We start from the raw sequence: 115343 nt of genomic DNA on the forward strand, positions 1-115343 counted from the left end.
ATAGTTGGTGCCCCTGGAAACAATGTCACTTTATGCTTCTTAATCGCTTCAAAAACCATTTTCATATCAAACTTTGGAATAAGGACCATTTTGTATCCTTGCATAATACTTAAATTCATAACAGCTGTCATACCATAAACATGGAAAAATGGAAGAACCCCAAGAACGACTTCTTCTCCTTCTTTGCAATTATATAACCATTGAACTCCCATTAACGTGTTAGAGACGAGGTTTTTATGCGTTAACATAACTCCTTTCGGAAATCCGGTTGTTCCTCCTGTGTACTGTAAAAGAGCTAGATCATTTTCAGGATCACAAGGCACCTCAACATCCGTATTCACTTCTTTTTCTACTGAATTCCAAAGATGAATCGTTTCACTCTCTGATACTTTCACAACTAAATTTGACTGTTTTTTCTGCACAAATGGATACAATAGATTTTTAGGGAATGGTAAAAAGTCCGCAATACGAGTTACGATAATATGCTCAATTTTTGTAGCAGATTGAACATTCGTTACTCTTGGAAACACTAAATCGAGACAAAGAATTACTTTTGCTCCCGAGTCATGAAGCTGATATTCTAATTCTCTTTCTGTATACAGTGGGTTTGTTTGTACTACGATACCTCCCGCAAGTAATGTGCCGTAATAACCAATTACAGCTTGCGGACAATTCGGCAACATAATAGCAACTCGATCACCCTTTTCCACACCGAGCTTTTGAAGATAATTTGCAAACCTCTTCACCTTATCATGGAAGTCCGAAAACGTAATATCCTTCCCTAAAAAGTGAAGCGCTTTCTTTTCTGGGTAGCGAGATGCCATCTGTTCTACATATCTATGAAGCGGCTGAATATCATAAGAAATCGTACTCGGAATTTCCTCTGGATAACTTTTCAACCATGGTTTTTCCACCTTCATTCCCCCTTCAAATACATAAAAAATAAATGAATGTTCATTCATGATGGTTATTTTCATTATATTATAGTCACCATAACGTTACAATCATAATATTCTGACTTTTACATAACTATGCTTTACTTCATTAACTTCTTATTATATGTAGAAACTCTCTTAATCTTAAAAGAGTACGAGAGTTATAGTTTAACTTAATCTTATTATCGTTAACACTGCTCCTGGAGTAGTTGTTGATAATGTTGCGACAGCTAACAAACCAAATAATTGTAAGCTAATAGCATCTCCTGCTGCAAGAGTTGTAATGATTGTTGCGCTAAATGATGTGGTTGCGACAGCAGGAGAATTTATCGTCCCAGCAAGTGGTGCTCCATTAATTGTAATTCGTGAACTGACCAATAATGAAGCTGTTATATTAATCGAATATGAAATATAATAATTTCCAGCATTTGCAACCGTAAATACTGTATTTCCCCCGGAAACCGTAATACCTGGACCGATATTTTGATTATTCGGAAGCGGGACATTCGTTCCACCAAGAACTACCGATATCGCTGTTCCCGACGTATTATTTGCAAATGCATATGTCGCCGTGATACTTGTACCTGTAGCCCCGGTTGAGCCTGTTGCTCCTGTTATTCCTGTCGCTCCCGTTGGACCTGTTGCTCCTGTTATTCCTGTCGCTCCCGTTGGACCTGTTGCTCCTGTTATTCCTGTCGCTCCCGTTGGACCTGTTGAACCCGTTGCTCCTGTTATTCCTGTCGCTCCCGTTGGACCCGTTGCCCCTGTTATTCCTGTTGCTCCTGTTATTCCTGTCGCTCCCGTTGGACCTGTTGCTCCCGTTGCTCCCGTTGCCCCTGTTGAACCTGTTGCTCCTGTTATTCCTGTCGCTCCCGTTGGACCCGTTGCTCCCGTTACTCCTGTCGCCCCCGTTGGACCCGTTGCCCCTGTTATTCCTGTTGCCCCTGTTATTCCTGTTGGGCCTGTTGCTCCTGTTGGGCCTGTGTCGCCTGTTACCCCTGTCGCCCCCGTTGAACCCGTTGCTCCTGTTGCTCCTGTTATTCCTGTCGCTCCTGTTGGTCCCGTTGCCCCTGTTATTCCTGTCGCTCCTGTTGGTCCCGTTGCCCCTGTTATTCCTGTCGCTCCCGTTGGGCCTGTTGCTCCTGTTATTCCTGTCGCTCCCGTTGCCCCTGTTATTCCTGTCGCTCCCGTTGCCCCTGTGTCGCCTGTTACTCCTGTCGCCCCCGTTGGGCCTGTTGCTCCTGTTGCCCCCGTCGGACCGGTTGGACCAACCTTAGGAACTGTCCCATCGCAACTAAAACAGCATGAATCAACATGTACACCATTTTGATTATTACACCCACAATATCCATTTACGTTATTGCTCCATGAAGACATGTTGATCACTTCCTTTACATTCGATCTTTTTAGCGCAATCACCGACTTAAAAAACACCTATCTAAATAACAAAGAAATACTTTGCCTAGTCGGGGATAAAACACAGATTTCCTCCATACATTCTAGTAATTATTACATGCGATTCACTCTCCTTTTGCTTGTACTTTCGCCTTATCTCCACAGACTATTAACAATACACATTACACTATCGTACACAGCCACTTTCCCATTTAAACTTTCCACATTCGCCAATATTTTTAGTAAAGAGGCTTATTCTTCATAAATAGCGACTATAATATATAAAAATCCGTATAATTCGTTATTTTTCGTCAAAATTTTAAAAATATATTGACACTTAAAATACCCTCATAGTATGATTTGGGTGTTGTAATTGATAACCATTTTCACTTATGGTACTAGTTACAAAAAACACTTAATTTGGGGGCAGAAGATGAAGAAAATTCTCAGTATTTTCATAGTAGTTCTTCTATTCGCTGTTGGATGCGGACAGCAAAAAGAGGAGAAAAAAGAAACAAAAGCGGACAATAAAAATCAAGCTATAACAATTAAACACGCTGAAGGGGAAACGAAGTTAGATAAACCAGCAAAAAAAGTAGTTGTACTTGAGTGGGTATATTCTGAAGACTTATTAGCACTTGGTGTTCAGCCAGTAGGGATGGCAGACATTAAGAATTATAATAAATGGGTAAATACAAAAACAAAACCGAGTAAAGATGTTGTAGATGTAGGGACACGTCAACAACCAAACTTAGAAGAAATTAGCCGTTTAAAGCCAGACTTAATTATCACAGCTTCATTCCGTGGTAAAGCAATTAAAAATGAATTAGAGCAAATTGCACCAACAGTTATGTTTGATCCATCAACAAGTAATAACGATCACTTTGCTGAAATGACAGAAACATTTAAACAAATTGCAAAAGCAGTTGGAAAAGAAGAAGAAGGTAAAAAAGTATTAGCTGATATGGATAAAGCATTCGCTGATGCAAAAGCAAAAATTGAGAAAGCAGACTTAAAAGATAAAAACATCGCAATGGCACAAGCATTTACTGCTAAAAACGTACCAACATTCCGTATCTTAACTGACAATTCTTTAGCTTTACAAGTTACAAAAAAATTAGGTTTAACAAATACTTTTGAAGCAGGAAAATCTGAGCCAGATGGTTTCAAACAAACAACTGTAGAATCATTACAAAGTGTACAAGATTCAAACTTCATTTACATTGTAGCGGATGAAGATAACATTTTTGACACGCAACTAAAAGGCAACCCTGCTTGGGAAGAATTAAAGTTCAAAAAAGAAAACAAAATGTATAAATTAAAAGGCGACACTTGGATTTTCGGTGGTCCTGAATCTGCAACATCTTTAGCAACACAAGTAGCAGATGTAATGACAGCGAAGAAGTGATTACACGATGAATAGCCTAAAACATACACTTCGAGCAAGTCTTGTATTCGGAGGAGGAGCAGCTCTCTTGCTCCTCCTTTTCTTTATTCATATCGGACAAGGTCAAGCAAACATTTCCTATAGTATGATTATTGATGCTCTTATCTCACCGAACCAATCGCTAGAACATCAAACTTTAATCATGCTTCGATTACCTAGAGCTGTAATTGCCATTTTAGCTGGAGGCGCTCTTGCTGCATCAGGGGTTATTTTACAAACGTTAACGAAAAATCCACTTGCTGAATCCAGTACAATGGGTATTCACTCTGGCGCATATTTCTTTCTAGTAGCGGCTACAATTTTCTTACCGAAAGGTTTACAAATTAATTCTCTTCTGTTCACATTTATCGGCGGTGCTATTACTGCTTTATTTGTATACCGTATTTCTGGTGGAAAAAAGGGAACCCCACTTAGAATGGCATTAGCTGGTATGGTCGTTACATTAATGCTCTCTGCCTTTACCGGAACGATGCAGCTTTTCTATGAAAATGAAACAGCTGGTTTATTTTTATGGGGAGCTGGCTCTCTTATTCAAAATAACTGGGATGGCGTTCAATTTGCTTTTCCATTTATCATTATTTCTTTCCTAGTTTTACTATTTATGTCTCGTAAACTCAACATTCTCTTACTTGGTGATGATGTTGCTATTTCTCTTGGTGAAAAAACAGCAGTAACACGTCTTATCGCCTTCATTGCTGCAATCTTTTTAACAGCAGTAATTGTTACTGTTGTTGGACCAATTGGCTTTGTCGGCTTAGTTGCACCTCATTTAATGCGCCTTATCGGATACCGTCAACACTTTACTCTTCTTCTCTCTTCTTTCTTATGGGGGGCAGTATTATTGCTTGGAGCAGATGTTGTCGGTAGATTAATAGATCCAACCGGTGCAGAACTTCCTGTTGGGGCAGTCACAGCAATGATTGGATCTCCTTGGCTTATTTACTTAGTGTATCGAATGATGAAGTCGAAACAATATATGAATGATAACGGTGCGAATGCAGCTGGAGCTAGTTCCCGCTATTACTCTTATAAAAAGGTAATCATTATATCTATCACACTTTGTATTGTGACGATTGCTCTTGGTGTTACAATCGGTAGTAACGCTTATATCGAAAGCATTATAAATGTTATATCAGGTCAATTAACACAATTTGATAAAAATATGATGATGAATCTTCGTTTACCAAGAATGCTCGTTGCTGCTATTGCTGGCGCATGCCTTGCAATAAGTGGGCTTGTTTTCCAAGGTATATTACGAAATCCACTTGCCGATCCTTCTATTATTGGTATTTCATCGGGAGCTGGTGTTGGTGCTTTAACTATTATGTATGTCTTTCCTGCACTTCCTGGTTTCTTTCTACCAATTGGTGCATTTATCGGAGGACTACTTGCAGTAGGAATTGTCCTCTTCTTTTCATGGAAATCAGGATTTAGTCCAACAGCTCTCGCTTTAATAGGGATTGGTATTTCTGCGCTTGGCTCAGCAATTATTCAAATCTTTATCGTTAGAGCCAATTTGAATGTTGCCGCTGCTTTAACATGGTTATCTGGCAGTACGTATGCAAGAGGATGGAATCACTTAGAAAATATCATTCTATATCCATCTCTAATTCTTGTATTCATTATCTTTTTCTTAATAAAACAACTTGACGTTCTCGTACTTGGAGACGATTTAGCAACTGGACTTGGGCAACCAGTAAATAAGACACGTCTTGCTCTAATTGTGCTAGCGACACTACTTGCATCAGTAAATATCGCTGCTGTCGGTACAATTGCCTTTTTAGGCCTTGTCGCACCTCACTTAGCAAGAATTGTTGTTGGTATGAATCATCAAAGACTATTCGTTTGTTCAGCACTATTTGGAGCAATCCTTCTTTCTGTTGCTGACTTACTTGGACGTACAATCGCATATCCGAAAGAAATTCCTTCTGGTCTTGTCGTTGCTGTACTTGGAGCACCTTATTTCTTATGGTTGATGAGGAAGAGTGGGAAGAAAGTTAATTAAAAGACGGCTTCATATATGTGAAGCCGTCTTTTCCTATTATGGCATAAAATTAATATAGGCTTTGTACATAATATATATAACAAGTGAATACATGATTATATTGAGCACACTTCGTTTTAAAGTTAACTTTCTCTTTAATTTCTTATCTTGTAATCTCAATTCTATTCCATTCGCTATTTTCAACCTACCTACTATTTGAAATAACTCTCTGTAATCATCAGCATTTCCCAATAATACGTATTCTTTATCATTTTTATACTTTATATGCAGAAACTCACTTCCACCTTTACGGTCTAATATTGTTTTCATATAAGCTACTTCATTCCATACACATACTTTTAAATCAACTTCATTATAATAACGATCCATAAAAAACACATACAACCGTTAACACCTTACTCTGTGCCGTATCTAAAATACTATGAACTACCTTATAAATTAAATCTCCATATCGATCAATTGCTGTATGTAATGCTAACATATCTTGTTTTCGAAGACCTTCTACTATTTCTATATCCTTCACCCTTATCACCACTCTTTATCCCATTCTTTATTCATTATATATACGAATGAGCACATTCGTTTCCTGACACTTTTACAAATATTTTCCAATTGTTTTCATATTGTAGCAATGCTTAATTAATTATTTCTTGTGGAACAGGGATTATATTATCTCTCACGAATTTAATCTATGAACAAAAATAGGAGGGATAACTATGTACCAAACCATTGACGGCTTCTTGCAATCATGGACATACGAAGCAGAGTCTACTCAGAAAATGCTTGATTCATTAACCGATGCATCTTTATCACAAGAAATTGCACCTGAACATTGGACTTTAGGAAGAGTTGCTTGGCATATCGTGACGGCAATTCCTGTTATACTATCTGGCACAGGGCTAAAGTTTGAAGGAGAATCGAAAGATTATCCTGTTCCAACTTCTGCAAAAACAATTGCAGATGAATACCGTAAAGTAAACGCGGCTTTTGTTGAAACACTTCAAAGTAAATGGACTGATAAAGACTTAGCTACTATTAATGACTTCTTTGGTCGTCCTATGCCGAATTCTATATTTTTAATGACACTCATTAATCATCAAAATCACCACCGCGGACAAATGACGGTTTTAATGCGACAAGCTGGCTTAACAGTTCCTGGCGTATATGGCCCCGCAAAAGAAGAATGGGCTGCGGCTGGAATGGAAGCTCCTAAAATGTAACGACAAAAAAGACAAGATGTTTACATATCTTGTCTTTTTCTGTAACTTGTTTCATGTGAAACTATTTTTTCTTAATGGTTGTTTTATGGAAAAGATAGGTTAAAATGAATACATATTACGAAGAGGAGTAACCAAATTGAATACAAAAAATAAAAAAATAGCTATGGGAACTATTTTACTAACTTCTCTTATTGGAGTTATTAGTGTATCTCTTTATTTCACCTATTATGGTACCCCTTGGGGAAAACAAGTAGCAATTACGGAATCAAAAGAATATATTACAAAATACTTCGATTTAGATGCGGTAGTCAAAAATACTTCTTACGATGCTAAAATGAATAGCTATGCGATCTCCTTTAAAACAAGTACTGACGGAGAGTTTACTATCGAATATAAAAGTCCAAATAACTTTAACATTTCTCCAGGAGTACAAGATTATTTAAGTAAACACTCTAAATTTACAGAGTAGTAACGAAGCATATATATACAAAAAAGGAGTTAGTATAACACCAACTCCTTTTACGTATTCTTATCATACTGCTATATCTTCCTTCTCTATATTTTTAATGCCGTAATACGCAATCACAACTCCAATTGCTGCCAATGCTAGTTGAAGAGGAAGAAAAGTTGCTGTAGAAAACGATGGGTTGCTATTCATTGCAATTGAGACAACGATAAGAGATGAAACAATTGTAGTTGGCACGGAACGTTTACGCATTCCGAAATATAATGGGATTAAACTCATTCCCGCAGTTGCAATGGCTAAAGGAACTAGTTTTATTCCTTCTTGCATCAATTGATCTACTGTGAATGAATTAGGAAGAATCGAAAAATAACTATCTATCCCAAAGAAAATTCCTACTACTAAAATGTTAGATACAATAACTGTTATAAATGTTACTATCGCTGTAATAGCCAACTTACTAGCCATCATTTTCTTTCGGTTAATAGGATAAGAAAACATAAGTAGTATTGTTTTATTTTTATATTCACCAATTATTAGCCTTGCGATTAATACACTACCAAAAATAATAAACGTTGCTCTTACTATTGCGCTAGCCATTAACAATATCGTCTCTGGATTCCTTATTTCTGCATCACCTTCTACTTGAGCGATGATGCTCACAAAGATCATTAATGCCAGTATAACAATATTTGCAATAATTGCTCTCTTCACGTACCAACCAAGCTTAAACTTTTTCAATTCTAGCTTCATTAAATGTAGCATGATAGTGTCCTCCTTCCTCCTAAGATTTAATCAATATAAATGACTCCTGTTTCACTTAAAATCTTCGCTTCATTTTTTGCATCACCAATCGTTCCTACTTTTATTTTTTCTGTATTTTTATCTTTCTTAAGTCCTTTTAAATCTACTATTACGTCAGCCGAATTACTTTTAGCCATAAGCTTCAATGATGCCGGGACACCTTTATACCGTACGCCAATATCCCCTGATTTTGTTTCTATAAATAATGATTTTCCTTCTGTCATATCTTTCAGCAATACTTCCCCAGATGTTGAAGTGATGTTCATATTTGAGTTACTTACATTTGTTATATAGTTATCACCAGTCGTAGACTTTATATTTAATTCTTGTACTGAACTATCTTTTACAACTAACTCTCCACTTTGCGATATGAATTCACCTTTCTCGGCTGATAGTCCTACAATCATTCCATCCCCAGATTTGCCTTTCGTCATGATACTTTTTACTACTAGATCTCTTATTTTCACATCACCCGATTTATTATTTACTATAATTTTATCTATCTCTTTCTTCGGAATAGCTATACATATACTATTCTTCTTCCTAAACGTAAAACCATTAAAAAATTTGTTCGCCTCTTGTTTTTGCTTAACCATAATTTTATTTTCATCATTTTCTATTTTGACGGGATCTATCTCTTTATCTGCTTGTTCACCTTGAGCGGAAATTACTATTTTATTAGCATCTGTACTTTTCAATTCAATATCCCAGTTTTCATTGTCTACTTCTATTTCTTTTATATTATTTATCTCAAAAGACTTTTCTTTCTTAAAATCTTTCCCCTGAAACACCTTAATACCAAAAACTACACTAGCAATTGTAATGAATAATATTGCAATTACTATTATTTTTTTCACCAGTCATACCCCAGTTCGTTGTTGTTTTAGGCTTGCTTCACGCCACATCGATCTTGTCGATTTTACGAAACGATAGATAACTAATGAAAATTCCTAATAAACAGAGCACGATTGGGATAGCTATAAAATCAAACATACTTACTTGACCGTTTCCAGGACCATAGTTACCACTAATCAGCAAGCCAATTATTACTGCTGAAGTAATCGTTGTCGGTGTCGATTTCTTTCTCATTCCAAAAAATAAAGGAATTAAACTTATACCAGATATCATAAATGCACTTATAATAGTACCTGGAACGATAGCTATTATTTCACCTATCGTAGCAGGTGTTTCAATCAGTCCCATCATTGGACTCACAAAATATACGAGCAAGCTAATAATGAAAGTCGCGATAATCGTGCTCACAAAACAAAAACAGAAAACAATTGTTAATTTCGCACTCATTAGCATTTTCCTTTGTAGCGGATACATAAATGATAGTTGTATCGTTTTGTTCTTATACTCATCAATTACTAAACGTGATAAAATGACTGAACTAAAAATAATGAATGTTATCCTAATAAAAATATTTACTAAAGCCATGTTCTGTGTGAAGTCAAAGAAGAGCACGTCTCCCTCGGCTTTCATTCCCCATGCCATAAGGCTTACTGCAGCGAAAATTGCTATAATACAAATTGCTACACTTTTAAAGTAACTAGATAATTGATGTTTCTTCCATTCGAGCTTCATTAATTTAAACATATAAACCACGCCTCCATTCTTTATATACCTGTCTCTACGCTGCTAACATTCTAATTCCAGCAGTAACGAAGCTTAACATTCCTATCACTAGTAGGATTAACAACCATTTCCGCTCTGGTTTTCTATAATATAAAATTCCACTTACTAGCATTACGATAAATCCACTTACCAGGTTCAGCCACAGTCCATTAAGCATGAATACCTTCTCCATCCATTACATTTAAGAAATATTCTTCTAAGGAACTATGTTTCTTATTAATACTTTCAATTTCCACATCGTTCATAATAAGTGCTTTGGAAATGGCTTGCTGTGTCACCGCCACTTCATAAACCCGAATCATGTTTCCACTCATTATTTTGTAGTTTTTTATACCAAGTTTATCTTCTAAAATATAAGCTGCACGCTTCACATCAGGAACAGTAATTTCAATGTACTCTGTTTGTTTTCCGTTAATACTCTTCATTGAAACTTCTTTTATTAGTTTTCCATTTTGAATGACACCAATTGTATCCGCCATTAATTCCATCTCACCTAAAATATGGCTAGAAACTAATAATGTAATGCCATATTCTTTGCAGAGCATTTTAAATAAGTCTCTTAATTCTTTAATACCAATTGGATCTAAACCGTTAATGGGTTCATCTAAAATGAGTAATTCTGGCTTTGTTACGATTGCCCTTGCAATACCGAGTCGTTGTTTCATTCCTAATGAAAAATCTTTTACTTTTTTATTATCTATCCCTTGTAGTTTCACTAAATGTAATGCATGGTCAATTTCATTTTTATCGTAATAACCCATATATTCACAATGTAGGTCTAAGTTTTCTTTCGCCGTTAATTTATCATAAAAGATTGGGTATTCAATAATTGTCCCCATTCTTTTTAATACTTCATAAGATGTATCTGTTAATTTCTCACCGAAGATTTCAATATCACCACTCGTTGGTTTTATTAAATTTGTAATCATTTTCATAATCGTTGTTTTACCAGCACCGTTTGGTCCTAAAAAACCGTAAATTTCTCCTTTTTTCACATGCATGTTAACACCGGAAATAACTTCTTTCCCTTTAAACACTTTCGTTAACTGATTCGTTTTTAATATATAGGTCATGTCACTTTCCCCTTTCGCACTACTTTATATTTTTATAATAGACAACGGAAATCTCTTTTTTCTTACCCGTTTCTTACAAATTCCTTACGCTGAAAAAAAAGCTTGTAGAATCTACTTCTCTACAAGCTAAAACTGCATCTTTTTTAATGCAACTGTAAAAATTGTTTTTTCATACGGCTTACTAGAAAGATGAATTTTTCCATCCATCGCTTCCACAAGCCTTTTCGTAATCGTTAACCCTAAACCGCTCCCTTGGTACAATCTATTTCTTGAATCTTCAAGTGTGTACATACGCTCGAACACTTTATCAATATGCGATTCATCAATTCCTTTTCCTGTATCCCATACGTCTATATACACATTTGTTTCATCATCTCTTAACGTCATACCAAGTGTCTTTCCATCGTCTCCATATGTAATCGCATTTGATATTAAATTGTTCAATACCCTGCCTAATACTTCTACATTTCCAAGTGCATATATATTTCTTTCCGGTATATCAATATGAACATGAAAACCTTTCGATGTTACTAAATCATAAAAAGATAAAATCTTCTCACGACAAACCTCATTCATATTTACTTTTGTCATCTCGATTGCCTTGTCACCAGATTCTAGTTTTGCTAAATCAAAAAACTTATGAATCAGTTCCATTACTTCTAGTGTTTTCACATGCACCTTTTCAAGTAATATTTGCTGTTCTTCTTTATTCATCGTTTTATCCTTATTTAACATTTCTGTATATCCAAGAATAACTGTTAGTGGCGTCTTTAAATCATGTGAAATATTTGAAAGCATTTTTCTCATCGAAATTTCTACTTTTGCATGATCTGCATTCGTTTTCTGTTTTGCATCTAATAATTGATTAATTGCCACTAATAATTTTTGCAATTCTAAATCATCTGTCATAACGAGTAACTTCTCGCCCGTTTGTACATTTACAATATTTTCTAACTTTTCATATGTGTATCGTAAATTTTTACTACTATTTTTTCTCATTTTATATTGTATGTAAATGACACATAACAATATAAAAATAATACTTATTAACAAATTGACCATATTACATCACTTCCAACTTATAGCCGATACCCCATAACGTTTTAATATATTCTGGATTAGATGGATCACTTTCGATTTTCTCACGCAACCTTCTCATATGAACATTAATAACGTTATCGTCACCGTAATACTCTTCGTTCCAAATTAGTGTATATATTTGTGCTTTTGTAAATACACGATTTTGATTCTTTACAAACAATTTTAGAATCTCAAATTCTTTTAAAGTAAGTTTGAGAGGCTTCCCGTTTTTTTCTACAGTAAAATTAATTGGATCAATCGTTAAATCACCAATTTGAATCATCTTTTCTGTTGTTTCTGTAGCCGAATATTTCGTAGATCTTCGAATACCTGCCTTTACACGTGCAGCTAATTCAATCATAGAAAATGGCTTACAAATGTAATCATCTGCTCCAAGTCCTAATCCAACAGCTTTATCAACATCTGTATCTTTTGCCGACATCATTAAAACCGGAACAGCACTTTTTTCTCGAATGATTCGTACAACCTCTAAGCCATCTAGCTTCGGCATCATAATGTCGAGGATAATCAAATCAAATGAACCTTTTAAATATGTGTTCACGCCTTCTTCTCCATCAGACGCAATTGTTACTTGAAAGCCCTCTTTTATCAAATACTTTTCCACCATCTCTTGAATTGAAATATCATCTTCCACTAATAAAATATGATGTGACATATGTCTATCCCCTTTTTACAAACGTTAACAACTCAATTGTATCGTAACTACTACAGACTGGAAACAAATATATGAATTTTCAAACCAACTTCCCTTCCTTCCTTAACAATGATATGATGAAATTCACTATGATTGTTCATAATTAACTTTATATAAAGGAGACTTATCATGTCAGAAAACAAAAAAGTAAGCTTAGCTGATTTAATGCGTGAACAACTTGCTAAGAAAAAGCAAGGAAATGGAAATGGTCAAAATGCAAAAAATCAAAGCCAAGAAACAAAAAAACTACAAAATCAACAAACGAAAAAGACAAACAACCAACGTAGACGTACAGGTGTGTAAATGAACGGACAAAAACGTTCTAATATCGCACCCGGTCTTGAAGTTGATATTGTATTAAAACAAGATCTACGAACAGGTAAATTAACACGTGGCATTGTAAAAGATATTTTAACAAACTCCCCTTCCCATCCGCATGGCATTAAAGTGCGATTGCAGGACGGACAAGTCGGTAGAGTACAAAATATCGTTCAATAAGAAAAGGAGCTCAAGTAAACTCGAGCTCCTTTTCTTTATTAACCTTTAATTTTCTCGATGAAAACTACTTTTAAATAGTCTCCTTCTTTAAATTGATCAATGGTACGGAAATCTTCTGGTAAAGAATGTTCTTCTAATATTTTATATTTGCCATTCATTTCTTTAAAGGCTGTATCGATAAAGCCTTTAAACTTTTTCATATCGAATGCGCTACAATTTGTAGAAGCAACGATAATTCCGTTATTTTCTGTAATGGCAATTGTTTCTTTTAATAAGTTTTTATAATCTTTCGCTGCACTAAATGTATATTTTTTTGATCGGGCGAAGCTTGGAGGATCAAGTACGACCATATCAAATTTCATCTTTTTCTTAGCTGCATATTTGAAGTAAAGAAATACATCTTCTACAATAATATCTTGTGCTTCATAATCAACTTCATTTACACTAAACTGCTCAATCGTTTTACTTAAACTACGATTTGCAAGGTCGACACTCGTCGTTTTACTCGCTCCACCAAGCGCTGCAAATACAGAGAAAGCACCTGTATAAGAGAACATATTTAACACAGTTCTTCCCTTCGCATATTTATCACGAATTTGTTTTCGCACGTTACGTTGATCTAAAAATACGCCAACCATCGCTCCGTCATTTAAATAAACAGCGAAGTTCACACCATTCTCTTTTACGATAAGCGGGAACTCACCGCGCTCTCCTGCTACGAAATCATCGCCTTCAATGTATTTCCCTTTCGTATCAAAACGCTTTTTCTCATAAATACCTTTAAAGTTTGCTACTTTTTGAAGAGCGGCTATAATCTCATCTCTGAAAGTGTAAATCCCTTCACTATACCAACTTACTACGTAGTAGCCATCATAATAATCGATAATTAGTCCTCCAAGACCATCACCTTCACCATTCACCACACGGAATGCTGTCGTATCACTTGATTTGTAAAATTGCTTTCGTTTATGTAAGGCAGATTTGATTTTACTTTCAAAGAAAGATTGATTAATTTGTTCACTCTCTTTTCTCGTTAAAATCCAGCCATATCCTTTATTTTGTTTTCCATAATAACCTTTTCCGACAAAGTTGTTCTTCTCATCTACTACTTTAATGATTGTTCCTTCTTCCTGAACATCATTTAAATTTTGAATCGCATCTTTTAAAATAAGCGGATATCCACTTTTAATTTCTTTTATAAATTTCGGTTTTATTTTTACTGTTACTTCTGATCGCATATAATAACTTCCTTTCCATTTGCATGCTTTCTCTACAGGAAGCATTTAAAAAACGAGACTGAAAAAACAGCCTCGTTTCACTATACCATATTATTGCTTTGCTAGTACAACTAGCTCATTCTCGCACTTAATCGCCACATATTTACTACGTTTTGAAATGAAAATCTCACTGTCCAAAATAATAGAAAAAAACTTATATATTTCACATTTATCATTGACAATGATAATGATTTTCATTATCATTTAATGTATATGAGTTCTTGAAAATATAGCTACATTTATAGGAGGAATAAACATGATTATTGTTACAAATACAGCTAAAATTACAAAGGGAAATGGACATAAATTAATTGAGCGTTTTAATAAAGTAGGTAAAGTTGAAACGATGCCAGGCTTTTTAGGTCTAGAAGTTCTTTTAACGCAAAATACAGTTGATTATGATGAAGTAACAATTAGCACTCGCTGGAATGCAAAAGAAGATTTCCAAGGTTGGACAAAGAGCGCTGCATTTAAAGATGCTCACTCACATCAAGGCGGAATGCCAGAATATATTCTTGATAATAAAATTGCTTACTATGATGTAAAAGTTGTACGTATGCCAATGGCTGCAGCACAGTAAAAACAGTCCTTTTTTAAAGTATAGAATATGAGAAGCGTTACCTATCACTTCTCATATTCTATACTTTTTTCTTTAATTTCTTTTTACTAATTTTGCGTGTACAACTAGCCTTCCAGCCTCTGGATCAAGCGCATAATCACAAGTAGAAAGTGTTACGATTTCATCATTAGCCGTCAATTCCGTATCCGTTTTGTACAGTGATTTTTCTTGAATTTCCTTTAAGAACGATGTATATGCTGCATCATTTTCAAAATCCGTTTCAATGTAATAAAAGTCCGTTGTTGTCGTGTATACTGAAAAAACTTCCACGTCGTATCCTTCAAATAATGTATCGTAATATAATTTACGATGAGACATAAAAAAGTCTTCATCCAACATCTTTTTTAAACTACCAAACATAGAACCGTCTTTCATACGATGGCCATATAAAATCGTATTTCGATTTTGAGATTTCACATCATTACGATGGTCCATAAAAATGCTTCCCGCTCTCATATCTTCACCTTTATAATTACGAAATAAATAGTAATCATTATCTTTTGCTTGAACGATTGGATAATTAATTTGTGTATCATCCATCGTAATCCATCCGACTATCTCTGGATTAATTTTCTGGAGATCCTGAAACTGTTTACGTACCTCTCCATCTTCTGATTTTTCTTCCATTGGACTTCTTTTATAAATATGTTGTGCCTCAGCCATTACTTTACGATTTTCATAATAATCCATGAAAATCCCGCCCAACTCATAAATTGAATAGAAAAAGATTCCTAAAAACACAATTGTAAGTATGCGTTGAAAAAAAGAATTCTTTTTCCGTCCTTTCTTACTATTCAAATTATCACCTCAAAACGGATTATGCTCAGCCTTTAGATTCCCATAGGTACCATGTACAATCCGGTATCTTCATCCTGCTTTACAATGACATCTACACCATATATTGCTTTAACCATTTCTTCTGTTATTACATCATTAGGAATACCTTTCGTAATGATTTCTCCATCTTTCATAACGATAATATGGTCGCTATAACGAATGGCTTGATTAATATCATGTAATACCATTACAATCGTTAGTCCATGCACTTCATTTAACTCTTTCACTAACTCTAATATTTCTAACTGATAGTAAATATCTAAATATGTGGTCGGTTCATCTAAGAAGAGCATTGGTGTATTTTGAGCTAATGTCATCGCGATCCAAACTCGCTGCCTCTCTCCACCAGATAAAGCATAAATTGGCTTATCACGCTTACTTTGTAAATTCGTACATACTAGTGCACGCTCAATCGCTTCTCTATCTTCATCTGTTTGCGGAGAGAATATATTTTTATATGGCATACGCCCGAAGCTTATTAGCTTTTCCACTGTAATATCTGCTGGAGCCTCATTTTGTTGATGGACAACCGCTAGCTTTCTAGCAAACTCTTTCGGTTTATATTCACCAATCGCTTTCCCATCAAGTATTACTTCTCCACTGCTAGGAGCGTGGTTTCTAGACATGACACTAAGTAATGTTGATTTCCCACATCCATTCGGTCCAATGATTGTTGTAATTTTCCCAATTTCTATTTCACTACTAACAGACTTTAAACGATTTGTTACGTTATCGTATGAAAAGGTTACATTTTTAATTTCCATGAACTTTATCACTCTTTCTAAGCAAAAATATTAAGAATGGACCACCAATAACCGCCATAATTGTTGCTGCTGGAATTTCGTTAGGTGGCACAATTAACCTTCCAATCGTATCTGCCGTCAAAATTAATAACGCCCCTGCAAGAGCAGAAAATGGAATTAATACTTTATGGTCTGAACCGACTAATTGTCTTGAAATATGCGGAACTAGTAATCCTACAAAAGCAATAACACCTGCAATCGCTGTTGATACTGCCGCTAAGAGTACTGCAATGGCAGAAATAATAAGACGAACTCTCGTCACGTGCAAGCCTAAGTTTTTCGCAGTCTTATCTTGTAGCGATAATAAGTTACACCAAGCTCCTACGAACAGAGCAAGAATAAGACCAATCGTTCCATAAGTCACCATTATTTCTACATCGCCCCACGTCTTCATTGTTATGTTAGAAGTCGTCGTTTGCTTAATACTCTTAATAAAATATCCACAAATCGTAACGAATGATTCATTTAATCCAGTAAACATTGCATTAATGGCAATACCAATTAAAATAATGCGAAGCGGGCTTAATCCTGATTTCCATGAAAACGAATAAACGAGATAACATGCAAGCGCACCACCTAAAAAGGCGAATACAGGTGTCCAGAAAAAGAATTGCGGGAACAACGTAATAATAACGAGTGTCATAAAACTTGCTCCTGAAGATATACCGATTACCCCAGCATCAGCGAGTGGATTTTTCATAACAGCTTGAAAAAGCACACCTGAAACAGCGAGAGCCGCTCCAGTGAACAACGCAATAATAATACGCGGAAAACGTAAATCTTTAATGACTTCAACATCTTCATTTCCACCTGTAAATATCCCTTGTACAAGTTCAACAATACCTACTTCTAAACTACCTTTCATCGCTGACAATGATGTCATAACAATAAGCAATGCAGTAACAATGAGGAAACTCCAAGTTTTTTTATTCATTCTACTCTTCCTTTATATTAAAATGCATCACGGATACATCATTTTTTTCAATTCATCTAATGCTTCAATTGCTGCTAAATTACCTGTCGTTCCAAATAAACGCTCTTCTAAATCGTAAACACGGTTATTTTTAACCGCAGCAAAGTGTTTCCAAATATCATTTGTTTTAAATTCTTTATCAAACATTTTTACAACTTCATCAGGCATACCATGAGCTGCTCGTAAAATAATATCTGGATCAGCTTTCTTTAAATACTCTGTATTAGAAGCTAAATATTCTACTTGTTCACCTTGCACAATATTTTTACCACCTAGTTGTTTCACTAAATCTCCAATATAAGAATGCTCTGTTGCTACTAAATAACTTCCCGGCACACCTAATAAAATAAGCACTGTCGGTTCTTTCTTTCCTTTTACTTCTTTTTGAATGCTAGCAACCTTTTTATCTAATTTAGTTACTACTGCTTCGGCCTGTTTTTCACGCCCATATTTCTTACCTAAATCGCTAATAGAACTTTGCATATTTTTCAAACTCGTTAAATCTAAAAAGTTTGCTTTCATACCCACACCATCAAAAACTGGCTTTAATTCATATTCAAGTGTTGTCACAGATAACACTTCTGAAGGCTTTAATGACTTTACCTTTTCCATATCTGGACTCATTGGATTCCCAACTTCAGGTAAACCTTTATATCGCTTCGGTAAAGTTTTAGAACTTGTTGGAACGCCGACTAAATCTACTTCTAACGCATCCATAATTTCAGTAACAGCCACTGTTGTTGCAACGACGTGCTCTTTACTTTCACTCTTTACCTGCTTTGCTGATTCTTTTTTTGGTGATGAGCACCCGGCTATACTCATTAACAAAATGATAGCCATTAGTACACTTGCAATTTTCTTCACTCTCAATCACCACTCCTTTCCATACAATATGAAACAAGTCTTGATGCACGCGAACATGCATCAAGACTCCAAAAATTACAATCTACCTGCTCTATATTTACGAACTAGTAAAGCAAGTGAACCTAGCAGTAACACCATGTATAAACCAAGTTGTGCTGTATCTGCAGTTTTTGAGTTTTTCTCTTTTTTTGAATCATTTTTTGTATCTTCTTTTTTCTTCTGACCATCTGCATTTCGGTTAAAATCAGGAGTACCTACTGTTTTTACATTATCTACTTTCGGTGTAGTCACTGGATTTTTCGGTTCATTTTTCGGTTCCTCTTTAATAGTTCCTAACGCGCCGATATTATTTGTATCAAATTGAATTTGTACATCGTAGAAATGATGGTAGTTCATCTCATCGATGTCTACCTTTACTTTTGCATTTAATTTTTTAAATAGATCTTCTACTTCAAACTGTACTACTCGCGTATTTGCATTTTTATCTTCGCTTACTACTTTCGCATCAGCGAATAGTTCCTTATTTTCCGTTTGGAATTTCGTAATCCACGCACTATTTTTCAGCGTCATCTCAATGTATTTTTTACCATCTTTTACGATTAATTTCGCTGGATTTACAACATAGTCATGCATCTTTGAAATCTCATCTGTTTTATCTTTTAATACTTTAAATGTAATATCATATTGGCCATCTACTAAATTTTTCGGATCAACTATTACTCTCGGTTTATTATTTTCATCTTGGTTGTTGTTTCCACCTTGGTTGTCGTTTTCACCTTGGTTGTCGTTTCCGCCTTGGTTGTCGTTTCCGCCTTGGTTCCCTAAAGCTTTAATACTGTCTTGATCAAATACAAATTGAACATCATAGACATGGTGATAATTCATTGAATCAATATCTACTTTTACTTTTGCATTTAATTTTTTAGACAAATCGTTTACTTCTACTACTCTTGTATTTTGTTCTTTATTTTCACTTAACACTTTTGCATTAACGAAAGAACCATTTTTCTCAAATTCAAATTTCGTAATCCATGTACTATTTGTTAATGTAAACGATACGTATTTCTTACCATCTTTTACTTTTAATACACCTGGGCTTTTTGTGTATGTGTTCATCATTGAGATTTCATCTGTTTGATCTTTTAACACTTTAAAGCCAATTCTGTATTCACCATCTTTAAGAGCTTTTGGATCAATTGTTGTGTTATTATCTTGGTTGTTGTTTTCACCTTGGTTGGTGTTTTCACCTTGGTTGGTGTTTTCACCTTGGTTGGTGTTTCCACCTTGGTTGGTGTTTTCACCTTGGTTGGTGTTTCCACCTTGGTTGGTGTTTTCACCTTGGTTATCTAACGGCTTAATGCTACCTTTATCAAATGCAAATTGAATATCGTAAAAATGGTGATAATTCATTGAATCGATATCTACTTTTACTTTTGCATTTAACTTTTTCGATAAATCTGGTACTTCTACTTCCACTACGCGTGTATCAGTTTTTTTATCTTCACTTATTACATTTGCATCAACAAACGAACTATTTTTCTCAAATTCAAATTTTGTAATCCAAGAACTGTTCGTTAACGTAAATGATACATACTTCTTACCATCTTTTACTTTTAGCACACCTGGACTTTTTGTATATGTGTTCATCATTGAAATTTCGTCTGTTTGATCTTTTAATGCCTTAAAATTGATGCTGTATTCACCATCTTTAATTGTTTCAGCATCTGGTTTTTCTACTTCTGGTTTTTCTGCTTCTGGTTTTTCTGCTTCCGGTTTTTCTACTTCTGGTTGTTTCTCTTCATTTTTAATTTGTTCAAGTTTATCTTGTTCAAATAAAAGTTGTACATCATGCATTTGCTTATAATTTCTTGATGCCATTTCGATAAATACTTTTGTATTTAGTTTTTTAGATAAATCGTTTACTTCAAACTCTACTACTCTTGTATCTTTTTCCTTATCCTCACTCACTACTTTTGCATCAACAAATGCGCCATCTTTTTCCGTTTGGAAATTTTTAATTAATGAGCTACTTTTTAGTGTTACAATTGCTTTTTTCTTACCGTTTTCTACTTTTAATACTCCTGGATTTACCATGTAACTATTCATCTTAGATTCTTCATCTGTTTGATCTTTTAACACTTTAAATGGAATGCTGTACGCACCATCTGTAATTGTGTTAGAATTTGGTTGTTGATCTGGGTCAGGCTTTTGGTCGGGCTTCTGACCTGGATCGGTAGTCTCATTTGGATCTGGCTTATTAGCTGGGTCCTCTTTTTCATTTGGTTTTTCTACATGAATTGGTGTAATGCTATTTTGATCAAATGCAATACGAACGTCGTACTCATGATGATAATTTAAAAAATCAATATCTACTTTTACTTTTGCATTTAATACCTTCTCTACATCTTCTACATCAAATTCTACTACTCTTGTATCTTTTTCTTTATCTTCACTAATTACATTTGTCGCAACTAGCTTACCTGCTTTTTCTGTTTCAAATTTCGTAATCCATGAACTATTTGTTAATGTAAAGGATACTTTCTTTTTCCCATCCTTCACTTTTAAAGTTCCCGGACTTACTGAATATTGATTCATCATCGATTCTTCATCTGATGTATCTTTTAAAACTTTGAAGCCAATTGAATATTCACCGTCAGCCAACTTGGTAGCTGCTTGAACTGCAAGTGGTTGTAATGTTGATACGAGTGTAAATATCATTAAAAACATAGCAACAATAATTTTTGTATACCTGTTCAATGGAACGACTCTCCCTTTTGAAAATTATTTAATACTGTTCCCATCAAATACAAAGCGAATATCATACGAAGCATTATAATTAATAATTGGAATATTAATTTTCACCTTGCCATTTAGTTTTTTTGACAAGTCAGCAACTTCAAATTCTACAACTCTAGTATTATCTTTTTTGTTTTCACTTAACACGGTTGTTTCTACAAATTGACCATCTTTTTCTACTTGGAAACTTTTAATAGAAGCACTATCTTTCACTTTAAATGAAACATATTGTTTTCCATTTTTAACTGTTAATGTTGCTGGGCTTTCAAAATAACTATTCATTCTAGACGATTCATCTTTATCGCCTTTCCATACAGTAAAAGCAATATTATATTTTCCATCAGCTAGTTTTGTAGCAGCCTTTGCATCTTGTAAACCTAGTGTTGCGATAAATGTAAATAAAACAGCAAATACGGCAATAATCATTTTAAATTGTTTAAACATATATTCATCACCCTTCAAAAGATTTATTTACTCAATTTCACTTTACGAATTAAGAAAGCACCTGAAATAAGAATTAACGCTGCAAACAATCCAATACGTGCTTCATCGCCTGTTTTTGGGTTATCTGTTTTTTCAGCTTTTCCATTTTCATTTTTTGTTTCTTTATTCACTTCTTTAGCTGTTTCCTTACTCTCTACTTTTGTTTTCTCTTCTTTTACTTGTGTATCTGTTTTCGCTTGATCATTATTTTTTGTTGTAGCAGCTACGCCATTATCGCCACCTACAGCTTTTACATTTGCATCAAATGCAAAACGAATTGTGTAGTGGTGGTCATAGTTTGCATTTGGTACAACAACATGAATTTTTACAGCTGCCGGTTTGGATAAATCATCTACTTTAAACTCTACTGTTCTTTTATCTGCCGATTCATCTTTACTAACAACTTTCGCATCAACAAAATTTCCGTTCTCTGTTGCTTTAAATTCTGTAATCCAAGCACTATGATTCATCGGAACTTGTACTCTCATCTCACCGTTTTTCACTATTAATTTTGCTGGCTTTTCAAAATAGTCATTTGCCATTGAAGCTGAATCATTTTCCGCTTTTTGAATTACGTAATTAATATCGTAAGTACCATCAGCTAGTTTTGCTGAAGCATTGCCGTATGGCATTACAAGAAAAGCTAGCATACATACGAACGTTATAATAAAAGCGGGTAATACAGAAACCTTTTTCATTTTTCTTGTTTCCTCCTTGGTTATCTTTCATTTCACTTTTTCCGAAAATGATAATTATTCTCAATTAATAAGAAAAAAATAATCTCTTCTACCTATTATTTAATTAGCATTCTTTTATGTAACATAAGCATTATTGATTATCATTCTCATTGAATATTAAAAATAATATCTCACCCTATTCCTTATACGAAGGCATAGAAACTGAGAAAAAATTATAAAACGTATTTATTGATTATCATTCTCAATGTAAGTCAAAAAAAATAAACTTTCTCTTCTCCTCTTCTTTCACCTCTTCCCATAACAACACTATAGTTATAGAAACCCCGTTTCCCTCACTTCCCTTCCAATATTTCCACAACTAATTCAATCTTAGCCTACTCATAAATTTTTTGTCAACTATATTACGTATAAAATTTTTAATATCTAAATTTCTCTATATGCGGCTTTTTTTACAAAAAAAGAGACTTTCTATTATAGAAAGCCTCTTTTCTCTATTTTTCTACAGCAATTTCCTGCTTTTGAAACTTAGAAACTATATAACCAAATCCTATACCGAATATGCCTGGAACTAACCAACCAATTCCTACACTATATAATGGAATCTTATCTAAAATAGGTGCTAGCGCTGCAATTTGAAGATTTGCATTGTGTAACCCATCAAAGAAACTTATTGCAAATGCTCCTACAATCCCACCCACATACATCGCTAATGGAAGACGAACGTAGTTTTCAACAAGTGATAATACGATAAGTACGATTCCAATTGGATAAATTGCGATTAAGATTGGTAATGCTAATGCATTTAACTGAGTTAACCCAAGGTTTGCTACCATAAATGCTAATACACAGAAAATGAAAACGACTTTTTGATAAGAAAGCTTTGGTAATAAAGAAGAGAAGTAATCACCACAAGCTGCAACAATACCTACAGAAGTTGTTAAACATGCTGCTGTAATTGCGATCCCTAGTAATAAAGTTCCGTAGCTACCAAATAAATGATTCACGACATTCGTTAAAATAATTCCTCCGTTTGCGCCCATTCCAAGTGACACACTAGAAGCTCCAAGATAAGCAAGTGCTAAATACACAAGTAGTAGACCAAGCGCTGCAATAAATCCTGCAAAGATTGTTACTTTTGCAATACTGTTTTTATTTGTAATTCCTTTTTCTTTTAACGCATGAATTACAACATTTCCGAATACCAGTGCTGCAAGTCCATCTAAAGTTAAATATCCATCAATAAATCCTTTAAAGAGAGGAGCACTATACGCTTCTGTCGGTGCACCAAATTCTCCAATTGGTGTAATAAGTGCTTTACCTACGATAATTGCAATAACAGCTAATAATATTGGAGTTAGCACCTTACCAATACGACCCACTAATTTCGAAGGATTTAAAGCTAAATAGAAAGTGACTGCAAAGAAAATAAATGTAAAGATAACAAGTGGATATGACTGACCAGCTATCTCACTTGGTAAAAACGGTGCAACACTCATCTCATAAGCTACTGTTCCTGTACGCGGCACACTTACGAATACGCCTAAACATAAATAAATTGCAGTGATAAAAACAAGTGCGAATATAGGATGTACACGTCCTGCTAGTTCATTAATATCTCCCTTTAAAGCTATAACAATTACTCCTAATAAAGGTAGTCCAACGCCTGTTACGATAAAACCAAACAGCGCGATCCATACGTCCGTTCCAGCACCTTGCCCTAACGCTGGTGGAAAAATCATATTACCTGCACCGAAAAATAGTGCAAATAACATTAAACTTATTGCAAACATCTCAGAAAACTTTAAAGATGATTTCATTTCTACTAACCTCCTACATAATAATTATAAATTAACAAAATATTCTGAATTAAAATCCGTCACATATCCTCTTTCAAGCATACTTCCCCGTAAAAGAACGCAAAAAACACCCGTCCCTAACAAAGGGACGAGTGTTGAAATCGTGGTTCCACCCTTATTCTAATAAAATGAATTTATAACGAAATAAGCTCATTTTATAGCTCGTGTAAATTGATAACGGTTTTATCCGCCAAGAATTACAATGCATCATGCAGTTCACTCTTGAAGTTTAGAGGTGGTAAGTTTGTCTTTCCGTATTAGGAAGCTCACAGCCTAAGGCCTCCCTCTCTGAGAATCGTAAAAAACAACTCATGTCCTCATCATTACTTTTATAAAATATCTTGTCGAAACTTGTTGTTTTTTATTATATGGGCTATTTTTTAAAAAATCAATAGTTTTATTTTTTCTGACAAAAAAATATAGGGAGAAAATTTTTCCTCCCTATAACTGTCCTATTAATAATTCTAATTCTTCACCTGTAATGTCTCGCCACTTTCCTACTTGAAGATCATTTAGCTTTATATTCATAATGCGTTCTCGCTTTAGCTTTGTTACAGTAAACCCGAAAGCGCGGCTCATTCTACGAATCTGTCTGTTCATTCCTTGCGTTAAAACGATGCGAAATGTAGACTGATCAACCCTCGTCACTTTACATGGCTTCGTCATCCCATCTTTAATCTTTACACCGCTGGACATCTCATCAATAAACCAATCTGTAAAAGGTTTATCGACTGTGACAACATATTCTTTCTCGTGCTCATGATCTCCGTGTAAAATTTGATTCGCAATCCCGCCGTCATTCGTTAATAAAATAAGTCCTTCTGATGCTTTATCTAATCGTCCAACTGGAAAGATTCTCTCTGGATAATTGATATAGTCAATAATATTATCTTCAATATGATCAGCTGCTGTACAAGTAATGCCAACTGGCTTATGAAAGGCGATATACACCTTTTCTTTCTCTTCTTTTGCAATAACCTGTCCATCAATCGTTACTACATCACCATCGCTCACGAGTGCACCGTGCGTACATATTTCGCCGTTAATAGCCACGCGTCCAGCTTTAATAAGGCGGTCTGTTTCACGTCTTGAGCAGGATTTTGCTTCGCTTATGTATTGGTTGATTTTCATGTTTTGTTCCTTTTCACATATATTAAAAGCGTCAATCTATGGCAATATCATTCTGCCACGATTGACGCTTTTTCACTTCGCAAAAACAACTAAATAAATAACCCCAATCACCAAAAATATTCCACAACAAGCTAACAATACTTTTGCAAGTTTTTCCATAAACATATAATGGTTTCCCCTTTGTTTCGTTGTTTTCTATTTTAATTCGACAACTGTTACGCCTAGGCCTCCCTCGCCCATGTCACCGTAACGGAAGGTTTTTACACCGCGATGCTTCTTCAAGTAATCTTGTACACCTTGGCGAAGTGCTCCTGTCCCTTTACCGTGAATGATTGATACGCGAGGATAGCTTGCAAGCTGGGCATCGTCTAAGTATTTCTCAACGCGCGCCATTGCATTTTCAAATCGTTCACCACGAAGGTCAAGTTCTAATGAAACATGATAGTCTCTACCTTTTACCGTTGCAACTGCTTTTTTCTCTGTTTGCTTCGGTGTGTTAATGTATTCCATATTAGATTCTTTCACTTTCATCTTCAGAATACCGATTTGTACGCTCCACTCTGTATCGCTTACTTTTTCAAGTAGTTGACCTTTTTGACCGAACGTTAATACTTTCACTTCATCACCTGCACGTAACTGTTGTTTCGGTGCAGTGTTTTTCACATTTACTTTTTGTTTCTTAACAAGCTCTGGCGCTGCGCCTTCTAGACGACTCTTCGCTTCAATTAGCTCGTGGTCTTTCACATTTGCAAGCTGTGCTTTACGCAATTGACGAAGTTCTTGAATAATGCCTTCTGCTTCTTTCTTTGCAGCTTCGACTTTTTCTTCCCCTTCTTTTTGCGCTTTTAATAATCGTTCGTCGCGATCTTCGTTAAATTCAATAATTTGACGTTGCAACTCACGATGAAGTTTCTCAGATTGTTTGCGAAGCGCTTCTGCTTCGTTCCAGTCACGCTCTGCGTTCTTCTGGCTTTCTTCTAACTTCGCAATCATATTTTCAATTTTATTCGTATCTGTACTAATGTGGTTACGTGCTTGGTCAATGACGCGATCAGATAATCCAAGACGTTTCGAAATTTCAAAGGCATTACTACGTCCTGGTACACCGATTAATAATTTATACGTTGGGCTTAACGTGTTCACATCAAACTCAACACTCGCATTAATAACTTGTTCACGGTTATATCCGTATGCTTTTAATTCTGGATAATGCGTCGTTGCAACAACGCGAGCACCGCGATTACATACTTCATCTAAAATTGAAATGGCAAGTGCAGCCCCTTCTTGCGGGTCTGTTCCAGCACCTAATTCATCGAATAAAACTAAACTTTCAAAATCAGCTTTTTCTAAAATATCAACGATGTTCACCATATGTGAGGAGAACGTACTTAAACTTTGTTCAATCGATTGCTCATCACCGATATCAGCAAAGATATTTTTGAATACACAAATCTCTGACTCATCCATTACTGGAATGTGAAGGCCAGATTGCGCCATTAACACACAAATACCAACTGTTTTCAGCGTAACTGTTTTACCACCTGTATTCGGTCCTGTAATAACAATTGTCGTGAAATCTTTCCCTAACATAATGTTATTTGGCACGATTATTTCTGGATCGATTAGCGGATGTCGAGCTTGTCTTAAATCCATATAACGCTCGTTATTTACGATTGGTTTCGTTGCTTTAATTCGCTTCGCATAAAAAGCTTTCGCAAAGATAAAATCAAGATTTGCAACTACTTCTACGTTTGATAAAACGATATCCGCTTCTACTGCCACTTCTTCTGTTAACATTAATAAGATGCGTTCGATTTCTTGTTTTTCTTTCACACGTGCTTCTTGCAGTGCATTATTTAATTCTACAATGACTTGTGGCTCAATAAATAACGTTTGTCCAGAAGCCGATTGATCGTGAACAATACCACCATATACGCCGCGGTATTCTTGTTTTACTGGGATTACGTAACGTTCGTTACGAATCGTTACAATCGAGTCAGACAGCATCTTTTGCGCGTTTGAAGAACGCGTCATATTTTCTAGCTTTTCACGAATACGGCTTTCCGCAGTACGAATTTGAGTACGAATACCACGCAGTTTATCACTTGCGCTATCGACTACTTCACCGCCGTCACCGATGCAATTTGTAATTTTCTTTTCTAAATCATATAAAGATACAATTTGAGCGACGTGAGTTTCTAAAATCGGAAGCTCGACACCGTTATCAGCCATATCTTCAATGAAACGTTTCATATTACGACTACCATACATCGTATTCGCAATATCAAGTAATTCATTTGGACTTAACATACTCCCAATTTTTGCACGCTTCACATTTGAGCGAATATCCGTAATACCACCTAATGGTGCACTACCTTTTAAACGAATAACTTTCGCTGCTTCATCCGTTGTATCTTGCATTTCTACAATTTCTTCAAAATCAGTGCTCGGCACTAAATGCTTCACTTTGTCACGACCAAGTGAAGATGCTGTATGTTCAAGTAATTGTTCTTTTACTTTATTGTATTCTAATACACGCAACGTTCTTTCTAACATGTTGCAGGTCCCCCTTGTATTACTTATTACGTTTAATATAGTCTAATAAACGTTCAATATCCCACGTGTTAATCACGTTATCTTTTTGAATCCAACCTTTACGTGCTGCTGCTACACCTGTTTCCATATCTTCTAACATTTCAAGCGTATGAGCATCCGTATTAATCGCTACTTTCACACCAGCATCTTGTGCTTGTTTTAATAATTTCGCGCTTAAATCTAGACGGTTCGGATTCGCATTTAATTCTAAAACTGTATTTGTCTCTTTTGCTAGTTCAATTAATAAATCTGTATCTACATCATAACCCTCACGACGCCCGAGAAGACGTCCTGTAGGATGGGCAATCATTGTGACATGTTTATTCTCAAGTGCAGTACGTAGACGCTTCATAATCGTTTCACGGTCTTGTGAGAAGCTAGAGTGAATCGCTCCAATGACATAATCTAATTCTGCTAATACTTCATCATCAAAATCAAGCGAGGCATCTGGTAAAATGTCCATTTCAATTCCGCGTAAAATTGTAATGTCTGGATACTTTTCATTCATACGTTCAATTTCTTTCGCTTGCTCACGAAGACGCTCTTTCGTTAAACCGTTCGCCACTTTTAAGTATTGCGAGTGATCAGTAATCGCCATAAACTTATATCCACGAGCACGGCACGCTTGTACCATTTCTTCAATAGAAAAAGCACCGTCACTCCAAGTTGTATGCATATGTAAATCACCTTGTATATCGGAAAACTGAATTAAGTTCGGATACTCTTTAATTAATTCAATTTCTTTTCCATCTTCACGCACTTCTGGCGGAATAAATGGCAAACCGAAATGAGCAAAGAAGTCTTCTTCAGTCTCAAATGTTTTCACTTCACCTGTTTCCAAGTTCTCTACACCGTACTCACTAATTTTCTCGCCTTTATCTTTTGCGATTTGACGCATTTTTACATTATGGTCTTTTGATCCTGTGAAATGGTGAAGAGTTGTAATAAACTCTTCTGGTTTTACTAAACGGAAATCAATTGAAATATCATATTCATATTGAAGACGGACAGAAACTTTCGTATCTCCACTTGCTATTACTTCAATCATATTATCAAATTGTAGTAAATGCTCACGTACCGCTGCTGGTTCTGTCGTTGCAATGATAAAATCTAAATCTTTCACTGTTTCACGAACACGGCGCAAACTACCAGCGCGAGAGAAACGAATTACTTCAGCAATATTCGACAATTTCTCCTCTATTTCCCCGGCAATAGGCAATACCATCGCAATTGGTAAACGCTCTGGACGAGAGCCTACTTGATCGATTGCTTCTAATATTTTCTCTTCTGTCTTCTTACCGAAACCTGCTAAAGCTTGTACTTTATTTTCCTCACAAACAGCTTTTAGCGATTCCATATCAACAACACCAAGTTCTTTATATAACTTAGCTACCTTCTTACCACCAAGTCCTGGTAGTTTTAATAACGGCAATAAGCTACTTGGTACTTCTTTTTCAAGTTCTTGTAATACTTCAGATGTTCCCGATTCTATATATTCTTGAATAACGGCTGCTGTTCCTTTTCCGATGCCTGGAATCTTTGTGAAATCTTCAATTTCAGAAAGACTACGATCATCACTTTCTAACGCTGCTGCCGCTTTACGAAATGCAGATATTTTAAATGGATTCGCGCCCTTTAATTCCATAAAAAGCCCGATTGTCTCTAATAATTTGATCACTTGTTTTTTATTTACTTTCATCATTGTCCCGCCTTTCTTTCATAGAAAAAAACTTCTCTTTCCGAAAAAAGAGAAGTTATACTCTGCTACCTGTCTGCCATAGTTCCTTCACCTTTTCAGAGAGAATCGGTGTATCGTCTACAATTATTTTGCTAATTGATGATTGTTGTAATGGTGTTTGTAATTGTTCAATCGGAAGAATGTTCCCAATGATAATTAAGACAAACAAAATAATATATACTTCTAAAAATCCGAGGATTGCCCCCGCAAACGCATTTACTTGCTTTAAAACCGGTATTTCTGCAAACATATTTAACAAATTACCAAGTAATGAAAGTGCAATTTTAGTGATAATAAACAATATGATAAACGCAAGCGCTTGATAAAATACTGTCTCAATATTATTTGCATCAATCCATTCTGGAACAGATACGTTTTTATCAAATGGATACGGAATAAATTTCGCAAGTGCTGGCGCTAAATCTTTACAGTACCAGTATGCAACAAGGTATGCGATAATAAAGCTTGTTAACTTTACAAGTTGCAGAATAAACCCTCTGCGTAAGCCGAGGAAAAATCCCATAACAAGCAGTAAAATGATAATAATATCAATCATGTTATTCCATTCCTTTTTTTGTCATACTTTCTTTCAATTTCTCATGTTCTTCTTTTAATTTTATGTAATCGTGTATGACGTTTACCGCCGTCAATACCGCTAGTCTACTCGTGTCAAGCGAAGGATTCTTGGCATTGAGTTCGCGCATTTTATCATCCACAATCGCTGCTACCATGCGGATATGACTTGTACTTTCATCGCCAACAACTGAATATTGCTGACCATAGATTTCTACATTAATTCGACTTTTCTTTCCCTTTTGTTGTGACAACTCACCGGCCTCCAATCACGTACAGAATCCTAAAGTTTATCATACCATGAACCTTCATAATATGGAAACAGAAAGAACAATCCGATATGATAAAAATAACAATATAAAAAAAGGGGCGACCATTATGTCAAATTCTATCGTAATTCAAACAAATTCTACAGTAATTGAAGACATGAAACAACAATATAAACATTCGCTTAGCTCAAAAACTCCGCAAGGCGGAATCTTCATGGCAAAGGTACCATCTTGCACGATTACAGCGTATAAATCTGGAAAAGTAATGTTCCAAGGAGGCCGCGCTGAAGCAGAAGCTTCTCGTTGGCAAACTGTCTCTCAAACACCGAAAACAGCTGTAACAAAATCTGTCGATTCCCATCGTTATGCGCCTCCTGCTTCCATCGGTACAATGTCTATTGTAGGGTCTGATGAAGTTGGTACGGGAGATTTCTTTGGACCGATGACAGTCGTTGCTGTATATGTGGATGCAAAGCAAATTCCACTACTAAAAGAACTTGGTGTAAAAGACTCTAAAAACTTAAATGACGATCAAATTACTGCCATTGCGAAACAACTTCTACACGTTGTTCCTTACAGCTCCCTTGTCCTTCATAATGAAAAGTATAACGAGCTATTTGATAAAGGAAACAACCAAGGTAAGTTAAAAGCTTTACTACACAATAAAGCTATTACAAACTTATTAGCTAAAATGGCACCTACAAAACCTGAAGGCGTCTTAATCGATCAATTCACACAACCTGATACATACTATAAATATTTAGCAAAACAAAAACAGGTACAGCGTGAAAATGTTTATTTCGCTACGAAAGGTGAAAGCGTCCATTTAGCAGTAGCCGCTGCTTCTATTTTAGCTCGCTACTCATTCGTAAAACAATTTGACGAACTAAGTAAAAAAGCTGGTATGCCACTTCCAAAAGGTGCTGGTAAACAAGTTGATATCGCCGCTGCTAAATTAATTCAAAAAGTAGGTAAAGAAAGATTACCTGAGTTTGTAAAACTGCATTTTGCTAATACAGAGAAAGCGTTTCGCTTATTGAAATAGTATCGACAAAAACAGGGGCTTACAAACTCCTGTTTTTTGTTTCATGTGTTCTCGATTCAATGTAATTGCATTTACTATTTTCCTCTTCTAACTATATCGCTAAATTAACTCATTTTTAGTAATTCCCCTATAAAAAAGGAGAGCCGCCAAGACTCTCCCTTTTTTATATTAGCTTCGTTTCTGCTTCTTATTTGATGAAGATACTTTATGAGAACCCGTTTCATGTGTTGTTGTCCCTTGTCCTTCCACTTCTGGAGAACCTAGGATTGATCTTGAATGGTCTTTTTTCACTTTTTTACTCATTGCACTCACCCCCAAGGTTACTTTTTACTTAAGGGTAAAAAACTATTCAACATAATAATCTGAACATATACTCGCTACTCTTTTACTCTCGTGTTTGGTTTTCGCTTATGTCCCATAGACGCTTTGCTGCATCCTTATCCAAGGCAGCTTCAGACATTTCCCCTACTTGTTTATCGGCATAGTAATAACCACTCTGATTAGTAAATCCAGTTGATTCTGCTAGCCATACTAAAGTTTCAGCACCTTTCTCCGGCGTACGGGAGAAAGGTTTCATCGCTGCCATAGTTAAGCGAGCAGCTAGACCATTATCCTGGTTAAAATTTGTATTCACTAGCCCCGGGTCAAAGCTATAAGCACTAACACCCGTTCCCTCCAACCGCTGTGCCAATTCAGAGGTGAATAAAATGTTAGCTAGTTTTGTTTGTGCATAACGCATTGTAGGACCGCCCATGAACTTCTTAATACCGCGATACAGTTGTTCTGCATCTAGATCATCGAAATCAATTCCCTTTTTAGCCATTTTATGACCGTGAGATGCAGTGGTAATGACGCGAGCAGGAGCACTTTCTTTTAAACGCTCCAACAACAAATCTGTAAGTAAGAATGGACCTAAATGGTTTACCGCCCAGGTCATCTCCAAACCGTCCTCTGTAATTTGTCTTGTTTGAAATAAAGCACCCGCATTATTTACTAATATATCAATTCTCGGACATCTTTCTAAAATATTGGTAGCTACCTGGCGTATAGATTGTTGGGAAGACATATCAGCGAAAAATATATCTACCACTGCATTCCCATCCGTTATATTTTCAAGTTGAGTCATAACATCATTCGCTTTTGCTTCATTACGTGCAATGATTCCTAGCTTAGCACCGCTTTTTGCAAACACCTTAGCTGCCGCTAATCCAATACCACTTGTTGCACCAGTGATTACTATATACTTGTCACGCAATGTCCACTTTGTATGACTTGGAATTTCCCCCATTGTATAAAAACCCCTTCCCTATATAAATGTCGCATTCATTTTACTTATATATGAAGTGGGAATTGAACTATGAACAACATCTTTTCTAGTCGTGAAATACTTTATAAAGTTCAGGTTGCAATTACAACCTTTCTCAATAAAAAAAGCGAGAGCAGTTGCTCTCGCTTTTTTTATATCTTAAAACTCAGAAGAACCTGGAGTTCTTGGGAATGGAATTACGTCACGGATGTTAGCCATACCAGTGATGTACATTAGGAAGCGCTCGAAACCTAGACCGAATCCAGCGTGTTTTGTACCGCCGTATTTTCTAAGTTCTAAGTACCACCAGTAGTCCTCTTCGTTCATACCTAATTCTTTAATTCTGTCTACTAAAACGTCCATTCTTTCTTCACGTTGACTTCCGCCGATTAATTCGCCGATGCCAGGAACTAGAAGGTCAGTAGCAGCTACTGTTTTACCGTCTTCATTCAAACGCATATAGAATGCTTTAATGTCTTTCGGATAGTCAGTTACGAATACAGGGCGTTTGAAGATTTCTTCTGATAAGTATCTTTCGTGCTCTGTTTGTAAGTCAATTCCCCATTCTACTGGGTATTTGAAGTCAGCACCTGATTCTTGAAGTACTTTAATTGCTTCTGTATAAGTGATGCGACCGAAGTCTGAGTTAATTACGTTGTTCATGCGCTCAAGAACTGTTTTATCAACGAAGCTGTTGAAGAATTCCATTTCTTCTGGTGCATGCTCTAATACGTATTTCATTGCATATTTCAGCATATCTTCTGTAAGGTTCATTACATCCCCTAGTTCCGCGAATGCAATCTCAGGCTCAACCATCCAGAACTCAGCAGCGTGGCGAGTTGTGTTTGAGTTTTCTGCACGGAATGTAGGTCCGAATGTGTATACATCACGGAATGCTAATGCATAAGCTTCAGCGTTCAGCTGTCCACTTACTGTTAAGTTTGTTTCTTTACCGAAGAAGTCTTTTGACTCATCAACTTTTCCGTCTTCACCTTTTGGTAGGTTATTTAAATCTTGCGTTGTTACGCGGAACATTTCGCCAGCACCTTCTGTATCACTACCAGTGATGATAGGTGTATGAACATGTACGAATCCACGCTCTTGGAAGAATTGGTGAATCGCAAATGCTGCGATAGAACGTACGCGGAACGTTGCAGAGAATGCATTTGTTCTTGGACGTAAGTGAGCGATTGTACGTAAGTATTCAAATGTATGACGTTTCTTTTGAAGTGGGTAATCAGAATCTGATAAGCCCTCGATATCAATTTTTTCTGCTTTAATTTCAAATGGTTGCTTCGCTCCAGGCGTTGCAATTACTTTACCTTCTACTTTAACTGAAGAGCTAAGTGGAAGTTTTGCAATTTCTTTGAAGTTCTCTAATTCTGTATCGAAAACGATTTGAACGCTTTTGAAGAAGCTACCGTCGTTTAATTCGATGAAACCAAATGCTTTTGAATCACGTAAGTTACGAATCCACCCTGATACTTGTACTGTTTGATCTGCATACTTTTCTGTATCTCTATACAGACTTTTTACTAATGTGTTTTCCATAGTGAAATTCTCCTTTGCTCATATATTTAAATACAAAAAAACCTTTCATCCATAAAGGGACGAAAGGTTAAACTTCGCGGTACCACCCAATTTGTCATAAAGACCAACTTTAACTCGTATGTAATACATACTTCCCGGTTTGTAACAGGCCGGATTCCCGTCTAAGTCTACTCTTGAATACAAGATTCAATTTCGGTTAGCAACTCCAAGGTGTTCTTCACATATACCGCCTCATCAGGCTCTCACCGTCCCTGACTCGCTTTGGATTATAGTATATACTACTTTTCCTTATCATCGTCTTTCATTTTGTTAAACTAAAATTAATGTACTACATTCGAGAGAAAGATGCAAGGTGTCGGAAAATATATGAGCGATTTTTGTAATATATCGACTTACCGACAGTGTCCGACAACTAACCCAATAAAAAAATTGCCGGAATATATCCGGCAATTTTCTAATTACTTACGTAACTCCGCACCGAATTTCTCTTCTACCGTTGTTAGTACACGGTTATGTGCTTCTGTTACTTCTTCGTCTGTTAATGTACGTTCTGCATCGAAGTAAGTCATAGAGAATGCAAGTGATTTCTTGCCTTCTTCCATTTTTTCACCTTCGTATAAGTCGAATAGTGTTACGTCTTTCAGAAGTTCTCCGCCAGCTTCAGCAATGACTTGCTTCATTTCGCCAGCTTTTGTTTCTTTCGTTACGACAACAGCCATATCACGTGTCATAGATGGGAAACGTGGAATTGCTGAGTAGTAAGTTTCTTCTGCGTCTGCACCGAATACTTTTACAAGAGATAGTTCAAATACGAATGTATTTTTCACATCTAATTGTTTTTCTGCTTCTGGGTGCAATTGACCGATGAAACCAATTACTTCGCCATCTAATACGATGTCAGCCGTACGACCTGGGTGCATACCTTCACGTTTTGCTGGTGCATATGTGATTTGGTTTGAAACACCAAGTACGTCGAATAGTCCTTCTAGTACACCTTTCATAACGAAGAAGTCTACTACTTTTTTCTCACCTTGCCATGCATGGTGAAGAGCAAGACCTGTCATAACACCTGCAAGATGTTGTTCTTCTTTCGGAAGTTCTCCTTCTTCTGTCGGTAAGAAGATAGAACCTACTTCGTATAAAGCAACGCTGTCGTTTTTACGAGCGACATTGTATGAAACTGCTTCTAGTAATTGCGGTACTAAGCTTAAACGAAGTTGGCTACGTTCTTCACTCATTGGAAGTGCAAGACCTACAGGCGCCTTTTCGTTTGGCTCAACCATATATTGTTTCGCTTTGTCAGCGCTTGTTAATGAATACGTGATTGCTTCATATAAACCAGCACCCTCTAAGAAGCGGCGTACTTTACGACGTTTCGTTTGTGCTGATGTTAATTTACCACGAGTCATCGTTCCAGAAGGTAATGTAACTGGAATGTGGTCATAACCGTATAGACGGCCCACTTCTTCTACTAAGTCTTCTGAAATTGTAATATCAGGACGACGTGCTGGTACATTTACATGGAATGTTCCTTCTACTTCTGTGAATGGGAATTTCAAGTTTGTGAACATTGTACCCATTTCACTCGCAGAAATATTTGTACCTAATACACGGTTTACTTTTTCAGCAGTAACAGATACTGTACGCTCTTGTACTTGTAAGTTGTCAGCTTCTACTACACCTTCAAGTGCTTCACCGCCAGCATATTTCGCCATTAAAGCAGCTGCGTGTTGAATTGCTTCAAATGTACGTGTTGGGTCGATTCCTTTTTCAAAACGTGCACTTGATTCACTACGAAGACCTAAGTCTTTTGATGTACGACGTACTGTTTGACCTGCAAAGTATGCAGACTCAATTAGAACGTTTACTGTCTCATTTGTAACTTCAGAATCCGCCCCGCCCATCACACCAGCAACAGCTAAAGCTTTCGTGCCGTTTGTAATTACAAGGTGGTGGCTTTGTAATGTACGCTCTTGATCATCTAACGTTTCAATTTTTTCGCCTTCTTTTGCAAGACGAACAACGATTTCTTTTGAACCTAATTTATCGTAATCGAATGCATGTAACGGTTGACCGTATTCCATTAAAATGTAGTTTGTAATATCAACTACGTTGCTAATTGGACGAATGCCAGCTGCCATAAGACGAGTTTGCATCCACATTGGTGATGGACCAATCTTTACGTTTTTAACCATTTTTGCAATGTATAATGGGTTTTCTTCTTTCGCTTCTACACTTACAGAAATATAATCAGAAGTTTTTTCTGCTGTTTCTTGTAAGTCGATAGCTGGAAGTTTTACTTCGCGGCCATAAATAGCAGCTACTTCATATGCAACACCTAACATGTTTAAGCAATCTGCACGGTTTGGTGTTAAGCCAAGCTCAAGTACTTCATCGTGTAAGTTTAAAATTTCAAGTGCATCTGCACCAACTTCAGCGTCACTTGGGAAGATAAAGATACCATCTGCGTATTCTTTTGAAACTAACTTTCCATCAATACCAAGCTCTTGAAGAGCACAAACCATACCGTGAGAAGCTTCACCGCGTAGTTTTGCTTTTTTGATTTTGAAGTTACCAGGAAGTACAGCTCCAACTTTTGCAACTGGTACTTTTAAACCTTTTGCAATGTTAGCAGCTCCACAAATAATTTGAACTGGCTCTTCTTCACCGATATCGATTAAGCATTTGCTTAATTTATCAGCTTCTGGGTGTTTTTCACATTCTAATACGTGACCAACTACAACACCTTTTACACCTTTATTTAATACTTCAACGCCTTCTACTTCAATACCACTTTTCGTGATTTTGTCTGCTAGTTCTTGTGCTGTTACATCTTTAATATCTACATACTCTTGTAACCAACGATATGATACGAACATACTTATCCTCTCCTTCCCTTACGCTCGTTTGAATTGTTGTAAGAAACGTACATCATTTGTATAGAAATGACGAATGTCATCTACTCCGTATTTCAACATTGCGATACGCTCTGCGCCCATACCGAATGCGAAACCTTGATATTCTTTTGAATCATAACCAGCCATTTCAAGTACGTTCGGGTGAACCATACCTGCGCCTAGAATTTCAATCCAGCCAGTTCCTTTACAAGTGCCGCAACCTTTGCCATGACACATCATACAAGAAATATCCATCTCTACAGATGGCTCTGTGAATGGGAAGAAACTTGGACGAAGACGGATTTCACGATCTTCACCGAACATCTTTTTCACGAATACTTGCAGTGTACCTTTTAAGTCACTCATACGAATGTTTTTATCAATTACAAGACCTTCAATTTGCATGAACTGATGTGAATGCGTCGCATCGTCGTCATCACGGCGATACACTTTACCAGGACAAATAATTTTGATTGGGCCTTTTTCTTTATTATTTTCCATCGTACGTGCTTGCACAGAAGATGTATGTGTACGTAGTAACGTTTCTTCTGTAATGTAGAATGTATCTTGCATATCACGCGCTGGGTGATCTTTCGGTAAGTTTAGTGCTTCGAAGTTGTAGTAGTCTTTTTCTACTTCTGTTCCTTCAGCTACTTCATAACCCATACCGATGAATACATCTTCAATTTGTTCAACAACAGCTGTTAATGGATGGTGGCAACCTGTTTCAACAGGACGACCTGGCAATGTAACATCAATTGTTTCAGTAGCTAGTTTCGCTTCGATTACTGCTTTTTCTAAGTTACTAATTTTGTCTTCTAGACGCGTTTGAATCGCTTCACGTACTTCATTTACTAATGCTCCCATACGTGGACGCTCTTCTGCTGATAATTTTCCCATGCCGCGTAATACTTCTGTAATTGGGCCTTTTTTTCCTAAATACGCTACGCGTACGTCGTTTAAGCCCTTTAGCTCTTTCGCTTCTTCAATAAGCTCTAACGCTTTTTGCTTTAGCTCTTTTAAACGTGCTTCCATTTTGGAACCCTCCTAATTTTAAAAATAAAAAAACCTCGCTCCCAAAAAGGGACGAGGTAAATTCGCGGTACCACCCTAAATTGACAGAACAAGTCTGCCCACTCATTAGTTATAACGATCAATTCTGACCGGAACGCCTTTACATATACATGGTCCTGGCGTCAACTCCAGAGGTGAATTCACTTCCGTCTACCATAAGAATGCTTTCAGTCTACGGCACTCTCTCCCTATATGGCGATTTTGTAAGTTACTCTTCTCTATCAACGTTTTTCGTTATTTAACTTTTAATATAATGTACTTCAACTTATTATAAGAAGTTTTTTATTTGTTCGCAACCGGGCTTTGCAAATAATACGTTAAAATCCCTGCTGCAACCGCAACATTTAATGATTCTGCCCCGCCGTAAATCGGAATATACAAGTTTTGATCCGTTTTTGCAAGAATTTCTTGGCGTACGCCATTTCCTTCATTTCCTACAATTAATGCAAAACTGCCAGCCGGCGTTACTTCACCATACGAAACTCCATTTTCAAGAGCTGTTCCATATACAGGAACGTCATTTTCTTTTAACTTGTCTACCCATTCTTCTAAGTTCCCTTTTACAATTGGTAAGTGGAAAATAGAGCCTTGTGTAGAGCGGAGTACTTTACTATTGTAAACATCAACACAACCTTCTCCAAGCACAACGGCGTGAATACCAGCTGCATCAGCTGTACGAATAATTGTTCCTAAATTACCTGGGTCTTGCAGGCCATCTAATAAAAGGAATTTCCCATCAGTAAGAGCTACTTCTTTCTCACGCTTCTCACAAACAGCAAATACACCTTGCGTCGTTTCTGTTTCACGAAGTATTTTTACAATCGCCTCAGGTACGATATACATTTCCACATCATTAACTGTCCAATCTTTCGGAAGGTCTGTCTGATCTGAAACGATAAGTTCTGTTACAATCCCTGTCTTCAAAGCTTCCTCGACTAAGTGGAATCCTTCTACAAAAAATAAACCTTTTTTATCGCGTTCTTTTTTCGTTTGCAGCTTTTTCCACTGCTTTACACGCGGATTTTGTACTGAATCAATGTTTTTCATAATATGTATTTCCCTCTCTTCTTGTCTTATCATTATAGCCTATTTTTCATACATATTTACATAAAAAAGAACAAAAACTAACGTCAGTTTCAATTCTGAAGAAGAGGTGAAAGCAATGAGTTTTAATTTACGCGGTGCCGTATTAGCGAATGTATCTGGAAATTCACAAGATCAATTACAAGAAACAATCGTCGATGCAATTCAAAGCGGTGAAGAAAAAATGCTTCCAGGTCTTGGCGTTTTATTTGAAGTCATTTGGAAAAACGCTGATGAAAATGAAAAGCACGAAATGTTAGAAACACTAGAGCAAGGATTAAAAAAATAAGCAATTTGAAAATCACCTTTGCATAAGCTAAGGTGATTTTTTTGCAGAAAATTTTTTTCTTCTCCTAAACATTTCTACTTTACTAACGAACTATGATGGAGTACAATGTTCAAAATACATTTAAACCGATCGATTTTTCTTCATATACACCATAAGATAAAAGGAGTGAATGTTTTATGCACCGTATTACGCTTGAACAAATTTTTAAACACCACATTACACAAAAATACGTAAACCGTTCTGGAATGGTCCACGCGATCGCTGTCGCTTACCATGCGTTTCACCTAGCCAAAAAGCATCACGCCTCAGTCGATGCTGCCACAAAAGCTGGCTTCCTTCATGATATCGGACATCATACGTGGTACACAGGCGGCGAATGGGATTATGACTTATATAAAAAGAATGATATCCATGCAATTAAAGGCGCTGAAAGAGCACATAAATTACTTATTAGATTGGGAGAACATCCAAAACTAGCAAAAGAAATTTCTATTGCAATTCTTCTTCATACAGATTCTTTCTTAGTGGAACAAGAAATTGAAAGAACATCTCTTCAAAATATTATTAAATGGGCAGACGAAGCAGATGAAGAACCGGGCGGAGCGCATCATTATCGAACAATTTCTTATGAAAAAGCACTTAAAGCAATTCAGCAATTAGATCGATTGGTAGAGCGTGAATTGCAAATAGAGCAAGCAAAATTGAATAACAAAACAGAACATAGTTATCAATGAGAAAGAGGCATCACTACAGGGTGATACCTCTTTTATTATTTTATGGAAAATACACCTTTATATGTAATATTTAAATATTATGCCTGAAAACAAAATCCATTATTCCAGCTATGTTATTTCATATTATGAATAATATGTTAGCATTCTTAGGATAAAGAGAGGTATCATGATGATACCTCTCTTTACTCTTTTTATAACAACTTCTTTATACTAATTTTAATTTCTTTAATTGTCTTATTAGCGAGGATAAGTGGATTACAAGCACAATGTAAAAGTATACACAACATAGGGGACTACTGGGGGGTATTTTCTGGGTTCTCATGTCTGCAGGTGATTCATTCTATATCTAATTGAATCCTTGTATAAGAAAACAAAAAAGCAGGGAAATTAATTCCCTGCTTTTCTATTTGGTTTATTGCCTGATTGTAAGAAGAACGATAACACCCAAGCGATACCTGCTAGTATCGTTGCGATTAAGAAGGCATCGTTAATACCGTTAATTGCAGATAGCTTTGAAATTTGTCCATATAATAGTTGTGTACTCATCGCGTCTCCTGCTTGAGCTGATCCAGCTAAGGCCGCTAAGCTTTGCCCCATGCCGTGTACTTTATCAACTAAAATTGGGTTTGATGTTGTTAACATGTTGCCGTAATCTGCTACGTGAGCAGTCGTTTGTTGCGTCATAAGTGTAATTAAAATCGCTGTTCCGATTGAACCCGCTACTTGTCTTGACGTATTTTGCGTTGCTGTACCGTGAGAAATTAATTTCATCGGCAGCGCGTTCATACCAGCTGTCATAATTGGCATCATAATGAATGACATACCAATTGAACGTATAATATAATCCGTCATAATAACGCTATACGGTGTATCCATCGATAATTTTGTAAATTCATATGTCGCATACGTCGTAATTGCCAATCCAATTATCGCTAATGGACGAATACCATATTTATCGAACAATTTACCCGCTACTGGTCCCATGATCCCCATAATTAATGATCCTGGAAGAAGTAGTAAACCAGATTCAATTGGCGTAAAGCCACGAATGTTTTGCAGATATACTGGAAGCAATAACATACCTCCGAATAATGCCATCGTAACGATTGCGTTAATTACTAAAGTAAAAGTAAATACTGGATATTTAAATACTTGTAAATCAAGCATTTTATTGTCCGTTGTTAACTCTCTCCAAATAAATAACGCTAAACCAATTACACCGATAATAAGTGAAATAACAACTTCTGCACTAGTCCAACTATTATTTCCAGCTTCACTAAATCCGTACAATAAGCTTCCTAGTCCAATACTTGAACTAACCACACCGAATATATCTAATTTCGTTTTAGACACTGGCTGAGCTAGTGTAAAGAATTTTAAAGATAGGAACGTAATAATTAAACCGATAATAAACATCGCATAGAACATTAAGTTCCAGCTATAGTTTTCAATCACCCAACCTGTTACAGTTGGTCCGATAGCTGGTGCTAAAATCATTGCTACACCTAGTAATCCCATCGCCGCTCCGCGTTTATGAGGCGGGAATAACGTCATGAAGATATTCATACCAACCGGCATTAAAATACCCGCACCAACAGCTTGAATTACGCGACCTGTCATCATCATTGTAAAGTTTCCTGAAGTAGCACAAATGATAGATCCTACCGTGAAGAATAACATTGCTGCTACGAATAATTTACGATACGTAAATCGTGAAACTAAAAAGGCACTAATCGGTACTAAAATACCATTTACAAGCATGAAGCCTGTAATTAACCATTGTGCTGTTGAAGTTGATACATTAAATTCATTCATTAACGGAGGTAATGCAACATTAATGATTGTTTGGTTTAAAATAGAAACGAACATGCCTAGAATTAATACAGCTACAACTGCTTTTACGTTCACATTCTCTACAGGCATAGACATTTGTTTTTTCGGCACTTCTTTTTCTTGTTTTACTTCTTCTTGCTTTCCTGTTTCTAACTCAACTACATTAGAAATTTCCGATTCTTGCTTTCGTTCAATTTCTTTCTCTTCTGTTTCAACTTTACTTACTTCTATTTTACTTACGGCTGGGACTTGTTCTTCTCCCATTTTCGTTTTTTTCTTTCGTAAAAGACGATTTACAAGGAAGAAGACGATTATACAAAATAGTGCATATCCTGCAATTACAATTGAGGACATCTCATCTCCCCCTTACTTATGAATACGAACTGTCACATTCATGCCAGGAACAATATTTACTGATTTGCTATGATCTAAAGAAATTTTAACTGGTACTACTTGTGTTACTTTCGTATAGTTCGCTGTTGCGTTACTTGATGGCAACATAGAGAATGTATTCGCTGTTGTTAAGCCAACTTGTTCTACTTTTCCTGTTAACGTTGTATCTGGGTATGCATCTACATACACATCTACATCTTGACCTTTTTGAACATCATCAACATCTGTTTCTTCAATGTTTGCTGTTACCCATAAATTGTTCATATCAAATGCATAAGCAATCGGGCTACCTGCTCCAACGAAAGCATTTGTTGTCGCGTTTGATTGTACAACTGTTGCATTTTGTGGAATTGTTACATCTACTGTTTGTTCTCCATTAGCTGCCGCTACAGTAACAGTACCTAATTTATCGTTCTCATTATAATTTTTTCCTACTTCAGCTTTCCAGTCAGTTAGTTTACCTGCTACTGGTGAAGCAACCGGAATTACCTTTCCATCAATCTTTGCATTGTCTGTTTTTAAGTAATTTTCCGTTTGATTGTAATAGTAATAACCGCCAATACCGCCGCCAACTAGTACAATTAATGTGATAATGTTGATAATTACCATTCTTCGAAACTGATTCATTGCATTCCTCTCCTTATATCGCATATAATTTTTTTCTAAACTATTTATGTCCTTATTGTTTAGATTGTTTAATTGTTAATTATATTAACCTTTTAACAAAAAAATCACACCATCTGCAGCGTAAATCGAAACTTCTCTACCTGCGAGCGGTGCTGATTTCTGAAGGACTATCGTTTATAATTATAAATAATTATTTTGAATCTACAACCGACAATTTACGTATGAAATGTTGCTTAAACAACAATATAATACCAATATGTTGTTTAAGTATAGAAAATTAAACGAGGAGAAGGAAAATGTCTATTAAAAATACAAATGATCCACGTGTAAAGCGAACGAGACAACTCATTCAGGATGCTTTTGTCGCTTTAGTAGGCGAAAAAGGCTTTGAAAATGTAACTGTTCAACATATCGCAGAACGCGCTCCTGTAAATCGCGCTACATTTTATAGCCATTACCATGATAAATATGACCTATTAGACAAAAGCATTGAAGAAATGTTAGAGAAGCTAGCAGAAGTAATTAAACCGAAAAATAGAAATAAAGAGGATTTTCAACTTACATTTGATTCACCTCATCCTACATTTTTGGCTTTATTCGAACATATCGCAGAAAATGTAAACTTTTATAACGTTATGCTTGGGGATAAAGCTGCCGGAAACTACTCTTATAAAATGATGAAAACAATACAAGTACATTTAACATTAAGCTTGTCTATTTCACAACCAGATGATGAAGATCTTATGGTTCCTCGTGATATTTTGATTAGTTATGTGACAGGGGCTCACATCGGAATGATTATGTCATGGTTAAAAAAAGGAATGATATATACCCCACATTTTATGGCGATGCAATTAACTCGTTTAATTATTTTAGGTGCTCATACTGCAGCGGGATTAGAACGGCCTTTTTAAAACATAAAAAAGCGAAGGAGAAGCTCCTTCGCTTTTTCTATTAATTAAATGTAATGTTATGTACAGCCTCTTTATCAAGACGTTTAATAACTTCTACAATTAACTTCACTGCATTTTCATAATCATCACGATGTAACATTGCCGCATGAGAATGGATATAGCGCGTTGCAATTGTAATTGCCATAGAAGGAATACCATTTACAGCAATGTGAATCGCACCCGCATCCGTTCCTCCGCCTGCTACTGAATCATATTGATACGGGATTTGTAATTCATCAGCAACATCAACTACGAAATCACGTAAACCTGTATGTCCAATAACAGAAGCATCATATAAAATGATTTGTGGTCCATCGCCCATTTTACTTTGTGCTTCTTTTGACGTTACACCCGGTGTATCTCCAGCGATACCAACATCTACTGCGAACGCGATATCTGGTTTAATATAATTCGCAGATGTTTTTGCGCCACGAAGACCAACTTCTTCTTGTACAGTTCCAACGCCATATACAACGTTTGGATGCTTTTCATCTTTTAATTGTTTTAATACGTCAATTGCAATTGCACAACCGATTCGGTTATCCCATGCTTTTGCAAGTAACATTTTTTCATTCTTCATCACTTGGAATTCAAAGTAAGGTACAACTTGATCTCCTGGTCGTACGCCCCACTCCATCGCTTCTTCTTGGCTAGAAGCACCGATATCGATGAACATGTCTTTAATTTCAACTGGCTTTTTACGAGCTTCTGGAGGTAAAATGTGCGGTGGTTTTGAACCAATTACACCTGTTACATCTCCTTTACGCGTTACAATCGTCACGCGTTGCGCAAGCATAACTTGTGACCACCAGCCACCAACCGTTTGGAAGCGAAGGAAACCTTTGTCATCGATTTGTGTAATCATAAATCCAACTTCATCTAAATGACCTGCAACCATAATTTTCGGGCCGTTTTCTTCCCCTACTTTTTTCGCAACTAAACTCCCTAAATTATCAGTAGAAAGTTCGTCCGCAAACGGCTCGATATATTTCTTCATTACTTCACGTGGTTCACGCTCGTTACCAGCAATACCACGTGCATCTGTTAATTCTTTTAGCATTGTCAATGTCGCGTCTAATTTTGTCATTGCCAACACCCTCCTTTTTCTTCAGTCAATTCATTATACAATAATTAAATTGAAATATTCAAAAATTAAATTAGTATCCTTGTGTTTGACGCTGATGATTTACTTCATTTTTATCTAAATATGCTTTTTCAATCTCTTCTTGTTCAAATTCAAGTGCTTGTCCAAGTCGAAGATAGCTCGTAAATAATTCAATATAATTTGTAATAGATGGTTGATCTGTAAAACGAATTACTTTCGCATATGTGTCTAAGAAAATTTCCACTTGTGTTTTATTCGTCTGTGCACATTTATAGAATAGGAAGTTTTTATCAATACCTAAATCAATTCCGATTGATAAAATAAAATGCAAACCATCTACGTATTCTTCTAATATTACTTCACGTTCTGATGCTGGTTTGTTGCTCCAATATTTAAAACAACGTGTTTCATTTGCAAGTTCTCCAATTTCTACAAGAAGAGCTAACATTTTTTCTTTTAATAATTTTTTCGGTTGTAAGTCATGTTCTTTTGCAATACGGTCATCTAATTCTTTTTGTAATTTAAATAGTTGTAGTAAGTCCATTCTATTGTCCTCCTCCAACATCGCATTTTACGCAACAATGTTGTTTCATCTCAAAGTTCATTATTATGTTTCAGTTCTTATGAATAAGTCAGCTATCTAACTCTTTATAAAATAGCTTGTCCTTAATTTACAAATACGTTTCAGTCATCGCTCTTAAATTGTTCATCTGATGAAAGTTCCATATCATCTTTCCATTATAGCAGTGTCGTTTCAGCTAGGAAAGATACTCTTCTTTCCAAACGGGCAGAATTGAAAAAAGCCAGGAGTATTCTCCTGACTTCATATGTATATTCTTCTATACTGCTATAACTTTTATATTGATTTTGTCATATTGATAACAACATAGCCGTTAATCTTTATAATTTCTTTCACTTCTAACTTCTATTTGAATACAAATAAAAAAACCTTAGAAGAAAATTCTTCTAAGGTTTCAACTAATTAATTAGTTAATGTTGTTTTTTGCAACTGTTGCTAATTCAGCGAAAGCTTTTTCGTCATGAACAGCTAAGTCAGCAAGCATCTTGCGGTTAACTTCGATGCCAGCATTTTTAAGACCGTGCATTAAGCGGCTGTAAGAAAGACCATTCATACGAGCTGCTGCGTTGATACGTGTAATCCATAATTTACGGAAGTCACGTTTCTTTTGACGGCGGTCACGGAATGCATACATTAGAGATTTCATAACCTGTTGGTTAGCAACCTTGAATAATGTATTTTTTGAACCGTAGTAACCTTTTGCTAATTTAATTACTTTTTTACGACGTTGACGAGTAACTGTACCACCTTTTACTCTTGGCATAATATTACCTCCTAATTGTTCTATATATCAGCCGAACTTATTTTAAGTTGTCAAGCATTTGACGAATGCGTTTGAAGTCACCAGCGCTTACTACACCAGCTTTACGTAGTTTACGTTTAGCTTTTGTAGATTTGTTAGCGAATAAATGGCTTGTGTAAGCGTGAGAACGTTTCAGTTTACCTGATCCAGTCTTTTTGAAACGCTTTGCAGCGCCGCGATGAGTTTTTTGTTTAGGCATAGGTATTTCCTCCTCTATCTATTACTTATCGTTTTTCGGTGCTAAAACTAAGAACATACTGCGTCCTTCCATTTTAGGCTTAGATTCAACTGTACTAACTTCAGCACAAGCTTCTGAGAAGCGATCTAAAACACGTTGACCGATTTCTTTATGAGTAATGGCACGTCCTTTAAAGCGAATTGACGCTTTAACCTTGTCGCCTTTCTCTAAAAACTTGATAGCATTACGAAGTTTTGTGTTAAAGTCGTGTTCATCAATTGTTGGACTTAAACGAACTTCTTTCATGCTAATTACTTTTTGATTTTTGCGCTGCTCTTTTTCTTTCTTCTGTTGCTCAAAGCGGAATTTACCGTAGTCCATAATGCGGCATACTGGCGGTTTCGCATTTGGAGCAACTAATACTAAATCAAGATTAAGATTTGCAGCTAAGTCTAAAGCGTCATTACGAGACTTGATTCCAAGTTGATCGCCATTTGCGCCAACTAAACGTACTTCACGTGCACGAATTTGCTCGTTAATCATCATATCCTTGCTAATAGTAAGCCACCTCCAAGGTTTTCTCAGAACATATTTTGTAGTCATAGAACCCGAACAAAAAAAGTGCGGGCATACGACACCCACACTTGTAAAATCTTAAGTAAGAAATACATTTACCTGTTAACTGCGAATGCGTCCATCAGGTGAGAAGCGGGTGCTTCTACTTGTTCCACAAAACAATATTCTATTATCCTTGATGAGTTTATCATAGGACATGACGTCTGTCAAGAAGACGCGATGTGTTTTACTAACAACAAGAAATATTGTAACAAACAACTAACATACTTGCAATACTTTTTTATGATAAGTGTTACATGGTTATTTTTTCTAATTTTTCTCAAGTATATTACATAAAAAAGCCGCGGTATACCGCGGCTTTTTCTTATCGTTTTCCTTCTACTTTAATCATGTCAACAAAAGCATCTAATGCGATTGTTTCTGATTTTTGTTCACCATATTTACGTACGTTTACGCCGTTTTCAGTTACTTCATTGTCACCTACTACAAGCATGTACGGAATTTTTTGCATTTGTGCTTCACGGATTTTGTAACCGATTTTCTCTTCACGAGTGTCTAATTCAACACGGATACCAGCACGACGCAATTCGTCTTGTACTTTCTTCGCATAGTCTAAATGTACTTGCGGAGAAACTGGAATTACTTGTACTTGAACTGGAGCTAACCATGTTGGGAATGCACCTTTGTATTCTTCAATTAAGAAGGCTACAAAACGTTCCATAGTTGATACAACACCACGGTGAATTACAACTGGACGATGTTGTTTACCGTCTTCACCAACGTATGATAATTCAAAGCGTTCTGGAAGCAAGAAGTCTAATTGTACAGTTGAAAGTGTTTCGTCTTTTCCAAGAGCAGTACGAACTTGAACGTCAAGTTTTGGACCGTAGAATGCCGCTTCACCTTCAGCTTCATAGTAATCAAGACCCATTTCATCCATAGCTTCTTTTAACATACCTTGTGCTTTTTCCCACATCTCATCATCCGCATAATACTTTTTAGTATCTGCTGGGTCGCGGTAAGATAGACGGAATGAGTAGTTCTCTAAACCGAAATCTTTGTACACTTCTAGAGTTAAGTTTACAACACGTTTTAACTCTTCTTTAATTTGATCTGGACGAACGAAAATATGCGCATCGTTTAAAGTCATTCCGCGTACACGTTGTAATCCAGATAACGCACCTGACATTTCATAACGGTGCATTGTTCCAAGTTCCGCAATACGGATTGGTAATTCACGGTAGCTGTGAATATCATTTTTATAAACCATCATATGATGAGGACAGTTCATTGGACGAAGAACTAATTCTTCGTTATCCATTTCCATTGATGGGAACATGCCATCACGGTAGTGGTTCCAGTGACCAGAAGTTTCATAAAGCTCTCTGCTTCCTAGTACTGGAGTATATACGTGATCATAGCCTAAGCTTGCTTCTTTATCAACGATATAACGCTCGATAATACGACGAATTGTTGCACCCTTTGGTAACCAAAGTGGTAAACCTTGTCCTACTTTTTGGCTATTAGTAAATAGTTTTAATTCTTTACCTAATTTACGGTGATCGCGCTCTTTCGCTTCTTCAAGCATACGTAAGTGCTCATCTAATTCCGCTTTCTTAACAAATGCAGTACCGTAAATACGTTGTAGCATTTTATTATTGCTATCGCCGCGCCAGTAAGCACCCGCAACGCTTAATAATTTAAATACTTTAATTTTCCCTGTAGATGGAAGGTGAACACCACGGCAAAGGTCGAAGAATTCGCCTTGCTCATAGATTGAAATAACTGCATCTTCTGGAAGATCGTTAATTAAATCTAATTTTAACTCATCGCCGATTTCTTCAAAGCGACGAATTGCTTCTGCACGTGGTACTTCATGACGAACGATTTCTAAGTTCTCGTTCACAATTTTTTGCATTTCTTTTTCGATTTTCTTGAAGTCTTCAACTGTAATTGCTTCTTCCATATCAATATCGTAGTAGAAGCCATTTTCAATTACTGGACCAATGCCGAGCTCAACCTTAACATCTTTATATAAACGTTTTAACGCTTGTGCTAAAAGGTGGGCTGTTGAATGGCGTAAAATATATAGGCCATCTTCAGAATCTAATGTAATGATAGAAACTGCACCATCTTCTTCGATTGGTGTAACAAGATCGATCATCTCATCGTTTAATTTTCCAGCTACAGCTTTTTTCTTTAAGCCTGGGCTAATAGAAGCTGCGATTTCTTCAGTTGTTACGCCTTTTGGAAACTCCTTCACAGCTCCATCAGGGAAAGTAATTTTAACTACATCTGCCATCACTGGTCACTCCTCTTTTTCTCAAAATAAAAAACACTCATCCCGTAAAAAGGGACGAGTGTTGAATTCGTGGTTCCACCCTTGTTCCAATTAACATAATTGTTAATTGCTCAAGTTCAACATAACGGTGTTGTCCGTTAGCAATTACTAGAAAACCGTTCACTGCTAAAGTTTAGAGGTGGTAAGTAATAATCCCGTACTAGGAAGCTCACACCCTAAGGCTTCCCTCTCTGAAAATCGTAGAAAACTACTCATGTCCTCATCATGACATTTCAATATATTTCATTTATGTAGGTAATTATATGCTCAAAAACTTAGAAAATCAAGGGCGTTACCTTTATTTTTTAAATTTTTCACATTGCGCTCAAAATCATGTAATCCATGTAATTGGACCCGTTCTTGGAACACATTTCGCAAAGTAATTATCATATTATGGTCTTGTTCTTTCGTATATAAATAAATCTTTTTGGGCGAAATAGAAAGAAGCGGCGCAATTACTTTCGTATCAATATATACATCATTTTGCTTTAATAATTCCTCATCTATATATTGGACCAACTTCTCCTGTTTTAAACGTCTACCTTTATCATCATAAAAGATAAAGCTTTCATCAAAAATAAGATGCACGCAAGACAAACGTGATTTACGGCTACTTACTTGTTGCCGAAGCGTCTCAATGAACATTTGGTATTCTTGCTCCATCTTATATTCATCAATTGCCACTTCCGCAAGTTTAGCCACCATTTCCCTATATGTACGAAGACGAAAACGGATATATGATGAAAACGAGAATGAGAGCGGATCACAAAGCCAATTATTTAAAGAAGACTTAATATATGACTCAAATGCGTTACGCGTTAAATCCTGAGCTACACCTTTTCTTTTTCCCTTTAAAATCTCATGTGCCATGTGCAATATTTGATGACACTCTTCTTGTTCTTCATAAAAAAACTTTTCTTTTAAAATCGTATAAATCCACTCATTTTGTTTCACATTCACAATGAAATACACCATTACTGGCAATAAGATCTTTTCAATATAATTCGATTCACGTACTGGTATGTGAATCACCACTTTTTGTTCCTGTAAATACACACTCGTTTCCTTATATAACACTTCCGCTCTTTTCAGCAATTGTCTATATACGTGCATAGCATCATTTTTTTCTTCGAAGCAAATTTCAATCACTTTTGTCCCCCCTTTTATCCCCGCTCTAAAGGACTGTATCTATACGTTACAAATCCTATAAGAGTCCGTTCCACGTGAAGTTCACTCTTAGTAGAATTACATTTCCTATCGTTAGAAAATCCACTCAATATGGCTTGCTAATTTTATATATATTAAGGGAGGGAGAAAAAAATGATACAAGCTACTATGAATTTTTATTGTATACTTTACTTATCAATAACAGGGGTTATCCGAATGTTTGAATATAAATTCGTAAAAGTCGAACCACATTGGGGGTTCACTCGCTCAAAACCAGCTGAAGACTACCAAGAAATTATTCAAGAACATGCTAGAAATGGCTGGAGGTTCGTACAGATTGTTGCCCCTACGATTGGCAGTTCTGGACAACCTGAATATTTCGACCTCATATTTGAAAAGAAAATATCACTATAATACAAAAGAGCAAGCTTCTCAGCTTGCTCTTTTACTTATGACGACGGTTTTTCCCACCAATCGGAATTGGTTTCGCTAAATATTTAATTCGTTCCATAATACGTGCTGCCTTCATTTCTTCAGCCTCGCCACGCTGCGTATACGTTAAATGGTGTTCCAGTTGTTTAAAATCAAAATTAGACGTAAAGAACGTCGGTAAGTTTTCTAACATACGGAATTGTAAGATTGCACCGAGTACATCGTCACGGACAAAGCTTGACATCGCTTCTGCCCCGATATCATCTAACATTAAAACTTGTACGCGTTTAACCGCATCAATCTTCTCACCAATCGAATTATCTTGAATTGAACTTTTAATTTCACGTAAAAATTCCGGGAAGTATACGAGCATCGAACTTATTTTCTTTCGAGCAAGCTCGTTCGCTATTGCTCCTAACAAATACGTTTTTCCTACACCAAATTTACCGTACAAATATAAACCTTGTGCTTTTTTACCTGGTTCATATGTACTTAAAAATTCATTCGCTGCACCAATCGCATCGATACGTGCATTTAAATCAGAAGGATCTAAGTTTTCCATAGTTGCCTGTAAAATATCCGTTGGCATATATACACTTTGAACAAGTTTTTCATATTTCTTTCTCTCGTCATACGCTACTTTTCTAACGCAGCGATCGTATTGAATATCAATCATCTTCCCTTGAATAACAAGCTTTGGCTCGTACCCTTGTAGCATATTTTTACATGAGCCTAAATCCGGACAATCCACGCAACCTACACTTTGTCCAATATATTCATATAACTTAACAAGACTGCGCTCAATCATAGAAGTCGTTACTTCACCCTTATGTTCGTCTATAAATTCTTTCACACGCGGATGCGCCATTACTTCTGCCTTTAATACTTCATATCTATTTTTAAAGTTTTCATTTTCCATTAATTTTGCAAATGAATTTTGAATATGCTCCATTTTCTCACCTCAAAGAGCGTTCATTCTCTTCTATTAATCACGCTTATATTTTTTTAACACTTCTTCTAGTCGTTTTCTTTCATCTTCTAGCGTACTTGCATCTTTTTCTACACTTACATCTTTCTTCTCTGTTTCTTTCTCTTGTTCTTTCGGCTCTTCTTCCTTAAGCCAATCTGGCACCATTTCTTTCCGCACCGTTTTCTTCGCCGTACGGCCTTTTTTCTTCGTCTCAGCCCACTCTTGATACTGACGGTTCTCTTCTTTCGCTAACGCCATCGCGTCCGCTACTGTACCGACCTTTTTACGTGCCCAATGCCCAGCAATCTTCTCGACATACGTTTTCGCAAGTTTCATATCTGAGCGTAGCATAACGTAATAAATAAGTACATTCACAACTCCTGGTGTCAATTTTTGATTAATCATGACATCTTCAACGATCTGCAAGTCCGCTTTCGTTGCCTCTGCACCACCAGAAATCTCTTTCAATAGTTGTTTTGGTGAGATTTCCTCTAGTTGCTTTATTAGCATCTCCTCTTGCGATGAAGGCTCTTTCTCTTTCATCGTACGTGCAGCATGAGGCTGTACTCTTTCACTTAATACCGGTAATGCTTGACCATTTTCAAATTGATACCAATCGCGCGCTCCTTTTCTAAGCCTCTCCATATCAATTGTTTGCATCTCTGTCACTGCACCAAGAACGATATTTTGCATCGATAACACATCTACACCATACACGTAAGCAAGTGTTATAACGCAGTCTCTCACTTGATCTGTAATCGCCTTTTTAGGAACAAGAGCGGACAATCCATCTATAAATAAAGAGAAATCAAAGAAATCATTCCAAACTTTCGGAGCGTCTCCCTTCTCGTTACTTGGCATAGTTGTCGTTTTTGGAATACGAAGGTCTTCTTGCGCATGCTCAAGCTGTCCTGGATTAAACGAACCAAACACATCATTGAAAGAACGCGTAACATTTTCATAAGAAGCAAAATCAAATTCTTCTTCTAAGAAATATTGCTTTACTTGATTATATTTTGTCCTGCTCAATCGATTGTATAAAAAGATACTTAAAACAATATCATCAAAAAACTGCTTCGGAGATAAAGGTGGTTGCAACTCATATATGAACATTCGAATATCTTTTTCTTTCTTAATATATACCTTCAAAAGCCCAATTGCCTCTAACTTTACTCGTTCCTCATATACTTCAGGAAGTTGCATTTGCATAGTCACCATAAGGGAATGATGCGTATTCTCTTTTCCAAATACACGATCTTGCTCAAGCTCTCCCCATAGTGTCATGTATAAGCTAAAAGCTCTACTACCTATTAACGGCTGATACAACATCGTTAACACTTTTCGGTCGTAATTGTGCAGTAGTCCTTTCGCACTTACTTTATAACGATCAATCGGCAATAGCTCCATCCATGACTGTTTTTCCATTCTTGCTTTTCCTTTCTCTCATCCAATCTATCCTCTACTTCATTCGTTCTATCTTCATTATATAAATTCTTAGTGAAAAAGAGCTATTAGCTTGCGCTTCTAGCTCTCTTATCCTATTACTTACGGTATGTAAAGAGAATAAAATACAACTTCTACTCTCTTTCTTTTTGCAGTATATCTTTTAATTCTTCAATAAATACATTTAAATCTTTAAATTGACGATATACAGAAGCAAAACGTACGTAAGCAACATCATCAATATCGCGAAGTTCTTCCATAACAATTTCACCAATCATATCACTTTTCACTTCTGATATACCTAAATTACGCAGTTCACGTTCCACGCTTTGTGTTACTTCTTCTAATTGTCTTAAAGATACTGGTCTTTTTTCACACGCTTTAATTAAACCGCGTAAAATCTTTTCTTTATTAAACTCTTCTCGTGTGCCTTCTTTTTTTACAACGATAAGAGGTGACTCTTCTACCCTTTCAAAGGTCGTAAAGCGACTTAAGCAGCTTTCACACTCTCTCCTTCTTCGAATAGAGCGCCCCTCGTCTACCGGACGCGAATCTAACACTCTTGTACCATTATGAGAACAGGATGGACAACGCAATTCATTCACTCCTTTACACTATACTCTTTATTTTTCTCTACTCACTTCACCTAAAATATATATACAATATTATATAACTCATTCTAACTCTCTTACCACTTTAAGTTCCAGCGCATCACTTTATCATCTCATCCTTAAAAATAAGATGGTATATAGGGCACTACCTCATTTGCAAGAGTCCAATTTATTCAACTAACGAGTACGTTATATTTTCCCTTTTTTATAAACTAAAAAAGAGGTGCATTATACACCTCTTTACATTTTAAATCAATTATGTTCTTTTTTAAAGAGCTTTTGTTTCTCTCTGCTTAATTTCGAAGCTACCAGTGCCTCGAGGAAGCTCGATGCTCTCACGCGTTTTCGCGTTTAAACCCTCTGCAATATATTCTGCAGCAACATTTGGATCAATACGATCCCCACAAGTATAAACATCAATACTTGCGTAACCGTGCTCCGGAAAGCTATGAATTGTTAAATGTGATTCTGAGATAATTACTACTCCACTTACACCTTGTGGTGCAAATTTATGGAAAGCAACCTCACGCACTTCAGCACCAGCTCTTAGTGCTGCATCCACAAATAATTGTTCAATATACGGCATGTCATTAAGCTTGTCGAAATCGCAATCCCAAAGTTCAGCGATCACGTGACGACCCATCGTATCCATAGTATCCATTCTACAGTTCCCCCTTGTAAATTTATTCTAACTGTTCGAATTGAAAACTAATTTGCAATTTGGCTTGCTCCACTACCACGGGGGAAAGTTAGTCCAGAGAGGTCCTAACCCTTTAAGTAGTGACTACGTACCTCAGCTCTTAAGTTTACGAGTGTTAGTATACTTTGTTTATTTTCATTTTGCAACAACAGTTTTTTCGATTTTCTGTCATATTTTCCTCTTTACTTTTCCCTAAAAAAAATAAACGATTCACAAATGCAGTAATCACAACGTTTCGTGGTATGTCCACTTTTTAAAATATACTTATATAATTTTTTTCCTTTTCAGAAAAAATTAAAAAAAGAGGGCAAATATTGCCTTGCCCTCTCCTCCCTTATTCACTTAAATGTGTTGCACATTTTCTTGTTTCGCTAACTCTTGAACAACTAACGTTACAAGATCTACAACACGACGAGAGTAGCCCCACTCGTTATCATACCAAGCAAGTACTTTCACTTTACGATCACCCATTACCATTGTAGATAAACCATCGATAATAGCTGAGTGTGTATTTGTATTAAAGTCGATAGATACTAAAGGCTCTTCGCTGAATTCTACAATACCTTTTAACGCACCGTTTGCAACAGTTTTGAATGCATCGTTAATAGCTTCAACTGTCACATCGCGTTTTACATCTACTACTAAATCAACAAGAGACACGTTTGGTGTTGGTACACGAAGTGCCATACCATGAAGTTTTCCGTTTAAATGTGGAAGAACTTTTGCTAGCGCTTTCGCAGCACCTGTCGTTGTCGGAATGATTGATTGTCCGCAAGCACGTGCTCTTCTTAAATCTTTATGTGGGTTATCAATATTTTTTTGGTCATTTGTATAAGCGTGAACTGTCGTCATTAAACCGTTTTCAATTCCAAACTGCTCATCTAACACCTTCACAACAGGCGCTAAACAATTTGTTGTACAAGATGCATTTGAAATAACAGTATGTTTTGTAATATCTAATTGGTCTTCGTTCACACCAACTACAATTGTTACATCTTCATTTTTACCAGGCGCTGTTAAAATAACTTTTTTCGCTCCAGCTTCAACGTGAAGAATTGCTTTTTCTTTTGAATTAAATTTACCAGTTGCTTCAATTACAACTTCAACACCTAAATCTGTCCAAGGCAATTCCTTTGGATCGCGGTTGTTTAAAAGGCGAATCATTTTTCCATCAACTAATAAGTGATCTTCAAATGCTTCTACTGTTCCGTCAAACTTGCCATGAACTGTATCATATTTAATTAAGTGTGCTAACGTTTCAGATGGATAGCTTGCATTGATTGCTACAATTTCGAATGCGCTTTCTTTTATTGCTTGACGAAATACCATTCTCCCAATACGTCCAAATCCATTAATTGCCACACGAGTCATAATATGTTATCCCCCTTGAATGCGTTATACTATTTATCTCCAATCCCAATAATAGTATAACACAAAAAGGGGATATGTCACTAAGCATTTTCATTAATTTCACAATTTTTTAGTCAATAATGTTCCACTTCTTTAAAATTACCTGCAATTGTGTTTTCGTTCCCATAATTGTGCCATCATTATTTATCACTTCATCTGCATTTTCCACTTTTTCTTCTAACGGCATTTGAGATTGAATACGAGCTGTTGCTTCTTCTTCTGAAAAGTTATTTCGTTTCATTAAACGTTCTAATTGCGTATGCGGCTTAACCGCTACAACTAAAATGCGGTCAACGAGACTTGTTAATTTGCTTTCAAATAAGAGAGGAATATCTAACACAACCGCTTGCATACCTTCTTTTATGTACATTTCCTTTTGCCTATTCATTTCCTCACGCACTGCAGGATGAACAATTTTATTTAACTGCAATCGTTTTTCTTCATTATAGAAAACGACACTTCCTAGTTTTGGACGATCTAATTCTCCATCTTCTTGTAACACTTCCGTTCCAAATACTTCTACTATTTTGTTATATGCTGGTTTTCCTCGCTCTACAACTTCTCTTGCGATAATATCTGCATCAATAACTGGTATGCTCAGTTCACGAAACATTTCTGATACCGTACTTTTTCCACTTGCAATGCCTCCCGTTAATCCAATTACTACTGTCATAATAATCCTCCTCATAATAAAAGGCGCGAAACTAACGTTCCACGCCCATACTTACATTTTCCAAATTCCAATAATGATGAGTAATACTCCAGGCAGGAATGTAAATTTTTGTAACCACTTCATATTTGATAAAACCGTTCCAAGTTTCATTCCAATAAATAAAAACAAAGAACTCATAACTGCAACTAATATCGCCATCATAGCGGGTGCATACCCTAATAAAGATGCACCAATTCCGGCACCAAATGAATCTACAGAAAGAGCTATACCAAGAAGTAATGCTTCTCCTGCAGAAATGGTGCCTGATTTATCAAAATCTGCAACAGTCGGTTTCCGTAAAATTTGAATCACTAGGCCTAGCGAGGCAATCTCTAATTTCCAGACCTTCTCCTCTTGCTTCGGTTCTTCTTTTTTCTCACTTCGAAAAAATTGATATAATACCCAAATCCCTATTCCAATAAGAACAAGCCCACCGATACGCGTTGCGATAACAGGTGAAAATACTTTCGCGATCATATGTCCAATTCCCATTGAAACAAGCATAACAGCCGCTGAACACATTCCGATAATTATAATTGATCTTAGTGGAATTCTTACGCTTCTTAAACCATATGTTAGCCCTACACTACAGCTATCTAAGCTTAATGTAAAAGCTAATAAAATAAGAGATAAATAAAGGTACATCGGTAAGCTCCTCCCTTATACATAGCTCTGCTGTATGTATATGACAAATGCCTATCCGATGTTATCTCTTTTCTATATTCTAGGCTGACAAATTGGGCAGTAATGCGTTCCTCGCCCGCCAACAACTGTTTTTTCTAATATCGTGCCACAAGTTACGCACGGCTCTCCCTTTTTCCCATATACATTTAGGAGTTCTTGGAACGAACCAATTTGCCCTTGTGAGTTGATATACGTCCGAATTGTACTTCCGCCACGCTTTACTGCTTCGCCTAGCGTTGTAACGGTAGCCTCATAAATTCGCTCAATTTCTTCTACTGTTAAAGACGAAGCTTCTCGTTCTGGATGAATTTGAGAACGGAATAAAACTTCATCTACATATATATTTCCAAGCCCTACTAAAAGACGCTGGTCCAGTAGCACAACTTTTATTTTACGATTTGTCTTTTGTAATCTTTCTTGTAAATACTGCGGTGTCATTTCAGCATCAAATGGCTCCGGACCTAAGTCAGCAAGAGGCATTTGGTTCATTTCTTCACCTTTCTTAAAGAGATGCATCGTACCAAACTTTCTCACATCTTTATAATGTAATTCCGTTCCATCTGTAAATAAGAAACGGACGTGCGTATGTTTATCAATCGGCTCATCCTCTTGATGCAGTAAAAACTTACCTTCCATACGCAAATGTGAAACAATGACATAATTCGTTACATATAAAAGCAAAAACTTTCCTCTTCGCTTTATATTTTCAATCTTCTCGCCTTTTAGCATTTCTTTAAAGATTTCTGCATCATCCGGTCGTTTCACTATTTTTGGATAAGTAACAATAACATCTTCAATCGTTTTTCCTGTTACAAGATTTTCAAGTGTCCGTCTGACGTTTTCAACCTCTGGTAATTCAGGCATTTCATCACTTCCTTATTTTGCGTCGTACCAAGTTGGACCGTAAGAATAATCAACTTTCAGCGGAACTGCAAGTTCAATCGCATGTTCCATTACTTCAGGTACAAGCTGCTCTAATTTTTCGATTTCTTCTTTTGGTGCTTCAAATATTAATTCATCGTGTACTTGCAGAAGAAGACGCGCTTGTAATCCTTCTTCTTCTAAACGATCTGCCATAATAATCATCGCTTTTTTAATAATATCTGCTGCAGTACCTTGAATTGGTGTATTCATCGCTGTACGCTCAGCGAAGCTACGCAAGTTAAAATTACGACTCGTAATTTCTGGAATATAACGGCGACGATTTAATAATGTAGCTACATATCCTTTTTGTTTCGCATCTTTTACGATGTCCTCCATGTATTCTTGTACACCAGGGAAACTTTCTAAATACTTTTCAATAAATTCCGCTGCTGCTTTTCTTGTAATTCCTAAGTTTTGTGAAAGACCATAATCACTAATACCATACACAATTCCGAAGTTAACAGCTTTCGCTTGTCGTCTCATATTTGAAGTTACTTCATCTTTTTCAACGCCAAATACATCCATAGCTGTTTTCGTATGAATATCCATGTCATGTTGGAACGCTTCAACTAGCCCTTTATCATTTGCAATATGAGCTAATACACGCAGTTCGATTTGTGAATAATCAGCCGCATACATAATCCATCCTTCTTCTGATGGAACAAATGCCTGACGAATCTTTCTTCCTTCTTCTAATCGAATCGGGATATTTTGCAAGTTCGGATCCGTTGAACTTAATCGACCTGTTTGCGTTAACACTTGATTAAAGCGAGTATGAATTTTAGATGAATCTTCATGTACAACTTTCAGTAAACCTTCAATGTAAGTTGAATTTAGCTTCCCTAATTGACGATAATGTAAAATATTTGGAATGATTTCATGGTGATTCATAAGCTTATCTAGTACATCAGCTGACGTAGAATAACCTGTTTTCGTCTTTTTAATAACCGGTAAGTTTAAGTTCTCAAACAGAATAACACCAAGCTGCTTCGGTGAATTAATATTAAATTCTGTTCCCGCAAGCTTATAAATTTCCTGTTCCATTTCCTTTAATCTACCCGCAAGTTCTTCTCCCATATTACGAAGACGCTCTGTATCAACTTTTACACCCTTTACTTCCATATCAGCTAATACACGTGCAAGCGGCAATTCTAATTCTGTAAACAGTTCATATTGCTCATTCTTCTTTAACTCCTCAACGAATGTTTGCTTTACATCATATAATACATGCACTTTACGAGCCACATGCTCCGCGACTACCTCTAACTCTGGAACCGCACGCTTCGCACCTTTTCCGTAAACTTCTTCATCTGATTTCACAGCATGCGTTTCTTTCATTTTCGCTACAGTACGGAAATCTTTATCTGTATCAGCCGGGTCAAGTAAATAAGCAGCGATTAATAGATCAAAGTCAATCCCTTGCATATCTATCCCATTCCATTTCAGTGCAACGATTGCACGCTTCGCATCAAATGTATGCTTTCTCATTTCTCCATCTGCAAGCCACTCTTTAAAAGCATCTGACTTAAGAGCAATGTCTGTCTGAATAAAGTAACATCCATTTTCATTTTGAATACCGAAACCTTGAATGTCTGCTTTATGATAGTTATCTTCTTGTACTTCAACGATAAGCGCACTATCTTGCTGAAGCATTTCTTCTGTAACTTCTTCCACAATATCAAATGTAATATCATCTAATTCAGCTGGAGCTGTTGCTTCTGGCGTAACGCCTAATTTATTTAAAAGAGATGTAAATCCTAAACTCTCGAACATTGGAATGACATCACTTGCTTCATATCCTTTATACACCATATCATCCACATGAACTGTAATCGGCGCATCTGTAATAATAGTTGCAAGATCCTTACTCATAAGAGCTTGTTCTTTATTTTCTTCCAGTTTTTCTTTTAATTTCTTCCCACTTACTTGATCTATATTTTCATACACCGCTTCAACCGTTCCAAACTGTGTTAACAATTTAATTGCCGTTTTTTCACCAACTCCTGGTACACCCGGTATATTATCTGACTGGTCTCCCATTAAACCTTTCATATCGATAATTTGCTTTGGTGATAAGCTGTATTTTTCAAATAAAGCTTCTTTCGTATATTCATCCACTTCTGTAATCCCTTTGCGCGGAATACATACAAGCGTGTTATCAGAAACAAGTTGAAGTAAATCTTTATCTCCTGAAATAACTTTTACACTTGCCCCTTGCTCACTCGCTTCTTTCGCTAACGTTCCCATGATGTCATCCGCTTCATAATTTTCTAATTCATAACGCGGTACATTGAACGCATCCAGCATCTCACGAATAAACGGGAACTGCTCTGATAATTCAGGTGGAGTCTTTTGACGTCCTCCTTTATACTCACTATACGTTTTATGACGGAACGTTGTTTTGCCTGCATCAAACGCCACTAACATATGAGTTGGCTTTTCTTCCTCTAATATTCTCATTAACATCATTGTAAAACCGTAAATTGCGTTCGTATGTATACCTTTGTCGTTATTTAAAAGCGGTAGTGCAAAGAAAGCACGATACGCGATATTATTACCATCTACTAATACGACCTTTTTTTCCAAAATTGAAACCTCCCCATACAAATTTGAAATGATTTTTTTCACAGAAAAAAACCGTTCCTTTCCTCTCTCTATATTAACATGACTAATAGAGAGAAGAAAAATAACGGCTATTTTCTTTCATATATAAAACAGACTTATATTGGCATAAAGGGAAGTGACGAGAACAGCTTAACTATTCTCGTCCAAAATTACTCCTTGGATGAAGGGGTTTTCATGTATTATATTAACAGAGCTTTATTAATATTTAATTAAGCCATTGTTAATATATTGTAAACATCCTTCATCCTATTTTTCAGTTGCTGATTTCGGTAAAACAACTGTAAACGTTGTCCCTTCTCCAACTTCACTATCTACTGTAATCGTACCTTGATGCGCCTCAACTAAATGCTTTACAATCGACAATCCAAGGCCGGTACCACCAGTATTTCTACTTCTTGCTTTATCCACCCGGTAGAAACGTTCAAAAATACGCGGAATTTCCTCTTTACTAATACCAATTCCAGTATCCGATACTTTTATATAAGCATTATATTTATCTTCCGCTAACTCTACTGAAACAACGCCTCCAGCCGGTGTATATACGATTGCGTTATTAATTAAATTAATAAAGATTTGTTTCAAACGACTTGGATCTCCAATAACAGAGGCACGTTTTAATACATTCACTTGTAAAGAGATTTCTTTTTCTCCTGCTTTATTATCAAGTACCATATGAATATCTTCAAGCAGCCCCTTCATATCAACGGTTCCCATATTTAATTTAAATCCTTGTTGTTCGATCTTCGACAAATCTAATAAATCTTCAATTAATCCTTGCATGCGCTCACTTTCTTTTAAAATAATGTGCAAGAAATGTTCGCAGAATTTTTTATTATCCATCGCTCCGTCTAAGAGTGTTTCTGAAAAACCTTTAATAGAAGTAATCGGTGTCTTTAATTCATGAGAAACATTCGCTAAAAAGTCTTTTCTCATTTGTTCTAATTTCTTTAACTCTGTTATGTCATGGAATACGAGAACAATCCCTTTCCATTCATGGTTTGTCCCGATAATCGGCGCTCCATATACTTCGAAATGCTTCCGTTCAATTCCAAGTGGCAATAACATTTGTTTACGCACTTTCACTTCTGTCATAAAGATTTCTTCTACAAGCTCAATAATTTCTGTATGATGAAACGATTCATAATATAAGCGATCTAAATATTCTTCATCTGTTACGTGGAAAGTTTCCTTATAAGAGCGGTTTACAAGGTTTATATATCCTCGGCTATCAATTAAAATCATTCCACTTCCCATATTTTCAATTAACGTGTGCAGACGATCTTGCTGCATTTCTTGTTCAAGTGTCATCTCTTGTAAATTTCGTGCTAAAATATTAATCGCTTTACTCAGCATTCCTGTTTCATCCGAATGACTTTCGTATGCACGTGCTTTATAATTACCCTTTGCCAATTCAATTGCAACTTTCGTAACCGATTCAATTGGCCTAATATATTGCCCTGTAATTTTCATACCTAAAAATACAACTACGAGACAAGCAATGACAAATCCGATAATTAATAATCCCCACGTTTTTTGATGTACGTCTCTTAAAGGATCAATTATACTTTTCACCAAAATGTATCCTTGTTTTCCTTCTACATCTTGAACGAACACCGCATGATAAAATTCATTCTTTCGATCCGTTTCTTTCGTAATTACTTTACTTCGTTGTTTTGCCACTTCCGAAGAAAGTTCTTTAATCGTCTCTGGACTAAATGCCAATTCTTGTCCTTTTCTATATTGAACTTTCTTTTTTTCATCCAAAAATACGATAGAAGCTGGTATTTTTTCTTCTAACTTTTCAAATACGTATGGGTTTTTTAAGACATTATCAAAACCTTGCTCTTCTGCTAACGTCGCAACATACTCTGTCTCTTTTACCATTCTCTCTTTAGCATGATCTATATAGTAGTTTTCAAACACAGTTTCTAGTAATAAACCTAGTCCAACTAAAATAAATACAATAAGAGAAACAAATGTAAAAAGAAGCCTGGAACGAAATTTATTCATTCCCTTTTGGCTCCTCTAATTTATATCCTAAACCACGTATCGTTTTAATGTACGTCGGTTTTTTCGTATTTTGTTCAATTTTATCGCGCAAATGGCTAATATGAACATCAACAATTCGTGTATCACCAGCAAAATCGTAATTCCATACAGCACTTAGTAATTGATCACGTGTCAACACGCGACTTTTATTTTTCGCAAGATACACAAGTAGTTCAAATTCTTTTGGTGTTAATTCAAGCTTTCTTCCTTGGAAATAAGCCTCATAAAACTCCGGTAAAATTTTAAGTTCTGCAATTGTGATGCTATCTTCATCTGGCGCTTCTGCAACTTGTTCTTCTTGTTGTAATTTCGTACGGCGCAAAATCGCCTTCACACGAGCAACAACTTCTCTTGGACTAAATGGCTTTGTCATATAATCATCTGCCCCAAGTTCAAGGCCTAGCACCTTATCAAACTCATCATCTTTTGCCGTTAACATTAAAATCGGCGTCATAACGCGCTGCAATCGTAATTCTTTACACACTTCCATACCATCCATTTTCGGAAGCATTAAATCTAATATAATTAAATCTGGGCGTTCTGTTGTCGCTTTTTGAAGCGCCATTTCTCCATCCATCGCTGTTATAACTTCAAACCCAGCTTGTTGTAAATTAAATTCGATTAAAGTTAAGATAAATTCCTCATCATCAACTACTAAAATACGATTGTTCATTCTTTTCCTCCAAGTTATAGACTTGAAACCTTCTTCATCCTAGTATTTTCCCCGTTATTCTCATCATACTAGAAAACAAGGTCCCTCTCAATATAATTGTCTATTCATGGAGATCGTTTGTGTAGAATTGAGAAAATAGAAGTAATTACGATTCATCTGCAACTACACAGGATTTTGCCAAACTTTATAGATTGCCCTCTCTTCTTTAAAGCTCACTTCCGTATGAACTATAAAATCTTGATTTTGTGCTAGGAAAAACGAAAGAGCATACGCTATTTTATAATCTGGTGTTTCATATCCATCAAATACTCTCCCGTACATTTCATTCGCAACCCCGTCTGCCCACACTTCAGCTTCTCTTACCGTTTCAAAGATCACGTCTTCTCTTTTCCACCTTACCTAAAAAACCACTCCTTTAATTGACTTCAATTACCGATAATTATATCATTAATCTTAATATATAAATTAATAATATACGGAGGTCTATTATGCGACTAATACTATCCATTCTATCTTTAGCAGTCACATGTATCCTTGCTTTTAACGCTCCGAGCTGGGATACGATTAAAACGGGGTGCTCAGAATTTGCTGAAGGGTTCAAAGAAGGGTTCTTCAACTAAAAATAGCGCTAGCATCCTTATTAAAGGTATGCTAGCGCTATTCATATTTTCATCTTTTTAAAAATTATCTAATGCTTTTTCCATAATAGAAACTGATTTAAAAGGTGGCGTTACTGTTAATGAACCTTTCACAACAGTTTCTCCTTTTTCATCATGAGCAGATACAAGCATATCAATTGTATGTTCCTCCTCAGAAACAGCCACAACTTCAAAGTGGATTTGTAACGTTTCATAATGGTGAACATGTTTCACGAATGTAAGGTCCTTTCTCGTAATATGACTTCCTGGACCCGGTAAATATTTCGTAACCGCCGTTGTAATCATTCCCGTTAGCATAATGCTTGGTACAATCGGCTTTTCATACGGAGTTTGGGATGCGTAATCATGCTGAATATATAATGGATTGGCATCATTCGTTAACCCTAAGTACAATAACAAATCTTTATCCTCAATTTTTTCAGTGATAGATAATTTCTCTCCTACTGTAATTTCATCCATTTTACGACCAATTTGAACTTTTTTCTTTAACATGTTACAACCCCCTCCGATTTTTTCACCTTATTATCCTACTAAAAGCGATACCTTATCCGAAATTTACTATGATGAGGGCAATGTATAGTATAAATCTACAGTTTCATTATAGGATATTACAAATGATAGCGTTTTCATATTATTTCAAAAAAACAATTCGGTAAATAGTAGAAAAAGATTCGGAATCCCGAATCTTTTTCACTACTATTCAATTATTAAACAAGAACTTTCATTACATTACGTACAGATTCTACAGAGCGATCTAACGCTTCTTTTTCATCTGCAAGAAGTTCTAATTCAATAATTTTTTCAATTCCGTTACCACCTAGAATTACTGGTACCCCTAAGTAAAGGTCACTATAACCATACTCACCTTCAAGGTACGCAATAGCTGGTAATATACGGCGTTGATCTTTTAAGATTGCTTCTGTCATTTCAACTAAAGAAGCTGCTGGTGCGTAATATGCACTACCGTTTCCTAATAAGCCTACAATCTCACCGCCACCTTTACGTGTACGTTCTACGATTGCTTCTAAACGCTCTTTCGGAATTAACGTTTCTAACGGAATACCGCCTGCATAAGAATAACGCACAAGAGGTACCATGTCGTCACCGTGTCCGCCAAGAACAAATCCTGTAATGTCTTTTACAGAAAGATTTAATTCTTGTGCGATGAATGTACGGAAACGAGCTGTATCTAATACACCCGATTGGCCGATTACACGCTCTTTCGGGAATCCTGCTTCTTTAAATACAGAATATGTCATTGCATCAACTGGATTTGTTAACACAACAATAATTGCATTTGGTGAATGTTTTGCAATGTCGCGCGTAATACTTTTCATAATTTTAGAGTTTGTTGCTACTAAGTCATCACGGCTCATACCAGGCTTACGTGCAATACCTGCTGTAATAACGACAACGTCAGAATCAGCAGTATCTGCGTAATCAGATGTTCCAATAATGTTAGCATCAAAACCTTGTACTGGGCTCGCTTCTAACATATCTAACGCTTTCCCTTTTGTTGGATTTTCCAGTTGTGGAATGTCCACTAATACAACATCTGCAAGTTCTTTTTGTGCTAATAAGAATGCCGTTGTTGCTCCTGTAAATCCTGCACCGATGACTGAAACCTTCTTGCGTTTGATTGTCATAATTTACCCCCCGCTTTAATTATGCGTTTTTGATTATCGCTACATCCATGTTTTTAATAAGTTCATTAGCGAACTCAGAACATTTCACTTCTGTTGCACCTTCCATTAAGCGTGCGAAATCATAAGTTACTACTTTTGAAGCAATTGTTTTCTCAACAGAAGCAGTTACTAATTTCGCAGCTTCGTTCCATCCTAAGTGTTCTAATAATAATACACCTGAAAGAAGAACAGAAGATGGATTTACTTTATCTAAACCTGCATATTTTGGAGCTGTACCGTGTGTAGCTTCAAAGATAGCATGTCCAGTCACATAGTTAATGTTTGCACCAGGTGCAATACCAATTCCACCTACTTGTGCAGCAAGTGCATCAGAGATATAGTCACCATTTAAGTTCATTGTTGCAACAACATCGAACTCACGTGGACGAGTTAAAATTTGTTGTAAGAAGATGTCTGCAATAGAATCTTTTACGATGATTTTTCCAGCCACTTCAGCGTCTGCCATCGCTTTATTCGCTGCATCTTTACCATCTTTTTCAACGATACGATCGTATTCAGCCCAAGTAAATACTTTGTCGCCAAATTCTTGTTCCGCTACTTCGTAACCCCAGTTTTTGAAAGCACCTTCTGTAAATTTCATAATGTTTCCTTTATGAACTAATGTAACAGAAGAGCGTTTTTCGTTAATTGCATATTGAATTGCAGCACGAACAAGACGCTTTGTCCCTTCTTCTGAAATTGGCTTAATACCAATACCAGATGTTTCTGGGAAGCGGATTTTATTAACACCCATTGCTTCTTTTAAGAAAGCAAGAACTTTTTCTGCTTCTGGAGATCCTTGCGCATATTCAATTCCAGCATAAATGTCTTCTGTATTTTCACGGAAAATAACCATATCAGTATCTTCCGGACGTTTTACAGGTGAAGGAACACCTTCAAAATAACGAACTGGACGTAGACATACATATAAATCTAATTCTTGACGAAGTGCTACGTTTAGAGAACGAATACCACCGCCAACTGGAGTTGTAAGTGGACCTTTAATCGCGATTAAATATTCACGAATTAAGTTTAAAGTTTCTTCTGGTAACCACTCGCCTGTTTGGTTGAATGCTTTTTCCCCTGCAAGCACTTCTTTCCAAACGATTTTCTTCTCACCATCATAAGCTTTTTCAACTGCTGCTTCTAGTACGCGAGATGCAGCTGCCCAAATATCAGGACCAATTCCATCTCCCTCGATAAATGGAATAATCGGATTGTTTGGTACATTCATAACACCATTAGTTACAGTAATTTTTTCACCTGTCGTCAATGTGATAACCCCCATGTTTGAAATTTCATATGTATGAAACTGAGGGAATAACCCCTCAGTTCAAACCGTTAGTCAAATTAAAATATTCTAATCATTACATCTTTCCGAAAAAATCAGACTTTTGAAAGCGTATTTTCACTATCAAAATAGTGTTATTCGCTTATCGTTGTGCAATTGGAACATACACTTGATGCGTTGGTCCATTATAATCAGCACGCGGACGAATTAAACGGTTGTTTTCATATTGTTCTAGAATATGAGCTAACCAGCCTGACATACGGCTAATTGCAAAAATAGGTGTAAATAAGTCATGGTCAATTCCTAAACAATGGTATACAGAAGCTGAATAGAAATCAACATTTGGTGGAAGACCTTTTTCTTTTGTTACAATGTCTTCAATTTTGATAGACATATTATACCATTTCTCTTCTCCTAAAAGCACGCATAATCTCTTAGACATTTCACGTAAGTGTTTTGCACGTGGATCACCCTGCTCATACACACGGTGGCCAAAGCCCATGATTTTCACTTTATTTTGAAGAGCATTATGAATATATGACTCTACATTTTCTTCTTCACCAATCTCAGTTAACATCTTCATTACATTTTCATTTGCCCCACCGTGAAGAGGACCTTTTAATGCACCGATTGCTGCTGTAATACCAGAATATACATCTGAAAGTGTAGCTACGCAAACACGTGCAGTAAATGTAGAAGCGTTTAACTCATGATCTGCATGAAGTACAAGCGCCTTATCAAAAGCTTCAATTTCAACTTCATTTGGCTCGCGATCATTTAACATGTACAAGAAGTTTGCAGCTAATGATAAATCCTTTCTTGGCTCAACAATATCTAAACCTTTACGGATTCTCGCGTAAGCAGCAACTAAAGTTCCTACTTGCGCCTGTAATTTAACCGCTTTCAAATAATTGGACTTTTCGTCCATAATTTCAGCGCTCTCATCGTATAATGATAGCATGGAAATTGCAGTTCGTAAAACAGACATCGGATGTGCAATTTTTAAATCTACTTGTTTCAAATATGTTAAAATCTCACCTGGAACTTTATAGTATTCTGATACAATTTCATTAAATTCTGCTAGTTCTTTTTCATTAGGAAGCTTGCGGTGCCATAATAAGTACACTACTTCTTCAAACGTAGCATTCTCAGCTAAATCATCAATATTATACCCAACATAAGTTAATGTATCATCAATAATAGAGCTCACAGATGATGTTGTTGCTACTACCCCTTCTAAACCTCGAATAACAGTCATGACATTCTCTCCTTTTCCTGAAAATTCTCCCAACCTTGCTCCTTATATCTATTTGCTCCCCTTATGAATTATGAACGCCCGTTCACTCTTTAGGCAAGCAAAATGCACGATCATGCAAATTTGTTGCGATGTTCCCCTCTTATTGTCCATTGTTTACATGGAAAGCATGAGCGTGAATGTCTCCCCGAATCCTCACGCTCAAAACAACAAGTTAGTGAGGAAAATACATTCCGAAGAGTTTTATGATAAAAACAACATAAAACAATATCATTATAAAATTGTTTTATGTTGTTTTTATTTTATCTGGTGTAAAGTCTCTGCTGTTATGTAACTTTTCAAAGTTTCTAATCCTATTATAAACAATTATCTGACTTTTGTGAACAGAAAGAATTCAAAAATTTTATATTACTATAAAATTCCTTATTTAAACATTTGCATAATACTCATAACCGCATAGGCAATTCCAGCCCCAATTAACGGACCAACAGCAACCCCATTAAATAGCGCAACCGCTATAATTGTCCCAAAAACAAGCGCAGTTGTAATGTGAGGATCCGTTGTCAACAATTGTACGCCGCCTTTCGCTAACAAAGCGACCGCTACACCTGAAGCTAAAGCAATCCACGCATAATAAGATTTTGCCGCTTCTCCAAGTTGTTTAAAACCTATTTCCCCCGTCGCAATCGGTACGAGAACCGCTATTGTAATGACCGTTACACCTAGGTTAATTCCTTTCGTTTGTAAATAAGGAAAGACCTTATCTCCTAAAAACGTAAACTTCAATAAAAATAACACACCAATAGCCACAGTAAGCGATTGGTTTTTAGCAATAAGTCCTATAATAAGTAGTATGAATAAAAATAACGTTGACTGACTAATCATGTTTGCACTTCCTTTCTGAAAATAATGAACTCATTTCCAAACAAAAATACCTTTAAACCTATCGTTATACATGCTATATCGATGCCTATTCAACATGAATCACTTCATTTTTTATGTATTTTAAAATGACAAACTGAGACTTTCACCATCAAAATTTAAGCGTGTATACATTTTAAAAAACGGGCGTCTCTTCTTTCTTTTCTAATTAGAAACAGGTAAAATAAAAAGAAGAGAAAATGAAGTTTTTACCATATAGTAGAAGCATCAACACCAAACTTTCACAGTCACTCACATACTGAAAAAGCAAGAAAAATCCATCATTCCACTATAACATAAAGTGAAACTTTAATCAGTGGGGCATTTTCCACTGATTATTAGTTGAACCAATCGGGCTTTTACGGGCAGTTTATCTCCATCTAACTCCTTTGATCCAGCCGCACTTCGGGTAGGAGATTTACTGCCCGTTAATGCGGGGTAAAGTGAAACTTTAATCAGTGGGGCACACTCGTTATAAGTTGAACGAATTAGGATAATCCAAATTGGAATGGGAGGTATACATCTTTGAACCGAAACTTACTATATATGATATTGCGACTCATATTTGTCATTGTAGCAACGGTAGCTGGGTTCTATGTATTACTATACATGTCAGGGCTTATCTATCCTTTTATTATCGCTTTTGCATTTGCTTATTTGATTAATCCTGTCGTCAATTTCCTTAATCAAAAACTACAATTTCCTCGCGCACTAGCAGTACTCGTTAGCTTAATTCTCGTATTTGGAGCTATCGTTGGACTTGTTACATATCTTGTGACTGAAGCAATATCTGCCACAACATACTTACTACAACTTGTTACAGTAAAGTTTCCAGATATCGTTACATTCGCTCAGCAATTTGCACTTAATCATATTATGCCTCTCTACGATGATTTAATCTCTAAATTTAATCATCTTGGAGAACCACAGCGCTATACAATTACACAAAACATTCAAAACTTAGGAACAGAGGCAACAACACAAATGAAAGAACTTTTAACCGCTATTATAAGCGGGTTAACGAATTTCATTAGTGCACTGCCAACAACTTTAACTGTCCTTGTATTCATTTTATTAGCCACTTTCTTCATTAGTTACGATTGGCACCGTCTTGCTCAGAAAGCAAGAAAATTGCTACCGAATCGTGTACATGGCTATGGAAAAACTATTTTTGTCGACTTAAGAAAAGCTTTGTTTGGTTTTGTGAAAGCACAACTTACACTCGTATCTATGACAACTGTCATTGTACTAATTGGGCTTTTAATATTACGCGTACCATACGCCATTACTATCGCGATTATTACAGGAGTTGTAGATTTACTACCATATTTAGGAACAGGCGCAGTCTTTGTTCCATGGGTTATATACGTATTTTTCACTGGCGATACCGCATTCGCCATTGGTCTTCTCATTTTATACATCGTCGTGATTGTCCAAAGACAAATTATGGAGCCGAAAGTACTTTCATCTAACATCGGTCTCGATCCATTAGCAACACTCGTCGCTCTATTTGTCGGCTTTAAACTTTTTGGGTTTTTAGGATTAATCATCGGTCCAGTCACCTTAGTACTACTCAATACATTACACAAAGCTAATGTCTTCCATGACTTGTGGAAATATATTAAAGGTTCACCTTCAAAATAACAGTTTCTAATTCATACACAACAAAAAACTTACATGTAATCAGTGGGAAATTCCTACTGATTATTCCTTGTACTTATTTTTCATGCTCATTACATAAAACAAGAGAATTGCACTCAAAAAAGATAATTCTCTTGTTTTTTTGCATGAAAAACGCATATTCCGTGGTGTTTTTACATATTTATTCTATTTATTTTATAATTATCATTTACATTTATTACTTTTTATGTAAATGAATAAATATACAAAATAGCATGAAATAAGACTTCAACTAACAATCTCCGCCTTTTTATATGAATTTTTTACACCAATCGTTCCTCTATATAAGAAAGCAAAACTTTAATTTAGCAGTGTTTCCCTCCATCTTATTCATCTAAATTAATAGCACTAAAAAATCACAAGTTTAATCGAAGTACACGCAAGAGTTCAAACGAAAATTATATAGCAAATATAATAAGCGAACGTTTTGTTCATCCCCACTCATCATTCGCCCCACATCAGACACTTACGAGCAGCCCAGCTTCGAGATAGAAATTCCACCCCACAAATAGCGCGGTAAAGCAAAGCTTCAATCAGAAAATCCCTCTCCTCTTACAAGACAAAAAATAGCACTTAGATTTCTACAATCTAAGTGCTATTTCTGAATAATAATAGTAGAATTCTTTCTAAATTTCCATTCCATCCACTTCATAACAAGCGGCTTCAATAAAGCTCTCGTAATAGGGATCACGCAGATAAACCCTAGCATATCTGTCACATACCCAGGAAGCACTAAGAGAATACCTCCTACAAATACAAAAATACCATCTAGTACCGCCTCACCTGGCATTTCCCCTCTATTCAACTTAGATTGAATCTCTCCAAGCACTTTAAACCCTTGTCTTTTCGCCAAATACACACCTACAACACCTGTAAATACAATCATAGCGAACGTAGACCATAAACCTATTACATGACTTGATCCAATTAAGACCGTAATCTCAATCGCCGGTATTAAAATAAACAAGAATAGTAACCACTTCATAGTTCTACACCTCTCTCACATCTCACTTTTAACGCCCTCACAATGCCTATATACATCATATGAAATATAGATACCCTTTCATATTAAAACCCATAACAAACAGCTTTTAAAAGCAATTCTAGGCGCTTTAAGCTAATTCTATCTCGTTTTTGTGTAAAAAAAAGAGAAGGACTCCGATCCTTCTCTCCGTATTACTTATAGCACTTCCGCATGTCCATTATAAACAATTCCGCGTGCTGCATCAACTGTTACTTCTTGGCCATTTTTTAAAGTTGCTGTTACGCCGTTTACACCAACGATAACAGGAATACCGATTGATACACCTACAACAGCTGCATGGCTTGTTAAGCCACCTTCTTCTACAACTAAAGCTGCAGCTTTTTCGATTGCAGGAATCATATCTTTATCAGTGCTTGTTGTAACAAGGATATCACCTTCGTTTACGTTCGCTACAGCTTCAGCAGCTGTTTTCGCTACAACTACTTTACCTTTTGCAGCTTTACGACCGATTCCTTGTCCTTTAGCAATTTCTTCACCAACAACGTGGATTTTCATTAAGTTTGTTGTACCAGTTTCAGCAACTGGAACACCAGCAGTAATCACTACAGTATCTCCAAGTCCGATTAGACCTGCATCCATACCTGTTTGAATTGCTGTATCTAACATTTCATCAGTTGAAGCTGCGCGCTTCTCAGCCATAAATGCTTGTACACCCCAAACAAGTGCAAGACGACGTCCTACTTGCTCGTCAGATGTTACAGCTACGATTGGAGATTTTGGACGGTATTTAGAGATCATTTTCGCAGTATATCCACTTTCTGTTGGAGCTACGATTGCAGCTACATCAAGAGCAAGTGCTGTATGTGCAACAGATTGGCTAATTGCATCTGTAATTGTTGGAGTGAACTCTTTAATACGTTTTTTGAACATATCTTCATATTGCAATGATTTTTCAACGCGTACCGCAATGTTAGCCATCATTGTTACTGCTTCTACTGGGTATTGTCCAGCAGCTGTTTCACCTGAAAGCATGATTGCATCTGTACCATCGAAGATTGCGTTAGCTACGTCACTTGCTTCCGCACGAGTTGGACGTGGGTTACGTTGCATAGAATCTAACATTTGTGTCGCAGTAATAACTGGTTTACCTAACACGTTACATTTTTTAATTAGACGTTTTTGTACTAACGGTACTTCTTCCGGTGGAATTTCTACACCCATGTCACCACGAGCTACCATTAAACCGTCAGAAACTTCTAAGATTGAATCGATATTGTCGATACCTTCTTGGTTTTCGATTTTTGGTACGATTTGGATGTATTGAGCGTTATGCTCTTCTAATAATTCACGGATTTCTAATACGTCAGACGCTTTACGTACGAATGAAGCTGCAATGAAATCAACTTTTTGCTCGATACCGAAGATGATATCTTTTACGTCTTTTTCAGTGATACCAGGAAGCTTAATGCTTACGTTTGGTACGTTAACACCTTTTTTATTTTTTACAGTTCCGCTGTTAAGAACTTTTGTACGGATGTTTCCATCAGCTTTTTCGATTACTTCTAGTTCGATAAGACCGTCATCGATTAGAATACGAGAACCTGGGTCTACATCGTCATAAAGACCAGCATAAGATACAGAGAACTTCTCTGCAGTACCTAATACTTGCTCAGTAGAAAGAACTACTTCTGCACCTGTTACAAGCTCAGCTTGTCCGTCTACGAAGTCGTGAGTACGGATTTCTGGACCTTTTGTATCAAGTAAGATACCAACTGTTTTACCAGTTTTCTTTGAAGCTTCACGAATGTTTTTAATACGAGCTCCGTGCTCTTCATGGCTACCATGAGAGAAGTTTAAACGAGCAACGTTCATACCTGCTTCAATTAATTGCTCTAATTTTTCAATACTTTCACTAGCAGGACCTATTGTACATACAATTTTAGTTTTACGCATATTGCACCTCCGAAAATTATGAAACCGTTCCCAAATATCCGACATTACGCCGATTAGATGGATAATTCTTTAGATAATTGATACATATCTTTATCGATTGTATGCTTTTGAGCTAACGCTTCGATAATATCATGATCAACAAGTTTGTTATCTTGAATACCTACACAACGTCCACCTCTACCAGCAATTAATAATTCAACTGCTCTTGCGCCAAGACGACTTGCTAATACACGGTCTTGTGCACTTGGTGATCCGCCACGTTGTACGTGACCTAATACAGTTACACGAGTATCAAAGTTTGTTGCTTCTTCAATGTGCTTACCGATGTCAATTGCACTTCCAACACCTTCAGCTACAACGATAATACTGTGTTTTTTACCACGTTCACTACCGCGCTTCAGACGAGCGATAACATCATCCATGTCATACTCTTCTTCTGGAATTAAGATTGTTTCTGCACCATCAGCTAAACCAGCCCATAATGCGATATCACCAGCGTGACGTCCCATTACTTCGATAACATATGTACGTTCATGAGATGTAGCTGTGTCACGGATTTTATCAATTGCATCAATAACAGTGTTTAAAGCTGTATCGAAACCAATTGTGAAGTCTGTTCCAGGGATATCATTGTCGATTGTACCTGGTACACCAACACATGGGAATCCTTGTTCAGTTAATTTTTTAGCGCCTTGGTAAGAACCATCTCCACCAATAACAACAAGTCCTTCGATACCATGTTTCTTTAATTGCTCGATACCTTTTAGTCGTACTTCTGGGTCTTTAAACTCAGGACATCTTGCTGTATATAATTTCGTACCACCGCGGTGGATAATATCGCCAACAGAACCAAGTTCTAATTTTTCAATGTGACCAGAAATTAATCCAGCGTATCCATGGTAAATACCATATACTTCAATATCATGGAAAATCGCTTTACGAACAACTGCACGAATGGCAGCATTCATACCAGGTGAATCTCCACCACTTGTTAATACACCAATACGTTTCATTTGTACTCACCTCATAAAGATTATTTGCCTTATAATAAAATAACACGAAAAAATATAAAAACACAATGGAGAAGATGTGTCTTTTCATAATAAAAACGTGCATTCGCGAAGAGGAACGCACGCTTTTCTTATTTTATCCCAATGGAAGCGTTTGAAAACGAAACTTGCCCAATTTTCATATATTTTTCATAACGTTTTTCGATTAATTCATCTTTCGAAATTCCGTTTAATTGTTCAAAAGTTTTTCTAATCATTAAGTCTATATTTTCTGACTGTTTTAAAAGATTACGGTGAGCTCCACCTTTTGCCTCTGGAATAATTTCATCAATTACACCTAATTCTTTCAAATCTGCTGCTGTAATTTTCATTGCTTCTGCAGCTTCCTTTGCTTTTCCTGCATCTTTCCAAAGAATTGCCGCTGCACCCTCTGGTGTAATAACAGAATAAGTGGAATTTTCTAGCATATGAATGTAATCTCCTACTCCAAGACCTAGCGCACCACCACTACCGCCTTCACCGATAACGATACAAATAACTGGTACCGTTAAACCTGCCATCTCAAATAGGTTGCGGGCAATAGCTTCACTTTGTCCACGTTCTTCAGCTGCTTTACCAGGATAAGCTCCCTTCGTATCGATGAAACAAATAATAGGACGATTAAACTTTTCCGCTTGTTTCATGAGACGCAGTGCTTTTCGATATCCTTCTGGATGAGGCATTCCAAAGTTACGGCGAATATTTTCTTTCGTATCTTTTCCGCGCTGATGCCCAATTACAGTTACAGGCATCCCTTTATATTTCGCAATGCCGCCGACAATCGCTGCATCATCGCCAAATAGACGGTCTCCATGACATTCGAAAAAATCAGTAAATAAGTGCTCAATATAATCGAGCGTTGTCGGTCGTTCTGCATGACGAGCAATTTGAACACGGTCCCATACTTTTAGATTGCCGTATATATCTTCCTCTAAATTTTCTAGCTTTTCTTCCAAAATACGAATCTCCTCACTGAAGTCCATCTGGCTGTTTTTCGTATAGTCTTTCAGTTCACGAATCTTATTTCTTAGCTCAACAACTGGTTTTTCAAATTCTAGCTCTGCCATACAGCCAATTCCCCTCCTTGATGAACTTCTAAAATCTTGCGAAGCGATTCTCTCATATCATCACGATGCACCACCGCATCTAATTGACCATGATCTAGTAAGAATTCTGCCGTTTGGAAATCTTCCGGTAGTTTCTCACGCACCGTTTGTTCAATTACACGTCTACCAGCAAATCCGATAAGTGCACCTGGTTCTGCAAGATTATAATCACCAAGTGAAGCGAAACTCGCTGAAACCCCGCCCGTCGTTGGGTGAGTCATAACAGAAATAAATAACCCTCCTGCATTACTATGCTTTTTCAAAGCTACGCTTGTTTTTGCCATTTGCATTAAACTTAATATCCCTTCTTGCATACGGGCACCACCCGAAGCAGTAAAGATAATAAATGGAACTTGTAAGTCGTACGCCTTTTCAACCGCACGGGCGATTTTTTCTCCTACTACAGAGCCCATGCTCCCCATTCGAAAACGAGAATCCATTACTGCAACAACAACAAGCATGTCATCAATTGTTCCTTCACCAGTTACAACCGCTTCGTTCAATTCAGTCTTCTTACGATCGCTCTCTAGTTTCTCTTCATAACCTGGAAACTCGAGTGGATTTAATGAAACCATTTCTTTGTCATACTCACGGAATGACCCTTCGTCCAATATACTATCAAGACGTTCCCATGCATTCATAGGATGATGATATCCACAATTCACACATACTTTTAAATTTTTTAGAAGTTCTTTCGTATACATGATTTTTTTACATTCCGGACATTTTGTCATAACGCCATCTGGTACATCTTTTCGTACTTGTTCTGAAGGTATTGCAGCGTACTTTTTCTTTTTCACGAATAAATCTCTTAGCACAATTTGACCCCCTTCGTTGAGAGCTAAGGTTAGCGTAAGAAGAAAATGGGGCTAACACCAAAGTTTGATGTTAGCCTTATCTTCTCAATCTGTCTAATAACCTCACTCTTTACGTTTAACTTTAACCGCTACGCGGTAGAATGTTTGTCATAACGTGTCATGGTCATTTCGACAAATTTTATACATTACGAGTGAAACTGTATATTCTCTACTAATTCATCGTAAATTTTTAGTGCATCATTTTCTTGTTTTTCTTCCAAAGTAGCATAAAGCTTTCTATACATATCGATAGAATCTCTTGAAACTTTACAAGAAAGAGTTGCTACGTAATCATTTACGATCATCCAAATGCGATATAGTAAATAATTATCGACTTGTTCAATAAGTGTTTTAAAGAACGTTTGATGAAGCGTTGGGATTGAGCTTTCATTTTCTTCAAGTACTTGGTGTAATCTACTTAGTACTTTAGAAAACGTTTCTTTCGGTAAATTACATACAATTCGAATCATATCTTTCTCAAGCAATCGTTTTGTTTGTAATAAATCACGAATTGTTTTCTCATCTTGCAATAAGAACGGAGCAATTAATTGTACAAGACCGTTATCATAAAAGTTTCGAATAAACGTCCCTTCACCACGTCTCGTTTCAATCAATCCTACCAGTTCTAAAGCACGCAATGCTTCTCTTACAGAGGAACGTCCTACGTTTAAGCGTGAACTTAACTCGCGCTCAGACGGCAAACGATCCCCCGCTACCAATCCATCCTCTTCCATAATGGAACGGATTTTTTTTACAATTTCGAGATATACTTTTGTATTTGATGATGTCAATGGAAATTCCTCGCTTATTCTTTACCAATCAGCGCTAATTGTTTTGTTTTTTCAGCGATCTCATTTGGATCTACTTGACGGCGAGCTACTCCTGTCTCCATTGCTGCTTTTGCAACGTAAGCCGCTACTTGAGGCGCTACACGCGCGTCAAATGGTGCTGGAATGATATAGTCTGCATTTAACTCATCTTCTGCTACAAGCTCAGCAATAGCCTGTACAGCTGCCATCTTCATTTCTTCGTTAATTTGTGTCGCATGTACGTCAAGTGCACCGCGGAAAATACCAGGGAACGCCAGTACATTATTTACTTGGTTCGGGAAGTCAGAACGACCTGTTCCAACCACAGCTGCGCCCGCTGCTTTTGCCAATTCTGGCATAATTTCTGGAACTGGATTTGCCATTGCAAAAATAATCGCATTGTCATTCATTGTACGAACCATCTCTTCTGTTAATGCACCTTCTGCAGATACACCAATAAATACGTCCGCACCTTGTACAACATCAGCTAAAGAACCTTCTATACGATTCTTATTTGTATATTTTGCAACTTCATCCTTCACCGGATTCATACCTGTAGGACGACCATCATAGATTGCCCCTTTACGGTCACACATAATAATGTCGCGTACACCATAGCGATATAAAAGTTTAATAATTGCAATACCTGCTGCACCTGCGCCATTTGCGACAACTTTAATGTCAGACATTTTCTTTCCAACTAATTTCAGTGCATTTACAAGACCTGCTACGGTTACGATAGCTGTTCCGTGTTGATCATCATGGAAGATAGGAATATTTGTTTCTTTTTTCAAACGCTCTTCAATAATGAAGCAGTTTGGTGCTGCGATATCTTCTAAGTTAACGCCGCCAAAAGTTGGCTCCATTAATTTTACAGTTTCAACAATTTTATCTACATCGTTTGTATTTAAGGCAATCGGGAATGCATCTACACCAGCAAAGCTCTTGAATAATACAGCTTTACCTTCCATTACTGGAAGAGATGCTTCAGGTCCAATGTTACCAAGACCAAGTACAGCCGTTCCGTCTGTCACAACTGCTACCATATTTCCCTTCATCGTATATTCATATACCTTACTTTTATCGTCATAAATTTCTTTACAAGGTTCTGCAACCCCTGGAGAATATGCAAGACTTAAATCTTTTGCATTTTCTACTTTTACTTTTGATACAGTTTCTAATTTTCCTTGATGCACTTTATGCATGTGAAGTGCTTCTTCACGAAGTGTTGACAAACTATCCACTCTCCTCAAATTATTCTTGCTGATATCAACTTCTCCAAGTGGTCTGACCACGAACACTACTACTATAATAATCGAAGTGTAGGGAAATTGTCCATTATATTTTCACAACTACATTTTCTTCCCCGACAATTTCACGAAGTGCTCCTAAACATTCTTCACTTGGATGAATCGATAAACTCCGAGATAATTGTACCATTTTATGTTCCTTTTCATAATAAATTAGTACTTTCGCAAAACCTGAATAGTCGAACAATATTTTCGTAACCTGATTTAAAAGCTTTTTCTCATACTGAGACGGCAATTTCACGTAAACAGATGCGTCTTTCTTTTCTTCATAAACATCCATTTCCTCTAGCGGATATAGTCCATTTACAATCCATTGCAGCTTATGATTTCTTAGCTCAATCGTACCGTCAACTAAAACAATTGCTCCTTCTTGCAACTTATCCGAGAAATGTATATACGTTTCCGGGAAGAGGACTGCTTCCATTTCATCATTTTGATCACAGAATGTAATAAATGCCATCTTTTGAAACTTTTTCGTACGAATCACTCTCACACTTGTTATATACACAATAGCTCTTTGTACTTTTTTCTTGTGTCGCATCGCCTGAGCGAGAGATGGAATTTCTAATTCTTTTGCTAACTTCACATATTGCGCTGTCGGATAACTTGATAAATAAAAGCCAAGCGCTTCCTTCTCTTTATTTAGTTGTTCAATAAAAGATAACTCTTCTCCTTGTACATATTTTGATTTTGGAACAGCATCTCCTAAATCACGTGCGAGATTCGCGTACTCTAACGCCCCTTTAATACTTTTCCATAAATTCGTTCTCGAAACACCAAAATCGTCAAAACATCCCGACCAGACGAAAGCTTCTAAATTACGCTCCGTTACGAACTTTGACGGCATACGAAGACAAAATTCAAATAAATCTTCGAACATTTTTTTCTCTCGTTCTTCTAATAATGCCGTCACTGTAGCCATTCCAATATTTCGGATCGAAAGTAAACTGTAACGTATCGCATTCCCTTCTATTTGGAAGTTGTAGCCACTCCTCTGAAGAGACGGTGGCAAAACGTGAAAACCTTTCCGCTTCGTTTCTCGTATATACTGTACAATCTTATCTTCATTTCCAATTGCGCTTGATAATAATGCCGTCATAAATTCCAGCGTATAATTCGCTTTCAAATAGGCAAGCTGATATCCGATCATACTGTAAGCTACAGCGTGACTTCGGTTAAAACCGTAATTCGCAAATCTTACAATTAAATCATAAATTTTCTCTGCGGATGTCTCATCATAACCATTTCGCAAACATCCTTGGACGAAATGCTTACGTTCCTGATCTAAAATATCACGATTTTTTTTACTCACCGCACGGCGCAGTAAATCTGCTTCTCCGAGCGAAAAACCAGCTAACTTCGATGCAATTTGCATAATTTGTTCTTGGTATACAATGACGCCGTATGTTCTTTCTAAAATTGGCTTTAAATCCGGATGTAAATATTCAATTTTTCTTTTTCCATGTTTCGATTCAATAAAAGTCGGTATCTGTTCCATCGGTCCTGGTCTGTATAACGAGTTAACAGCTACGATATCTTCAAACTCATTCGGTTTTAACCCGCGAAGTACATTTCGCATACCACCCGACTCAAGCTGGAATACACCTGTTGTATCCCCTCTCCCTAATAATTGGAACGTCTTTTCATCTTGAAGAGGTAAGTTTCTTATATCGATTTCTTTCCCTGTTTTGTTCGCGATAAATTTTATAATATTTTCAAGTAACGTTAAATTACGTAATCCTAAAAAGTCCATCTTAAGCAAACCAAGTTCTTCTAGCGCATCGGCTGGATATTGCGTAACATAAACATCGTTATGTCCTTCTTGAATTGCTACACTTCCTGTTAGCGGTTCTTGACTCATAATAACACCAGCCGCATGAATAGACGTATGACGTGGTAAACCTTCTACACGTTTTGCGATTTCAAATACACGCTCATGCAGAAGATTCCCTTGTATAAACTCACGAAGTGATTGTGATTCTTCATATGCATCTTTTAACGTTATACCAAGCTTTGATGGGATAAGTTTTGAAAATATATCAATATCTCGCGGCGGAAGCCCCATTACGCGGGCAATGTCTCTAATTGCCGCTTTTGCTGCAAGCGTACCAAACGTTACAATTTGCGCAACACGGAGCTGACCGTATTTATCTTTCACATAGCGAATCATCTCATCACGTCTTACGTCTGGAAAATCAATATCAATATCGGGAAGCGTCACACGTTCAGGATTTAAAAACCTTTCAAATAATAGATCGTATTCAATTGGATCAATATCTGTAATTTCTAATACGTATGAAACGAGTGAACCAGCTGCCGATCCACGACCTGGTCCTGTTAGAATATGATTTTCATGTGCATACTTCATAAAATCCCATACGATGAGGAAATAATCACTAAATCCCATACGAGAAATAACATTTAATTCATGATCCAAACGCTTTATATGCACTTCTTTCGGTTCACCATATCGTTTCCGCAAACCTTCTTCACAAACACGACGCAAATATATATCACTCGTTTCATTAGACGGAACAGGAAATTTCGGAAGTTGATTTACATGGAACGGTATTTCTACTTGGCAACGCTCTGCAATTTTTATTGTATTTTGGATTGCTTCCGGCGCGTGGGAAAATAGTGCTTCCATTTCATCCGATGACTTTAAATAATACTGATCTGTTTTCAGCCTCGGCCTATCTGGATCAGTCATTTTCGTTCCACTTTCAACAGATAGTAAACATTCGTGAACAAGCGCGTCACTTTGATTGATATAGCGCACATCGTTTGTTGCAACGACTGGAATATTAACCCTACTAATAAATTCAGGTAGTTTCTCTTGTAAAAGCAACTCATCTTGAATCGCATGATGCTGCAAACTCATATAAAAATGGCCAAACATATTTTGATACGTGCGAGCTACTTCTTCAGCCTGACTCTCATTGTCTTCTAGTAATAATTGCTCAATTTCGCCATCTTTACCTGGTGAAATTGCAATTAATCCTTTCGCATAATGCGCAAGCCACTTCTTAGGAATACCTTCTTTGGACTTTGTCATAATACTGCTAGAAATCTTTAATAAATTTTGGTAGCCTATTTCATTCTCAGCAAGTAATACAAGCGGATAAGACCTTTCTTCTTCTTCACTAAAAATAGAAGCGGTTAATCCAATAACAGGCTGTATACCATGTTTCTTACATGCTTTATAAAACGGAATAACGCCATACATAACATTTTCATCCGTAATAGCCAGCGATGAAAAACCGAGTTCTTTCGCCCTGACTACAAGCTCATCAATTTTACAAGCACTTTTTAATAAACTAAAAACGGTTTGACATTGTAAATGCACAAACTTCACTGTTGTACCCTCTCTTTACCTATTTGACTACTTTTATTATAGGTGATGAGGAAAGCGGAAATCAAAACATACTTCTTATACTTTGTCCATATATATGAAGAAGAAAGGGGAATGACGATGGATGTAAGAGAACATACTTTTTTCTCTCTGCTTATTATTAGTTATTTTATTGCCTTTGGGGTTATACTTGGCGGTTCATTAATTGGTGGATTTGGTGCGTTTCTTATCGGAAAACCAGCTCTAACTTACATTAATCAATTCGCCCAAAATTTAAGAATTTGGGCACTCGTTGCAGCAATCGGCGGAACATTCGATACCTTTTATAGCTTTGAAAGAAGTTTCTTTGGCGGAGATATGAAAGATATCGTAAAGCAAATTCTCCTTATTTTTTTCGCAACTGGTGGTATGCAAACAGGTCTCATTATTATTAAATGGCTAACGCAGGAACATGTATGAGAGTACCAAGTGCCAATACAGCAAAAAGATGGTACTTAGTATTAGCTGGGGCTGCTGTTGGAGGCGTGTTGAGCTGGTTTATTTTTTTGTACATATACGGTGTTTTTCAAGAAGAACAAGCTAGTAAAATAGCAGAACAAAGAGAAATTATAGAAAAACAAGAAGCAAAGCTCCACGTCCTTCTCGAAGATCAAGAAAAATTGAACACTGAAAATAAACGGCTCTTAACCATTCAAGAGATTAAAATAAAACTTATCAATCGAGAAAAATACGATTTAGACAATCTCACACTCGAAAATATGACTACATCTATCCATAATGACCTCCAACATCTTTTAACGAAAAACATTCAAAGTATCGCAAAAAATAAAGACCTACTTAAAAAGGTAATCGAAAATAAAACGTACAAACATTACGATCGGCTATACCGTTTTAAAGTCGATACAATATCTTTTGATACAGTGCTTGAAATTAGCATTACTATAGAGAAAGAAAAATAAAGAAGGAGGGCTTTAGCGCCGCTCCTTCTTTTCGTTCTAACATATAGTCTCTTATTTACAAATCTCACGTAAATCAGCAAAAAGACGATCCGCTTCTTCCCAAGAAGATGCCTTCGCACCAGAAGCCATCGGATGCCCCCCGCCGTTATATTGCATTGCTAATTTGTTTATAACTGGTCCTTTTGAACGAAGACGAACACGAATTACGTCGTCTTCCTCTAAAAATAGAACCCACGCCTTTAATCCATCAATATTGCCAAGCGCTCCAACAACACCAGATGCTTCAGAAGGAAGTACATCAAACTCTTCTAATACTTCTTTCGTTAATTTAATGTAAGCTGCTCCTTCTTCTACCATCGTAAAGTTTTGTAAAATATAACCGTTTAAACGAGCAATTTTTTCTTTTGTCTTATACATCTCATTGTATAAATCTGTGAATTTCACACCCATGTCAACAAGCTCACTTACGTAACGAAGTGTTTTTGCTGTCGTATTCGGGAATAAGAAACGACCTGTATCTCCAACAATTCCTGCTAAAATAAGGCGGGCTGCTTCTTTTGTTATTTTTAATCCTTTATCTTTTCCATAGTTATAAAACTCATAAATCATTTCACTTGTAGAACTCGCTGTCGTATCTACCCACGTAATATCTCCATATGGATCTTCATTTGGATGATGATCAATTTTAATTAACATCTTCCCTTTTGTATAGCGTTGATCGTCAACACGTTCTTGATTCGCAGTATCACAAACAATAACAAGCGCATTTTCGTATACACTATCTTCAATATCATCCATTACTCGTAAGTATGCTAGTGACGGTTCATTGTACCCAACCGTATAAATATTTTTCTCTGGAAACGATTCTTGTAGAATTGTACCAAGACCCCCCTGTGAACCTAACGCATCTGGATCCGGACGCACGTGGCGATGAATAATAATTGTATCAAACTCTTTAATTGCTCCTAAAATTTGCTCATGCATATGTATAATCTCCTTTTTAATCAACTTCTTCACTTTATCCTCCATTATAACGGAAAGTATTTCATACATGCGAACAATTGCTTTATAATAAAAGTTAGAAAGTTTAGATATTTCTTTTTCTTTTCTATTATTTTTCACAAAGCGATGGGAGTGTTCATTATGCCAGTATTAGTCTTCTGTATTATCGTCTCATTTATGTTGTACCTCTTTTACAAAACAAAATACTTTCGTACAAACCGCCCAATGGAGAAAGGTTGGCTCTCAGGAAAATCCGCAATGGCACTCGGTTCATTCGTTTTATTTTTCGGGATAAACCAATTCTTTTTAGAACTTTCAACCGCTCGTATTATCGTTGGTGTTTTATTCGTTCTATTTGGTAGTGCAAGTGTATTTAACGGGTTTCGCCAATACAAACATTTCTTGCCATTAGCAGTTAAAGAAGCTGAAGTCTATGAAGCAACGTAAAAAAGCATCAATATTGTGATGCTTTTTTACGTCCCTTAACTTTCAAAATCATATACGCAACAAACGCAGATGGTATATTAAATGGGTTCCCTTGTACGTGAAAATGTAATTGTTCTTCTCCAAAAGACATTTTTTCATATAGCTCTCGCTGAGATAATCCTGTCTTTTCCTTTTTTTCATGTAAACCTTGTAAATATAAATATTGAATCGGTATCATCACAAGAAAGTAAAATAGTGCGATACTACCAAAAAAGAGTACGGCTGACGACATAATGCATACCACCTCTCACGATTCCATTTTCTTACAATATAATCATAACACAATATACAACTGAATTGAATTATTATTCCGTCTTTTCTCACATTACTTTTCCACTCCATCCCATACATATTTCACTAAAACTCCCATCTAAAATCATGCCTTTCAAATTTAAAACAACAAAAAAAGATGGAACAAATCAAAACGATTTGTTCCATCTTTTTATTTATCGATTAACTGAACCATAAGTAATGCTTTTCCAACAACATTACCTTCATGATGCACCTCTACATCGACCTTACCAAATTTACGTCCAATTTCTAATACTTTCGGATGAACAGATACAACATTATCAATTTGAACCGGCTTTACGAAATAAATCGTTAAGTTTTCAACAATTAAATCGCTTTTCTTTTGCGCACGAATGACGCGATTTGTCGCTTCTGTCACAATTGTTGCAAATACACCGTACGATAACGTCCCGATTGAGTTCGTCATTTGCGGCGTCACCGAAAATTGATATAGATGCTCATTCTTCGCTTCTTTTGGTGTCATAAATTGATTCGTTACAATATCATCAATGGTTTCTCCAACTTGTGGCTGACGTTGAATCATTTGCAGTGCCTGAAGTACATCTTGACGGCTAATAATACCTTGCAGTTTGTTTCCTTCCTCAACGACAGGAAGTAATTCAATTCCTTCCCACACCATCATACGTGCCGCAGCTGCGACAGACATTTTACCGTTCACTGTAATTGGGTGTTTTGTCATTACTTTATCAATTGGTGTTTCTTTCGCTACTCCGATCATATCTTTTGAAGTTACGATTCCTAGTACTTTGTTACTTTCATCGACAATTGGATATCTTCCGTGCATTGTCTCTTCGTTATATGCATGCCATTGCTGTACTGTATCACTCGGCTTTAAATATAACGTTTCTTCAATTGGCGTTAAAATATCTTCAACGAGTACAATTTCTTTCTTAATAAGTTGGTCATAAATTGCACGATTAATTAACGTTGCGACCGTAAATGTATCGTAGCTACTTGAAATGATCGGCAGCTTTAATTCGTCTGCTAATTTCTTCACATGATCTTCCGTATCAAAGCCGCCCGTAATTAATACAGCGGCTCCAGTTTCTAGCGCTAATTCATGTGCATTGGTACGGTTACCAATAATGAGTAAATTCCCAGCTTCTGTATAGCGCATCATCGCTTCTAACTTCATAGCTCCGATTACGAATTTATTTAATGTTTTATGTAGTCCTTCTCTGCCCCCAAGTACTTGACCGTCGACAATGTTAACGACTTCTGCATATGTCAGTTTTTCGATATTCTCTTTCTTCTTTTGTTCAATTCGAATTGTTCCGACACGTTCAATTGTACTAACATATCCTTTATTTTCTGCATCTTTAATTGCACGGTAAGCGGTCCCTTCACTTACACTCAAATCTTTCGCAATTTGTCTTACAGAAATTTTATGGCCTACTGGCAGGCTATTAATATGTTCTAAAATTTGGTTATGCTTGGTAGCCAAATGGTTTCACCATACTTTCTTTTCCCTAAATTCTTCATGTGTTGTACTTTCAGTATACTATATTTTCAAAACTGTTACACTCTCTCTTTGCATACCTGTACTATTTTTTTTATAACAAAATGACTCTTACATTCCACCAGTCATTCTATTACAACAATGTAATGCTATTGTCATCTCATTCGATAGTTCGTCCACTTAATTGCCTATACAATTAAGACAAGAAATAAAACAAAGGAGCGAACACATGATGAAAAAATTTTTAGAGGTTGTAGGTGCTGTATTTTTAGCTTTCGTAGATGGGAAAAAAGTTGCAATGGAATTGAATGAAACACCTGAACAACCACGTACCAAAAGAAAAGAATCACCAAAACAAATACAAGCATTAAAAGCTGTCCTACACACGTAAAAAACCCTTCACTTTTCTTTTCAAATGAAGGGTTTCTTTTCTATAGTGTAATACTTTCTCCAGCTTCTAATACTTTCCCTGTACAATTTTGTAGCTTTTCTACAAATTGATATGGATCTTGTTCAATAACTGGGAACGTATTGTAATGCATCGGTACAACAGTTTTCGCATTAATCCATTTTGCCGCTAGTACAGCATCTTCTGGTCCCATTGTGAAATTATCACCAATTGGTAAAAATGCTAGATCAACTTTATTTAATTCCCCAATTAACTTCATATCAGAGAATAGTGCAGTATCTCCTGCGTGGTATACAGTTTTCTCTTCTGCTGTAAATAAAATACCTGCTGGCATACCTGTATATGTAATCGTCTTATTTTCTTCATCAATATAACTAGAGCCGTGGAATGCTTGTGTAAACTTCACTTTTCCGAAGTCAAATTCATGTGAACCACCAATATGCATCGGGTGTGTATTTACACCTTGCCAACTTAAAAATGTTGCTAGTTCAAATGGCGCTACAACAACTGCATTATTTTTCTTCGCAAGTTCTACTGTATCTCCAACATGATCACCGTGTCCATGCGATAAAAGAATTGCATCCACTTTTACATCTTCAGTTTTTAAATCTGTTTTCGGATTACCTGTTAAAAACGGGTCAATTAAAATAACTTTTCCATTCGCCTCAATTTTCACAACTGAATGTCCATGATAAGATACTTTCATTATTACATTCCTCCCCTGTTCACATTCTCACTTTGTATTCTACATGATTTTTCAATTCCCTGTCTTTTCTAACATCTATTTACTTGTCATAACGCTTTCTTCCGAGTTAAAGTTATATTTGTAATTAAATATCTCGGGGGTGCCAATCGATGAATGCTAGATTAGAAAATTTAATGCAATGGCTAAAAGAAAAAAACGTAGAAGCTGCGTTCTTAACTTCTACACCAAACGTCTTCTACATGACAAACTTCCACTGTGAACCACACGAAAGATTACTTGGTATGTTTGTATTCCAAGAAAAAGAACCTATTTTAATTTGCCCTAAAATGGAAGAAGGTCAAGCACGTAACGCTGGCTGGGCACATGAAATTATCGGATTTACTGATACTGACAGACCATGGGATATGATTGCAAAAGCAATTAAAGACCGCGGCATCAATGCAAATGCAGTTGCAATTGAAAAAGAACATTTAAACGTAGAGCGCTACGAAGAATTAACGAAATTATTCCCAAATGCAGCTTTCAAATCAGCTGAGGAGAAAGTTCGCGAACTTCGTTTAATTAAAGATGAAAAAGAACTTTCTATTTTACGCGAAGCAGCTAAAATGGCGGACTATGCTGTTGAAGTTGGTGTAAATGCAATTAAAGAAGATCGTAGTGAACTAGAAGTATTAGCAATTATTGAACACGAATTAAAAACAAAAGGCATACATAAAATGTCATTTGATACGATGGTATTAGCAGGTGCGAACTCAGCTCTTCCACACGGTATTCCTGGCGCAAACAAAATGAAACGCGGCGATTTCGTACTATTTGATTTAGGCGTAATCATTGATGGTTATTGCTCTGATATTACACGTACAGTAGCATTCGGTGAGATTTCTGAAGAGCAAACTCGTATTTACAACACTGTACTTGCTGGACAACTACAAGCAGTTGAAGCATGTAAACCAGGTGTTACACTTGGCGCAATCGATAATGCTGCTCGTTCTGTTATCACAGATGCAGGTTACGGAGACTTCTTCCCGCACCGACTTGGTCATGGACTTGGAATTAGCGTACACGAATATCCAGATGTAAAAGCTGGTAACGAGTCTCCATTAAAAGAAGGTATGGTCTTCACAATCGAACCTGGTATTTACGTACCAAACGTAGGTGGCGTTCGTATTGAAGATGATATTTACATCACAAAAGACGGATCAGAAATTTTAACGAAATTCCCGAAAGAGTTACAATTTGTAAAATAATAAAAAAGGCAGCGGGAGTGCTGCCTTTTTCTATTTCCCTACTATTTCAAATTTCTCTACAATCATTTTTGCTGGATAACTTTCAAGTATTTGAGAAAACCATACTTTTATTTTATCCCCTGTTTTTAACTGTTTATATGTGTCTTTGTCCTTAAAGCTCAAGACTATATGTGCTGGATGCTCTTTATTCATTTGTTGTTCTATATAATGTTGCAACTCTACTTTTGTTTCAAACGTTTTATCATCGGCAAAAAACACCGTGTCATTTCTTAATATGATATACCCTTCTTTAGGTACTTCTTTTACCGTTACTTGCTCTACTTGTTTTGTATCACACGCTGATAATACGACTAGAAATACACTTAAAAACATAACAATTTTCATATGCCTATTCATTTTTAACTCCTTACTCTAGGCTATTTCAAATTTAGCACCATCTTCTCCTCATACTTATCATCCCATTTAATCACAATCTCTATTGGTTCATCTTTAGAGATAGGCGCGCAACTTACACAAAAAGACTTCATTTCAACCTTTGCTCCTCTATGAACTTCTGACGTTTGTGTCATTGTACTAAAGGCTCCATTAATAGCAATCTCTAAGTTTTTAAATTCTGTCTTTCCATCCCCGCCCTTATATTGAAACGTAAACATCCCATCTTCACTGTCATCCTTAATATGCCCTTTATATTGTCCAGTCCAACTTTTGCTCTCGCTAGAAAAAGTAACATACGAAATGGAACAGCTTCCTAAAAAGAAAATACTAATGAAAAAGAATAATGCTCTCTTCATAATGCCCCCTCCATTCAAATGCACTTATTTATTGTCTATTTCTTCCTCTTATTATATTATAAAAATACAGAATTTTCTAAAATAGGAGGTTTATATGTTACAACAACAGTTAGAAGAAATTCGTAATAATAATTACATACTGGACAACACAATTAACATTGATTCTTTAAGTTCCAATATGCTTGAGCACATCGGTGTTACCGATAGCTATTTAAGAGACAAACTTATTTACTCTACTTTTTATCATCTCATCAAAAAAGACTACATTTCACATACACACTTACAGAAATTATTATTAGAAAGCATTAGTGAAAAATATTTATTGTATAAGATTCATTCGGATGACGAAGATGCCGTATTTACCCGAGCATTTACAACATTATTAATTGCCCTCATTATAGATGCAGATACAAATCATAATTTCTTATCACAGAATGATATTTTAACTGTAAAAGATCAATTAATTCTATATATGAACAACGAGCATGATTTCCGTGGATATGTCCAAGACCACGGCTGGGCACATAGTATCGCTCATGCTTCCGATACATTTGAGGCGCTTGTGAATAGTCCTAAACTGGAAACTTTATATTACGAAGAAATATTACAAACTTTATTAAACAAAGTTTGTGTTCATTCTATTTACTACAAATATGAAGAAGATGAACGTATCGTTTATCCGATTGTCGCAATGCTGCAAAATGACCTAAAGGAAGAAGTACTCATATTAGCCCTTCATGATTTAGTAGCTCAATTACAAGTAAAAAAATCCACGCTACATATTGAATCATACGAATTTTTATACGGAAATATAAAATCTTTCTTACGTAGCTTATTTTTCAGACTACGTACACTTTCCATATGTAAAGAAACCGAATGTGAAATTGAAAAATTGCTACCAGGGCTTCGCCAATATTACTAAAAAAGAAGGCCACTCAAAAAGTGCCTTCTTCTATTTCACTAATATTTAATTGAAATTTCACGATCCAAACCGAGAAAAGGTGGACAAGAAGCGCAAACGCCATACATGCTCCGCTTAAAAAAGTTAGTATAGGATGCGAATACACGTGCCCCAATCCATAGGATACCGCCACGAAAAACATTGTTATGTAAATATAAATTGCTCCATGTATTTGCCTCATATAAACCTCCTTTTCCCATATTATAACATAAATTTTCTGATTATTCACATTAATTACTTGTAATCAATATTTCTCAACTGTTACACCTCTTACAGCAGCCTTAATATACGGTGACCCTTGTAAACTTTGTAAATCCTCTGTTTTTCCTGTTACGAATACACCTTATATTGGTAAGTTTTTTGGTTTTGTGTTTTTTATTTCTTTATCCCGCATTAACGGGCAGTAAGACCCCACATCAAAACTCAGCGGAAGCAAAGAAGTTAGGTTGGGGTCGAACTGCCCGTAAAAGCCCGATTGGTGAGGGCTGATAATCAGTGGGGGATGCCCCCCACTGATTAAAGTTTCACTTTATAGTTTATCCTAAAATATTCTCGATATCCCTCCTTATTTTCACTTAAAGATATCCAAATATAGCTTTTATCAATTTTTTCATAATAAAAAGCACATCCATTTTGATGCGCTTTTCTCTGAAATACTATTCTATTATTTCATCGCTTCCTTCACAACATCTTGAATCATAACAACTTCTGTTTTCATATCAATAGACGGTGCTTCTTCATCGATACATTCATACCAAAACGCTAAGTGCTTTTTATCGATTTCATAATGAGAATTTTCGACAAGAGCCCCGCCTTCTCCTTGCACAGAATACCAATATAAGTACTCTTCTCCATCTCTTATTTCCCGGAAAATTGTCTCAACATACATCTTTTCGTCGTTTAATGTCAAAAGTACTTCTTTCATATTGTCATTAAGAAGTTGCATCCATTCATCTACTCGATGACTCTTACCAGGCTTAACTTTAAATCTCGTTAATTCTACATTCATTTTTCTTCCCCCGTTTTCTTACGTACAAACAAACTATATTCTATTGGATGATAAAAACTTAATTTACTAGCTAATTTTCGCGAAGGAATATTGTCTACATAACAATCCCAGCTCGGTATAATATCATTTTGCATGCAATGTTCAATGAACCGTGTTGCAACAGCTTGAGCTAATCCTTTCCCTTGATACGCTTCATGTGTTGCAATATCTATTTCAGCATAACCATTCCCGCTAAATATTGAGACACATTCAGCTACAATTATCCCATCTTGTTCTATACAAAATCCAAAACCACTATTCAAAAACGTTTCTTTTGATCCCCAATATTCTTTATAGTACTCCTCTTTAAATTCACTGCTTCGCTCTATATCTCTTCTATCAATACGCTTCACTTCATATGTATTTTTGTTAAAATCTCGTTTTCTCTCCTCAAAGGTTACCCTTTGAAATTTCATTCGCGGGATGTTCCGAAGTGTATTACTAAAACGCTCTTCTAACATCATTTCCCACTCTTCACTTGAAGTAAAGAGTGTAAATCTCTTCTCTGTTTTTTCAATAGCCGTTTTTAAATATGAAAATAACTCTTCGTTATAATTTTGATCATCAGTATCACCAAATAAATAATAGATACCGTTAGCTGTAATAATTAATCCTGCTGTTAATTGCCCGTTTACAAAAACCTCACCATCTACCACTTGATCACATACCGCATAAGCAAATGTCATCGTTCTTGTATTACCTTCTAAAACCGGAAGAACTTTTCTATACTCGGCTACAGATAATTTTTTCATAATTGCTCCACTATAATCGTATCAGCCTCTATATGTTCAAAACAAAGATTTACCGTTCTCTTTAATGCTCTCGTTCTATGAATCGTACATGCTGGAATTAAAATAGAATCATTTGGCTTTAAAACCGCCGTTTCTCCATCTTCAAAATCAATAAGTAACTCTCCCTCTAGCACAATAAATAATTCATCCGAATTAGAATGATAGTGCCAATCATATTCACCAGTAAATACAGCGATTCGTAAGCAATGACTGTTTATATTTGAAACGACGAAGTTTTTATGTTGATCTTTAATATCCTTTGTTAATTCTATTAAGTTCACAGTCTCCATCTTTCGTCCCATCCTTTCATTAGTCGTTCTTCTAAAAAACTAACTTAATCTCCACCACCTCCGCAATCTCCTCCACCATCACTTGAGCTACTACAGTCATTGCTACTGTAGTCACCGAATCCACCTGATGAGCTTGAAGCGTATGAAGATTTTTTGCTTCTTTTTCTATCTTTTTTACTTTCATGACTAGGCCATACTTTATCAAATAATATAAAGAATAAGATTCCTTCTACCATAACAAGTAGAACGCCTAAGGTACTTTCAATAACATTGGGGGTTATCCCCAAACTTTTAAATATCCCACATAAATACAAGCAAAAAATCACATACAAGAACATACAAATATACCGAAATGTTTTCTCTATCGTAATGACTACTTTTTGTGAAAAAGGTATGTTCTGTTCCTGTTTTTTCTTTATATACCTTTGTCTCTTTGCCTGTTTTTTCTTCCTCTTTTTGCTCCCCATCGAATCCCCTCTTTTTATTATATAATTCTAAATTATCATAATAAAAATTTTTTTACACCAATAAATAACAATTATTCACATGTTATTTCTCCATATAAAAAAGACCCTCCTCACGAAAAGGAAGGTCTCAAATGTATTTCTATTATGATAAAGCAGGAGCTTTTTCAAGAAGCTCTTTTGCATCAGCGTATTGTAAGCCGTGAGCTTCCGCAACTGCTTCGAATGTTACATAACCATCTAATGTGTTAATACCTTTTAATAATGCAGTGTTGCCTAAGCAAGCTTCTTTGTAGCCCTTGTTAGCAATTTGTACTGCATATGGTACTGTTACGTTTGTTAATGCAAGAGTTGACGTACGTGGAACTGCACCTGGCATATTAGCAACTGCATAATGAACAACGCCATGTTTTTCGTAAGTTGGGTTGTCATGAGTTGTAATACGATCAGTTGTTTCGAAAATACCACCTTGGTCAATCGCGATATCTACAACGACAGAACCTGGTTCCATTGATTGAATCATTTCTTCAGTTACAAGTTTTGGCGCTTTTGCACCCGGAATTAATACCGCTCCAATAACAAGGTCAGATTCTTTAACAGCTTCTGCAATGTTGTATGGATTAGACATTAATGTTTTTACTTGGTTACCGAAAATATCATCTAATTGACGAAGACGTTCTGCACTTAAGTCAATGATTGTTACATCTGCACCTAAACCTACTGCAATCTTAGCTGCGTTTGTACCAGCTTGACCACCGCCGATGATTGTTACTTTGCCGCGTTTTACCCCTGGAACGCCTGCAAGTAAAATACCTTTACCGCCTTTGTTTTTCTCAAGGAATTGTGCACCGATTTGTGCAGACATACGACCAGCCACTTCACTCATAGGTGCAAGTAATGGTAAAGAACGATTGTCTAATTGTACTGTTTCGTATGCGATTGATGCAACTTTGTTATCGATTAATGCTTTCGTTAATTCTGGTTCTGGAGCTAAGTGTAAGTATGTGAATAAGATTAAGCCTTCACGGAAATAGCCGTATTCACTTGCTACTGGCTCTTTTACCTTCATAACCATATCTTGATTCCATGCTTCTTCAGCAGTTTCTACAAGTTTCGCACCCGCTTGTACGTATTCTTCATCTGTAAAGCCAGATCCTAAACCTGCTCCTTTTTGAACAAACACTTCGTGACCATTTTGTACTAAATGTACTGCTCCCGCTGGCGTCATTGCCACACGGTTTTCATTGTTCTTAATTTCTGTTGGAATACCGATACGCATGATTAGTTCCCCCTTGAGTTATGAAATGACCCCTGAATCATTTTTTAAAGCGCTTTCTACGCTCTTATATTTTAACATAATATCTCAATATTTGACAAAAAAATAACACGAGTTTTCCGATAGATTTAATTTTATATTAAAGGACAGTATTATCCGCACCTCTCAGCACAATGGATAAACTGTCCAATTATTCGAAACTTCATCTTATTTTATTCTATCGATGTCTATGAATAACATCCACTGCACCAGTCACTTCAATAATTGTACCGGTAATCATATCGGAATCGTCCTCACATAAAAACGAAATGGTTCTTGCAATATCTTCACCTGTTCCAGATCTACCAATCGGTGTGTTATGCTCTTTCAGCTGACGTGCTTCTTGAATAGTTGCCTCTTTCATATCGCCAATAATATCACCAGGACATACCATGTTCGCAGTGATACCATACTCCGCTTCTTCATAAGCAACTGTTTTCGTTAATGAAACAAGTCCTACTTTCGCTGCGGCAAAAGCTGAACGATAAATCCATCCCGGTGCACTATCCGCCCCTTGAAATCCGTAATTAATAATACGGCCAAAGTTCTGTTTTCTCATGACCGGAACGACAAGTTTTAATAAATGAAATACCGCTGTTAAATTTCCCTGAATCATTTCATTCCATTCATCTTCTTCATAATCAACTAACTTTTTTCGTTCAAATACATATGGACCAGCATTATTAATTAAAAAGTCAATTTTGCCAAAACGGCTCATCGCTTCTTCTACTATTTTATGTAAATCTTCCTTTTTCGTGACATCTGCTTGCACGAATTGTAGACGCTCTTCCACATCTTTATATGTTTCTTTCATCGTTTCCATAGCCATGATATCGCTATGGTACGTTACTGTTACTGAATAGCCTTTAGCCAATAACTTTTCTGTTACTTGCTTTCCTAAACCTTTCGTACCGGCTGTAATGAGCGCATGTCTCACAAAACTGCCCCCTTTTAAATTGCTATACTTCATATGTAACAAGTTCTCGCTCCAATTACAACTAAAATGAATTGAAACAGAGTTTTCAAAATTCTGTAACGTTTCTGGCAAGCACGTTACCAAAATTTGTTTTATAATTAAGTTGTAAACAGTTATAAAACAGATTGGGAGGAATTTACTATGAATAATACATATACAAATATTTTAATCGCGGTGGATGGTTCTAAAGAAGCAGAAAAAGCCTTTAAAAAAGCAATTCAAGTCGCAAAGCGCAACAATGCAACATTAACAATTGCTCATATCGTTGATGTAAAAGCATACTCAGCAGTAGAAGCCTATAGCCGTGCAATTGCGGAACGTGCAAATCTATTTGCAGAAGACCTATTAGAAGACTACAAAAAAACTGCGCTTGAAGCTGGTCTTGAAAAAATTGAAACTGTATTAGAATTCGGTAATCCTAAATCAAAAATTTCAAAAGAAATCGCTCCAAACCATAAAGTAGATTTAATTATGTGTGGTGCGACTGGTTTAAATGCTGTTGAGCGTTTCCTAATTGGTAGCGTCTCTGAACATATTATTCGCTATGCGAAATGCGATGTCCTTGTTGTTCGTGGTGATGAAGAGCAAGGTGAGCTTTAATTTATAGATAAAACACCAAGTCCACATAGGCTTGGTGTTTTTCATTTTATAAACTTCACTATAAACACAAGACACGCTACGACAACAACGGTAATTGCCAACACATAAGGCGGAAGAAACTTCAAAGACCATAATGCCATCATAATCGTCGCGATCGTTAAGTACGTTTGCTTTGCACCTTCTATCATTTTTTTACGAAATAAGAAAACATACAAATAACCAATTGGCGGCGTAATAAAGCAAAGAACGTATATGATTTTTGATTTTAAATACCACTTTTGTTCTCCAAGTTTCTTTATATCCCCTTCTATTCTCTTATGCTCTTGTTCTTTCGCTTCTTCTACAAGCGGATTTTCCTCTTCTCCTCGCTTTTCTTTCATATAAGGAAGAAAGTGCATAAAAAAATAGTATGCGAATACGAATGCTCCAAATCCAATATTTACTCTTTCTAATGGAATATGTTCACTAAAAAAAGCAGCAGTAAGCACTAAAGACAAACAGTATGTCATCATCCAAAAGGAACGTTTTCTCTTTTTCCGTTCCATTTCTTTTTTGCCTTGTATATCTTTTCTTTTCGAAAGCCATATAGAAATAAAACAATCTACTACAAATAGAGCAAAAGTAAATATCGCAACGTGTACTGTTTCTAAATCCTTAAATGAAAAGATATTTGGGAATGCAACATGTAATACAATGAATGTGTACAAAATTAGCCCTATAAAATAAATACGTCTCATTTTCCATCCCTTTCTTATTTCCTAACATTACGTTAACATACATTTTTTAGAAATAGACGGACAAAATATATATGTGTAAAAAAGGAGGATGCTATATGGATGATTCTGAACGCATTATTTTAGATGTGAACGGCAAAGAAATTGAAATGCTAGATACGATTCGCACTCATTTTAAAGAGAAGCACGGCGTTGAACTAAGTAATGGTGCATTACTTCGTGATTTGATGGATATTGAGTATATTCGAATTACGGAAGATCGACATAAGTATGATTAAAAGAAAACGACTGCAGGCGAATGCCATCAGTCGTTTTCTTTCTTTATTTAAGCTCTTGATGTTTCCCGCCCATACCACCAGACTCATTGCTATCTTGGTGTACAGTTAGTTTATTTGTTTTCGCATCTTTTAAAACTCTATATGTATATGATTCATTTGGTTCATCTTTAAACTGTACATTCATACCATACGAATCCATTTTGCTATAAAAGGCCGGTTTTATATATAAAATATCACTTTCTTTATATCCTTTATCTTGTAAATGCCACATCGTTGCGATAACCGCTTCTTCTCGCTTTTCTTTTTCACCAACATACATATATTTGTCCAAAAGAAACACTTTAGCATTTGCAATTAAGCTAATTAACAGTACAATGATCAACACTATTTTTTTCATAGACTTCCCCTAAATTGTTATTTTTTACTACATTTTAACTTAAATGCTAGTAAAAAATAAAGTACGCCAGACTTTAATAGACTGGCGTACTTCCCAACTCAACTCTTAATAACTTCTTTCGTTAACCCCTTCGCCTTCTCCAAAGCGTTTTTGATTTGTTCAAACCCAGTCCCGCCAGCACTGTTACGACGCTTTACAGCTGCATATGGTGACAGCACTTCATACAAATCTTCTTCAAATAAGGAGCTCATTTCTTTATATGTTTCAAGAGAGACATCTAATAAATAAATTCCTTTTTGTGTGCAATATAGCACTAACTTTCCAACAATTTCATGAGCTTGACGGAATGGTAGTCCTTTGTTCGCTAAATAGTCAGCAATTTCTGTTGCGTTGGAGAAATCTTGCGTCACAGCTTGCCCCATTTTTTCTTTGTTTACAGTCATCGTTTCAAGCATGCCCGCCATAATATGAAGGCATCCTTCTACTGTTTTAACTGTATCAAACATTCCTTCTTTATCTTCTTGTAAGTCTTTATTGTAAGCGAGCGGTAATCCTTTCATTACTGTGAGTAAACTGAATAAATTACCGTATACTCTGCCTGTTTTACCACGGATTAGTTCCGCCATATCCGGGTTTTTCTTTTGCGGCATAATGCTGCTTCCCGTTGCATATTGATCGCTCATTTCAATAAATTGAAACTCTTGGCTACTCCATAAAATAAGTTCTTCGCAAAAGCGTGATAAGTGCATCATAAGCATAGAGGAGTTACTTAGGAACTCCAGTATGAAATCACGATCGCTTACTGCATCTAAACTATTTTCATAGATTCCATTAAATCCAAGAAGCTCCGCACTATACTCTCGGTCAATGGGGAATGTCGTTCCAGCTAACGCTCCTGCTCCTAATGGCGAAATGTTAATACGTTTTAACGAATCTTCATAACGATTCACATCACGCTCTAACATCCAAAAGTAAGCGAGAATATGATGAGCAAATGAAATCGGCTGAGCACGTTGCAAATGCGTATAGCCAGGCATAATGGTTTCAATATTATTTTCTGCTTGATGAACAAGAACAGTTTGCAATTGCTTTGTAGCTTTTATAATATGTTCTACCTTTTCTTTTAAATACAAATGCATATCTGTCGCTACTTGATCATTACGACTTCGGCCAGTGTGAAGTTTTCCTCCTACTTCGCCAATTTGTTCAATTAACATTTTTTCGATGTTTAAATGAATATCTTCTGCTTCTACTGAAAATTGTAGCTTATTCTCTTTTGCTTCTTTCAATAAATATTGAAGACCTATCTTTATTTTCTCTGCTTCTTCTTGCGTAACGATGCCTTGCTTTGCTAGCATCGTTACGTGTGCCATACTCCCATTTATATCTTGATTTACTAATTGTTGATCGAAGGAGATGGATGCTCCGAACTCTTCAACCCATGCTTCCGCTTCTTCTGTAAAACGTCCGCCCCAAAGTTTGCTCACGCTTCCACCTTCTTTTGATTCACTTGGCTGTATACTTTCGTCGGTAAACCGAATAATGAAATGAATCCAACTGCTGCATCATGATTAAATTCATCTTGAGCAGTATATGTTGCTAATTTTTCATCGTATAAAGAGTATTCAGATTTACGTCCTTCTACAATCGCATGACCTTTAAATAATTTCACACGCACTGTACCTGTTACATTCTTTTGCGTTTCTTGTAAAAATGCATGAAGCGCTTGTTTTAAAGGCGAGAACCATAAACCATTATAAATAAGTTCTGTTATTTTCTGTTCAATCACTGGTTTAAAATGTGCTACTTCTTTTACGTGTGTTAAATCTTCCAACTCTTTATGCGCAGTGATTAACGTCATTGCTGCTGGGCATTCGTATACTTCACGAGATTTAATACCGACAAGACGATTTTCTACGTGATCAATACGTCCAACGCCGTGTTTTCCAGCAAGCGCATTTAACGTTTTAATTAATTCTGCAAGTGAATATGCAGTGCCATTTAAAGTAGTCGGTACGCCTGCTTCAAATCCGATTTCTACAAACTCTGGTTTATTCGGTGTATCTTCTAATGCCAATGTCATCTCATATGCATCTTCTGGCGGCGCTGCCCATGGATCTTCTAAAATTCCACATTCGTTGCTGCGTCCCCATAAGTTTTGATCGATTGAAAACGGGCTATCTAAATTAATCGGAATTGGTACATCGTTTTCTTTTGCATAGGCAATTTCTTCTTCACGTGACCACTTCCATTCACGTACAGGTGCAATCACTTCTAAGTAAGGATTTAATGCTTGAATAGAAACTTCAAAACGAACTTGATCATTTCCTTTCCCTGTACATCCGTGTGCAACTGCAGTTGCGCCTTCTTGTTCTGCGATTTCTACTAATTTCTTCGCAATAAGCGGACGAGATAATGCAGAGACAAGAGGGTATTTCCCTTCGTATAATGTGTGTGCTTGCATCGCCATCAATGCATATTCGTTTGCAAATTCTTCTTGAACATCAATCATATATGATTTAATTGCACCTACTGAAAGTGCCTTTTCTTTTACAAATGCTAAGTCTTTACCTTCCCCTAAGTCTAAACAAAGCGCGATAATATCATAATTCTTCTCTTGTAACCATTTAATTGCAACGGAAGTATCAAGACCTCCGGAATATGCTAATACAACTTTTTTCTTCTCCATTTTGCATCCCCCTAAAGAATAAATATTCATTTTCTTTTATAATAATTCACACTTTACCACCTTTCACAAAATGTATCAAGAGTCATTTTCAAATTTTTTCAAACAATTTCGTCGAACTTCTTTCTGTTTTTATGTACAATATAAGCAGGAAAACGGGGGTGAACTTATGGAAAAGTATTTCTTATACGATGAACATCTAGGAATTGAAATTCCACATTTACAAGAAGACTGGGAAGAAATCCCCGAAAAAATGCAACATGCTATTTTACTAAAATGGGAACAAGTTCGCGGGAAAATTCCTGATCGTATAAAAGAACTTGAGCACTATATTAATACAAAACAATATTATTTAAATAACGAAGAAGACTTCGAAGTTTCTTGTAAACTAAATTCAGAAATTGCCGATCTTGCTTCCATCATTAATGACCTTTGGCTTTGGTATCGACTCACTCAAAATGTATCTGAGGGGAAAGCACACCAATGAAAAAAGCATGCCCCTCAATAACTTTGGGTCATGCTTTTTTTGTCATAACATGATTTACAATATATTTCTTGTGCTGTTTTCGCCAAACATACATCGAATGGACCAACTAATATACTTCTTTCTTTCGGCAACTTTACAAAAGCAACAAGCTCTTCTTCATATTGAATTTTTTTCTGACATGAAATGCATATTAATTCTTTTCTTTTGAACATGTCTTTTAGCATACCTTCACTCTCCCCTTCATCTATCTATATTAATATACTCTCATAACAGTTAAGACTTGTAAAAAAATGACACATTCTGAATCGAATGATTCATATACTATGTACAAAAGGAGGTTTAAAAATTATGCGTGCTTTCGTTATTATCACTTTAACTTTTTTAAGTGCGATTAGTTGGGATGCGTTTTTTAAAGATAAAAGTGATGAAAAGAACACAACGGAATAAAACCCTTTTTTCTTACTTATTGGACAAACCGTTATAAACTGTCCAATCCTCCGAAATAACTTAGGCTTTTCTACAAAAATATTTAAACATAACATTTTTTGTAGATTCCCTCCGTTTATTGTCGGTTTCCATCCGCATACATTTTTTAAAAGTATGATATAATAGTATAAATCTTGAAGGAAGGGATTTTGATATCATGATCGCTCGAAGGAGCATGTGGCATCGTATTGACGAATCATACACGTAGCGTATTTTTCAGCTCAGATACTTTAGTCTAGCGAAAAAAATACGAGAGTGGGGAAATTATGATTGCCCGAAGGATAATTTGGCAAAAAAAAGACTCTTCTTACACATAGCGTTTTGTTTAGGACTTAATTGTTACTAACTAAACAAAACAAAGAAGAGCAGGATTGCTAAATGAAGAATCCTACTCCACGTTTTGTTTAGTCGTTTTAAGACTTAAACTAAAACGAAGGTAGGGAGAATTGATGGACGAGAGGATTATTCGTTATTTCTTCAGCGACATATAGCGTAGTTAGTTTTTTCGTAAACTAACTGAAAGCTACATGTGAGCTCGTAGTTAGTTTACAACACAAAAAGGACTACTAACTACGGAAAGAAGGAATAACGATGAGGAACATCCAAAGTCGGCAAATTATTAAAGAAATTTTTATGGTTTTAATCGGTTCATTTATTTTAGCAGCAGCGCTATATCACATTCACTTCCAAAACCACTTAACAGAAGGTGGCTTTGTAGGAATTGCACTATTCATTCAAAACTTTTATGATATTTCACCATCTATTTCAACTGTATTAATGGATATCCCAATTATTTTACTGTGTGCTTCATTTTTAGGTAGAAAAATGGTTGGCTATTCATTCCTAGGTTCAATTTCATTCGGAGTATTTTATTCCTTTATGGAAAATTATTCTCCATTTACGGTAGATTTATCAAATAACTTATTTATAGCTGCAGTAGTTGGCGGTGCGTTAGCTGGTATTGGACTCGGTTTTATATTGCGATTTGGCGGTGCAACCGGTGGAGACGATATTTTAACAATTGTATTAAGTAAACGAACTCGTTTTACAATTGGGCAAATTTTCTTCGTCTTTGACGCGATTGTTCTTGCGCTTTCATTATATTATTTAAATTGGACAGAAATTGCTTTTACTATTCTTTCGATTGCCGTACAGGCAAAAACATTGGATTTAATTTATTATCCAAAAACAGAAAAAACAGCAGAAAAGCAGCCAGTATCTGTTCCAATGTCTAAAAAACATGCAACAAATTAAAAAAGCGAAAGGCTTCGGCCTCTCGCTTTTTTTATGCTCTTTTTTCTTTCTCGACTATATGGCGCACTTGATAAAATCTATTTGCAAATTCAGTAACGTTTCTTGTTAAACGATAATTCACTGTAGATCCAATTGCCATTCCAATTACCGGTATACCTTGGAATAATTTACGACGAAGAGCATAAATCGAAAATGTCTTCAAAATTTGTTTTAACACAACCTCAGTAGAAGCTGTTTGTAGCACTGCTTCGTCTCCTTCGTAAAAGAACGAATCTTCTTGCTCCAGCTCTTGCAATAAATTGTACCATGCATATTGCTGAAGTCTTCCTGGTAGTAATGACGCATGAAACACCTTTAACGCAAGCATCATTTCATACGGCTTGTTCACATCATGTCCAAATGATGTTGCAATAAGTTGGACTGCCTTCACATTTAACGCGATCATAACCGGAAAATCCGCCGTTAATAATAATAAACCTCCAGCACCTGTTGCCCCACCTTGTACAAATGAATATAGACGATGACGTGCTGTTTGCTGCTCTGCTATGTATGTTAATTGATCAATAGATAATGCTTTCAAATCTTCAAGCTGTTCAATCGATTCATCAAATAACCTTGATGTTCCTAAAATCCGATTACGTGCATCTAACTGTGCTTGTGAACTTTGAATAAATGCATGCAAATGAAAGAGCCATCCATCTGCTTTCGTGAAGAATTCTTTTCGCTTTTTCTCAGGTAATTTCGCAACTGTAGCATGTAACCATTTATCAAACACTTTTTGAAAATCGGTCGCTTCTTGCTCAACTAATTGCGCTTCCCATTCTTTTATATTGTCTAAAATGGCTTGTTCTCGCTTCGATCGCATCGTAACAACCACCTCGTTCGATTTTTTTCTATTGTAACATATTTCTGCTTATTCTTTACAAATATGCTTGTCTATCTTTATTCACATACCATTTTTGAATGGCATAAAATATTAACAAAAAGGATGAGATAAATCACATGAATCTATCCGATATAAAAAAAGAATATAATGCGGTATTCAGCTTAGGACAAAACTGCTGGCCCGCTTGGGCATTATATCAATTAGAATTATCACCATTTTTTGGCGTTATTGATTTTATGCTAAGTCCCTCATTAGAAAAAGTGAATGTATTATTACAAAATCGATTTGACCGCTTTTTAAATTTCGAAAATTTATCCTTCATCTCATTTTGGGATGATGATGCAAAATTAAGATTAAGGGACAACCTTTATGAAATTGACTCCTGTCATGACTTTAAAACAGATGTAAATACACCAACTTCTTGGCCTTCTTATACAGAAATTAAGTTAAACTATGAACATCGTATTAATCGTTTTCTAGCTACAATTGAAACGGCCGAATCCATATTATTTATTCGAACTGGAGGAACATATGAAGAAGCATGTTCCCTAGAACAAAGTTTATCTCAAATCGTTACACATACATTCTCTGTCCTGTTACTAATTCCTGCCGATATACCAACTATCACCCAAGAAGATTGGGGATTACAACGTATTTGCGTTATGAAATGTCCTATTATGGATGTATACCAATACAATGAAGCATTTTGGAAAGACTTATTTGATGGAATTACAATTAGACCGCACACTTAAATACACGATACTTTTATCACACCATACATTATAATCGTCCTTATACAAAACAAATAAGGAGTGATTCTATATGTATCCACGTGCAAAAGCTTTCGGTCTTGCTGTACATCAAGATCGCCTTCTCGTACAAGAATATTATACAGAAGGCGAAATATATTATCGTCCTCTTGGCGGTTCAATTGAACTTGGTGAAAAATCAGCACATACTGTTATTCGGGAGTTTAAAGAAGAGCTTCATACGGAGATAGAAATCACCAATTATTTAGGGTGTTTAGAAAATGTCTTTCATCTCGATGGAGACATTGGTCATGAAATCATTCAACTATATTCTTTGCGTTTATTAGACACGTCACTATATGAAATGAAAATATTAAATATACAAGATGAAGAAACAGTAGCGTATGCGAAATGGATTCCTATTACAGCATTCATTCAGAAAGAAAAAATATTATATCCAGATGGAGTTTTAAAATACATCCAAAAGAAAAAAGACGAAATCCTATAGGATCTCGTCTTTCTTTTCATATATTAACCAATATCTCCAAGACGTAGTACGTCACGAGCAATCATAACTTCTTCGTCAGTTGGAATTACGATAATTTTTACTGGAGAGTGTGGGAAGCTGATGAATGCTTCTTCACCGAATACGTTATTACGTTTTGCATCGAAGTATACGCCCATGTACTCAAGGCCTTCTAATACACGCTCACGAATAATCGCACTGTTTTCACCTACACCAGCTGTGAAGATGATTGCGTCTACACCTTTCATACGAGCAGTGTAAGAACCGATGTATTTGTGGATACGGCTTACGAATACATCAAGTGCTACTTTCGCACGGTGGTCGCCTTCTTCTTCTTTCGCAATGATGTCACGTAGGTCACTAGAGTAACCAGTAAGACCTAACATACCACTCTTCTTGTTTAATACGTTAACTACTTCTTCTACTGTTTGGCCTGTTTTTTCCATGATGTATGGAATTAACGCAGGGTCAAGGTTACCAGAACGTGTACCCATTGTTACACCAGCAAGTGGTGTGAAGCCCATAGAAGTATCGATAGATTTACCGCCTTCTACTGCTGCGATACTTGCACCGTTACCTAAGTGACAAGAAAGTAAGCTTAAGCTTTCAATTGGACGACCTAATAATTCAGCCGCACGCTCAGTTACATATTTATGAGAAGTTCCGTGGAAACCGTATTTACGGATGCCGAATTTTTCATAGTACTCATATGGTAAGCTGTATAGGAATGCAGATTCCGGCATTGTTTGGTGGAATGCTGTATCGAATACTGCTACTGCTGGTACGTTTGGTAATACTTCTTGGAATGCTTTAATACCAACAACGTTTGCTGGGTTATGAAGTGGTGCTAAATCGCTTAATTCTTCGATATCAGCTAATACTTCATCAGTAATTAAAACAGAGTCAGCAAATTTTTCGCCGCCGTGAACAACACGGTGACCGATACCGCCAATCTCATCTAGAGATTTAACGATTCCGTTTTCAGTTAACTTTTTAAGAAGCATATTAACTGCTACTGCGTGATCTGGAATGTTTGTAATTTCTTTTTGTTTTTCGCCATCTACAGTAATAGTGAAGATACTATCTTCTAAACCGATACGTTCTACTAAACCTTTTGTTAATACTGTTTCACTTGGCATTTCAAATAATTGGAATTTTAAGGAAGAGCTTCCTGCGTTAATCGCGATGATTTTTGACATCTAGTCTTTCGCCCCTTTTTCTCTTGGTAGTTGTGTGGATGTTTCCACAAACCGCTCGATTTTATCTGATCAAATTCACTAAATATGAAAACGTTTCATCATTAGCAAATTTTATACTCACGATTTTAATTTAAACATCGTCCGACATATATTTCAAGTGAAAAAATTGTAACACCAAGAAAAAATATATATTACAGATTTCAAAAAAATTCAGTTAAATCTTGTATATATTTAAAAATATGACATATTATATAAAACTGTACTACATAAATCACTAATGCTGTTACATATACCTAGCTTTATTTATGTGTTGCAAACCAAGTATTTAATTGATCCATAATGTCTTCCATCGCCTTCATGTTAGAGAATTTAGGCAACTCCACTAATAACGCCTGTTTTGGCATTGTTACATTAGCGCCTTTCTTTTGGAGAACAAATATACTTTTTGCATTTTTCTCGTTTTTAAACATGGAAACAGGAAGCTGTAATAACCCTTGAATAAAGCATGTTTCTTTAATAAATGCATGTAATTTCGGTGCTTGGTCACTTTCAAAAATGAAGTTTGGTACTAAGAAGAATAAGTAACCGCCCTCTTTCGTATGTTTCACACTTTGTTCAATAAATAAGTGATGGGCATACGACATTCCTTCATCTGCTTTTAATTTATATTCACTTGCACCGATTTCGTTTGGATAATAACCAACTGGCAAGTCTGAAACGACTGCATCAACTGGATCGATATAAAGTGGTGCTAGTCCATCTTGATGGAAGAATTCGATTGCATGCTTTTGTAAATTTGCATTTACTAAAGCAAGTTTAATTAGCACTTCATCCACTTCTACACCAAATCCACTCATTGTTAGTCCTTCTTTAGCGCTATTAAACACTGTAGTCATTAAGTTACCTGTTCCAATTGCAGGATCTAAAACTGTAATTTCATTTTGACCTTGCATAAATTTATGGAATAAGTAACTCATGAACATCCCAACTGCATCAGGTGTCATTTCGTGATTCGCTTGTACGCCTTCTTTCATTCCTTTTAAGATGGCTAACTGAAATGCTTTACGAATTTCTTCACCTTTATATGTTTCTTCATTAAACGTACTATATTCACGATTCAGCCTTTCAATTGCTGATTCGGATAATTCCTCTTGTAAAATCGCTCCCTCAAACAAGTTATCACCTGTTTCTACAAGCGCCTCTAAATATGTTACATCTAATTCTTTACGTAAAACTACCGCAGAAGAATCAAAAATAGAAAATAATGTTTCTACTGTCTGACTCACGTACATTCCTCCTTCTCTCTTTTACACATAACTTATATCATACCACAAAGTGATTTTTTCCAAAAAGAAAAAGCGACCTCCTGTAAAGAGCTCCCCTTTAGTTATATATGATATAACGTTTTTTCTCATATATCGATGCCGTTACAGAGCAATATATGAGAAAAAACGACCTCTTTATAAGAGGTCATTTTCTTCACATTACTTCGCAGATTTAGCTGCTTCTAATGCTGCTTCATAGTTTGGATGGCTTGTACCTTCGCTTACGTATTCTACGTAAACTACTTTGTCATTGCTATCTACTACGAATACTGCACGAGCAAGTAAACGAAGTTCTTTCATTACTAAGCCGTAAGCTTCACCGAATGAAAGGTCGCGGTGGTCAGAAAGTGTTACAACATTTTCTAAACCGTTTGCTGCACACCAGCGTTTTTGAGCGAATGGTAAATCAGCGCTAATTGTTAATACTTTCGCGTTTTCAATACCTGCTGCATCTTGGTTAAAACGACGTGTTTGTGCATCACACACACCTGTGTCGATTGAAGGTACAACACTAATTAATTTCACTTCGCCTTTGTATGTTTCTAAACTTACTGGAGATAAGTCGTTTGCTAATACTTGGAAGTTTGGCGCTTGATCGCCAACTTTAACTTCTGTTCCAACTAAAGTCATTGGATTACCTTTAAAAGTTACGTTTGCCACTTGAAAATCCTCCCTTATTTAAACAAAATATGTACAATGTAAATGATAGTTTGTCCCTATCGATAATGCAAATAAAATCGCTTTATTTACAAAAAAATTAAAGAAGCTAACCTATTGATTAGCTTCTTTATTCGTTAAATTTGAAATTCAGGATCATCTTCTTTTCGTTTATCCATCATTTCTTTCACTTTATCAACAGCTTGTGGCGCTAATTCAATTATCTTATCGATGACGTGTGTTTGTTTATCTAAGTGCAATACTTTCACACCATCTCCATTTATAACAAGAAAGGCAACAGGATTAATAGAAACTCCTCCACCACTTCCCCCGCCAAATGGATGACGGCCTGAATGTTCTACTTTACCAAATTCACTTCCACCAGCAGCAAATCCGAAACTTACTTTCGAAACTGTAAGAATTACGCTTCCATCTGCCGCTTTAATTGGGTCACCAACAATTGTATTTACATCAGTCATTTGTTTTAAATGCTGCATTGCTGTTGTCATTAAACCTTGAATTGGATGGTCCATTCTATATCCCCCCTATGCTTGAACAGATTTTTCTGTCATACCAGATCTTTGTCTTCTCATAAATACGAGTAATTTGACGCCAGTTTTTATAGCGCGGAATATACGAAAAGATGCTGTTAACTCGCATCTTGATGCAAATCCTTTCCCTTGAAAAACTGGGGTAATTTCAAATTCTGGTACGTCGACAATATGCATATATTGTCCGACAACTCCAGCAGCCATACCTTTTGTCCCCCATGCATATCCAGTGACAATTCCAGTACTAGCTGCATCGCCTGCTCCAATTTGTGTATGCCATTTCCAACCATTGATTTTCACTCGTTTGAGAAAATCTTTAACAATAGTATGAACTTCTTGAAGCTTTTTTATCAGTTCACCAATGCTGTCAAGTTGCGCCATAATTTTATTATCGAGTCCGCCGTCCTCTTCAGCTTTTTCGATTTTCTGTCCTGTCTTTTTCTGCTGTTTTTCAATTCTTTCCAACACATCAAATGTATATCGAATCATCCATATTTTCACTTGAAGCAAACATTGCTTTTCCATTTCTGAATATAAAAATGTCACCTTAAGCTTTATTTTCGACAATAGTATAAACAAAATAAAAAGAAGAAGAATTATTATTCCAATTACGAGCCACTTCATACGTATCATCCTTTCACTCCGTACCCATTATCGACAAGTTTATTCATCGTTAAACAGAGTTTTATAAGATTGAATATAAAAATTTTTCTAAAAATAAAAAGGTATTTTGACAATTTATATCGAAATATATTATTTGAACATATCATCAGGGAACGGACTCTAATGATATGTAGCACGAAAAACAGAAAATTTAACTGCAGTGGAGGGATACATAATGGCAGATCGTCGCAATTTATTTTTCTTTTATGGTGATGACAAAGCAACGCTCGTTGAAAAAATGAAACCAATCTATCGTATTTTAGAAGAGAATGGATTTACCATATTAGATCATCCAAAAAATGCAAACGCTATCGTCAGTGTTGGAGATGATGCAACCTTCTTACAAGCCGTTCGTAAAACTGGTTTTAGAGAAGATTGCTTATACGCAGGGATTTCTACGAAAGATGAAATTTCTTTCTACTGCGATTTCCATATTGATCACGTTGATACAGCCCTTCAAGAAATTACAAAAAATGAAATTGAAGTGCGAAAATATCCAACAATTCAGGTAGATGTAGATGGCAGTACATCTTTCCATTGTTTAAATGAGTTCTCATTACGTTCTAGCATTATTAAAACATTCGTTGTAGATGTTCATGTTGATGATTTATATTTCGAAACATTTAGAGGGGACGGTTTAGTAGTTTCTACCCCAACAGGAAGTACTGCTTACAATAAATCATTGCATGGTGCAGTTGTTGACCCGCTTATCCCATGTTTCCAAGTAAGCGAACTAGCATCTTTAAACAACAACACTTACCGTACGCTCGGTTCACCTTTCATTTTAAATCACGAACGTACATTAACTTTAAAACTAAGACCAGACGGTAACGATTATCCTGTTATCGGCATGGATAACGAAGCGCTTAGCATTAAACAAGTGGAAAAAGCTGTTGTACGCTTAAGCGATAAACAAATTAAAACAGTTAAATTAAAAAACAACTCTTTCTGGGAAAAAGTACAGAGAACGTTTTTATAAGATTAAAATAACCGCAGAATTATGGAATTCCATAATTCTGCGGTTATTTATTTCCCCCGATTGGCGCGAACAATAATCTCTTACTATCCGGCCGTTATTCTTGTCAGTTTTTGTTGGTAAGTCGATATATTCCGAAAACCGCTCATATATTTTTACGCATCTTTTCTATAGACAACTTGGCCATCTATTACGGTCATTTCTGCTTGTACTTCTTTTATTTCTTCTGCCTCAATTTCAAAAATATTGCGGTCTAATATTGTAAAATCTGCTTCATATCCTTTTGCAATTTGCCCTCGCTTCGCTTCTTTTCCGATTGCATAGGCACTTCCTGTTGTAAATAAAGAAACAGCCTCATAAACCGTTAATCTTTCCTCAGGCATATAGCATATACCGTCAATAAAACTTCTACGTGTAACAGCGCTATATATGCCTAAAAACGGATTCACTTGTTCAATGGGAGCATCTGAGCCACCGTTGCAGTGTAATCCTGCTTCCAGTAACGTCTTCCAAGCGTACGCATAACGAAGACGGTGCTCGCCTAGTTTTTCAATGACTGACGGAAAATCTGATGAAAGAAAGACTGGCTGTATATCGATAATGGCTTGCAAGTTTTTCATTCTTTCTATCAACTCTTCACGAGCAAGCTGACAATGAATAATACGGTCACGTAACCCTTCTGCTGGTGGATATAATTCGAGTGCATCAATGACATATTCAAGCGATAAGTCACCGATAGTATGAATCGCAACTGGCATATGTAAATCTCGTGCTTTCTTTACTAATTCCGCAAGTTCTTCACGTGAGAAAATCGCAACTCCATTTGTTTCCTTCGCATCTTCATACGGTTCACTTAATAATGCTGTTCTTCCGCCAAAAGAACCGTCAGAGAAAATTTTCATTGCTCCAAATTCAATACAATGTTCATTTTCATATTCTTTTCGTTCATGTGCTACTTCATGGTGAACGAGCAAATGGGCTTTAAATGGCATTTCTTTTATAACGTGAGAAAACGCATTATATGTTTTTCTAAAACCACCATAATAATTTAAATCTTCCGTATGCCCGCCAACAAGTCCGTATTTCCAGCAATCTTTAATCGCTGTTTGCAGAGCTCTTTGTAAATAAGCTTCATCAATTTCTGGCTGAACATGTTTAATTAATTCTTGCCCTTGTTCATATAAAAGCCCTGTTAACTTATTTGATGAATCTCTACCAATTTTCCCGCCTTTTGGATCTTCTGCCTTTTCTGTTATATTCGCTTCTTGCAGTATGTATGAATTTACCCATGTAACGTGACGACAAACTCGCTTTAATAAAATGGGATGTTCTTTCGAAATTTCATCTAAATCACGTGCATGAACATCTTTCGTATCTGTAAAGTTATTTTCATTCCATCCTTCTCCAATAATCCAAGAGCCCTTTGGAGCTTCTTCCACTCGCTTCTGAACAAGAGTAAGCACTTCGCCATAAGATGTACAATTTGATAAATCTAGACGGAGTAATCTCTCTCCATGCCCAATAAGATGCATATGACTATCAACGAGACCTGGGATCATTGTTTTGCCTTTTAAATCGTACAATGTAACCGCGGCATATTGGTTTTCTAACTCTTCTTTACTTCCAACATCAACGATCGTACCGTTTTCAACGTAAACAGCGTCCACTTTTTCATTTTCTTCTCTCACTGTGTAAATGGTGCCGCCATACCAAATTTCTCCCATATATCCCATCTCCTTTATTTTTTATTGTATAAAAAAAAGCACCATTTCAAAACATGGTGCTTTTCTAAAAATTACTTTTGTTCGGTAGTAGATGTTGTAACTTGCCATTCAATATTAAATTTATCTTTTACTTGTCCGTATGCTGGGCTCCAGAATGTTTCTTGAAGTGGCATGATAACTTCTCCACCTTCTTGTAACTTATCGAATACTTCTTTTGCTTTTTCTGCATTACTAATTTGAATTGCGATTGTTACTTGAGATCCGATTGCATGCCCTTGACCTGGGAATGTATCAGAAATCATAAGATCCGTATTACCAACTTTTAAAGTAGCGTGTAAAACGCGCTCTTTCGCTTCAGCTGGAATCGGGTATTCTGGATTTTCAGGCATGTCACCAAAAGTTTGCATGACTTCTACTTTTGCATCTAAAGCCTCTTTATAAAACTGTACAGCTTCTTGCCCACTACCATCTAAAACTAAGTACGGATTAATACCTAAAATCATACGGACACCTCTTTTTTAAATTTATAAAATCGAACTTGTGTTCGTTTTTATTTTATCATTGATTTACATTTCATTCAACTATTTACTTCACTGTTTTCAAAATTATTTTGACGGAATCTCCATCTCTTGTTTTCTAAGTTCAATACGGCGAATTTTTCCAGAAATCGTTTTTGGTAGTTCATCTACAAATTCAATTTTGCGAGGGTATTTATATGGTGCAGTGAGTTCTTTGACGTGTTGTTGGAGTGTTGGAATTAATATTTCTTCGTTCTTTTCTATATTCTCTCTTAATACGATAAATGCCTTCACGACACTTCCACGAATTTCATCAGGACTTGCGACAACTGCACATTCTCTTACGTAAGGATGTTTTACAAGTGCATCCTCTACTTCAAACGGCCCGATTGTATAACCAGAGCTAATAATGATATCATCGCCGCGCCCTTCAAACCAGAAGTAGCCGTCTTCATCTTTCTTCGCTTTATCACCTGTAATATAATAATCACCGCGAAATTGCATCGCTGTACGCTCATCGTCTTTGTAATATTGTTTAAAGAGGGCCGGCGTTTCAATGTGAACTGCAATATCACCAACTTCGCCTACTTTAACTGGAGTACCTTCCTCATTTACGATATCGACATGGTTACCTGGCGTTGGTTTCCCCATTGATCCTGGTCTAATATCCATCCCTTTCATTACACCAACAAGTAATGTGTTTTCCGTTTGCCCATAGCCGTCTCTCACTGTAATATGAAAGTGCTTTTTGAACGTTTCAATGACTTCTCTATTTAACGGCTCACCTGCCGATACAGCGCTATGTAGTGCCTCTAAATTGTACTGGCTTAAATCTTCTACCTTTGCCATTAATCTATACTCAGTCGGTGTACAACAAAGTACATTCACCTTATTATCGTCTAATAAGTTTAGGTACGTTTTCGGTTCAAACTTACCGTGATATACAAACCCTGTTGCCCCTGATCCTAAAGTTGCTAAAAACGGGCTCCAAATCCACTTTTGCCAGCCTGGACTAGCTGTTGCCCATACAATATCATTCTCTTCAATTCCGAGCCAATTTGGAGCGCTCGTACGTAAATGAGCGTATGCCCACGCATGTGTATGAACGACACCTTTTGGATTTCCTGTCGTTCCTGACGTGTAAGATAAAAAGACCATATCTTCTTTATCTGTCTTCGCCATTTCTAACATGTCACTCTCTGTTTCTAACGCTGTTTTTAAATTAATCCATCCATCTACTGACTGCTCGCTCAGGACAAATTTTCGAAGAGATTCCATCGCTTCTATATCATCAAACTGCCTAATATACGGCTCATAGCTTACTATCGCTTTTACTTCTCCATGTCCAATTCGATATTCTATATCTTTTTTACGTAACATTTCCGAGCTTGGAATTACGACAAATCCTGCTTTAATAGCAGCAATATACGTCATGTACGCTTCAATTAAACGCGGCATCATAATGAGAAGCTTGTCCCCTTTTTGCAAACCACTTTTTATAAAAGCGTTTCCAATTTTATTCGCACCTTGCATTAATTCAGCGTATGTAACTTCCCTTCGATTCCCTTTATCATCTTGCCAAATTAAAGCTAACTTCCCTTTATCACCTGTATATTTCTCTATTTCAGAAACTAAATTATAAGACGGTGGCGCCAACAATTCTTCTCGCTTCATAAAATATCCTCCCTTTTCTTTATGCCTCCTTTATATAATAAAGAATTTTCAGTTAATTTTGAACCCTCTTCTTTTGACAAATTTTTCAGTTCTGTCGAATTAGTAAACGAAATTACATCGACTTACCGACAAATAGCGACACAACACAAAAAAAGAAAGAGCGGGAGAACCCGCTCTTTCTAAGCCATCATATGGGATTATTTTTGGTAACCGCCTAATTGTTGCTCAGCTAGTGAAACTAGACGTTTAGTGATTTCACCACCAACAGAACCGTTAGCGCGAGCTGTTGCATC

119 protein-coding genes, 3 pseudogenes and 5 other annotated features (2 of these 127 only partly in view) are annotated in these 115343 nt (G+C 36.3%); of the genes and pseudogenes, 29 read left to right on the plus strand and 93 right to left on the minus strand.

The window, feature by feature from the left end:
- Both DN399_RS22215 and DN399_RS22220 read right to left on the minus strand, forming a co-directional pair.
- Positions 1-914 carry the 5' portion of a long-chain-fatty-acid--CoA ligase gene (locus tag DN399_RS22215; protein ID WP_025690696.1) on the minus strand. 772 nt of this gene lie to the left of the window's left edge, so 914 of the gene's 1686 nt are visible here — the first part of the coding sequence; its start codon is at positions 912-914; its stop codon lies off the left edge, out of view.
- Positions 915-1103: 189 nt separating this feature from the next.
- Positions 1104-2312, minus strand: coding sequence for a collagen-like protein (locus DN399_RS22220; RefSeq protein ID WP_149149935.1), 1209 nt, complete (start codon positions 2310-2312; stop codon positions 1104-1106).
- 451 nt (positions 2313-2763) lie between these two features.
- On the opposite strand from DN399_RS22220, the gene DN399_RS22225 reads away from it, so the two are divergent.
- Both DN399_RS22225 and fhuB read left to right on the plus strand, forming a co-directional pair.
- Positions 2764-3738 (plus strand): ABC transporter substrate-binding protein, encoded by a 975-nt coding sequence (locus DN399_RS22225; protein ID WP_000722821.1) that lies wholly within the window; start codon positions 2764-2766, stop codon positions 3736-3738.
- A 7-nt stretch (positions 3739-3745) separates the two neighbouring features.
- Positions 3746-5782 (plus strand): Fe(3+)-hydroxamate ABC transporter permease FhuB, encoded by a 2037-nt coding sequence (fhuB, locus tag DN399_RS22230; protein WP_017674014.1) that lies wholly within the window; start codon positions 3746-3748, stop codon positions 5780-5782.
- Positions 5783-5818: 36 nt separating this feature from the next.
- On the opposite strand, the pseudogene DN399_RS22235 reads toward fhuB, so the two are convergent.
- Together DN399_RS22235 and DN399_RS22240 are read right to left on the minus strand one after the other, a co-directional pair.
- Positions 5819-6169, minus strand: a pseudogene (locus DN399_RS22235) (hypothetical protein); the annotation flags it as partial.
- Positions 6135-6305: a hypothetical protein gene (locus tag DN399_RS22240; RefSeq protein ID WP_002026384.1), complete on the minus strand. Its 171-nt coding sequence runs from the start codon at positions 6303-6305 to the stop codon at positions 6135-6137. The pseudogene DN399_RS22235 and the gene DN399_RS22240, both read right to left, overlap by 35 nt.
- 193 nt (positions 6306-6498) lie before the next feature.
- Between DN399_RS22240 and DN399_RS22245 the strand changes: the two genes are divergently transcribed.
- Positions 6499-7002, plus strand: coding sequence for a DinB family protein (locus DN399_RS22245; RefSeq protein WP_000284950.1), 504 nt, complete (start codon positions 6499-6501; stop codon positions 7000-7002).
- Positions 7003-7138: 136 nt separating this feature from the next.
- Positions 7139-7471, plus strand: a complete 333-nt coding sequence (locus DN399_RS22250) for a YfjL-like protein (RefSeq protein ID WP_001093303.1) — start codon at positions 7139-7141, stop codon at positions 7469-7471.
- Positions 7472-7534: 63 nt separating this feature from the next.
- On the opposite strand, the gene DN399_RS22255 is transcribed toward DN399_RS22250, so the two are convergent.
- The 7 genes from DN399_RS22255 to DN399_RS22280 form a co-directional block, all read right to left on the minus strand.
- Complete coding sequence (locus DN399_RS22255; RefSeq protein ID WP_016125945.1) at positions 7535-8230, minus strand: ABC transporter permease; 696 nt, start codon at positions 8228-8230, stop codon at positions 7535-7537.
- A gap of 26 nt (positions 8231-8256) precedes the next feature.
- Positions 8257-9126 carry a DUF4097 family beta strand repeat-containing protein gene (locus DN399_RS22260; RefSeq protein WP_086389530.1) on the minus strand — a complete coding sequence of 290 codons (870 nt, stop codon included), beginning with the start codon at positions 9124-9126 and terminating at the stop codon, positions 8257-8259.
- A gap of 37 nt (positions 9127-9163) precedes the next feature.
- A complete protein-coding gene (locus tag DN399_RS22265; RefSeq protein ID WP_000475549.1) occupies positions 9164-9868 on the minus strand; it encodes an ABC transporter permease in 705 nt (234 codons plus the stop codon).
- A gap of 34 nt (positions 9869-9902) precedes the next feature.
- Positions 9903-10064: a hypothetical protein gene (locus DN399_RS28170; protein ID WP_000931817.1), complete on the minus strand. Its 162-nt coding sequence runs from the start codon at positions 10062-10064 to the stop codon at positions 9903-9905.
- On the minus strand, positions 10057-10980 hold the full coding sequence (locus tag DN399_RS22270; RefSeq protein WP_017674010.1) for an ABC transporter ATP-binding protein: 924 nt from the start codon (positions 10978-10980) through the stop codon (positions 10057-10059). Before DN399_RS22270 ends, DN399_RS28170 begins: the two co-directional genes overlap by 8 nt.
- 126 nt (positions 10981-11106) lie before the next feature.
- Positions 11107-12042, minus strand: coding sequence for a HAMP domain-containing histidine kinase (locus DN399_RS22275; RefSeq protein ID WP_016125943.1), 936 nt, complete (start codon positions 12040-12042; stop codon positions 11107-11109).
- 1 nt (position 12043) lies between these two features.
- The gene (locus DN399_RS22280) at positions 12044-12736 is read right to left on the minus strand and encodes a response regulator transcription factor (protein ID WP_149149936.1); all 693 of its coding nucleotides are present in this window, start codon (positions 12734-12736) and stop codon (positions 12044-12046) included.
- Between the two features lie 168 nt (positions 12737-12904).
- Here DN399_RS22280 and DN399_RS28175 point away from each other — a divergent pair, with 168 nt between their 5' ends.
- Positions 12905-13078, plus strand: coding sequence for a hypothetical protein (locus DN399_RS28175; RefSeq protein WP_001293578.1), 174 nt, complete (start codon positions 12905-12907; stop codon positions 13076-13078).
- Positions 13079-13273, plus strand: a complete 195-nt coding sequence (locus tag DN399_RS22285; protein ID WP_149149937.1) for a YwbE family protein — start codon at positions 13079-13081, stop codon at positions 13271-13273. It begins immediately after the preceding gene.
- A 38-nt stretch (positions 13274-13311) separates the two neighbouring features.
- Here DN399_RS22285 and DN399_RS22290 read toward each other — a convergent pair whose 3' ends face one another.
- Positions 13312-14511, minus strand: a complete 1200-nt coding sequence (locus tag DN399_RS22290) for a class I SAM-dependent rRNA methyltransferase (protein ID WP_006916399.1) — start codon at positions 14509-14511, stop codon at positions 13312-13314.
- A gap of 295 nt (positions 14512-14806) precedes the next feature.
- Between DN399_RS22290 and isdG the strand changes: the two genes are divergently transcribed.
- On the plus strand, positions 14807-15130 hold the full coding sequence (gene isdG / locus DN399_RS22295; protein ID WP_000587818.1) for a heme oxygenase: 324 nt from the start codon (positions 14807-14809) through the stop codon (positions 15128-15130).
- Positions 15131-15202: 72 nt separating this feature from the next.
- Here the strand turns inward: isdG and srtB are convergent, their stop codons facing one another.
- The 13 genes from srtB to zapA all read right to left on the minus strand — a co-directional run bounded on the left by srtB (position 15203) and on the right by zapA (position 30770).
- The gene (gene srtB / locus DN399_RS22300; RefSeq protein WP_001086120.1) at positions 15203-15967 is read right to left on the minus strand and encodes a class B sortase; all 765 of its coding nucleotides are present in this window, start codon (positions 15965-15967) and stop codon (positions 15203-15205) included.
- Positions 15968-15999: 32 nt separating this feature from the next.
- On the minus strand, positions 16000-16770 hold the full coding sequence (locus DN399_RS22305; protein ID WP_000403758.1) for an ABC transporter ATP-binding protein: 771 nt from the start codon (positions 16768-16770) through the stop codon (positions 16000-16002).
- The gene (locus tag DN399_RS22310; protein WP_001036848.1) at positions 16760-17743 is read right to left on the minus strand and encodes a FecCD family ABC transporter permease; all 984 of its coding nucleotides are present in this window, start codon (positions 17741-17743) and stop codon (positions 16760-16762) included. The genes DN399_RS22305 and DN399_RS22310 overlap by 11 nt, the downstream gene beginning before the upstream one ends.
- A gap of 27 nt (positions 17744-17770) precedes the next feature.
- Positions 17771-18652: a heme ABC transporter substrate-binding protein IsdE gene (gene isdE / locus DN399_RS22315; RefSeq protein WP_016110770.1), complete on the minus strand. Its 882-nt coding sequence runs from the start codon at positions 18650-18652 to the stop codon at positions 17771-17773.
- A gap of 69 nt (positions 18653-18721) precedes the next feature.
- Entirely contained in the window at positions 18722-21403 is a 2682-nt protein-coding gene (locus DN399_RS22320) for an NEAT domain-containing protein (RefSeq protein ID WP_149149938.1), read from the minus strand.
- A 24-nt stretch (positions 21404-21427) separates the two neighbouring features.
- Positions 21428-21886 carry an NEAT domain-containing protein gene (locus DN399_RS22325; RefSeq protein ID WP_000476164.1) on the minus strand — a complete coding sequence of 153 codons (459 nt, stop codon included), beginning with the start codon at positions 21884-21886 and terminating at the stop codon, positions 21428-21430.
- A 23-nt stretch (positions 21887-21909) separates the two neighbouring features.
- Positions 21910-22623 carry a heme uptake protein IsdC gene (gene isdC, locus DN399_RS22330; RefSeq protein WP_086411781.1) on the minus strand — a complete coding sequence of 238 codons (714 nt, stop codon included), beginning with the start codon at positions 22621-22623 and terminating at the stop codon, positions 21910-21912.
- Between the two features lie 491 nt (positions 22624-23114).
- Positions 23115-24440, minus strand: a complete 1326-nt coding sequence (gene brnQ6 / locus DN399_RS22335; protein ID WP_000842639.1) for a branched-chain amino acid transport system II carrier protein BrnQ6 — start codon at positions 24438-24440, stop codon at positions 23115-23117.
- Between the two features lie 120 nt (positions 24441-24560).
- Positions 24561-24812, minus strand: a binding site (T-box leader).
- Between the two features lie 108 nt (positions 24813-24920).
- Entirely contained in the window at positions 24921-25610 is a 690-nt protein-coding gene (locus tag DN399_RS22340) for a 23S rRNA pseudouridine(2604) synthase RluF (RefSeq protein ID WP_046393017.1), read from the minus strand.
- Between the two features lie 195 nt (positions 25611-25805).
- Positions 25806-28166, minus strand: a complete 2361-nt coding sequence (locus tag DN399_RS22345; protein WP_000893713.1) for an endonuclease MutS2 — start codon at positions 28164-28166, stop codon at positions 25806-25808.
- A gap of 19 nt (positions 28167-28185) precedes the next feature.
- On the minus strand, positions 28186-29904 hold the full coding sequence (polX, locus tag DN399_RS22350) for a DNA polymerase/3'-5' exonuclease PolX (protein WP_000867532.1): 1719 nt from the start codon (positions 29902-29904) through the stop codon (positions 28186-28188).
- A gap of 55 nt (positions 29905-29959) precedes the next feature.
- Complete coding sequence (locus DN399_RS22355) at positions 29960-30499, minus strand: CvpA family protein (protein ID WP_000565408.1); 540 nt, start codon at positions 30497-30499, stop codon at positions 29960-29962.
- 1 nt (position 30500) lies between these two features.
- Complete coding sequence (gene zapA / locus DN399_RS22360) at positions 30501-30770, minus strand: cell division protein ZapA (RefSeq protein WP_000082701.1); 270 nt, start codon at positions 30768-30770, stop codon at positions 30501-30503.
- A 124-nt stretch (positions 30771-30894) separates the two neighbouring features.
- Between zapA and rnhC the strand changes: the two genes are divergently transcribed.
- Entirely contained in the window at positions 30895-31830 is a 936-nt protein-coding gene (gene rnhC / locus DN399_RS22365) for a ribonuclease HIII (RefSeq protein WP_000071601.1), read from the plus strand.
- 168 nt (positions 31831-31998) lie between these two features.
- Here the strand turns inward: rnhC and DN399_RS22370 are convergent, their stop codons facing one another.
- From DN399_RS22370 to DN399_RS22395, 6 genes are all read right to left on the minus strand, one after another.
- Positions 31999-32133 (minus strand): YuzL family protein, encoded by a 135-nt coding sequence (locus tag DN399_RS22370; protein ID WP_000039591.1) that lies wholly within the window; start codon positions 32131-32133, stop codon positions 31999-32001.
- An 82-nt stretch (positions 32134-32215) separates the two neighbouring features.
- Positions 32216-33118 (minus strand): SDR family oxidoreductase, encoded by a 903-nt coding sequence (locus DN399_RS22375; protein ID WP_000503915.1) that lies wholly within the window; start codon positions 33116-33118, stop codon positions 32216-32218.
- Between the two features lie 177 nt (positions 33119-33295).
- Positions 33296-34687: an asparagine--tRNA ligase gene (gene asnS, locus DN399_RS22380; RefSeq protein ID WP_000432177.1), complete on the minus strand. Its 1392-nt coding sequence runs from the start codon at positions 34685-34687 to the stop codon at positions 33296-33298.
- 52 nt (positions 34688-34739) lie between these two features.
- Positions 34740-34991: a binding site (T-box leader), on the minus strand.
- Between the two features lie 154 nt (positions 34992-35145).
- The gene (gene pheT / locus DN399_RS22385; protein WP_016123433.1) at positions 35146-37566 is read right to left on the minus strand and encodes a phenylalanine--tRNA ligase subunit beta; all 2421 of its coding nucleotides are present in this window, start codon (positions 37564-37566) and stop codon (positions 35146-35148) included.
- 18 nt (positions 37567-37584) lie between these two features.
- Entirely contained in the window at positions 37585-38619 is a 1035-nt protein-coding gene (gene pheS, locus DN399_RS22390; protein ID WP_000388222.1) for a phenylalanine--tRNA ligase subunit alpha, read from the minus strand.
- A 44-nt stretch (positions 38620-38663) separates the two neighbouring features.
- Positions 38664-38892: a binding site (T-box leader), on the minus strand.
- Positions 38893-38940: 48 nt separating this feature from the next.
- A complete protein-coding gene (locus DN399_RS22395) occupies positions 38941-39738 on the minus strand; it encodes a TrmH family RNA methyltransferase (protein ID WP_140159355.1) in 798 nt (265 codons plus the stop codon).
- Between the two features lie 82 nt (positions 39739-39820).
- On the opposite strand from DN399_RS22395, the gene sspI reads away from it, so the two are divergent.
- From sspI to DN399_RS28470, 4 genes and pseudogenes are all read left to right on the plus strand, one after another.
- Positions 39821-40030, plus strand: a complete 210-nt coding sequence (gene sspI, locus DN399_RS22400) for a small acid-soluble spore protein SspI (RefSeq protein WP_000009509.1) — start codon at positions 39821-39823, stop codon at positions 40028-40030.
- Positions 40031-40206: 176 nt separating this feature from the next.
- Positions 40207-40764 carry an HD domain-containing protein gene (locus DN399_RS22405; protein ID WP_000554786.1) on the plus strand — a complete coding sequence of 186 codons (558 nt, stop codon included), beginning with the start codon at positions 40207-40209 and terminating at the stop codon, positions 40762-40764.
- A 74-nt stretch (positions 40765-40838) separates the two neighbouring features.
- Positions 40839-40919 (plus strand): annotated as a pseudogene (locus DN399_RS22410) (CPBP family intramembrane glutamic endopeptidase); the annotation flags it as partial.
- A 58-nt stretch (positions 40920-40977) separates the two neighbouring features.
- A pseudogene (locus DN399_RS28470) lies at positions 40978-41114 on the plus strand (DNA-binding protein); the annotation flags it as partial.
- A 37-nt stretch (positions 41115-41151) separates the two neighbouring features.
- Here DN399_RS28470 and DN399_RS22415 read toward each other — a convergent pair.
- Entirely contained in the window at positions 41152-42951 is a 1800-nt protein-coding gene (locus DN399_RS22415; protein WP_000095297.1) for a DHA2 family efflux MFS transporter permease subunit, read from the minus strand.
- Positions 42952-42963: 12 nt separating this feature from the next.
- On the minus strand, positions 42964-43617 hold the full coding sequence (locus tag DN399_RS22420; RefSeq protein WP_001071419.1) for an HlyD family secretion protein: 654 nt from the start codon (positions 43615-43617) through the stop codon (positions 42964-42966).
- Positions 43618-43913: 296 nt separating this feature from the next.
- On the opposite strand from DN399_RS22420, the gene DN399_RS22425 reads away from it, so the two are divergent.
- Positions 43914-44531, plus strand: a complete 618-nt coding sequence (locus DN399_RS22425; RefSeq protein WP_000023660.1) for a TetR/AcrR family transcriptional regulator — start codon at positions 43914-43916, stop codon at positions 44529-44531.
- A gap of 40 nt (positions 44532-44571) precedes the next feature.
- On the opposite strand, the gene DN399_RS22430 is transcribed toward DN399_RS22425, so the two are convergent.
- The 7 genes from DN399_RS22430 to ytxC form a co-directional block, all read right to left on the minus strand.
- On the minus strand, positions 44572-45657 hold the full coding sequence (locus DN399_RS22430; protein WP_000163555.1) for a M42 family metallopeptidase: 1086 nt from the start codon (positions 45655-45657) through the stop codon (positions 44572-44574).
- A gap of 70 nt (positions 45658-45727) precedes the next feature.
- A complete protein-coding gene (locus tag DN399_RS22435) occupies positions 45728-46219 on the minus strand; it encodes a dUTP diphosphatase (RefSeq protein WP_000365050.1) in 492 nt (163 codons plus the stop codon).
- Between the two features lie 442 nt (positions 46220-46661).
- Positions 46662-47018 carry a 50S ribosomal protein L20 gene (rplT, locus tag DN399_RS22440; protein WP_001138362.1) on the minus strand — a complete coding sequence of 119 codons (357 nt, stop codon included), beginning with the start codon at positions 47016-47018 and terminating at the stop codon, positions 46662-46664.
- Positions 47019-47055: 37 nt separating this feature from the next.
- Positions 47056-47256, minus strand: coding sequence for a 50S ribosomal protein L35 (gene rpmI / locus DN399_RS22445; protein ID WP_001125945.1), 201 nt, complete (start codon positions 47254-47256; stop codon positions 47056-47058).
- Between the two features lie 21 nt (positions 47257-47277).
- Complete coding sequence (infC, locus tag DN399_RS22450; protein ID WP_000973215.1) at positions 47278-47781, minus strand: translation initiation factor IF-3; 504 nt, start codon at positions 47779-47781, stop codon at positions 47278-47280.
- 63 nt (positions 47782-47844) lie between these two features.
- Positions 47845-47965, minus strand: a sequence feature (ribosomal protein L20 leader region).
- 210 nt (positions 47966-48175) lie between these two features.
- Complete coding sequence (gene thrS / locus DN399_RS22455; RefSeq protein ID WP_000786083.1) at positions 48176-50113, minus strand: threonine--tRNA ligase; 1938 nt, start codon at positions 50111-50113, stop codon at positions 48176-48178.
- A 47-nt stretch (positions 50114-50160) separates the two neighbouring features.
- Positions 50161-50388 (minus strand) — a binding site (T-box leader).
- A gap of 31 nt (positions 50389-50419) precedes the next feature.
- Positions 50420-51301 carry a putative sporulation protein YtxC gene (gene ytxC, locus DN399_RS22460; protein WP_000569625.1) on the minus strand — a complete coding sequence of 294 codons (882 nt, stop codon included), beginning with the start codon at positions 51299-51301 and terminating at the stop codon, positions 50420-50422.
- A gap of 234 nt (positions 51302-51535) precedes the next feature.
- On the opposite strand from ytxC, the gene DN399_RS22465 reads away from it, so the two are divergent.
- A complete protein-coding gene (locus tag DN399_RS22465) occupies positions 51536-51733 on the plus strand; it encodes a DUF4177 domain-containing protein (protein ID WP_002024924.1) in 198 nt (65 codons plus the stop codon).
- A 31-nt stretch (positions 51734-51764) separates the two neighbouring features.
- Here DN399_RS22465 and dnaI read toward each other — a convergent pair whose 3' ends face one another.
- From dnaI to DN399_RS22525, 12 genes are all read right to left on the minus strand, one after another.
- The gene (gene dnaI, locus DN399_RS22470; RefSeq protein ID WP_000400106.1) at positions 51765-52703 is read right to left on the minus strand and encodes a primosomal protein DnaI; all 939 of its coding nucleotides are present in this window, start codon (positions 52701-52703) and stop codon (positions 51765-51767) included.
- Positions 52704-52736: 33 nt separating this feature from the next.
- The gene (locus DN399_RS22475) at positions 52737-54146 is read right to left on the minus strand and encodes a replication initiation and membrane attachment family protein (protein ID WP_000415048.1); all 1410 of its coding nucleotides are present in this window, start codon (positions 54144-54146) and stop codon (positions 52737-52739) included.
- A gap of 152 nt (positions 54147-54298) precedes the next feature.
- On the minus strand, positions 54299-54760 hold the full coding sequence (gene nrdR, locus DN399_RS22480; protein WP_001203687.1) for a transcriptional regulator NrdR: 462 nt from the start codon (positions 54758-54760) through the stop codon (positions 54299-54301).
- Between the two features lie 283 nt (positions 54761-55043).
- Complete coding sequence (speD, locus tag DN399_RS22485; RefSeq protein ID WP_002003660.1) at positions 55044-55427, minus strand: adenosylmethionine decarboxylase; 384 nt, start codon at positions 55425-55427, stop codon at positions 55044-55046.
- Between the two features lie 390 nt (positions 55428-55817).
- Entirely contained in the window at positions 55818-56846 is a 1029-nt protein-coding gene (locus DN399_RS22490) for a glyceraldehyde-3-phosphate dehydrogenase (protein WP_000198975.1), read from the minus strand.
- Between the two features lie 109 nt (positions 56847-56955).
- Positions 56956-57558, minus strand: coding sequence for a dephospho-CoA kinase (gene coaE, locus DN399_RS22495; protein WP_016123436.1), 603 nt, complete (start codon positions 57556-57558; stop codon positions 56956-56958).
- A gap of 51 nt (positions 57559-57609) precedes the next feature.
- Positions 57610-58242, minus strand: coding sequence for a sporulation membrane protein YtaF (gene ytaF, locus DN399_RS22500; RefSeq protein ID WP_000281744.1), 633 nt, complete (start codon positions 58240-58242; stop codon positions 57610-57612).
- Between the two features lie 72 nt (positions 58243-58314).
- Positions 58315-59145 carry a DNA-formamidopyrimidine glycosylase gene (gene mutM / locus DN399_RS22505; RefSeq protein WP_001114478.1) on the minus strand — a complete coding sequence of 277 codons (831 nt, stop codon included), beginning with the start codon at positions 59143-59145 and terminating at the stop codon, positions 58315-58317.
- Between the two features lie 12 nt (positions 59146-59157).
- Entirely contained in the window at positions 59158-61791 is a 2634-nt protein-coding gene (polA, locus tag DN399_RS22510; RefSeq protein WP_049107021.1) for a DNA polymerase I, read from the minus strand.
- A 285-nt stretch (positions 61792-62076) separates the two neighbouring features.
- The gene (phoR, locus tag DN399_RS22515) at positions 62077-63840 is read right to left on the minus strand and encodes a sensory box histidine kinase PhoR (protein ID WP_001032106.1); all 1764 of its coding nucleotides are present in this window, start codon (positions 63838-63840) and stop codon (positions 62077-62079) included.
- Complete coding sequence (gene phoP, locus DN399_RS22520; protein ID WP_001065220.1) at positions 63833-64552, minus strand: two-component system response regulator PhoP; 720 nt, start codon at positions 64550-64552, stop codon at positions 63833-63835. The genes phoR and phoP overlap by 8 nt, the downstream gene beginning before the upstream one ends.
- Positions 64553-64714: 162 nt before the next feature.
- Positions 64715-64930, minus strand: coding sequence for a hypothetical protein (locus DN399_RS22525; RefSeq protein WP_002041874.1), 216 nt, complete (start codon positions 64928-64930; stop codon positions 64715-64717).
- A 110-nt stretch (positions 64931-65040) separates the two neighbouring features.
- Between DN399_RS22525 and DN399_RS28475 the strand changes: the two genes are divergently transcribed.
- The gene (locus DN399_RS28475) at positions 65041-65172 is read left to right on the plus strand and encodes a hypothetical protein (protein WP_001237022.1); all 132 of its coding nucleotides are present in this window, start codon (positions 65041-65043) and stop codon (positions 65170-65172) included.
- Between the two features lie 57 nt (positions 65173-65229).
- On the opposite strand, the gene DN399_RS22530 is transcribed toward DN399_RS28475, so the two are convergent.
- The 5 genes from DN399_RS22530 to DN399_RS22555 all read right to left on the minus strand — a co-directional run bounded on the left by DN399_RS22530 (position 65230) and on the right by DN399_RS22555 (position 70327).
- Complete coding sequence (locus DN399_RS22530; RefSeq protein WP_000914180.1) at positions 65230-65703, minus strand: MaoC family dehydratase; 474 nt, start codon at positions 65701-65703, stop codon at positions 65230-65232.
- 215 nt (positions 65704-65918) lie between these two features.
- Positions 65919-66857 carry a malate dehydrogenase gene (mdh, locus tag DN399_RS22535; protein WP_000153230.1) on the minus strand — a complete coding sequence of 313 codons (939 nt, stop codon included), beginning with the start codon at positions 66855-66857 and terminating at the stop codon, positions 65919-65921.
- 19 nt (positions 66858-66876) lie between these two features.
- Positions 66877-68169 carry an NADP-dependent isocitrate dehydrogenase gene (gene icd / locus DN399_RS22540; RefSeq protein WP_000206898.1) on the minus strand — a complete coding sequence of 431 codons (1293 nt, stop codon included), beginning with the start codon at positions 68167-68169 and terminating at the stop codon, positions 66877-66879.
- 160 nt (positions 68170-68329) lie between these two features.
- Positions 68330-69478 carry a citrate synthase gene (gene citZ, locus DN399_RS22545; RefSeq protein WP_000503652.1) on the minus strand — a complete coding sequence of 383 codons (1149 nt, stop codon included), beginning with the start codon at positions 69476-69478 and terminating at the stop codon, positions 68330-68332.
- Positions 69479-69865: 387 nt separating this feature from the next.
- Complete coding sequence (locus DN399_RS22555; protein WP_086389537.1) at positions 69866-70327, minus strand: DUF441 domain-containing protein; 462 nt, start codon at positions 70325-70327, stop codon at positions 69866-69868.
- A 561-nt stretch (positions 70328-70888) separates the two neighbouring features.
- On the opposite strand from DN399_RS22555, the gene ytvI reads away from it, so the two are divergent.
- Positions 70889-72007 carry a sporulation integral membrane protein YtvI gene (gene ytvI / locus DN399_RS22560; protein WP_001081388.1) on the plus strand — a complete coding sequence of 373 codons (1119 nt, stop codon included), beginning with the start codon at positions 70889-70891 and terminating at the stop codon, positions 72005-72007.
- A 631-nt stretch (positions 72008-72638) separates the two neighbouring features.
- Here the strand turns inward: ytvI and DN399_RS22565 are convergent.
- The 8 genes from DN399_RS22565 to dnaE all read right to left on the minus strand — a co-directional run bounded on the left by DN399_RS22565 (position 72639) and on the right by dnaE (position 83467).
- The gene (locus DN399_RS22565; RefSeq protein ID WP_000871628.1) at positions 72639-73028 is read right to left on the minus strand and encodes an FxsA family protein; all 390 of its coding nucleotides are present in this window, start codon (positions 73026-73028) and stop codon (positions 72639-72641) included.
- A gap of 195 nt (positions 73029-73223) precedes the next feature.
- Positions 73224-74981 carry a pyruvate kinase gene (pyk, locus tag DN399_RS22570; protein ID WP_001232673.1) on the minus strand — a complete coding sequence of 586 codons (1758 nt, stop codon included), beginning with the start codon at positions 74979-74981 and terminating at the stop codon, positions 73224-73226.
- A gap of 53 nt (positions 74982-75034) precedes the next feature.
- Positions 75035-75994: a 6-phosphofructokinase gene (gene pfkA / locus DN399_RS22575; protein WP_000821158.1), complete on the minus strand. Its 960-nt coding sequence runs from the start codon at positions 75992-75994 to the stop codon at positions 75035-75037.
- Between the two features lie 128 nt (positions 75995-76122).
- Entirely contained in the window at positions 76123-77097 is a 975-nt protein-coding gene (gene accA, locus DN399_RS22580; protein WP_000818801.1) for an acetyl-CoA carboxylase carboxyl transferase subunit alpha, read from the minus strand.
- Positions 77085-77954, minus strand: coding sequence for an acetyl-CoA carboxylase, carboxyltransferase subunit beta (accD, locus tag DN399_RS22585; protein ID WP_000942855.1), 870 nt, complete (start codon positions 77952-77954; stop codon positions 77085-77087). Before accD ends, accA begins: the two co-directional genes overlap by 13 nt.
- 185 nt (positions 77955-78139) lie before the next feature.
- Positions 78140-78784, minus strand: coding sequence for a FadR/GntR family transcriptional regulator (locus tag DN399_RS22590; protein WP_000204444.1), 645 nt, complete (start codon positions 78782-78784; stop codon positions 78140-78142).
- Between the two features lie 14 nt (positions 78785-78798).
- A complete protein-coding gene (ystJ, locus tag DN399_RS22595; RefSeq protein ID WP_161114790.1) occupies positions 78799-80007 on the minus strand; it encodes an NADP-dependent malic enzyme in 1209 nt (402 codons plus the stop codon).
- A 133-nt stretch (positions 80008-80140) separates the two neighbouring features.
- Positions 80141-83467, minus strand: a complete 3327-nt coding sequence (gene dnaE / locus DN399_RS22600) for a DNA polymerase III subunit alpha (protein WP_000673728.1) — start codon at positions 83465-83467, stop codon at positions 80141-80143.
- 42 nt (positions 83468-83509) lie between these two features.
- Between dnaE and DN399_RS22605 the strand changes: the two genes are divergently transcribed.
- Complete coding sequence (locus DN399_RS22605) at positions 83510-83923, plus strand: YtrH family sporulation protein (protein WP_002005839.1); 414 nt, start codon at positions 83510-83512, stop codon at positions 83921-83923.
- Positions 83920-84423, plus strand: coding sequence for a sporulation membrane protein YtrI (ytrI, locus tag DN399_RS22610; protein WP_001265736.1), 504 nt, complete (start codon positions 83920-83922; stop codon positions 84421-84423). Before DN399_RS22605 ends, ytrI begins: the two co-directional genes overlap by 4 nt.
- A gap of 51 nt (positions 84424-84474) precedes the next feature.
- Here the strand turns inward: ytrI and DN399_RS22615 are convergent, their stop codons facing one another.
- Complete coding sequence (locus DN399_RS22615) at positions 84475-85407, minus strand: DHH family phosphoesterase (protein ID WP_000545136.1); 933 nt, start codon at positions 85405-85407, stop codon at positions 84475-84477.
- Between the two features lie 159 nt (positions 85408-85566).
- Between DN399_RS22615 and DN399_RS22620 the strand changes: the two genes are divergently transcribed.
- Positions 85567-85872 (plus strand): YtpI family protein, encoded by a 306-nt coding sequence (locus DN399_RS22620; RefSeq protein ID WP_001144776.1) that lies wholly within the window; start codon positions 85567-85569, stop codon positions 85870-85872.
- Between the two features lie 7 nt (positions 85873-85879).
- Here the strand turns inward: DN399_RS22620 and DN399_RS22625 are convergent, their stop codons facing one another.
- Both DN399_RS22625 and DN399_RS22630 read right to left on the minus strand, forming a co-directional pair.
- Entirely contained in the window at positions 85880-86143 is a 264-nt protein-coding gene (locus DN399_RS22625) for a DUF3949 domain-containing protein (protein ID WP_000093045.1), read from the minus strand.
- Between the two features lie 210 nt (positions 86144-86353).
- Complete coding sequence (locus DN399_RS22630) at positions 86354-87667, minus strand: CBS domain-containing protein (RefSeq protein WP_000201572.1); 1314 nt, start codon at positions 87665-87667, stop codon at positions 86354-86356.
- Between the two features lie 244 nt (positions 87668-87911).
- Here DN399_RS22630 and DN399_RS28180 point away from each other — a divergent pair, with 244 nt between their 5' ends.
- Positions 87912-88073 carry a hypothetical protein gene (locus DN399_RS28180; RefSeq protein ID WP_000976017.1) on the plus strand — a complete coding sequence of 54 codons (162 nt, stop codon included), beginning with the start codon at positions 87912-87914 and terminating at the stop codon, positions 88071-88073.
- Positions 88074-88113: 40 nt separating this feature from the next.
- Here DN399_RS28180 and DN399_RS22635 read toward each other — a convergent pair whose 3' ends face one another.
- Positions 88114-88797 (minus strand): metal-dependent hydrolase, encoded by a 684-nt coding sequence (locus tag DN399_RS22635; RefSeq protein ID WP_000868927.1) that lies wholly within the window; start codon positions 88795-88797, stop codon positions 88114-88116.
- Between the two features lie 149 nt (positions 88798-88946).
- On the opposite strand from DN399_RS22635, the gene pepQ reads away from it, so the two are divergent.
- Positions 88947-90044: a Xaa-Pro dipeptidase gene (gene pepQ, locus DN399_RS22640; RefSeq protein WP_000994027.1), complete on the plus strand. Its 1098-nt coding sequence runs from the start codon at positions 88947-88949 to the stop codon at positions 90042-90044.
- Positions 90045-90074: 30 nt separating this feature from the next.
- On the opposite strand, the gene DN399_RS22645 is transcribed toward pepQ, so the two are convergent.
- Together DN399_RS22645 and DN399_RS22650 are read right to left on the minus strand one after the other, a co-directional pair.
- Positions 90075-90440 carry a DUF3221 domain-containing protein gene (locus DN399_RS22645; RefSeq protein WP_001079378.1) on the minus strand — a complete coding sequence of 122 codons (366 nt, stop codon included), beginning with the start codon at positions 90438-90440 and terminating at the stop codon, positions 90075-90077.
- A gap of 20 nt (positions 90441-90460) precedes the next feature.
- The gene (locus tag DN399_RS22650) at positions 90461-90835 is read right to left on the minus strand and encodes a hypothetical protein (protein ID WP_149149939.1); all 375 of its coding nucleotides are present in this window, start codon (positions 90833-90835) and stop codon (positions 90461-90463) included.
- A 94-nt stretch (positions 90836-90929) separates the two neighbouring features.
- Between DN399_RS22650 and DN399_RS22655 the strand changes: the two genes are divergently transcribed.
- A complete protein-coding gene (locus tag DN399_RS22655) occupies positions 90930-91757 on the plus strand; it encodes a DUF2785 domain-containing protein (protein WP_000941469.1) in 828 nt (275 codons plus the stop codon).
- Between the two features lie 13 nt (positions 91758-91770).
- Here DN399_RS22655 and DN399_RS22660 read toward each other — a convergent pair whose 3' ends face one another.
- The 7 genes from DN399_RS22660 to DN399_RS22695 all read right to left on the minus strand — a co-directional run bounded on the left by DN399_RS22660 (position 91771) and on the right by DN399_RS22695 (position 96674).
- A complete protein-coding gene (locus tag DN399_RS22660) occupies positions 91771-91977 on the minus strand; it encodes a hypothetical protein (RefSeq protein ID WP_001248908.1) in 207 nt (68 codons plus the stop codon).
- Between the two features lie 483 nt (positions 91978-92460).
- Entirely contained in the window at positions 92461-92805 is a 345-nt protein-coding gene (locus DN399_RS22670; RefSeq protein ID WP_001100209.1) for a DUF6176 family protein, read from the minus strand.
- The gene (locus DN399_RS22675) at positions 92802-93596 is read right to left on the minus strand and encodes a GNAT family N-acetyltransferase (protein WP_000736763.1); all 795 of its coding nucleotides are present in this window, start codon (positions 93594-93596) and stop codon (positions 92802-92804) included. The genes DN399_RS22670 and DN399_RS22675 overlap by 4 nt, the downstream gene beginning before the upstream one ends.
- Complete coding sequence (locus DN399_RS22680; protein WP_000450926.1) at positions 93593-93925, minus strand: cupin domain-containing protein; 333 nt, start codon at positions 93923-93925, stop codon at positions 93593-93595. Before DN399_RS22680 ends, DN399_RS22675 begins: the two co-directional genes overlap by 4 nt.
- Positions 93926-93969: 44 nt before the next feature.
- On the minus strand, positions 93970-94392 hold the full coding sequence (locus tag DN399_RS22685) for a hypothetical protein (protein ID WP_000534941.1): 423 nt from the start codon (positions 94390-94392) through the stop codon (positions 93970-93972).
- A gap of 142 nt (positions 94393-94534) precedes the next feature.
- The gene (ald, locus tag DN399_RS22690; RefSeq protein ID WP_001219403.1) at positions 94535-95668 is read right to left on the minus strand and encodes an alanine dehydrogenase; all 1134 of its coding nucleotides are present in this window, start codon (positions 95666-95668) and stop codon (positions 94535-94537) included.
- A gap of 214 nt (positions 95669-95882) precedes the next feature.
- Positions 95883-96674, minus strand: a complete 792-nt coding sequence (locus DN399_RS22695; RefSeq protein WP_033692775.1) for an SDR family oxidoreductase — start codon at positions 96672-96674, stop codon at positions 95883-95885.
- Between the two features lie 147 nt (positions 96675-96821).
- On the opposite strand from DN399_RS22695, the gene DN399_RS22700 reads away from it, so the two are divergent.
- A complete protein-coding gene (locus DN399_RS22700; protein WP_001066673.1) occupies positions 96822-97280 on the plus strand; it encodes a universal stress protein in 459 nt (152 codons plus the stop codon).
- A 41-nt stretch (positions 97281-97321) separates the two neighbouring features.
- Here the strand turns inward: DN399_RS22700 and DN399_RS22705 are convergent, their stop codons facing one another.
- Positions 97322-98017, minus strand: a complete 696-nt coding sequence (locus DN399_RS22705; RefSeq protein ID WP_149149940.1) for a hypothetical protein — start codon at positions 98015-98017, stop codon at positions 97322-97324.
- A 95-nt stretch (positions 98018-98112) separates the two neighbouring features.
- Here DN399_RS22705 and DN399_RS22710 point away from each other — a divergent pair, with 95 nt between their 5' ends.
- On the plus strand, positions 98113-98292 hold the full coding sequence (locus DN399_RS22710) for a hypothetical protein (RefSeq protein ID WP_000342760.1): 180 nt from the start codon (positions 98113-98115) through the stop codon (positions 98290-98292).
- A 43-nt stretch (positions 98293-98335) separates the two neighbouring features.
- Here the strand turns inward: DN399_RS22710 and DN399_RS22715 are convergent, their stop codons facing one another.
- The 3 genes from DN399_RS22715 to DN399_RS22725 all read right to left on the minus strand — a co-directional run bounded on the left by DN399_RS22715 (position 98336) and on the right by DN399_RS22725 (position 101378).
- Positions 98336-98689: a DUF3139 domain-containing protein gene (locus DN399_RS22715; protein ID WP_000725032.1), complete on the minus strand. Its 354-nt coding sequence runs from the start codon at positions 98687-98689 to the stop codon at positions 98336-98338.
- A 98-nt stretch (positions 98690-98787) separates the two neighbouring features.
- Positions 98788-100176 carry an argininosuccinate lyase gene (argH, locus tag DN399_RS22720; protein WP_000041295.1) on the minus strand — a complete coding sequence of 463 codons (1389 nt, stop codon included), beginning with the start codon at positions 100174-100176 and terminating at the stop codon, positions 98788-98790.
- The gene (locus DN399_RS22725) at positions 100173-101378 is read right to left on the minus strand and encodes an argininosuccinate synthase (RefSeq protein ID WP_000412315.1); all 1206 of its coding nucleotides are present in this window, start codon (positions 101376-101378) and stop codon (positions 100173-100175) included. Before DN399_RS22725 ends, argH begins: the two co-directional genes overlap by 4 nt.
- A gap of 166 nt (positions 101379-101544) precedes the next feature.
- Here DN399_RS22725 and DN399_RS22730 point away from each other — a divergent pair, with 166 nt between their 5' ends.
- Entirely contained in the window at positions 101545-101862 is a 318-nt protein-coding gene (locus DN399_RS22730) for a hypothetical protein (RefSeq protein WP_006926467.1), read from the plus strand.
- A gap of 14 nt (positions 101863-101876) precedes the next feature.
- On the opposite strand, the gene DN399_RS22735 is transcribed toward DN399_RS22730, so the two are convergent.
- Entirely contained in the window at positions 101877-102086 is a 210-nt protein-coding gene (locus DN399_RS22735) for a hypothetical protein (protein WP_000910274.1), read from the minus strand.
- A gap of 853 nt (positions 102087-102939) precedes the next feature.
- Here DN399_RS22735 and DN399_RS22740 point away from each other — a divergent pair.
- Complete coding sequence (locus DN399_RS22740) at positions 102940-103602, plus strand: YitT family protein (RefSeq protein WP_001244515.1); 663 nt, start codon at positions 102940-102942, stop codon at positions 103600-103602.
- A gap of 31 nt (positions 103603-103633) precedes the next feature.
- On the opposite strand, the gene DN399_RS22745 is transcribed toward DN399_RS22740, so the two are convergent.
- Entirely contained in the window at positions 103634-104467 is an 834-nt protein-coding gene (locus DN399_RS22745) for an EcsC family protein (protein WP_001256850.1), read from the minus strand.
- A 137-nt stretch (positions 104468-104604) separates the two neighbouring features.
- Here DN399_RS22745 and DN399_RS22750 point away from each other — a divergent pair, with 137 nt between their 5' ends.
- Together DN399_RS22750 and DN399_RS22755 are read left to right on the plus strand one after the other, a co-directional pair.
- A complete protein-coding gene (locus DN399_RS22750) occupies positions 104605-105240 on the plus strand; it encodes a DUF1796 family putative cysteine peptidase (protein ID WP_001053734.1) in 636 nt (211 codons plus the stop codon).
- A gap of 70 nt (positions 105241-105310) precedes the next feature.
- Entirely contained in the window at positions 105311-105745 is a 435-nt protein-coding gene (locus DN399_RS22755; RefSeq protein ID WP_000283500.1) for an NUDIX hydrolase, read from the plus strand.
- Positions 105746-105768: 23 nt separating this feature from the next.
- Here DN399_RS22755 and ackA read toward each other — a convergent pair whose 3' ends face one another.
- The 5 genes from ackA to DN399_RS22780 all read right to left on the minus strand — a co-directional run bounded on the left by ackA (position 105769) and on the right by DN399_RS22780 (position 110128).
- Positions 105769-106962: an acetate kinase gene (ackA, locus tag DN399_RS22760; protein WP_000034575.1), complete on the minus strand. Its 1194-nt coding sequence runs from the start codon at positions 106960-106962 to the stop codon at positions 105769-105771.
- A gap of 299 nt (positions 106963-107261) precedes the next feature.
- Positions 107262-108248 (minus strand): class I SAM-dependent methyltransferase, encoded by a 987-nt coding sequence (locus tag DN399_RS22765; protein WP_000084367.1) that lies wholly within the window; start codon positions 108246-108248, stop codon positions 107262-107264.
- Between the two features lie 198 nt (positions 108249-108446).
- Positions 108447-108947, minus strand: coding sequence for a thiol peroxidase (gene tpx, locus DN399_RS22770; RefSeq protein ID WP_000024529.1), 501 nt, complete (start codon positions 108945-108947; stop codon positions 108447-108449).
- 134 nt (positions 108948-109081) lie between these two features.
- Positions 109082-109477 (minus strand): GerW family sporulation protein, encoded by a 396-nt coding sequence (ytfJ, locus tag DN399_RS22775; RefSeq protein WP_000350003.1) that lies wholly within the window; start codon positions 109475-109477, stop codon positions 109082-109084.
- A gap of 12 nt (positions 109478-109489) precedes the next feature.
- Positions 109490-110128 carry a DUF2953 domain-containing protein gene (locus tag DN399_RS22780; RefSeq protein WP_002164419.1) on the minus strand — a complete coding sequence of 213 codons (639 nt, stop codon included), beginning with the start codon at positions 110126-110128 and terminating at the stop codon, positions 109490-109492.
- A 205-nt stretch (positions 110129-110333) separates the two neighbouring features.
- On the opposite strand from DN399_RS22780, the gene DN399_RS22785 reads away from it, so the two are divergent.
- Positions 110334-111137: an NAD kinase gene (locus DN399_RS22785; RefSeq protein ID WP_000785177.1), complete on the plus strand. Its 804-nt coding sequence runs from the start codon at positions 110334-110336 to the stop codon at positions 111135-111137.
- A gap of 152 nt (positions 111138-111289) precedes the next feature.
- On the opposite strand, the gene DN399_RS22790 is transcribed toward DN399_RS22785, so the two are convergent.
- The 4 genes from DN399_RS22790 to DN399_RS22805 all read right to left on the minus strand — a co-directional run.
- Positions 111290-112858, minus strand: a complete 1569-nt coding sequence (locus tag DN399_RS22790) for an amidohydrolase (protein WP_016123446.1) — start codon at positions 112856-112858, stop codon at positions 111290-111292.
- A 71-nt stretch (positions 112859-112929) separates the two neighbouring features.
- Positions 112930-113361, minus strand: coding sequence for a VOC family protein (locus DN399_RS22795; RefSeq protein WP_000600350.1), 432 nt, complete (start codon positions 113359-113361; stop codon positions 112930-112932).
- Positions 113362-113463: 102 nt separating this feature from the next.
- A complete protein-coding gene (gene mbcS, locus DN399_RS22800) occupies positions 113464-115050 on the minus strand; it encodes an acyl-CoA synthetase MbcS (RefSeq protein WP_000817766.1) in 1587 nt (528 codons plus the stop codon).
- Between the two features lie 197 nt (positions 115051-115247).
- A protein-coding gene (locus tag DN399_RS22805) for an alpha/beta-type small acid-soluble spore protein (RefSeq protein WP_000091640.1) crosses the window boundary here: on the minus strand, positions 115248-115343 show its end. It continues 102 nt past the right edge of the window; the window shows 96 of its 198 coding nt (coding positions 103-198); its start codon lies off the right edge, out of view — the gene reads right to left on this strand; it ends in the stop codon at positions 115248-115250.

This window comes from Bacillus sp. AR4-2 (assembly GCF_008274865.1).
GTDB lineage: Bacteria > Bacillota > Bacilli > Bacillales > Bacillaceae_G > Bacillus_A > Bacillus_A cereus.

What these genes read in the sequence shown, in the direction of transcription:
- DN399_RS22220 (WP_149149935.1), bottom strand. Translation starts at nt 2,312, where the DNA reads ATGTCTTCATGGAGCAATAACGTAAATGGATATTGTGGGTGTAATAAT.
- DN399_RS22225 (WP_000722821.1), top strand. Translation starts at nt 2,764, where the DNA reads ATGAAGAAAATTCTCAGTATTTTCATAGTAGTTCTTCTATTCGCTGTT.
- fhuB (WP_017674014.1), top strand. Translation starts at nt 3,746, where the DNA reads ATGAATAGCCTAAAACATACACTTCGAGCAAGTCTTGTATTCGGAGGA.
- DN399_RS22245 (WP_000284950.1), top strand. Translation starts at nt 6,499, where the DNA reads ATGTACCAAACCATTGACGGCTTCTTGCAATCATGGACATACGAAGCA.
- DN399_RS22255 (WP_016125945.1), bottom strand. Translation starts at nt 8,230, where the DNA reads ATGCTACATTTAATGAAGCTAGAATTGAAAAAGTTTAAGCTTGGTTGG.
- DN399_RS22265 (WP_000475549.1), bottom strand. Translation starts at nt 9,868, where the DNA reads ATGTTTAAATTAATGAAGCTCGAATGGAAGAAACATCAATTATCTAGT.
- DN399_RS28170 (WP_000931817.1), bottom strand. Translation starts at nt 10,064, where the DNA reads ATGCTTAATGGACTGTGGCTGAACCTGGTAAGTGGATTTATCGTAATG.
- DN399_RS22270 (WP_017674010.1), bottom strand. Translation starts at nt 10,980, where the DNA reads ATGACCTATATATTAAAAACGAATCAGTTAACGAAAGTGTTTAAAGGG.
- DN399_RS22275 (WP_016125943.1), bottom strand. Translation starts at nt 12,042, where the DNA reads ATGGTCAATTTGTTAATAAGTATTATTTTTATATTGTTATGTGTCATT.
- DN399_RS22280 (WP_149149936.1), bottom strand. Translation starts at nt 12,736, where the DNA reads ATGTCACATCATATTTTATTAGTGGAAGATGATATTTCAATTCAAGAG.
- DN399_RS28175 (WP_001293578.1), top strand. Translation starts at nt 12,905, where the DNA reads ATGTCAGAAAACAAAAAAGTAAGCTTAGCTGATTTAATGCGTGAACAA.
- DN399_RS22285 (WP_149149937.1), top strand. Translation starts at nt 13,079, where the DNA reads ATGAACGGACAAAAACGTTCTAATATCGCACCCGGTCTTGAAGTTGAT.
- DN399_RS22290 (WP_006916399.1), bottom strand. Translation starts at nt 14,511, where the DNA reads ATGCGATCAGAAGTAACAGTAAAAATAAAACCGAAATTTATAAAAGAA.
- isdG (WP_000587818.1), top strand. Translation starts at nt 14,807, where the DNA reads ATGATTATTGTTACAAATACAGCTAAAATTACAAAGGGAAATGGACAT.
- DN399_RS22305 (WP_000403758.1), bottom strand. Translation starts at nt 16,770, where the DNA reads ATGGAAATTAAAAATGTAACCTTTTCATACGATAACGTAACAAATCGT.
- DN399_RS22310 (WP_001036848.1), bottom strand. Translation starts at nt 17,743, where the DNA reads ATGAATAAAAAAACTTGGAGTTTCCTCATTGTTACTGCATTGCTTATT.
- DN399_RS22325 (WP_000476164.1), bottom strand. Translation starts at nt 21,886, where the DNA reads ATGTTTAAACAATTTAAAATGATTATTGCCGTATTTGCTGTTTTATTT.
- isdC (WP_086411781.1), bottom strand. Translation starts at nt 22,623, where the DNA reads ATGAAAAAGGTTTCTGTATTACCCGCTTTTATTATAACGTTCGTATGT.
- brnQ6 (WP_000842639.1), bottom strand. Translation starts at nt 24,440, where the DNA reads ATGAAATCATCTTTAAAGTTTTCTGAGATGTTTGCAATAAGTTTAATG.
- DN399_RS22340 (WP_046393017.1), bottom strand. Translation starts at nt 25,610, where the DNA reads ATGAAAATCAACCAATACATAAGCGAAGCAAAATCCTGCTCAAGACGT.
- DN399_RS22345 (WP_000893713.1), bottom strand. Translation starts at nt 28,166, where the DNA reads ATGTTAGAAAGAACGTTGCGTGTATTAGAATACAATAAAGTAAAAGAA.
- polX (WP_000867532.1), bottom strand. Translation starts at nt 29,904, where the DNA reads ATGAAAGTAAATAAAAAACAAGTGATCAAATTATTAGAGACAATCGGG.
- DN399_RS22355 (WP_000565408.1), bottom strand. Translation starts at nt 30,499, where the DNA reads ATGATTGATATTATTATCATTTTACTGCTTGTTATGGGATTTTTCCTC.
- rnhC (WP_000071601.1), top strand. Translation starts at nt 30,895, where the DNA reads ATGTCAAATTCTATCGTAATTCAAACAAATTCTACAGTAATTGAAGAC.
- DN399_RS22370 (WP_000039591.1), bottom strand. Translation starts at nt 32,133, where the DNA reads ATGAGTAAAAAAGTGAAAAAAGACCATTCAAGATCAATCCTAGGTTCT.
- DN399_RS22375 (WP_000503915.1), bottom strand. Translation starts at nt 33,118, where the DNA reads ATGGGGGAAATTCCAAGTCATACAAAGTGGACATTGCGTGACAAGTAT.
- asnS (WP_000432177.1), bottom strand. Translation starts at nt 34,687, where the DNA reads ATGGAAAACACATTAGTAAAAAGTCTGTATAGAGATACAGAAAAGTAT.
- pheT (WP_016123433.1), bottom strand. Translation starts at nt 37,566, where the DNA reads ATGTTCGTATCATATCGTTGGTTACAAGAGTATGTAGATATTAAAGAT.
- pheS (WP_000388222.1), bottom strand. Translation starts at nt 38,619, where the DNA reads ATGGAAGCACGTTTAAAAGAGCTAAAGCAAAAAGCGTTAGAGCTTATT.
- DN399_RS22395 (WP_140159355.1), bottom strand. Translation starts at nt 39,738, where the DNA reads ATGATAAGACAAGAAGAGAGGGAAATACATATTATGAAAAACATTGAT.
- sspI (WP_000009509.1), top strand. Translation starts at nt 39,821, where the DNA reads ATGAGTTTTAATTTACGCGGTGCCGTATTAGCGAATGTATCTGGAAAT.
- DN399_RS22405 (WP_000554786.1), top strand. Translation starts at nt 40,207, where the DNA reads ATGCACCGTATTACGCTTGAACAAATTTTTAAACACCACATTACACAA.
- DN399_RS22415 (WP_000095297.1), bottom strand. Translation starts at nt 42,951, where the DNA reads ATGTCCTCAATTGTAATTGCAGGATATGCACTATTTTGTATAATCGTC.
- DN399_RS22420 (WP_001071419.1), bottom strand. Translation starts at nt 43,617, where the DNA reads ATGAATCAGTTTCGAAGAATGGTAATTATCAACATTATCACATTAATT.
- DN399_RS22425 (WP_000023660.1), top strand. Translation starts at nt 43,914, where the DNA reads ATGTCTATTAAAAATACAAATGATCCACGTGTAAAGCGAACGAGACAA.
- DN399_RS22430 (WP_000163555.1), bottom strand. Translation starts at nt 45,657, where the DNA reads ATGACAAAATTAGACGCGACATTGACAATGCTAAAAGAATTAACAGAT.
- DN399_RS22435 (WP_000365050.1), bottom strand. Translation starts at nt 46,219, where the DNA reads ATGGACTTACTACAACTATTTAAATTACAAAAAGAATTAGATGACCGT.
- rplT (WP_001138362.1), bottom strand. Translation starts at nt 47,018, where the DNA reads ATGCCAAGAGTAAAAGGTGGTACAGTTACTCGTCAACGTCGTAAAAAA.
- rpmI (WP_001125945.1), bottom strand. Translation starts at nt 47,256, where the DNA reads ATGCCTAAACAAAAAACTCATCGCGGCGCTGCAAAGCGTTTCAAAAAG.
- infC (WP_000973215.1), bottom strand. Translation starts at nt 47,781, where the DNA reads ATGATGATTAACGAGCAAATTCGTGCACGTGAAGTACGTTTAGTTGGC.
- thrS (WP_000786083.1), bottom strand. Translation starts at nt 50,113, where the DNA reads ATGGCAGATGTAGTTAAAATTACTTTCCCTGATGGAGCTGTGAAGGAG.
- DN399_RS22465 (WP_002024924.1), top strand. Translation starts at nt 51,536, where the DNA reads ATGTTTGAATATAAATTCGTAAAAGTCGAACCACATTGGGGGTTCACT.
- dnaI (WP_000400106.1), bottom strand. Translation starts at nt 52,703, where the DNA reads ATGGAGCATATTCAAAATTCATTTGCAAAATTAATGGAAAATGAAAAC.
- DN399_RS22475 (WP_000415048.1), bottom strand. Translation starts at nt 54,146, where the DNA reads ATGGAAAAACAGTCATGGATGGAGCTATTGCCGATTGATCGTTATAAA.
- speD (WP_002003660.1), bottom strand. Translation starts at nt 55,427, where the DNA reads ATGGATACGATGGGTCGTCACGTGATCGCTGAACTTTGGGATTGCGAT.
- DN399_RS22490 (WP_000198975.1), bottom strand. Translation starts at nt 56,846, where the DNA reads ATGACTCGTGTGGCAATTAATGGATTTGGACGTATTGGGAGAATGGTA.
- coaE (WP_016123436.1), bottom strand. Translation starts at nt 57,558, where the DNA reads ATGACAGTAGTAATTGGATTAACGGGAGGCATTGCAAGTGGAAAAAGT.
- ytaF (WP_000281744.1), bottom strand. Translation starts at nt 58,242, where the DNA reads ATGTACCTTTATTTATCTCTTATTTTATTAGCTTTTACATTAAGCTTA.
- mutM (WP_001114478.1), bottom strand. Translation starts at nt 59,145, where the DNA reads ATGCCTGAATTACCAGAGGTTGAAAACGTCAGACGGACACTTGAAAAT.
- phoR (WP_001032106.1), bottom strand. Translation starts at nt 63,840, where the DNA reads ATGAATAAATTTCGTTCCAGGCTTCTTTTTACATTTGTTTCTCTTATT.
- phoP (WP_001065220.1), bottom strand. Translation starts at nt 64,552, where the DNA reads ATGAACAATCGTATTTTAGTAGTTGATGATGAGGAATTTATCTTAACT.
- DN399_RS28475 (WP_001237022.1), top strand. Translation starts at nt 65,041, where the DNA reads ATGCGACTAATACTATCCATTCTATCTTTAGCAGTCACATGTATCCTT.
- DN399_RS22530 (WP_000914180.1), bottom strand. Translation starts at nt 65,703, where the DNA reads ATGTTAAAGAAAAAAGTTCAAATTGGTCGTAAAATGGATGAAATTACA.
- mdh (WP_000153230.1), bottom strand. Translation starts at nt 66,857, where the DNA reads ATGACAATCAAACGCAAGAAGGTTTCAGTCATCGGTGCAGGATTTACA.
- DN399_RS22555 (WP_086389537.1), bottom strand. Translation starts at nt 70,327, where the DNA reads ATGATTAGTCAGTCAACGTTATTTTTATTCATACTACTTATTATAGGA.
- DN399_RS22565 (WP_000871628.1), bottom strand. Translation starts at nt 73,028, where the DNA reads ATGAAGTGGTTACTATTCTTGTTTATTTTAATACCGGCGATTGAGATT.
- pyk (WP_001232673.1), bottom strand. Translation starts at nt 74,981, where the DNA reads ATGCGTAAAACTAAAATTGTATGTACAATAGGTCCTGCTAGTGAAAGT.
- pfkA (WP_000821158.1), bottom strand. Translation starts at nt 75,994, where the DNA reads ATGAAACGTATTGGTGTATTAACAAGTGGTGGAGATTCACCTGGTATG.
- accA (WP_000818801.1), bottom strand. Translation starts at nt 77,097, where the DNA reads ATGGCAGAGCTAGAATTTGAAAAACCAGTTGTTGAGCTAAGAAATAAG.
- ystJ (WP_161114790.1), bottom strand. Translation starts at nt 80,007, where the DNA reads ATGCATAAAGTGCATCAAGGAAAATTAGAAACTGTATCAAAAGTAAAA.
- ytrI (WP_001265736.1), top strand. Translation starts at nt 83,920, where the DNA reads ATGAGAGTACCAAGTGCCAATACAGCAAAAAGATGGTACTTAGTATTA.
- DN399_RS22615 (WP_000545136.1), bottom strand. Translation starts at nt 85,407, where the DNA reads ATGCATGAGCAAATTTTAGGAGCAATTAAAGAGTTTGATACAATTATT.
- DN399_RS22620 (WP_001144776.1), top strand. Translation starts at nt 85,567, where the DNA reads ATGCCAGTATTAGTCTTCTGTATTATCGTCTCATTTATGTTGTACCTC.
- DN399_RS22625 (WP_000093045.1), bottom strand. Translation starts at nt 86,143, where the DNA reads ATGTCGTCAGCCGTACTCTTTTTTGGTAGTATCGCACTATTTTACTTT.
- DN399_RS28180 (WP_000976017.1), top strand. Translation starts at nt 87,912, where the DNA reads ATGATGAAAAAATTTTTAGAGGTTGTAGGTGCTGTATTTTTAGCTTTC.
- DN399_RS22635 (WP_000868927.1), bottom strand. Translation starts at nt 88,797, where the DNA reads ATGAAAGTATCTTATCATGGACATTCAGTTGTGAAAATTGAGGCGAAT.
- pepQ (WP_000994027.1), top strand. Translation starts at nt 88,947, where the DNA reads ATGAATGCTAGATTAGAAAATTTAATGCAATGGCTAAAAGAAAAAAAC.
- DN399_RS22645 (WP_001079378.1), bottom strand. Translation starts at nt 90,440, where the DNA reads ATGAATAGGCATATGAAAATTGTTATGTTTTTAAGTGTATTTCTAGTC.
- DN399_RS22650 (WP_149149939.1), bottom strand. Translation starts at nt 90,835, where the DNA reads ATGAAGAGAGCATTATTCTTTTTCATTAGTATTTTCTTTTTAGGAAGC.
- DN399_RS22655 (WP_000941469.1), top strand. Translation starts at nt 90,930, where the DNA reads ATGTTACAACAACAGTTAGAAGAAATTCGTAATAATAATTACATACTG.
- DN399_RS22660 (WP_001248908.1), bottom strand. Translation starts at nt 91,977, where the DNA reads ATGAGGCAAATACATGGAGCAATTTATATTTACATAACAATGTTTTTC.
- DN399_RS22670 (WP_001100209.1), bottom strand. Translation starts at nt 92,805, where the DNA reads ATGAATGTAGAATTAACGAGATTTAAAGTTAAGCCTGGTAAGAGTCAT.
- DN399_RS22675 (WP_000736763.1), bottom strand. Translation starts at nt 93,596, where the DNA reads ATGAAAAAATTATCTGTAGCCGAGTATAGAAAAGTTCTTCCGGTTTTA.
- DN399_RS22680 (WP_000450926.1), bottom strand. Translation starts at nt 93,925, where the DNA reads ATGGAGACTGTGAACTTAATAGAATTAACAAAGGATATTAAAGATCAA.
- DN399_RS22685 (WP_000534941.1), bottom strand. Translation starts at nt 94,392, where the DNA reads ATGGGGAGCAAAAAGAGGAAGAAAAAACAGGCAAAGAGACAAAGGTAT.
- ald (WP_001219403.1), bottom strand. Translation starts at nt 95,668, where the DNA reads ATGCGTATCGGTATTCCAACAGAAATTAAGAACAATGAAAACCGTGTG.
- DN399_RS22695 (WP_033692775.1), bottom strand. Translation starts at nt 96,674, where the DNA reads ATGAAGTATAGCAATTTAAAAGGGGGCAGTTTTGTGAGACATGCGCTC.
- DN399_RS22700 (WP_001066673.1), top strand. Translation starts at nt 96,822, where the DNA reads ATGAATAATACATATACAAATATTTTAATCGCGGTGGATGGTTCTAAA.
- DN399_RS22705 (WP_149149940.1), bottom strand. Translation starts at nt 98,017, where the DNA reads ATGAGACGTATTTATTTTATAGGGCTAATTTTGTACACATTCATTGTA.
- DN399_RS22710 (WP_000342760.1), top strand. Translation starts at nt 98,113, where the DNA reads ATGGATGATTCTGAACGCATTATTTTAGATGTGAACGGCAAAGAAATT.
- DN399_RS22715 (WP_000725032.1), bottom strand. Translation starts at nt 98,689, where the DNA reads ATGAAAAAAATAGTGTTGATCATTGTACTGTTAATTAGCTTAATTGCA.
- DN399_RS22725 (WP_000412315.1), bottom strand. Translation starts at nt 101,378, where the DNA reads ATGGAGAAGAAAAAAGTTGTATTAGCATATTCCGGAGGTCTTGATACT.
- DN399_RS22730 (WP_006926467.1), top strand. Translation starts at nt 101,545, where the DNA reads ATGGAAAAGTATTTCTTATACGATGAACATCTAGGAATTGAAATTCCA.
- DN399_RS22735 (WP_000910274.1), bottom strand. Translation starts at nt 102,086, where the DNA reads ATGCTAAAAGACATGTTCAAAAGAAAAGAATTAATATGCATTTCATGT.
- DN399_RS22740 (WP_001244515.1), top strand. Translation starts at nt 102,940, where the DNA reads ATGAGGAACATCCAAAGTCGGCAAATTATTAAAGAAATTTTTATGGTT.
- DN399_RS22745 (WP_001256850.1), bottom strand. Translation starts at nt 104,467, where the DNA reads ATGCGATCGAAGCGAGAACAAGCCATTTTAGACAATATAAAAGAATGG.
- DN399_RS22750 (WP_001053734.1), top strand. Translation starts at nt 104,605, where the DNA reads ATGAATCTATCCGATATAAAAAAAGAATATAATGCGGTATTCAGCTTA.
- DN399_RS22755 (WP_000283500.1), top strand. Translation starts at nt 105,311, where the DNA reads ATGTATCCACGTGCAAAAGCTTTCGGTCTTGCTGTACATCAAGATCGC.
- ackA (WP_000034575.1), bottom strand. Translation starts at nt 106,962, where the DNA reads ATGTCAAAAATCATCGCGATTAACGCAGGAAGCTCTTCCTTAAAATTC.
- ytfJ (WP_000350003.1), bottom strand. Translation starts at nt 109,477, where the DNA reads ATGGACCATCCAATTCAAGGTTTAATGACAACAGCAATGCAGCATTTA.
- DN399_RS22780 (WP_002164419.1), bottom strand. Translation starts at nt 110,128, where the DNA reads ATGATACGTATGAAGTGGCTCGTAATTGGAATAATAATTCTTCTTCTT.
- DN399_RS22785 (WP_000785177.1), top strand. Translation starts at nt 110,334, where the DNA reads ATGGCAGATCGTCGCAATTTATTTTTCTTTTATGGTGATGACAAAGCA.
- DN399_RS22790 (WP_016123446.1), bottom strand. Translation starts at nt 112,858, where the DNA reads ATGGGAGAAATTTGGTATGGCGGCACCATTTACACAGTGAGAGAAGAA.
- DN399_RS22795 (WP_000600350.1), bottom strand. Translation starts at nt 113,361, where the DNA reads ATGATTTTAGGTATTAATCCGTACTTAGTTTTAGATGGTAGTGGGCAA.
- mbcS (WP_000817766.1), bottom strand. Translation starts at nt 115,050, where the DNA reads ATGAAGCGAGAAGAATTGTTGGCGCCACCGTCTTATAATTTAGTTTCT.